Annotated in this window: 108 protein-coding genes, 3 rRNA genes and 1 pseudogene (2 of these 112 only partly in view); 59 read left to right on the forward strand and 53 right to left on the reverse strand. The window is 69.7% G+C overall.

All coding sequences use genetic code 11. From position 1 onward, the window contains the following. Positions 1–107, forward strand: the 3' portion of a protein-coding gene (locus tag ORV05_RS28790; RefSeq protein ID WP_268755116.1) for a TetR/AcrR family transcriptional regulator. Its footprint begins 469 nt before the window's first position; only the last 107 of its 576 coding nucleotides appear in the window; its start codon lies beyond the left edge, outside the window; its stop codon occupies positions 105–107. A 29-nt stretch (positions 108–136) separates the two neighbouring features. Here the strand turns inward: ORV05_RS28790 and dapC are convergent, their stop codons facing one another. Further along, positions 137–1234, reverse strand: a complete 1098-nt coding sequence (dapC, locus tag ORV05_RS28795) for a succinyldiaminopimelate transaminase (RefSeq protein ID WP_268755117.1) — start codon at positions 1232–1234, stop codon at positions 137–139. After that, positions 1231–1551, reverse strand: a complete 321-nt coding sequence (gene fdxA, locus ORV05_RS28800) for a ferredoxin (protein WP_144591270.1) — start codon at positions 1549–1551, stop codon at positions 1231–1233. The genes dapC and fdxA overlap by 4 nt, the downstream gene beginning before the upstream one ends. Before the next feature lie 117 nt (positions 1552–1668). Between fdxA and ORV05_RS28805 the strand changes: the two genes are divergently transcribed. The 5 genes from ORV05_RS28805 to ORV05_RS28825 are packed head-to-tail and all read left to right on the forward strand — an operon-like array spanning position 1669 to position 5626. Beyond that, complete coding sequence (locus ORV05_RS28805; RefSeq protein ID WP_268755118.1) at positions 1669–2409, forward strand: GNAT family N-acetyltransferase; 741 nt, start codon at positions 1669–1671, stop codon at positions 2407–2409. Continuing rightward, complete coding sequence (cofD, locus tag ORV05_RS28810) at positions 2406–3401, forward strand: 2-phospho-L-lactate transferase (protein ID WP_268755119.1); 996 nt, start codon at positions 2406–2408, stop codon at positions 3399–3401. Before ORV05_RS28805 ends, cofD begins: the two co-directional genes overlap by 4 nt. Then, positions 3337–4743: a coenzyme F420-0:L-glutamate ligase gene (locus tag ORV05_RS28815; protein ID WP_407652588.1), complete on the forward strand. Its 1407-nt coding sequence runs from the start codon at positions 3337–3339 to the stop codon at positions 4741–4743. The genes cofD and ORV05_RS28815 overlap by 65 nt, the downstream gene beginning before the upstream one ends. Next, entirely contained in the window at positions 4740–5267 is a 528-nt protein-coding gene (locus ORV05_RS28820) for an NUDIX hydrolase (protein ID WP_268755121.1), read from the forward strand. The genes ORV05_RS28815 and ORV05_RS28820 overlap by 4 nt, the downstream gene beginning before the upstream one ends. Further along, complete coding sequence (locus ORV05_RS28825) at positions 5264–5626, forward strand: GntR family transcriptional regulator (protein ID WP_268755122.1); 363 nt, start codon at positions 5264–5266, stop codon at positions 5624–5626. Before ORV05_RS28820 ends, ORV05_RS28825 begins: the two co-directional genes overlap by 4 nt. Positions 5627–5682: 56 nt before the next feature. Here the strand turns inward: ORV05_RS28825 and ORV05_RS28830 are convergent, their stop codons facing one another. Both ORV05_RS28830 and ORV05_RS28835 read right to left on the reverse strand, forming a co-directional pair. After that, positions 5683–6183: a pyridoxamine 5'-phosphate oxidase family protein gene (locus ORV05_RS28830; protein WP_268755123.1), complete on the reverse strand. Its 501-nt coding sequence runs from the start codon at positions 6181–6183 to the stop codon at positions 5683–5685. After that, a complete protein-coding gene (locus ORV05_RS28835; RefSeq protein ID WP_268755124.1) occupies positions 6180–7055 on the reverse strand; it encodes an NAD(P)-dependent oxidoreductase in 876 nt (291 codons plus the stop codon). The genes ORV05_RS28830 and ORV05_RS28835 overlap by 4 nt, the downstream gene beginning before the upstream one ends. An 83-nt stretch (positions 7056–7138) precedes the next feature. Here ORV05_RS28835 and ORV05_RS28840 point away from each other — a divergent pair, with 83 nt between their 5' ends. After that, positions 7139–8110 carry a GlxA family transcriptional regulator gene (locus ORV05_RS28840; RefSeq protein WP_268755125.1) on the forward strand — a complete coding sequence of 324 codons (972 nt, stop codon included), beginning with the start codon at positions 7139–7141 and terminating at the stop codon, positions 8108–8110. A 23-nt stretch (positions 8111–8133) separates the two neighbouring features. On the opposite strand, the gene ORV05_RS28845 is transcribed toward ORV05_RS28840, so the two are convergent. Together ORV05_RS28845 and manB are read right to left on the reverse strand one after the other, a co-directional pair. Then, on the reverse strand, positions 8134–9030 hold the full coding sequence (locus ORV05_RS28845) for a DNA-3-methyladenine glycosylase family protein (protein WP_268755126.1): 897 nt from the start codon (positions 9028–9030) through the stop codon (positions 8134–8136). 231 nt (positions 9031–9261) lie between these two features. Beyond that, positions 9262–10341, reverse strand: a complete 1080-nt coding sequence (gene manB / locus ORV05_RS28850) for a mannose-1-phosphate guanylyltransferase (RefSeq protein WP_268755127.1) — start codon at positions 10339–10341, stop codon at positions 9262–9264. 268 nt (positions 10342–10609) lie between these two features. Here manB and ORV05_RS28855 point away from each other — a divergent pair, with 268 nt between their 5' ends. Further along, entirely contained in the window at positions 10610–10951 is a 342-nt protein-coding gene (locus ORV05_RS28855) for a hypothetical protein (RefSeq protein WP_326938096.1), read from the forward strand. A 36-nt stretch (positions 10952–10987) separates the two neighbouring features. Here ORV05_RS28855 and ORV05_RS28860 read toward each other — a convergent pair whose 3' ends face one another. Genes ORV05_RS28860 through ORV05_RS28870 form a run of 3 tightly spaced genes read right to left on the reverse strand, consistent with a single transcriptional unit; the run spans position 10988 to position 14150 of the window. Continuing rightward, complete coding sequence (locus tag ORV05_RS28860; RefSeq protein WP_268755129.1) at positions 10988–11857, reverse strand: glycosyltransferase family 2 protein; 870 nt, start codon at positions 11855–11857, stop codon at positions 10988–10990. A gap of 40 nt (positions 11858–11897) precedes the next feature. Further along, a complete protein-coding gene (locus ORV05_RS28865; RefSeq protein WP_268755130.1) occupies positions 11898–13046 on the reverse strand; it encodes a glycosyltransferase family 4 protein in 1149 nt (382 codons plus the stop codon). 42 nt (positions 13047–13088) lie between these two features. Continuing rightward, positions 13089–14150 (reverse strand): glycosyltransferase family 4 protein, encoded by a 1062-nt coding sequence (locus tag ORV05_RS28870; protein WP_268755131.1) that lies wholly within the window; start codon positions 14148–14150, stop codon positions 13089–13091. On the opposite strand from ORV05_RS28870, the gene ORV05_RS28875 reads away from it, so the two are divergent. The 3 genes from ORV05_RS28875 to ORV05_RS28885 all read left to right on the forward strand — a co-directional run bounded on the left by ORV05_RS28875 (position 14131) and on the right by ORV05_RS28885 (position 18744). Further along, entirely contained in the window at positions 14131–15075 is a 945-nt protein-coding gene (locus ORV05_RS28875) for a glycosyltransferase family 2 protein (protein ID WP_268755132.1), read from the forward strand. The two genes, ORV05_RS28870 and ORV05_RS28875, sit on opposite strands and share 20 nt — an antisense overlap. A gap of 83 nt (positions 15076–15158) precedes the next feature. Then, the gene (locus ORV05_RS28880; protein WP_268759942.1) at positions 15159–17669 is read left to right on the forward strand and encodes a glycosyltransferase; all 2511 of its coding nucleotides are present in this window, start codon (positions 15159–15161) and stop codon (positions 17667–17669) included. Further along, on the forward strand, positions 17662–18744 hold the full coding sequence (locus ORV05_RS28885; RefSeq protein ID WP_268755133.1) for a glycosyltransferase family 4 protein: 1083 nt from the start codon (positions 17662–17664) through the stop codon (positions 18742–18744). Before ORV05_RS28880 ends, ORV05_RS28885 begins: the two co-directional genes overlap by 8 nt. Here the strand turns inward: ORV05_RS28885 and rfbD are convergent. After that, a complete protein-coding gene (gene rfbD / locus ORV05_RS28890) occupies positions 18723–19610 on the reverse strand; it encodes a dTDP-4-dehydrorhamnose reductase (protein WP_268755134.1) in 888 nt (295 codons plus the stop codon). The genes ORV05_RS28885 and rfbD overlap by 22 nt on opposite strands. 8 nt (positions 19611–19618) lie before the next feature. After that, a complete protein-coding gene (gene rfbB / locus ORV05_RS28895; RefSeq protein ID WP_268755135.1) occupies positions 19619–20611 on the reverse strand; it encodes a dTDP-glucose 4,6-dehydratase in 993 nt (330 codons plus the stop codon). 166 nt (positions 20612–20777) lie between these two features. Between rfbB and ORV05_RS28900 the strand changes: the two genes are divergently transcribed. From ORV05_RS28900 to ORV05_RS28910, 3 genes are all read left to right on the forward strand, one after another. Beyond that, positions 20778–22049 (forward strand): LCP family protein, encoded by a 1272-nt coding sequence (locus ORV05_RS28900; RefSeq protein ID WP_407652803.1) that lies wholly within the window; start codon positions 20778–20780, stop codon positions 22047–22049. A 245-nt stretch (positions 22050–22294) separates the two neighbouring features. Then, entirely contained in the window at positions 22295–23566 is a 1272-nt protein-coding gene (locus ORV05_RS28905) for an LCP family protein (protein ID WP_268755136.1), read from the forward strand. Positions 23567–23614: 48 nt separating this feature from the next. Further along, positions 23615–24331, forward strand: coding sequence for a TIGR03089 family protein (locus tag ORV05_RS28910; RefSeq protein WP_268755137.1), 717 nt, complete (start codon positions 23615–23617; stop codon positions 24329–24331). A gap of 11 nt (positions 24332–24342) precedes the next feature. On the opposite strand, the gene ORV05_RS28915 is transcribed toward ORV05_RS28910, so the two are convergent. After that, positions 24343–24480 carry a hypothetical protein gene (locus ORV05_RS28915; protein WP_186382881.1) on the reverse strand — a complete coding sequence of 46 codons (138 nt, stop codon included), beginning with the start codon at positions 24478–24480 and terminating at the stop codon, positions 24343–24345. A gap of 1386 nt (positions 24481–25866) precedes the next feature. On the opposite strand from ORV05_RS28915, the pseudogene ORV05_RS28920 reads away from it, so the two are divergent. Next, a pseudogene (locus ORV05_RS28920) lies at positions 25867–25963 on the forward strand (IS5/IS1182 family transposase); the annotation flags it as partial. Between the two features lie 732 nt (positions 25964–26695). Further along, on the forward strand, positions 26696–27253 hold the full coding sequence (locus ORV05_RS28925) for an HD domain-containing protein (protein WP_268755138.1): 558 nt from the start codon (positions 26696–26698) through the stop codon (positions 27251–27253). Here the strand turns inward: ORV05_RS28925 and ORV05_RS28930 are convergent. Next, positions 27231–27713, reverse strand: a complete 483-nt coding sequence (locus ORV05_RS28930) for an NUDIX domain-containing protein (protein WP_268755139.1) — start codon at positions 27711–27713, stop codon at positions 27231–27233. The genes ORV05_RS28925 and ORV05_RS28930 overlap by 23 nt on opposite strands. Continuing rightward, positions 27700–28629 (reverse strand): hypothetical protein, encoded by a 930-nt coding sequence (locus ORV05_RS28935; protein WP_268755140.1) that lies wholly within the window; start codon positions 28627–28629, stop codon positions 27700–27702. The genes ORV05_RS28930 and ORV05_RS28935 overlap by 14 nt, the downstream gene beginning before the upstream one ends. A 172-nt stretch (positions 28630–28801) precedes the next feature. Between ORV05_RS28935 and ORV05_RS28940 the strand changes: the two genes are divergently transcribed. The 7 genes from ORV05_RS28940 to ORV05_RS28970 all read left to right on the forward strand — a co-directional run bounded on the left by ORV05_RS28940 (position 28802) and on the right by ORV05_RS28970 (position 34953). Beyond that, positions 28802–29254, forward strand: coding sequence for a hypothetical protein (locus ORV05_RS28940; protein WP_268755141.1), 453 nt, complete (start codon positions 28802–28804; stop codon positions 29252–29254). A 14-nt stretch (positions 29255–29268) separates the two neighbouring features. Further along, on the forward strand, positions 29269–29538 hold the full coding sequence (locus ORV05_RS28945) for a GntR family transcriptional regulator (protein WP_268755142.1): 270 nt from the start codon (positions 29269–29271) through the stop codon (positions 29536–29538). Positions 29539–29950: 412 nt separating this feature from the next. After that, positions 29951–31501 carry an FtsK/SpoIIIE domain-containing protein gene (locus tag ORV05_RS28950; RefSeq protein WP_268755143.1) on the forward strand — a complete coding sequence of 517 codons (1551 nt, stop codon included), beginning with the start codon at positions 29951–29953 and terminating at the stop codon, positions 31499–31501. Between the two features lie 128 nt (positions 31502–31629). Then, complete coding sequence (locus tag ORV05_RS28955; RefSeq protein WP_268755144.1) at positions 31630–31890, forward strand: hypothetical protein; 261 nt, start codon at positions 31630–31632, stop codon at positions 31888–31890. Continuing rightward, positions 31887–33497 (forward strand): replication initiator, encoded by a 1611-nt coding sequence (locus ORV05_RS28960; RefSeq protein WP_268755145.1) that lies wholly within the window; start codon positions 31887–31889, stop codon positions 33495–33497. Before ORV05_RS28955 ends, ORV05_RS28960 begins: the two co-directional genes overlap by 4 nt. 11 nt (positions 33498–33508) lie before the next feature. Further along, positions 33509–33703, forward strand: a complete 195-nt coding sequence (locus ORV05_RS28965) for a helix-turn-helix transcriptional regulator (RefSeq protein ID WP_268755146.1) — start codon at positions 33509–33511, stop codon at positions 33701–33703. Next, positions 33703–34953: a tyrosine-type recombinase/integrase gene (locus ORV05_RS28970; protein WP_268755147.1), complete on the forward strand. Its 1251-nt coding sequence runs from the start codon at positions 33703–33705 to the stop codon at positions 34951–34953. The genes ORV05_RS28965 and ORV05_RS28970 overlap by 1 nt, the downstream gene beginning before the upstream one ends. A gap of 44 nt (positions 34954–34997) precedes the next feature. Here the strand turns inward: ORV05_RS28970 and ORV05_RS28975 are convergent, their stop codons facing one another. Continuing rightward, positions 34998–36170 carry an acyl-CoA dehydrogenase family protein gene (locus ORV05_RS28975; RefSeq protein ID WP_268755148.1) on the reverse strand — a complete coding sequence of 391 codons (1173 nt, stop codon included), beginning with the start codon at positions 36168–36170 and terminating at the stop codon, positions 34998–35000. Between the two features lie 93 nt (positions 36171–36263). Here ORV05_RS28975 and ORV05_RS28980 point away from each other — a divergent pair, with 93 nt between their 5' ends. Then, complete coding sequence (locus ORV05_RS28980) at positions 36264–37916, forward strand: class I adenylate-forming enzyme family protein (RefSeq protein WP_268755149.1); 1653 nt, start codon at positions 36264–36266, stop codon at positions 37914–37916. A gap of 89 nt (positions 37917–38005) precedes the next feature. Here the strand turns inward: ORV05_RS28980 and purE are convergent, their stop codons facing one another. The 4 genes from purE to ORV05_RS29000 form a co-directional block, all read right to left on the reverse strand. Continuing rightward, a complete protein-coding gene (gene purE / locus ORV05_RS28985) occupies positions 38006–38506 on the reverse strand; it encodes a 5-(carboxyamino)imidazole ribonucleotide mutase (RefSeq protein ID WP_144590196.1) in 501 nt (166 codons plus the stop codon). A 17-nt stretch (positions 38507–38523) separates the two neighbouring features. Then, positions 38524–39705 carry a 5-(carboxyamino)imidazole ribonucleotide synthase gene (locus ORV05_RS28990; RefSeq protein WP_268755150.1) on the reverse strand — a complete coding sequence of 394 codons (1182 nt, stop codon included), beginning with the start codon at positions 39703–39705 and terminating at the stop codon, positions 38524–38526. 86 nt (positions 39706–39791) lie between these two features. Beyond that, positions 39792–41114, reverse strand: coding sequence for a glycosyltransferase 87 family protein (locus tag ORV05_RS28995; protein ID WP_268755151.1), 1323 nt, complete (start codon positions 41112–41114; stop codon positions 39792–39794). Positions 41115–41180: 66 nt separating this feature from the next. Continuing rightward, on the reverse strand, positions 41181–42020 hold the full coding sequence (locus ORV05_RS29000; RefSeq protein WP_407652589.1) for a GGDEF domain-containing protein: 840 nt from the start codon (positions 42018–42020) through the stop codon (positions 41181–41183). A 218-nt stretch (positions 42021–42238) separates the two neighbouring features. On the opposite strand from ORV05_RS29000, the gene ORV05_RS29005 reads away from it, so the two are divergent. After that, positions 42239–44455: a sigma-70 family RNA polymerase sigma factor gene (locus tag ORV05_RS29005; RefSeq protein ID WP_268755152.1), complete on the forward strand. Its 2217-nt coding sequence runs from the start codon at positions 42239–42241 to the stop codon at positions 44453–44455. 123 nt (positions 44456–44578) lie between these two features. Then, positions 44579–45094 (forward strand): GtrA family protein, encoded by a 516-nt coding sequence (locus ORV05_RS29010; RefSeq protein WP_268755153.1) that lies wholly within the window; start codon positions 44579–44581, stop codon positions 45092–45094. Between the two features lie 5 nt (positions 45095–45099). Here the strand turns inward: ORV05_RS29010 and ORV05_RS29015 are convergent, their stop codons facing one another. From ORV05_RS29015 to ORV05_RS29025, 3 genes are read right to left on the reverse strand one after another with little or no spacing between them, the layout of a single operon-like run. Further along, entirely contained in the window at positions 45100–45657 is a 558-nt protein-coding gene (locus ORV05_RS29015) for an AAA family ATPase (RefSeq protein WP_268755154.1), read from the reverse strand. Positions 45658–45692: 35 nt separating this feature from the next. After that, positions 45693–46982, reverse strand: coding sequence for an ATP-binding protein (locus ORV05_RS29020; protein ID WP_268755155.1), 1290 nt, complete (start codon positions 46980–46982; stop codon positions 45693–45695). A gap of 14 nt (positions 46983–46996) precedes the next feature. Continuing rightward, complete coding sequence (locus tag ORV05_RS29025) at positions 46997–47689, reverse strand: response regulator transcription factor (protein WP_144591478.1); 693 nt, start codon at positions 47687–47689, stop codon at positions 46997–46999. A 47-nt stretch (positions 47690–47736) separates the two neighbouring features. Here ORV05_RS29025 and hisN point away from each other — a divergent pair, with 47 nt between their 5' ends. Further along, positions 47737–48522 (forward strand): histidinol-phosphatase, encoded by a 786-nt coding sequence (hisN, locus tag ORV05_RS29030; RefSeq protein ID WP_268755156.1) that lies wholly within the window; start codon positions 47737–47739, stop codon positions 48520–48522. 23 nt (positions 48523–48545) lie between these two features. On the opposite strand, the gene ORV05_RS29035 is transcribed toward hisN, so the two are convergent. The 7 genes from ORV05_RS29035 to ORV05_RS29065 all read right to left on the reverse strand — a co-directional run bounded on the left by ORV05_RS29035 (position 48546) and on the right by ORV05_RS29065 (position 53999). Further along, positions 48546–48830: a hypothetical protein gene (locus ORV05_RS29035; RefSeq protein ID WP_144591472.1), complete on the reverse strand. Its 285-nt coding sequence runs from the start codon at positions 48828–48830 to the stop codon at positions 48546–48548. After that, complete coding sequence (locus tag ORV05_RS29040) at positions 48827–50809, reverse strand: TNT domain-containing protein (protein ID WP_268755157.1); 1983 nt, start codon at positions 50807–50809, stop codon at positions 48827–48829. Before ORV05_RS29040 ends, ORV05_RS29035 begins: the two co-directional genes overlap by 4 nt. A gap of 2 nt (positions 50810–50811) precedes the next feature. Further along, entirely contained in the window at positions 50812–51129 is a 318-nt protein-coding gene (locus tag ORV05_RS29045; protein WP_268755158.1) for a hypothetical protein, read from the reverse strand. Continuing rightward, a complete protein-coding gene (locus ORV05_RS29050) occupies positions 51126–51545 on the reverse strand; it encodes a YbaB/EbfC family nucleoid-associated protein (RefSeq protein WP_268755159.1) in 420 nt (139 codons plus the stop codon). The genes ORV05_RS29045 and ORV05_RS29050 overlap by 4 nt, the downstream gene beginning before the upstream one ends. Before the next feature lie 115 nt (positions 51546–51660). Further along, the gene (locus ORV05_RS29055; protein WP_268755160.1) at positions 51661–52602 is read right to left on the reverse strand and encodes a hydroxymethylglutaryl-CoA lyase; all 942 of its coding nucleotides are present in this window, start codon (positions 52600–52602) and stop codon (positions 51661–51663) included. 3 nt (positions 52603–52605) lie between these two features. Beyond that, entirely contained in the window at positions 52606–53151 is a 546-nt protein-coding gene (locus tag ORV05_RS29060) for a PH domain-containing protein (protein WP_268759945.1), read from the reverse strand. Positions 53152–53186: 35 nt separating this feature from the next. Continuing rightward, on the reverse strand, positions 53187–53999 hold the full coding sequence (locus ORV05_RS29065) for a biotin--[acetyl-CoA-carboxylase] ligase (RefSeq protein WP_268755161.1): 813 nt from the start codon (positions 53997–53999) through the stop codon (positions 53187–53189). Between the two features lie 135 nt (positions 54000–54134). On the opposite strand from ORV05_RS29065, the gene ORV05_RS29070 reads away from it, so the two are divergent. The 3 genes from ORV05_RS29070 to ORV05_RS29080 all read left to right on the forward strand — a co-directional run bounded on the left by ORV05_RS29070 (position 54135) and on the right by ORV05_RS29080 (position 56473). Then, a complete protein-coding gene (locus ORV05_RS29070; RefSeq protein WP_407652804.1) occupies positions 54135–55274 on the forward strand; it encodes a C40 family peptidase in 1140 nt (379 codons plus the stop codon). Positions 55275–55354: 80 nt separating this feature from the next. After that, on the forward strand, positions 55355–55900 hold the full coding sequence (locus ORV05_RS29075; protein WP_268755162.1) for a hypothetical protein: 546 nt from the start codon (positions 55355–55357) through the stop codon (positions 55898–55900). Between the two features lie 108 nt (positions 55901–56008). After that, entirely contained in the window at positions 56009–56473 is a 465-nt protein-coding gene (locus ORV05_RS29080; protein ID WP_268755163.1) for a VOC family protein, read from the forward strand. 49 nt (positions 56474–56522) lie between these two features. On the opposite strand, the gene ORV05_RS29085 is transcribed toward ORV05_RS29080, so the two are convergent. Continuing rightward, entirely contained in the window at positions 56523–57857 is a 1335-nt protein-coding gene (locus ORV05_RS29085; RefSeq protein ID WP_268755164.1) for an alpha/beta hydrolase, read from the reverse strand. A 70-nt stretch (positions 57858–57927) separates the two neighbouring features. Between ORV05_RS29085 and ORV05_RS29090 the strand changes: the two genes are divergently transcribed. Further along, positions 57928–58509, forward strand: coding sequence for a TetR-like C-terminal domain-containing protein (locus ORV05_RS29090; RefSeq protein WP_268755165.1), 582 nt, complete (start codon positions 57928–57930; stop codon positions 58507–58509). A gap of 85 nt (positions 58510–58594) precedes the next feature. Here the strand turns inward: ORV05_RS29090 and ORV05_RS29095 are convergent, their stop codons facing one another. Then, complete coding sequence (locus ORV05_RS29095) at positions 58595–59854, reverse strand: YncE family protein (RefSeq protein WP_268755166.1); 1260 nt, start codon at positions 59852–59854, stop codon at positions 58595–58597. Positions 59855–60012: 158 nt separating this feature from the next. On the opposite strand from ORV05_RS29095, the gene ORV05_RS29100 reads away from it, so the two are divergent. From ORV05_RS29100 to ORV05_RS29110, 3 genes are all read left to right on the forward strand, one after another. Further along, on the forward strand, positions 60013–61173 hold the full coding sequence (locus ORV05_RS29100) for a helix-turn-helix domain-containing protein (protein WP_268755167.1): 1161 nt from the start codon (positions 60013–60015) through the stop codon (positions 61171–61173). An 89-nt stretch (positions 61174–61262) separates the two neighbouring features. After that, the gene (locus tag ORV05_RS29105; RefSeq protein ID WP_268755168.1) at positions 61263–61877 is read left to right on the forward strand and encodes a TetR family transcriptional regulator; all 615 of its coding nucleotides are present in this window, start codon (positions 61263–61265) and stop codon (positions 61875–61877) included. Between the two features lie 5 nt (positions 61878–61882). Further along, entirely contained in the window at positions 61883–62458 is a 576-nt protein-coding gene (locus tag ORV05_RS29110) for a helix-turn-helix domain-containing protein (protein ID WP_268755169.1), read from the forward strand. On the opposite strand, the gene ORV05_RS29115 is transcribed toward ORV05_RS29110, so the two are convergent. After that, complete coding sequence (locus ORV05_RS29115) at positions 62436–62960, reverse strand: O-acetyl-ADP-ribose deacetylase (RefSeq protein WP_268755170.1); 525 nt, start codon at positions 62958–62960, stop codon at positions 62436–62438. The genes ORV05_RS29110 and ORV05_RS29115 overlap by 23 nt on opposite strands. An 88-nt stretch (positions 62961–63048) precedes the next feature. Continuing rightward, positions 63049–63651: a peroxiredoxin-like family protein gene (locus tag ORV05_RS29120; RefSeq protein WP_268755171.1), complete on the reverse strand. Its 603-nt coding sequence runs from the start codon at positions 63649–63651 to the stop codon at positions 63049–63051. Positions 63652–63724: 73 nt separating this feature from the next. On the opposite strand from ORV05_RS29120, the gene ORV05_RS29125 reads away from it, so the two are divergent. From ORV05_RS29125 to ORV05_RS29135, 3 genes are all read left to right on the forward strand, one after another. Beyond that, entirely contained in the window at positions 63725–64339 is a 615-nt protein-coding gene (locus ORV05_RS29125) for a TetR/AcrR family transcriptional regulator (RefSeq protein WP_268755172.1), read from the forward strand. 136 nt (positions 64340–64475) lie between these two features. Further along, positions 64476–66116, forward strand: coding sequence for an acyl-CoA carboxylase subunit beta (locus ORV05_RS29130; RefSeq protein WP_144590699.1), 1641 nt, complete (start codon positions 64476–64478; stop codon positions 66114–66116). Between the two features lie 7 nt (positions 66117–66123). Further along, positions 66124–66342 carry an acyl-CoA carboxylase subunit epsilon gene (locus tag ORV05_RS29135; protein ID WP_268755173.1) on the forward strand — a complete coding sequence of 73 codons (219 nt, stop codon included), beginning with the start codon at positions 66124–66126 and terminating at the stop codon, positions 66340–66342. A 60-nt stretch (positions 66343–66402) separates the two neighbouring features. On the opposite strand, the gene ORV05_RS29140 is transcribed toward ORV05_RS29135, so the two are convergent. Continuing rightward, complete coding sequence (locus ORV05_RS29140; RefSeq protein ID WP_268755174.1) at positions 66403–68031, reverse strand: serine/threonine-protein kinase; 1629 nt, start codon at positions 68029–68031, stop codon at positions 66403–66405. 155 nt (positions 68032–68186) lie between these two features. After that, positions 68187–69455 (reverse strand): MFS transporter, encoded by a 1269-nt coding sequence (locus tag ORV05_RS29145; RefSeq protein ID WP_268755175.1) that lies wholly within the window; start codon positions 69453–69455, stop codon positions 68187–68189. Between the two features lie 57 nt (positions 69456–69512). Here ORV05_RS29145 and ORV05_RS29150 point away from each other — a divergent pair, with 57 nt between their 5' ends. Further along, positions 69513–70178 (forward strand): GntR family transcriptional regulator, encoded by a 666-nt coding sequence (locus tag ORV05_RS29150; protein WP_268755176.1) that lies wholly within the window; start codon positions 69513–69515, stop codon positions 70176–70178. Here the strand turns inward: ORV05_RS29150 and ORV05_RS29155 are convergent. After that, a complete protein-coding gene (locus tag ORV05_RS29155; RefSeq protein ID WP_268755177.1) occupies positions 70171–73254 on the reverse strand; it encodes an NACHT domain-containing protein in 3084 nt (1027 codons plus the stop codon). The two genes, ORV05_RS29150 and ORV05_RS29155, sit on opposite strands and share 8 nt — an antisense overlap. Before the next feature lie 116 nt (positions 73255–73370). On the opposite strand from ORV05_RS29155, the gene ORV05_RS29160 reads away from it, so the two are divergent. From ORV05_RS29160 to ORV05_RS29170, 3 genes are read left to right on the forward strand one after another with little or no spacing between them, the layout of a single operon-like run. Then, positions 73371–74015 carry a PadR family transcriptional regulator gene (locus tag ORV05_RS29160; protein ID WP_268755178.1) on the forward strand — a complete coding sequence of 215 codons (645 nt, stop codon included), beginning with the start codon at positions 73371–73373 and terminating at the stop codon, positions 74013–74015. Next, positions 73999–75453, forward strand: coding sequence for an MFS transporter (locus ORV05_RS29165; RefSeq protein WP_268755179.1), 1455 nt, complete (start codon positions 73999–74001; stop codon positions 75451–75453). The genes ORV05_RS29160 and ORV05_RS29165 overlap by 17 nt, the downstream gene beginning before the upstream one ends. Positions 75454–75483: 30 nt before the next feature. After that, on the forward strand, positions 75484–76110 hold the full coding sequence (locus tag ORV05_RS29170) for a Maf family protein (RefSeq protein ID WP_268759947.1): 627 nt from the start codon (positions 75484–75486) through the stop codon (positions 76108–76110). A gap of 204 nt (positions 76111–76314) precedes the next feature. Here ORV05_RS29170 and ORV05_RS29175 read toward each other — a convergent pair whose 3' ends face one another. After that, complete coding sequence (locus ORV05_RS29175) at positions 76315–76983, reverse strand: hypothetical protein (protein WP_268755180.1); 669 nt, start codon at positions 76981–76983, stop codon at positions 76315–76317. Positions 76984–77139: 156 nt separating this feature from the next. Here ORV05_RS29175 and ORV05_RS29180 point away from each other — a divergent pair, with 156 nt between their 5' ends. The 5 genes from ORV05_RS29180 to ORV05_RS29200 all read left to right on the forward strand — a co-directional run bounded on the left by ORV05_RS29180 (position 77140) and on the right by ORV05_RS29200 (position 81408). Then, positions 77140–78939 carry an acetyl/propionyl/methylcrotonyl-CoA carboxylase subunit alpha gene (locus ORV05_RS29180; RefSeq protein ID WP_268755181.1) on the forward strand — a complete coding sequence of 600 codons (1800 nt, stop codon included), beginning with the start codon at positions 77140–77142 and terminating at the stop codon, positions 78937–78939. Between the two features lie 130 nt (positions 78940–79069). Then, entirely contained in the window at positions 79070–79564 is a 495-nt protein-coding gene (locus ORV05_RS29185; protein ID WP_268755182.1) for a DUF1707 SHOCT-like domain-containing protein, read from the forward strand. Between the two features lie 21 nt (positions 79565–79585). Beyond that, a complete protein-coding gene (locus tag ORV05_RS29190) occupies positions 79586–79948 on the forward strand; it encodes a DUF1707 SHOCT-like domain-containing protein (protein WP_268759948.1) in 363 nt (120 codons plus the stop codon). 2 nt (positions 79949–79950) lie between these two features. After that, entirely contained in the window at positions 79951–80484 is a 534-nt protein-coding gene (locus tag ORV05_RS29195) for a GNAT family N-acetyltransferase (protein WP_268759949.1), read from the forward strand. Positions 80485–80781: 297 nt separating this feature from the next. Then, a complete protein-coding gene (locus ORV05_RS29200; RefSeq protein WP_268755183.1) occupies positions 80782–81408 on the forward strand; it encodes an AMP-binding protein in 627 nt (208 codons plus the stop codon). Between the two features lie 37 nt (positions 81409–81445). On the opposite strand, the gene ORV05_RS29205 is transcribed toward ORV05_RS29200, so the two are convergent. Then, positions 81446–83158: a glycerol-3-phosphate dehydrogenase/oxidase gene (locus ORV05_RS29205; RefSeq protein WP_268755184.1), complete on the reverse strand. Its 1713-nt coding sequence runs from the start codon at positions 83156–83158 to the stop codon at positions 81446–81448. A 146-nt stretch (positions 83159–83304) separates the two neighbouring features. On the opposite strand from ORV05_RS29205, the gene ORV05_RS29210 reads away from it, so the two are divergent. Then, on the forward strand, positions 83305–84246 hold the full coding sequence (locus ORV05_RS29210) for an MIP/aquaporin family protein (protein WP_268755185.1): 942 nt from the start codon (positions 83305–83307) through the stop codon (positions 84244–84246). A gap of 33 nt (positions 84247–84279) precedes the next feature. Then, positions 84280–85785: a glycerol kinase GlpK gene (gene glpK / locus ORV05_RS29215; protein ID WP_268755186.1), complete on the forward strand. Its 1506-nt coding sequence runs from the start codon at positions 84280–84282 to the stop codon at positions 85783–85785. Between the two features lie 15 nt (positions 85786–85800). On the opposite strand, the gene ORV05_RS29220 is transcribed toward glpK, so the two are convergent. Together ORV05_RS29220 and ORV05_RS29225 are read right to left on the reverse strand one after the other, a co-directional pair. Continuing rightward, positions 85801–86574 carry a VOC family protein gene (locus ORV05_RS29220; protein ID WP_268755187.1) on the reverse strand — a complete coding sequence of 258 codons (774 nt, stop codon included), beginning with the start codon at positions 86572–86574 and terminating at the stop codon, positions 85801–85803. 133 nt (positions 86575–86707) lie between these two features. Continuing rightward, positions 86708–88111 (reverse strand): NAD(P)H-quinone dehydrogenase, encoded by a 1404-nt coding sequence (locus ORV05_RS29225; protein WP_268755188.1) that lies wholly within the window; start codon positions 88109–88111, stop codon positions 86708–86710. 94 nt (positions 88112–88205) lie between these two features. On the opposite strand from ORV05_RS29225, the gene ORV05_RS29230 reads away from it, so the two are divergent. Continuing rightward, positions 88206–88658, forward strand: a complete 453-nt coding sequence (locus ORV05_RS29230; RefSeq protein WP_186382599.1) for a gamma-glutamylcyclotransferase — start codon at positions 88206–88208, stop codon at positions 88656–88658. A 39-nt stretch (positions 88659–88697) separates the two neighbouring features. Here the strand turns inward: ORV05_RS29230 and ORV05_RS29235 are convergent, their stop codons facing one another. From ORV05_RS29235 to mutA, 6 genes are all read right to left on the reverse strand, one after another. Continuing rightward, positions 88698–88877, reverse strand: a complete 180-nt coding sequence (locus ORV05_RS29235; protein ID WP_268755189.1) for a DUF559 domain-containing protein — start codon at positions 88875–88877, stop codon at positions 88698–88700. A gap of 443 nt (positions 88878–89320) precedes the next feature. Continuing rightward, positions 89321–90616, reverse strand: a complete 1296-nt coding sequence (locus ORV05_RS29240) for a M20 family metallopeptidase (protein ID WP_268755190.1) — start codon at positions 90614–90616, stop codon at positions 89321–89323. A gap of 185 nt (positions 90617–90801) precedes the next feature. Next, positions 90802–91167, reverse strand: coding sequence for a hypothetical protein (locus ORV05_RS29245; RefSeq protein WP_268755191.1), 366 nt, complete (start codon positions 91165–91167; stop codon positions 90802–90804). 63 nt (positions 91168–91230) lie between these two features. Further along, positions 91231–92214, reverse strand: a complete 984-nt coding sequence (gene meaB, locus ORV05_RS29250) for a methylmalonyl Co-A mutase-associated GTPase MeaB (protein WP_268755192.1) — start codon at positions 92212–92214, stop codon at positions 91231–91233. Next, complete coding sequence (gene scpA / locus ORV05_RS29255; protein ID WP_268755193.1) at positions 92215–94383, reverse strand: methylmalonyl-CoA mutase; 2169 nt, start codon at positions 94381–94383, stop codon at positions 92215–92217. Further along, positions 94383–96254 (reverse strand): methylmalonyl-CoA mutase small subunit, encoded by a 1872-nt coding sequence (gene mutA / locus ORV05_RS29260; RefSeq protein ID WP_268755194.1) that lies wholly within the window; start codon positions 96252–96254, stop codon positions 94383–94385. Before mutA ends, scpA begins: the two co-directional genes overlap by 1 nt. A gap of 160 nt (positions 96255–96414) precedes the next feature. Between mutA and ORV05_RS29265 the strand changes: the two genes are divergently transcribed. Further along, the gene (locus tag ORV05_RS29265) at positions 96415–98070 is read left to right on the forward strand and encodes a serine/threonine-protein kinase (RefSeq protein WP_268759950.1); all 1656 of its coding nucleotides are present in this window, start codon (positions 96415–96417) and stop codon (positions 98068–98070) included. On the opposite strand, the gene ORV05_RS29270 is transcribed toward ORV05_RS29265, so the two are convergent. After that, the gene (locus tag ORV05_RS29270) at positions 98060–98683 is read right to left on the reverse strand and encodes a MerR family transcriptional regulator (RefSeq protein ID WP_268755195.1); all 624 of its coding nucleotides are present in this window, start codon (positions 98681–98683) and stop codon (positions 98060–98062) included. The two genes, ORV05_RS29265 and ORV05_RS29270, sit on opposite strands and share 11 nt — an antisense overlap. 88 nt (positions 98684–98771) lie before the next feature. Here ORV05_RS29270 and ORV05_RS29275 point away from each other — a divergent pair, with 88 nt between their 5' ends. Genes ORV05_RS29275 through ORV05_RS29290 form a run of 4 tightly spaced genes read left to right on the forward strand, consistent with a single transcriptional unit; the run spans position 98772 to position 102604 of the window. Beyond that, a complete protein-coding gene (locus ORV05_RS29275; RefSeq protein ID WP_268755196.1) occupies positions 98772–99725 on the forward strand; it encodes a hypothetical protein in 954 nt (317 codons plus the stop codon). Beyond that, complete coding sequence (locus ORV05_RS29280; protein WP_268755197.1) at positions 99722–100177, forward strand: ABA4-like family protein; 456 nt, start codon at positions 99722–99724, stop codon at positions 100175–100177. The genes ORV05_RS29275 and ORV05_RS29280 overlap by 4 nt, the downstream gene beginning before the upstream one ends. Beyond that, the gene (locus tag ORV05_RS29285; protein WP_144592513.1) at positions 100174–100965 is read left to right on the forward strand and encodes a purine-nucleoside phosphorylase; all 792 of its coding nucleotides are present in this window, start codon (positions 100174–100176) and stop codon (positions 100963–100965) included. The genes ORV05_RS29280 and ORV05_RS29285 overlap by 4 nt, the downstream gene beginning before the upstream one ends. After that, positions 100958–102604, forward strand: coding sequence for a phospho-sugar mutase (locus ORV05_RS29290; protein WP_268755198.1), 1647 nt, complete (start codon positions 100958–100960; stop codon positions 102602–102604). Before ORV05_RS29285 ends, ORV05_RS29290 begins: the two co-directional genes overlap by 8 nt. A 123-nt stretch (positions 102605–102727) precedes the next feature. Here the strand turns inward: ORV05_RS29290 and rrf are convergent. The 3 genes from rrf to ORV05_RS29305 all read right to left on the reverse strand — a co-directional run bounded on the left by rrf (position 102728) and on the right by ORV05_RS29305 (position 107883). Further along, positions 102728–102844: ribosomal RNA gene (rrf, locus tag ORV05_RS29295) — 5S ribosomal RNA — on the reverse strand. Positions 102845–102927: 83 nt separating this feature from the next. Further along, positions 102928–106038, reverse strand: a 23S ribosomal RNA gene (locus ORV05_RS29300). 326 nt (positions 106039–106364) lie between these two features. Continuing rightward, positions 106365–107883, reverse strand: a 16S ribosomal RNA gene (locus ORV05_RS29305). Together the 16S, 23S and 5S rRNA genes form the textbook arrangement of a ribosomal RNA operon. Positions 107884–108400: 517 nt before the next feature. Here ORV05_RS29305 and ORV05_RS29310 point away from each other — a divergent pair. Continuing rightward, positions 108401–108853: a flavodoxin family protein gene (locus ORV05_RS29310; RefSeq protein ID WP_268755199.1), complete on the forward strand. Its 453-nt coding sequence runs from the start codon at positions 108401–108403 to the stop codon at positions 108851–108853. Here the strand turns inward: ORV05_RS29310 and ORV05_RS29315 are convergent. Continuing rightward, entirely contained in the window at positions 108839–108997 is a 159-nt protein-coding gene (locus ORV05_RS29315) for a hypothetical protein (RefSeq protein ID WP_268755200.1), read from the reverse strand. The two genes, ORV05_RS29310 and ORV05_RS29315, sit on opposite strands and share 15 nt — an antisense overlap. Before the next feature lie 370 nt (positions 108998–109367). Between ORV05_RS29315 and ORV05_RS29320 the strand changes: the two genes are divergently transcribed. From ORV05_RS29320 to hisS, 3 genes are read left to right on the forward strand one after another with little or no spacing between them, the layout of a single operon-like run. Further along, positions 109368–110174, forward strand: a complete 807-nt coding sequence (locus ORV05_RS29320) for a helix-turn-helix transcriptional regulator (protein WP_268759951.1) — start codon at positions 109368–109370, stop codon at positions 110172–110174. Positions 110175–110208: 34 nt separating this feature from the next. Next, positions 110209–110607 (forward strand): hypothetical protein, encoded by a 399-nt coding sequence (locus ORV05_RS29325; protein ID WP_268755201.1) that lies wholly within the window; start codon positions 110209–110211, stop codon positions 110605–110607. A 46-nt stretch (positions 110608–110653) separates the two neighbouring features. Next, complete coding sequence (gene hisS, locus ORV05_RS29330) at positions 110654–111943, forward strand: histidine--tRNA ligase (protein WP_268759952.1); 1290 nt, start codon at positions 110654–110656, stop codon at positions 111941–111943. 54 nt (positions 111944–111997) lie between these two features. Here the strand turns inward: hisS and ORV05_RS29335 are convergent, their stop codons facing one another. Next, positions 111998–112978: an aldo/keto reductase gene (locus ORV05_RS29335; RefSeq protein WP_268755202.1), complete on the reverse strand. Its 981-nt coding sequence runs from the start codon at positions 112976–112978 to the stop codon at positions 111998–112000. Beyond that, positions 112975–113376, reverse strand: a complete 402-nt coding sequence (locus tag ORV05_RS29340; protein ID WP_268755203.1) for a MerR family transcriptional regulator — start codon at positions 113374–113376, stop codon at positions 112975–112977. The genes ORV05_RS29335 and ORV05_RS29340 overlap by 4 nt, the downstream gene beginning before the upstream one ends. 84 nt (positions 113377–113460) lie before the next feature. Here ORV05_RS29340 and ORV05_RS29345 point away from each other — a divergent pair, with 84 nt between their 5' ends. Further along, positions 113461–113781, forward strand: partial view of a TetR/AcrR family transcriptional regulator gene (locus ORV05_RS29345; protein ID WP_268755204.1) — the 5' portion only. 273 nt of this gene lie beyond the right edge of the window; the window shows 321 of its 594 coding nt (coding positions 1–321); the start codon lies at positions 113461–113463; its stop codon lies off the right edge, out of view.

Here is a 113781-nt window from a genome sequence, read left to right on the forward strand (position 1 = left end):
TCGTGGACACGTTCGCGCGCACATACCAGGGCGAGCTGCCCGACGACGAAGCCGTCGAAGCGCTCACCCGGTTCGTCTACCGCGGCCTCAACGGCCGCGACTACTGACGGCGCGCTGACTCCTCCGATGAGGCTCGCTACTCCGCGAGGCGCTCGGCGGCGGCCTCGACGCGCTCGTCCGTCGCCGTGAGCGCGACCCGGACATGCCGGTTGCCGCGCGGGCCGTAGAAGGTGCCGGGCGCGACCAGGATCCCGCGCTCGGCGAGCCGGCGCACGGTCACCCAGGCGTCCTCGTCCCGCGTGGCCCACAGGTACAGGCCCGCCTCGGAATGGTCGATGCGGAAACCGTTGTCCTGCAACGCCTTCTGCAGCACCGCCCGGCGCCGTGCATACCGTTCGCGCTGCGTGGCGAGCGCCTCGTCGTCGGCGAGGGCGACGGTCATGGCCTCCTGGACCGGACGCGGCACGATCATGCCCGCGTGCTTGCGCACCGCGAGCAACTCGGCCACCAGCGCCGGATCGCCGGTCACGAAACCCGCCCGGTAGCTGGCCAGGTTCGCCGACTTCGACAGCGAGTGCACGGCGAGCAGACCGGTCAGGTCGCCGCCGTGGACGGACGGGTGCAGCACCGAAACCGGCTCGGACTCCCAACCCAGCGCCAGGTAGCACTCGTCGGAGACCACCACCACGCCGCGCTCGCGGGCCCACTCGACCACCTTGCGCAGATGCTCGACCCCGAGCACCCGGCCGGTGGGATTGGACGGCGAGTTGAGCCAGATCAGCGCCGGCCGTTGCGGGCCCAGCGCGAGCAGGCTGTCCGCGCGCAGCACCTGCGCCCCGGCCAGCAGCGCACCCACCTCGTAGGTCGGGTACGCCAGTTCGGGGATCACCACCGTGTCGCCGGGACCCAGCCCCAGCAACCGCGGCAGCCAGGCCACCAGCTCCTTGGAGCCGATGGTGGGCAGTACCGCGTCCCGCTCCAGCCCCTCGACCCCGTGACGGCGGCGCAGCGCACCCACGGCCGCCTCACGCAACTCCGGAGTGCCGTGGGTCTGCGGGTAGCCGGGGATGTCCGAAACCGAGGCCAGTGCGTCACGGATGGCGGCGGGCACCGGGTCGACCGGCGTGCCGACGGACAGGTCGACCACGCCACCGGGGTGCGCGTGGGCGACCGCCTTGACCTCGGCGAGGGAATCCCACGGAAAGTCGGGGAGGGAACTCCCCGCGGACCTCATTCGCCCTGCGGGGGCAGGTCCTTGATCCACTGCGGATCGTCGCTGACCTTGCCCACCTTGGAGGCCCCGCCCGGGGAGCCCAGCTTGTCGAAGAAGTCCACGTTGGCCTTGGTGTACTCGGCCCACTCGTCCGGGACGTCGTCTTCGTAGTAGATGGCTTCGACCGGGCACACCGGCTCGCAGGCACCGCAGTCCACGCACTCGTCGGGGTGGATGTAGAGCATCCGGTCGCCCTCGTAGATGCAGTCGACTGGGCACTCGTCGATGCACGCCTTGTCGAGCACGTCGACGCAGGGCTCGGCGATCACGTAGGTCACTGCGTTCTCCTGCTGTTGAATGAGATCCGGCTTCTGGCTCGGACATTACGCGGCCCGGGCCGGGTATTCCTAGGTAAGGGCACCCTAATTCGGGTACTGATCGGCAGAATACCGGGCATGGACCCCAACGAAACGCTGGAGCGGCAGTGCGCCGACGCGTGGCCGCCGGTGGCCGAGGACAAGGTCGGTGACTGGCGTTTACGTGCCGCGGGCGGCTTCACCGGCCGGGCGAACAGCGCGCTGGCGATCGGCGATCCCGGCGTCGGGGTGCCGGAAGCCCTTGATCGAGTCTGTGACTTCGCCCACGTCCACGCGGTCCCTCCGATGGTCCAGGTGGTCGAGGGAAGCCGGACCGAGCGGGCGATCGAGGCGGCGGGCTGGGTGCCCCACGTCCAGCACGCGAAGGGCCACCTGGTCTCGGTGCTCGTCAGCCCGCTCACCGACGGCGCGGCACACGCACGCGAGGACGTGACCATCCGGTCCGCCCCCACTCCCGCCTGGTGGGAACTGGCCGCGGGCACCGCGGAGCCGGGTTCCGCCCAACGGCACGTGCTCACCACCGGCGAGATCGGCTACGGGGACGCCGCGAGCGGGGCCGGTGCGGTGCGGGCCGCCGTCGTCGAAGACGTGCTGCACGTCTCCTGCCTGGCCGTCCGGCCGGAGCACCGGCGGCGAGGGCTGGCCAAGGCACTGCTCGCCGCGTCCGGCGCGTGGGCGGCCGGCCGCGGCGCGACCCGGTGCGCACTCCAGGTTTCGGTGGACAACGCGCCCGCTCTCGCGCTCTACGCCGCGCTCGGATTCCGCGAGCACCATCGGTACCGCTACTGGATTCCGGCGTGGAAGGATCGATCCCTGTGAAGGTTGTCGTAGTTGTCGGCGGGGTGGGCGGAGCCCGCTTCCTGCTCGGGGTGAAGGCCGCGCTCGGCCTGCCCCCCATCGGTCCGGGCGAGTCCCCCCACGAGGTCACGGCGGTGGTGAACACCGGCGACGACGTGTGGATGCACGGCCTCCGGATCGCCCCGGACCTCGACACGTGCATGTACACCCTGGGCGGTGGCATCGACTCCGAACGCGGTTGGGGCCACCAGGGCGAGACCTGGGTGGTCAAGGAGGAACTGGCCGCCTACGACGCCGAACCCAGCTGGTTCGGCCTTGGCGACAAGGACATCGCCACCCACCTCATCCGCAGCCAGATGCTGCGCGCGGGTTATCCGCTCTCGGCGGTCACGGAGGCGCTGTGCGCCCGGTGGAAGCCCGGGGTGCGCCTGCTGCCGATGACCGACGACCGGGTGGAGACCCACGTCGTGGTGGACGATCCGGACCAGCCGGGGCAGCGCAAGGCGCTGCACTTCCAGGAGTGGTGGGTGCGCTACAAGGCCGCGCTGCCCGCGCACTCGATCGTGCCGGTGGGCGCCGACGAGGCCAAGCCGGGGCCCGGGGTGCTGGAAGCGATCGCCGAAGCCGACGCGGTGCTGTTCGCGCCGTCGAATCCGGTGGTGTCGATCGGCACCGTGCTGGCCGTGCCCGGGATCCGGGACGCACTGCGCAAGACGGCGGCCGGCGTGGTCGGCGTGTCCCCCATCATCGGCGGCAAGCCCGTGCGCGGGATGGCCGATGCCTGCCTGACCGCGATCGGGGTGGAGACCTCCGCCGAGGCGGTCGGCCGGTACTACGGCTCGCGCCAGACCTCCGAAGACGGGCTGCTCGACGGCTGGCTGGTGGCCCCCGGCGAGCAGGTGCACGTGCCCGGTGTCGCGGTGCGGCCGGTCCCGCTGCTGATGTCCGATGTGCAGGCCACCGCGGAGATGGCGAAGGCGGCCCTCGAACTGTCCGGGGTGGACCTTGACTGACCAGCGGCACGAGCACTCCTCGCCCCGGCTGGAGATCCTTCCGGTCGAGGGGCTGCCGGAGTTCCGGCCCGGCGACGACCTGACCAGCGCGATCGCGGACGCGGCGCGCTGGTTGCGCTCCGGCGACGTCGTGGTGGTCACCAGCAAGGTGGTCTCGAAGGTCGAGGGCAGGCTGATCCGCGTGCCCAGCGACCCGGACGCCCGCGACGAAGCACGCCGGCAGCTCGTCGAAGAGGAGGCCGAGCGGGTGCTCGCCCGGTTCGGCCGGACCCTGATCACGCAGAACCGGCTCGGGATCGTGCAAGCCGCCTCCGGGGTGGACGGATCGAACGTGGCGGGTGACGAGATCGCCCTGCTGCCCGCCGATCCCGACGCCTCCGCGCTCGCACTGCGCAACGGACTCCGGGAACGGCTCGGCGTCGAGGTGGCGGTGGTGGTCACCGACACCATGGGCCGGGCCTGGCGGGTCGGCCAGACCGACGCGGCCATCGGTTCCTCCGGGCTGCGGGTGCTGCACTCCTACGGCGGCGTGGTCGACGCGCAGGGCAACGAACTGCAGGTCACCGAGATCGCGATGGCCGACGAACTGGCCGCGGCGGCGGATCTGGTGAAGGGCAAGCTGCGGGCGACCCCGGTGGCGGTGGTCCGCGGAATGTCCCTTGTGGACGACGGCTCGTCGGCACGGGATCTGGTCCGCCCGGTGGAGCAGGACCTCTTCCGGCTCGGCACCGCGGAGGCGATCGCGCAGGGCCGCCGCGAGGCGGTGCTGGTGCGCCGGTCGGTGCGCGAGTTCACCGGCGAGGCGGTCGATCCGGACGCCCTGCGGCGGGCGGTCGGCGCCGCGCTGACCGCGCCCGCCCCGCACCACACCCGCCCGGTCCGGTTCGTGTGGCTGCGCGACCACGGCCTGCGCCGCAAACTGCTGGAGGCGATGCGGGAATCCTGGCGTGCCGACCTGCGCGGCGACGGGTTCACCGACGAGCAGATCGCCCGCCGGGTGGCGCGCGGCGACATCCTGTTCTCCGCGCCCGAGGTGGTGGTGCCGTTCCTGGTCCCCGACGGCGCGCACACCTATCCCGACGACCGGCGCAACGCCTGCGAGCGGACCATGTTCACGGTCGCCGCCGGTGCCGCCGTGCAGGGCCTGCTGGTGGCGCTGGCCGCCGAGGAACTCGGGTCGTGCTGGATCGGCTCGACGATCTTCGCCGCCGATGTGGTGCGGGAGGTGCTGGGCCTGGCCGCGGACTGGCACCCGCTGGGTGCGGTGGCCATCGGCCACCCGGTGACCCCCTCGGCCCCGCGCCCGCCCCGGGAACTGGCGGAAGGACTGCTGGAACTGTGAGCCTGCACCGATCCGCGGCCTCCACTTTGGACTCCTGGCGGCCGGCGACGGCCGCGCAGGAGTCCCTGCGGCAGGCCTTCCTCGGCTTCCTGGCCGCCCGCGAGGACGCCTGCGCCCGCTCGTGCGCGGCCGGGCATCTGACCGCGTCGGTCGTGCTGCTCGACCACGAACGACGGCACGTGCTGCTGACCCTGCACCCCCGCGTCGGCCGCTGGCTGCAGCTCGGCGGCCACTGCGAACCCGGCGACGCGTCGCTGGCGGACGCGGCGTTGCGGGAGGCCCGGGAAGAGTCGGGCATCGGCGATCTGCGCATCGTGCCCGAACCGATCCACCTCGACGTGCACCCGATCACCTGCTCGCTGGGCGTGCCGACGCGGCATTTCGACGTCCGCTTCACCGTGCAGGCGCCGCCGGGTGCCCGCCCGGTGCGCAGCGACGAGTCCGATGACCTGCGCTGGTGGCCGGTGGACGCCCTGCCGGAGGGCTCGGACGATCTCGCCGAACTCGTGGCGGCGGCCGGATGATCGTCCGCGTCGATCCGGCCTCGCCCGTCCCGCCCTACGAACAGGTGCGGTCGGGTCTGGCGCGGCAGATCAACGACGGCACCCTGGCGGTGGGCACGAAACTGCCCACCGTGCGGCAACTGGCGGCGGAGGTGGGCATCGCGCCCAACACCATCGCCCGCGCCTACCGGGAACTGGAGGAAGCGGGCCTGATCGAGACGCGGGGCCGCGCCGGGAGTTTCGTGGGTTCCTCCGGAGACGAGACGCGGCAACGTGCCCGGGAGGCCGCGGCGGCCTACGCCGAGACCGCGCGCGCCCTGGGGCTGTCCCGCGAGGAGGCCCTCGCCGTCGTCACCGCCGCTCTGGGAGGCCTTGCCTAGGCGGTGTCTCCTGATCAGGGGAAACGGTGGCCACTCCACGCCAGGGTTTTGGTCACTCAGCTGTGCTGTGGGTTCCCGCGTTCGCGGCGGCGCCAGATCCGGCTGCGGAGGTCGGTGCCCCGAATAACCTGAATACGCCATGGCGTCAGGCGGAGCACGTGCAGTTTTGGGTCCGTCGGTGCTTTCCAGAAGTTGCCGAGGTGGTACCCGGCGCCGCGTGGGCTTGTCCTGCGGTAGAGGTCCCACACGTGTTCCTTGCTGGACGGTGTGTTGTCCCACTGGGCAATGGTGTCGATGGCGACCGAGTTGTTCCCCGGTGCCCAGTAGGAGAAGTTGGTGTGGGGATTGCCCGCGATGTGCGCGGCCTTGACCGGGGTGCGATAGGTGGCCAGCCAACCGAGCGGCTCGCCGTCGACCTTCTCCCATACCGGGATGAGCACGCGGGTCCGGGGCCGGTTCTTGGTGTCGATCGTGACCATTGTGGCGTAGTTGATGGCTCCGATGTAGGCGTTGAACTCGGCTTCCAGGGCACTGAACTTGTCGACTGTCGTGGTCATTGACCGTTCCTGAACGATTCGACGGTGCGGGCGAGGCTGGCCGCGCCGTGGCCGGCGGCGACCTGCTGGTCGATGAGCTCCTTGAGCGGGAGGAGCGTGGCGGCGGAGACGCCCTGCGACTCGCTGGCGCGCGTGATCGTGGCCAGCCCGGACTGGTTCATGGCCAGGCTGGACTCCTCCGTCGTGTAGTCCTCGTTGTCGATCTCGTTGGCGAATGTGGACAGTGCTGGGAACAGGTCCGTCAACCAGGACAACAGCTTCGGGGTGAGTTCGGTGACGTTGATTCCCGTGGACCGCGCCATCGCCGCGGCGTGCAGGAAACCACCGAGCGTGCCGTACATTCCGGCGAGGATGGCCACGTCGTAGCCCGAGGCGCGGCCGGCGTCGGTGCCGAGGAAGGTGCTCGTGCCGAGAATGTCCAGTTGGGACCGCCGACGCTGGTAAACGGCAGCGGAACCGCTGTAGTTGACCGACGACTCGGCTGTGCCGAGCGTCCGGGGTACGGCGTACACGGCACCGTGGAGGTACTCCGCGTCGTGCTCGGTGGCCCAGCGGGCGAGTTCCCGTGCGTCTTCCGGGCCGCCGGAGGTGAGGTTCACCAGGGCACGTCCGCGAACGGCATCGGCCGCGCCGGCCAGTACCTCTTGGACTACCTGAGGGTCCAGCAGTGCGACGAGCACGAGTTCGCCGGCGGCGACTGCCTCGGCGGCCGTGGCGGCTGCTGTCGCCCCACGTGCGACGAGCGCTTCCGCCTTGGCCGCGGAGCGATTCCAGACCGTCGTCGGGTGACCGTTGCGCAGGAACGTCTCGGCCAGCGCGCGCCCGAGGTTGCCGAGACCGATGACGGCGACCGGTTCCAGTGTCGTGTTCATGCGTTCAGGTTCGCAGCGCGTGATCAACCCGACCAGTGACACTGGTGACCGCCACCACCAAATTCCTGCCATACGATGCGGTCATGAATGCTGGTTCCGTCGCCCTGGTCGTGCCCGACAAGATCGGAGTCCCGGACCTGTACGAGCTGAGCATTCCGGCCACCGTCTTCGGCATACCGCAGCCCGATCTCGCCGATCCGTGGTACGACCTGCTGTTGTGCGGAACCGGGGAGCGCGAGCGGGACGCCGTGCCCGGGTTCGCGCTACGAAGCCGACACGGGCTGGAAAACCTCGTCGACGCCGACACGGTCATCGTTTCGTGGGTACCGGACGAGGTGATCGACGACAACGCGCCCGTGCCGCCCGACCTCGTCACCGCCCTGCGCCGCGCCCACGACGCGGGCGCCAGGATGGTCTCGCTCTGTGTCGGCGCGTTCGCGCTCGCCGAAGCGGGGCTGCTCGACGGGCGGCGGGCCACCGCGCACTGGATGCACACCGCCCAGCTGGCCGAGCGCTACCCGAAGGTCCAGGTGGACGACTCGGTGCTTTACGTGGACGACGGCGACGTGCTCACCAGCGCCGGGATGACCGCCGGGCTCGACCTCTGTTTACACCTGGTCCGCCGCGACCTCGGCGCGCACGTCGCCAACCAACTCGCCCGCCGCATGGTCGTCCCGGCACATCGCCCGGGTGGCCAGTCCCAGTTCATCGACCTGTCCGTACCCCCCACCGACAACCAGGGTCTCGCACCGGTGCTGGACTGGGCACGCGCCCGTCTCGACCAGCCGCTGACCATCGAGGACCTGGCCCGACGCGCCGCGGTGAGCCCTCGGACCTTCTACCGGCGCCTCCAGGCAGCCACCGGGACGACACCGCTGCAGTGGCTGCTCAACCAGCGCCTCGCCAGGGCGCAGACCCTGCTGGAGTCCACCGACCTCTCCGTCGAGAGGGTCGCGAAGCTCAGCGGCCTCGGCACCGCGAACAACCTCCGCCACCACTTCCTCAAACAGATCGGGATCTCCCCCAGCGACTACCGGCAAGCGTTCCTCCGGTAACCTTGAGTAACAACCCCGGCAGATCACATCGCGCGGTAGTCGCGGATGGGGTAGCGGGGGGCGAAGCGCGGACGGCGGAAACCGGCGGCTTCGAGATACCGCACCGCCCGCTGGCGCTGCGGCGAGTACGGCGCCAGCGCCTCGGCCAGCCCCTCGTCGTCGAGCGGCACCCCGAGCAGGGCGTGCCCGACCACGGTGGGGATGTGGAAATCCCCGAAGCTCACCGCGTCCGGATCGCCCCAGGCCCGCTGCGCCACCTCCGCCGCGGTCCACACCCCGATGCCCGGCACCTTGCGCAACAGCGCCCGTCCCGGCTCGCCGCGCAGTTCGGCCGCGCGGTCGAGCCGGTGCGCCACCTGCGCCGCGAAGATCAGTGCCCGGCGCCTGCTCAGATCCACCCCGGCCTTGTGCCAGTCCCAGTCCGCGATGCCGAGCACGGCCCGCGGTGTGGGCGGAACCCGCATGCCCGCCGGTGCGGGTCCCGGCGCCGGTTCCCCGAACCGGCGGCACAACTCCCGCCAGGACCGGCGCGCCTCGTGGCCGGTCACCTTCTGTTCGAGCACGGCGGGCAGCAGCGCGTCCCAGACGCGGCCCGTGCTGCCCAGCCGCAGCCCCGGCAGGCGGTGGCGCGCGTCGGCGACCGGCGGGTGGTGCGCCACGAAACCGGAGTCGTCGTCCTCCGCACCGAGTAGTGCGGGCACGCCCTCCAGCAACGGTTCCGCACCCGGCCCCCACGCGCGCGCCTCCACGTCGCCGTCGGCGAACCGCCGCAACGCCAGCGTGCCCGGCCCCGCCGGGGTGTTGCCGGTCAGCCACACCACCCCCGTGTCGTCGACCCGCAGGCACGGATCCCCCTTGCCCCGCCGCAACGGCCGGAGCACCGCGCCGAGGTCCAAAGTGGACCGAGGGTGGTACAGCATCTAGGACCTGTATCGAAGTCGGTTCTGGTTGGAGAGAGGCGAGTTTCGCGCTTCAAGCGGCGTCAGCCGCTTGCTGTGGGCCGTCAACTTGCACCGCCGCGGGTTCTCAGGCGGTTCCTGGCGAGGACAGCTCCGACGTGGTTGGCATTCATGAGGAGGAGATCCCGCAGTCAGGGACCGCCTGAGGTTCCGCTACCCGCACCGGCACGCAAACCACCTCGATACAATTCTCTAGGCGTCGCTGGAGAAGCGGATCGCTCCGTCGGGCAGCGTCACACCCGGCCAGACGCGTGCGCCGCGCAGCAGTTCACATCCGGCTCCGACGACCGCGCCGTCACCCAGGACGACACCCCGCAGCACCGCCCCGGCCCCGACCTTCGCCCCCGCTCCGATCACGGAGTCCTCGATCACCGCGCCCGCCTCAACGGTCACTCCGTCGAACAGCACCGAACCGGCGACGCTCGCGCCCGCGGCGATCTCGGCGCCCGCACCGATCGTCGAACCGCCGCTGACCTCCGCGTCCGCCATCACCTTCGCCCCGTCGAGCACCAGCGCCTCACCGGTGGGCCCGGGCAGGGCCGAGGTGGGCGCGAGCCCGCGCACGAGATCCGCCGAACCCCGCACGAACGCCTCCGGCGTGCCCACGTCGAGCCAGTACGAGGCGTCCACGAAACCGTGCACGTGCGCCCCCGCGGCCAGCAGCCCGGGGAAGGTCTCGCGCTCCACGGAAACCCGGCGACCGGCCGGAATGGACTCGATCACCGAGCGGCGGAAGACGTAGCAGCCGGCGTTGATCTGGTCCGTCGGCGGATTCTGGGTCTTCTCCAGGAACGCGGTCACCCGGCCGTCCGCGTCCGTCGGCACCGAGCCGAACCGGCTCGGATCGTCCACCCGCTGCAGATGCAGGGTGACGTCGGCCGAGGCGTCGTGGTGCGCCCGGACGAGCGCGCCGAGGTCGGCGCCGGAAAGGATGTCGCCGTTGAAGATCACGGCGTGCTCGGCGCGCAGGCGGTCGTAGACGTTGCGGATGGCACCACCGGTGTCCAGCGGCTCGTTCTCCACCACGTACTCGAGTTCGAGGCCGAGCGCGGCACCGTCGCCGAAGTACCGCTCGAAGACCTCGGCCTGGTACGAGGTGCCGAGCACCACGTGCCTGATGCCGGCCGCGCGGATCCGGGACAGCAGGTGGGTCAGGAACGGAACCCCCGCCGTGGGCAGCATCGGTTTGGGCGCGGACAGCGTCAGCGGGCGCAGGCGGGTCCCCTTGCCACCCACGAGCACCACCGCGTCGACAGCGAGCTCCGACGTCACAGCTTCCTCCCTGTGCGTTCCCGAATGCCCGAAACGCTCGATTCCGTTCCTATCACGTGTCCGCCGGGCGACAAGCCGTGGGAAACACTGACGGCGAGCGCCTGGAGGGCCTACCCTAGACAGCACACGGGTGGCCCCGGTCGGAGAGGGCCTCAGGTCGAGTCGGGAGGCCGAGCGGATGGACCCCCGCGAACGAGCGGACGCGTTGCTGGCTCGAGCGAGGGCCCGCGGCGCCTTCGTCGTCACACCCGATGACGCAATCTCTCCGATGGACGCGTCGAACACCCAGCAGATCCCGCGGGACGTGGTCAACCGTATCGATCGCGGCGAAGACCCGGACACCACCGCCGTGGTGCCCGCCTCGGTGATCGACTCGGTGCAGGGCAGCCTGCCGGAGAAGCCGGGCACCAGGGTCGACCTGAACCCGGTCACCCAGCCGCTGCGGCACCCGCGCGCCCAGTCCCAGCCCCCGGCGCGGTCCCAGTCCCAGGCACCGGCGCAGCCGCAGTCCCCGGCGCAGGCCCAGGAACGGGAGGTGGAGGGACTCATCCCCACCACCACCCAGTCCACCGGCCGCTCCGACCTCTCGCGCCGCCTCGAAGGCCTCTGACCCCGCGTCCGCGGCGGGCAGGGCACGCTCGAGGGGTTACAGGCCGCGGGTTTCGATCTTCAGGCGCAGCTGCAGGCCGAGCTTGATCGCGGCCAGGACGGGCTTCCAGGCCGGGCCCCGGTGCCGGTCGGCGAGGTAGCGATAGGCGCTGGCGTGGTGCGCGGCCAGCATCTTCTTCGGCACGCGCGAGGTCGCCTTGCCGCCGATGTGCGTGACGGCCGCCGAGGGCACGTAGACGTTCTGCCATCCGGCGCGCCCGATCCGGTCACCGAGATCGACGTCTTCGAAGTACATGAAGTACCGGGGGTCGAACCCTTCGACCGAGTCGAAGGCCTCCCGCCGGAACAGTTCGCACGAACCCGAAAGCCAGCCCGAGGTCCGCTCAACCGGCGCCTTCTCCTGGCGGTACGCCCGCGTCCACGGGTTGGCGGGCCAGATCTTGCCGAATACGGCGTGCCCGATGCCGCGGCCCAGCGACGGCAGCAGCCGTGCCGACGGGTACACCGCCCCGTCGGGTTCCCTGATCAGCGGCCCGAACGCCCCACCGCGCGGCCAGCGCCGGGCGGCGTCGAGCAGGACGTCCAACGCCCCCGGCTCCCACTCCAGATCCGGATTGGCCACGACCACCCAGCCGTAGGAGTCGTCGAGTTCGGCCACACCCCGGTTGGCCGCGGCGCCGTAGCCCAGGTTTTCGCCGATGCGCAGCAGGTGCACGTTGCTTCGCTCGGCGGCCTTGTCGAGCGCGTCGTCGGTGGAGTCGTTGTCCGCGATCACCACGCGCACGTCGCGCGTGGTCGCCGTCTCCAGGGTGTCGAGAAAGCGTGCCAGGTCGTCGCCGGGGAAATAGGTCACCACGACCACGGCCAGCCCATCGCCATAACGTGTCGGCTCGGTCACCCGGTTCATTGTGCCCGGTCCCCCGCGCGCCCGCGGCGCAGCCCCGGCCCTACCCCCGCCGGTGCGCCAGCCAGGCCCGCCCATAGGCCACGCGGTGCCGCTCCGCGCTGGTGGTCCAGGTGAACTCCTTCGCGCGCCGCTGCCCGGCCGCGGCGAGGGACGCGCGGCGGGCCGGATCGTCGAGCAGTTCGGACAGCGCCGCGGCGACATCACCGGCGCCCACGCCGCAGTAGGCGACCGCTTCGCCGCCGACCTCCGGCAGCGAAAGCCGCCGCGTGGTGAGCACACAGGCGCCGCAGGCCATCGCCTCGAGCACGGGCAGGCCGAAACCTTCACCGAGGCTCGGGTACGCGACCAGCAGCGAGCCGCCGAGGAACCCGGCGAGCTGCTCGAACGGCAGATAGCCCGCCCTGATCACGCGCAGCCGCAGCGGCGCCGCATCGAGCGCCTTCTCCACCTGCGCGTCCCAGCCCGGCTGGCCCGCCAGCACGAGGGCGGGCGGATCGGGCCGGTGTTCCACGGCCTTGGCGAATCCACGGATGAGCGCCGGCACGTTCTTGCGCGGTTCGAGGGCGCCGAGGAAGGCCACGTACGGCATGCGTTCCAGACCGAGGGTGGCGCGCGCGGCGCGGATCTCCTCCGGCGACGGCGGGTGGAAGCGCTCGCTGTCCACGCCGTGCTCGATGATTTCCAGCGCGCGCGGGCGGGCCTTCGTGACGCGGGCCAGTTCGTGCGCGGTGGCGCGGCTGGGCACCACGCACAGGTCGGCGCGACGCAGCGCGGTCGCCGTCCAGGTGCGGAAGAACCGTGCCTTGACCGAGGAGTGCAGCACCGCGTCGGTGAAGAACGTGGCGTCGTGGAGGGTCACCACGGAGGCCGCGGGGCTCGCCAGCGGCATCGTGTAGTGCGGTGAATGCACCACGTCCACACCCAGCCGCCGTGCGAGCATCGGCAGCGTGGTCTGCTCCCAGGCCAGCCGCGCGGTCCTGGTCACTGTGGACGGTCCGGCGGGCACCACGCGGGAACGGGGTGCGAGCCGCCGGTAGAGCCGCACGTCCCGAAGCTGGCACACCACCGAAACCGGGGCGCCGTCCGCGTCGAGCGCCTGCACCAGCGAATCCACGTAACGGCCTACTCCGCCCCGGTCCGCCGGCACGGCGGTGGCGTCGATCAGGACGCTGGGTTCGCCTCTTCCCACCCGAGCAGGGTACGACCAGTGGGCGACGGTTTGGTCAGGAAATCACAATCTCGCGGTGCGATGAACGTCCCAAACCGCCTCGGCCGCCCGGTTCCAGGAGAAATCCGCCGCACGGCGACGGCCCGCCGCGGCCATCCGGGCGGCCTCGCCCGGGGAGGAAAGCACTTCCCGCAGGGCGTCCGCGAGCGCTTTCGCCTCGCCCCGGGGCACGCACCGGCCCGCGCCCCCGGCGACCTCCACCAGCGCCGGGGCATCCGAGTGCACCACCGGCACCCCGGCGGCCATGGCCTCCAGTACCGGCAGGCCAAAACCCTCCGCCCGGCTCGGCACGGCGACCACCGCGGCCCGGCGCAGCACCTCGGCGAGCTCTTCGTCCGGTATCCGCCCGAGCAGCCGCAGATCCACGCCGTCCCCGGCGCGCGCCCGGAGATCGAGCCCGCCCCACCCGGGCTGACCGGCGAGCACGAGGGGCACGTCCAGTTCCCGCATCGCCTCGACGAGCACGTCCAGGCCCTTGCGCGGCTCGAGGGTGCCCACGGCCAGCACGTACCGGTCCGGCAGAGCGAACGGGACGGGCGGGCCCGGCCGCGTGAGCGCACCGGCCACCCCGTGCCCGGCGACGTGCACCGGCACCCGCAGCGTGATCCGCGTGCGCAGCTCCTCGGCGACGGCCCGGGTCGGCACGACCAGCCCGGTCGCGTGCCGGGCGGCCCGCGCGATCATCGTCCGGTGCCAGCGGACACCGCGCGGGGTGAGCGTTTCCGGATGGCTCCAGGGCACGGTGTCGTGCACGGTGACCGAGACCCGGCCGCGGGGCGGGGCCAGCGGGGTGGGTGCGTGCACCGCGTCCCCACCCGGCCAGTACGGCAGTCCGGCCTGCCATGCCGCCACCAGGGCACGGGGCGGCAGCAGCAGCCTTCGCGGCCCGTCCACGCCTTCCACCTGCGCCTTTTCCACGTCGGGCCGCCGCGACACGACACTGCCGACGGTCCAGCCGGGCGGAGCCGTCCTGGCCAGCGCGGCCAGCAGTTCGGCGGTGTAGCGGCCGGTCCCGCCCGGGACGGGCGCGAGCAACTGCTCGGCGATGACCACGAGTTGGGGCACGCCCCGTATTCTGCTCGCCGTGGGAGGCGTCGAGACCACCGTGGTGGTCGTCACCTGGCGGGGCGCCGGGCACATCACCGCCTGCCTGGACGCCGTGGCCGCCCAGGAGCGTCCACATCGGACGCTGGTGATCGACAACGCCTCCGACGACGGCACCGCCGCGCTGCTGGCCGCGCACCCGTCCCGGCCCCGCGTGGTCCGCCTGCCCCGCAACACCGGCTACGCCGGGGCGATGCGGATCGCGCTGTCCCTTGTAGACACCCCGCTGATGGCCTGGCTGAACGACGACGCCGTCCCCGCCCCGGACTGGCTCGCCGTCCTGGAGGACGCGCTCGGCCCGGCTGCCGCCGCCTCCGCCCGGCTCGACCGCCCCGACGGCTCGATCCAGTCGCTGGGTGTCCGGCTCACCGCGGACGGTCACGGTGCCGACGCCACCGAGGCCCCGGCCTTCGGGTTCTGCGGCGGCGCCGCGCTGCTGCGAACCGACGCCGTGCGCACCGTCGGCGGCGTGCCCGGGAGTTTCTTCTGCTACTACGAGGACACCGACACCGCCTGGCGGCTGCGCCTGGCCGGGCACGACATCGTCACCGTCCCCGCCGCCCGTGTCACCCACGGTCACGGCGTGAGCACCCGGCCGGGCTCGCCGCTGTTCCACCTGTGGAACGAGCGGAACCGCCTGCTGACGCTGCTGCGCTGCGCCCCGGGCGCGATCGCGCTCCGCGAGCTGGCCCGGTTCGCCGCGATCACGGCCGTCCTGCCGCTGCGCCGCGGGGTGGTGGACGCCCCGAACTTCCGCGTGCCGCTGCGCTGCCGGGTGCTCGCGGAGGTGCTGGTCCGGCTGCCCGGCACGCTCACCGCCCGGCGCGTGGTCACCCGCCGCTCCACCGTGCCCCGCCACGCCGTCTGGCGCGCCTGGGCCCGGTAACCCCGTAGGAGGGTTCCGCACGGGCACCCCGGCCTCACGCCGCTAGACTTCCGCACCAATGGTGGGTGAGTATGGAGGTCGCATTGACCCAGGGGGACACACCACTGCCGCTGGTCTCGGTGATCGTGGTGAACTATCGCGGCGCGGAGGACACCATCACCTGCCTGCGCGCGCTCGTGGCCGATCTCGATTATCCGCGGCTCGAACTGCTGTGCGTGGACAACGCCTCGGGCGGTGACGACGCCGGACGCATCGCGGCGGCGGTGCCCGAGGTCCGGGTGATCCCCTCCGCGACCAACCTCGGCTTCGCCGGGGGCTGCAACCTGGCCGCACGCCAGGCCAAGGGGAGCGTGCTGGCCTTCCTCAACAACGACGCCCGCCCGCACCCGCGGTGGGTCCGGACGGCGGTGGACACGCTCACCGCCGAACCGACGGTCGCCGCGGTCGCGAGCAAGGTGCTCGACTGGGAGGGCACCGGCGTCGACTTCGTCGACGGCGGCCTGACCTGGTTCGGCATGGGGTACAAGCGGCACGCGGGGAGCCCGCTGGCCCAGTTGCCCGCCGCCGAGCACGAGTCCGCCAAGGACGTGCTGTTCGCCACCGGTTCCGCCATGTTCGTGCGGGCCGGGGTGTTCGCCGAACTCGGCGGGTTCGACGAGCGCTTCTTCATGTTCTACGAGGATGTGGACCTCGGCTGGCGGCTGAACCTGCGCGGCTGGCGCGTGCGCTACGTGCCGGAGTCCCTCGCCTACCACCGCCACCACGCGACGATGTCCGAAGTGGACTCGCCGGACACCGGGCGGGAAACCTTCCTGCTGGAGCGCAACGCGCTCGCCGCGCTGTACAAGAACGTCTCCGACGAGACGCTGGCCAAGGCGCTGCCCGCCGCGCTCGCGCTGGCGGTGCGCCGTGCGACCGCGCGCGGCGAACTGGACCCGGTACAGCTCGACCTCGCCCACGGCGTCGGCGCGATCGACACCTCGCCGGTCCCGGTGCCCAGGACCGCCCTCGCCGGTTTCCTGGCCATCGACCAGTTCGTCGAGCTGCTGCCGTCGCTGGCGGAGTCCCGCAAGACCGAGCAGGCGGCCAGGGTCCGCACCGACGCCGACCTGATCCCCCTGCTGCGCAAGGCACTCGAACCGGCCTATCCGCTGGAGCGCTATCTCGCCGCGCACGAGATCCTGGTGGAGGCCTTCGGCATCGAGCGGCTGTTCGGGCAGCGTCGCCGGATCCTGGTGATCACCGGTGACGCGATCACCGAACGCATGGCGGGCCCGGCGATCCGGGCCTGGAACATCGCGCTGGCCCTGCACGCCGAGCACGACGTCCGGCTGGTCACGGTCAACCCGCTCGCCGCTCCCCCGCCGGCCCCGTTCCCGGTGAGCGCCGCCCGCAGGCGCGATCTCACCGAGCCGATCGAGTGGGCCGACGTGGTGATCCTCCAAGGGCACGTGCTCGAACTGGCGCCGAGCCTGAAGAACGAGCACTCGAACAAGATCGTGGTCTGCGATCTGTACGACCCGATGCACCTGGAACTGCTGGAGCAGGGCAAGAGCGCACCGGACGACCGCCGGGCCGCCGACCTCGCCGGGGTGACCCGGGTGCTGGACGCGCAGCTCGAACGGGGCGACTTCTTCCTCTGCGCCTCGCAGCGGCAGCGGCACTTCTGGCTCGGCCACCTCGCCGCGCTGGGCAGGCTGTCCCCTCGGCTGTACGACGCCGATCCCACGACCCGCTCGCTGCTGGCGGTCGTCCCGTTCGGACTGCCCGCCGAACCCCCGGTACGCACCGGGCCCGGCCTGCGCGCGCAACTGGACGGCATCGCCGAAACCGACCACGTGGTGCTGTGGGCAGGCGGCGTGTACAGCTGGTTCGACCCGCTCACCCTGGTCCGCGCGATCGAGGAGCTGCGGCAGCGGCGCCCGGACGTCCGGCTGGTGTTCCTCGGCATGCGGCACCCCAATCCCGAAGTGGCCGAAATGGACATCGGTGCCCGCACCATCGCCCTGTCCGACCGGCTCGGCCTCACCGGCAAACACGTGTTCTTCAACGAGCAGTGGGTGCCCTACGCCGAGCGGCAGAACTGGCTGCTGGACGCCGACTGCGGGGTCACCACCCACTTCGAGCACGTGGAGACCACCTTCGCGTTCCGCACCCGGGTGCTGGACTACCTGTGGTCCGGGCTGCCGATCGTCACCACCGACGGGGATGCCTTCGCCGACCTGGTGCGCACCGAACGCCTCGGCGTGGTCGTCCCGGCCGAGGACGAGCAGGCACTGGCCGACGCGCTCGAACGGACCCTGTACGACACGGAGTTCGCCGACGGCTGCAAGGAACGCATCGCCGAGGTCGCCCGGCGCTACACCTGGCCGGAGGCGCTCGCCCCGCTGGTGGAGTTCTGCCGGGACCCGCGCCCGGCCGCCGACCGCCTGCCCGGCGCCACCGACCTCGTGGTCTCCGAACCGGTACGCGGCGCCGAACTCGTCCGGCGGGACCTGGCCCTGGTCCGGGAGTACCTCGCCGACGGCGGCCCCACCGAACTCGCCCGCAGGGTGGCGGGACGGCTCCGGAAAGTGGCGCGGCGCCGTGGCTGAGCGAGCGCTGCGGGTACTGCTGGACGGCACTCCCCTGCTCGGGAACCGGACCGGCATCGGCCGCTACACCGCCGCGCTCGCCGAGGAACTGGCCTCACGGTCCGATGTGGACATGCGGGCGGTCGCCTTCACCCTTCGCGGCTGGCGGCGCCTGCGGCGCGTCCTGCCGCACGGCGCCCGCGCGCGCGGAATGCCGGTCGCCGCTCGCCTGCTGCGCAGCTGCTGGCTGCGCTCGTCGTTCCCACCGGTCGAACTGTTCGCAGGCCGTGCCGATGTCGTGCACGGCACGAACTTCGTGCTGCCCGGCTCGCTGCGCGCCGCGGGCGTGCTCACCATCCACGACCTCGCCTTCCTCGACGCGCCCGGGGAACTCGCGCCCAGCGACCGGCAACTGCCCGAACTGGTCCGACGCGGCGCGCGGCACGCGGGCGTGATCTGCACGCCGACCGCCGCGGTGGCCGACAGCGTGGCCGAGCGGCTGTCCGTTCCGCGCGAGAAGATCGTGGTGACCCCGCTGGGCGTGGACGCCGCCTGGTTCACCGGACGGCGCCCCACCCAGGAAATGCGTGAACGGCTGCGCCTGCCCTCGGAGTACCTGCTCTTCGTCGGTGCGGCCGGGCCCCGCAAGGGACTGGACTGGCTGCTCGAGGCGCACGCCGCCGCCCCGGAACTGCCCCCGCTGGTGTTCACCGGACCCGGCTCGTTCCCCCTGTCCGACCGTGCCCAGCACGCCGGGTACCTGTCCGATGTGGACCTGCGGCACGTGGTCGCCGGGGCTTCGGCGCTGGTACTGCCCTCCCGCGACGAAGGGTTCGGCCTGCCCGTGCTCGAAGCCCTCGCCTGCGACGTGCCGGTGGTGTGCACCGACATCCCGGCCCTGCGGGAGATCTCCGGCGGGTACGCGAGCCTGGTGCCCTACGGCGACGTGGACGCGCTCGCCCAGGCCCTGCGCGCCGCGGTGTCCGAACCGCACACCGCGTCCATGTCGGTGCAGCGGCGCACCCATGCCGCGGGCTTCACCTGGCGACGGTGCGCCGACGCCACCGTCGGCGCCTACCGGTTGGCCGCGAAGTAGGCCCGCAGCGCCTCCCGCCACGGGCGCAGCGGCGTCAGCCCGGCCTCCGCCCACGAGGCGCCGGACAGCACCGAGTACGCGGGCCGCGGCGCGAGGCGCGGAAACTCCTCCGTGGTGCAGGGCCGGACGCGGTCCGGGTCCGTGCCGAGTTCGTCGAACACCGCACGCGCCAGCCCGTACCAGGTGGTTTCCCCGCCACCGGTGCAGTGCAGGATCCGCCGGGACGGCCCCCCGTTCTCCACAATGGACTTCCCGAGTTCGAGCAGCCCGGCGGCGAGATCCGCCGACCACGTCGGCGACCCACGCTGATCGTCCACAACGGACAGCTGATCGCGCTCAGCCGCCAGCCGGATCATGGTCTTCACGAAGTTCGACCCGGTCCTTCCGTAGACCCAGGCGGTGCGCACTATCCACGCGCTCGCCCCCGAGCCGAGCACAGCGTCCTCCCCCGCCGCCTTCGTCCGGCCGTAGGCGCTGCGCGGTGCGGGCGCGTCGTCCGTTTCGTACGGGCGATCGGCGTCCCCGGCGAACACGTAGTCGGTCGACACGTGGATCAACGGCACCCGCCGCGACGAACACGCCGCCGCCAGCACGCGCGGACCGTCCGCGTTGACCGCGAAGGCCTGCCGTTCCTCGGTTTCCGCCGCGTCCACGGCGGTGTAGGCGGCGGCGTTGACCACCAGCGGCCGCCTTCCCGTCTCGCGGGCCCGCTCCGCGAGCGCGCTCACCGCGGCGACCACGGACCCCGCGCTCGTCACGTCCAGTTCGGCCGAGCCGGGCGCCACCACCTCGATCTCCGGCCCGGCCAGTGCGGCGAGGTCCCGGCCGAGCTGCCCGGTCCCGCCGGGTACCAGCACGCTGAGCATCGGTGCCCTCACTTCCCCGCGAGTGCGGCACGGTTCTTGAGCGGTTCCCACCACGTGCGGTTTTCCCGGTACCAGCGCACCGTTTCGGCCAGCCCCTCGTCGAACGGCACCCGCGCCCGGTACCCCAGCTCAGTGCTGATCTTGGTGATGTCCACGGAGTACCGGCGGTCGTGCCCCTTGCGGTCGGTGACCGGCTCCACCCGGTCCCAGTCCGCGCCGAGCGCGTCCAGCAACCGCCCGGTCAGGTCCCGGTTGGTGAGCTCGGTGCCGCCACCGATGTTGTAGATCTCCCCCGGCCTGCCCCCGTCGGCGACCAGCTGGATACCGCGGCAGTGGTCGTCCACGTGCAACCAGTCACGGACGTTCAGCCCATCGCCGTACAGCGGAACGGTCAGCCCGTCGAGCAGGTTCGTGACGAACAGCGGGATGACTTTTTCCGGGAACTGATACGGACCGTAGTTGTTGGAACACCGGGTGATGCAGACGGGCAGTCCGTGCGTGCGGTGGAACGCCCTGGCCAGCAGATCCGACGAAGCCTTCGACGCCGAGTAGGGCGAATTCGGCTCGAGCACGTGATCCTCGGCCCAGGAACCCTCCGCGATCGAGCCGTACACCTCGTCCGTGGACACGTGGACGAACTTGCCGACCCCGGCGGACAGCGCGGCCTGCAGCAGGGTCTGCGTGCCCAGGACGTTCGTCAGCACGAAATCCGCGGCGCCGAGAATCGAGCGATCCACATGGGACTCCGCGGCGAAGTGCACCACGAGATCGACACCGGCCATCACCTCGGTGACCAGCGCGGCGTCGCAGATGTCACCGCGCACGAAACGGAGCCGGGGATCGTCCGCCACCGGCGCGAGGTTCGCCTCGCAGCCGGCGTAGGTCAGCTTGTCCAGCACGACGATCTCGGCCCCGGCCAGCGCGGGATACTCACCGGCCAGTGCCCTGCGCACATAGTTCGACCCGATGAAACCGGCACCACCGGTCACCAGCACCCGCATTCGCTCCGCCCTCTCCGTGTCACCGGACTCGTGATCTCCTCGCCCCGGGCAACGTAGCCGAGCCCGAAAACGTCCCTGTAGAGGGAACAGTAATCTGGAGGCATCCACAAATGGTGGGGGCAGGAGGACGAGCGTGACCGACGGGGTCATCACCCGCCAGGACGCCGTGGAAGAGGAGACGGCACCACCTCCACCACTCGATTCCCCACCACCCCGCCGCAGGCACTGGTTCGTGGTGTTCGCGGCCCGCACCGGCAAGACACTGGTGGGCCTGGTTTCGGTGGCCGTGCTGGCCCTGACCTGGTTCGGGCAGTACTTCCTCCACGAGCTCAACACCGGACTGGCCACCACCAAGGTCTTCGAGGACAACGAGGTGCACGCCGTGCCGCTGGACGGCGCGGTGGACATCCTGCTCGTCGGCATGGACAGCCGCACCGACGAGCAGGGCAACCCGCTGGCCCGCGAGGTGCTGGACATGCTGCACGCCGGCGACTCCGACGGCGAAAAGCAGACCGACACCATGATCCTGGTGCACATCCCGCAGGACGGGCGCCGCGCGACGGCCATTTCGTTCCCCCGCGATTCGTGGGTGGAGCTGTCCGGCGGTTTCGGCAAGCACAAGCTCAACGGCGCGTTCGTCTACGCCTACAACGACCGGTTCCGCACGCTCCAGCAGCGCGGGGTGGGCATCAAGGAGGCCGAGCGGCAGGCCAAGATCGCCGGGCGGCAGAACCTCATCTCCACCCTGGAGACCTTCATGGGCAAGCCCGGCATGATCGACCGCTACGCCGAGGTGAACCTCGCCAGCTTCTACGAGGTGACCAAGGCGCTCGGCGGGGTCGAGGTCTGCCTCAACGGCCCGGTCAAGGAACGCAAGTCCGGCGTCGACCTGCCGGGTGGGCGTCAGACCGTCGAGGGTGTGCAGGCGCTGGCGTTCGTGCGGCAGCGGTACGACCTGCCCAACGGTGACCTGGATCGCATCGCGCGGCAGCAGGCCTTCCTGTCGGGCCTCGCACGCAAGGTCCTCTCCCGCGACGTGCTCACCAATCCCGCGAAGATCTCCGACGTGATCACCGCGGTGAAGAAGTCCGTGGTGTTGTCCGACAACTGGAACCTCGTCGAGTTCGCCGCCCAGATGCGCGGCCTGAACAGCGGAAACATCGAGTTCCGGACCATTCCGGTGCTCGGGCCCGCCACCATCGGCGGCGCCGACGTGGTCCGCGTCGACCCGGCGCAGGTGCACGCGTTCGTCGACGGGCTGACCACCGATGCCACCGGTGCGGCCGGGACGGGCACCACCCCTTCGGCGACCACGCCCCCCTCCGCTACCGGAACCACTCCGGCAAAACGGTCGCCCTCCGGCACCCCGGCCAACACGAGTTCCACCACCACCACGGCACGGCCCATCACAGGTGGCGAAGTCGCCTGTGTGAACTAAAGCCTGTGTCGGAGCGGTTTGCGTGGCGGTGCGGGTAGCGGAACCTCAGGCGGTCCCTGACTGCGGGATCTCCTCCTCATGAATGCCAATTCACCACGTCGAAGCTGACCGCCTGAGAACCCGCGGCGGTGCAAGCTAACGGCCCACAGCAAGCGGCTGACGCCGCTTTCATCCACTTAGATACACGACCCAGGTTCTGTGCCTTACCCTGGCAGCACCGCAGGGGCTATTCGGGGGAGTACGGGTTGGGCGACGAGACGGAGGACCGGCCGAAGCCGAGTCCGCAGCCACGGGAACCGGAACCGGAACCGGAGAACAAAACCCCCGAAGACGAGACCGAGGACAAGACCGAGGACGGGGACGGCGCCGAAGCGGCACCGGCGTCCCGGCGCGGCGGGGCTCGACAGGGCGGGCGGATCGCGGTCCGGACCGTTCTGGCGCTCGTTTCGGTCGTCGCGCTGGCCGTCACCGGTTACGCCTACCTGACCTATCACCAGGTGCAGGGCGACGTGCACACCAGCGACATCCTCAGCCAGCCCGACGATCCCGCACTGCCGCCGCCCCCGCCCAAGGACGACGGCGGCGAGGACATCCTGCTGGTGGGTGTGGACGCCCGCACCGACATGCAGGGCAACGAGTTGTCGTCGTCGATGCTGAAAACGCTGCGGACCGAGCAGACCGGCGGGATCAACACGGACACCCTGATCATCCTGCGGCTGCCCAAGAACGGCGGAAAGCCGTTCGCCGTCTCGATCCCGCGCGACACCTGGGTCACCGTCCCGCGCGGCGGCCAGGCCAAGATCAATTCCGTGTTCGGCACCGCCAAGGCGGCCGCCGCGGCTCAGTTGCGGGCACAGGGCGAACGCGACGCCGCGCGGACCGAGCGGGAATCGGACGAGGCCGGGCGCAAGGCACTGGTGCAGACCATTCAGGATTTCACGCAGGTTCGCATCGACCACTACGCCGAGGTGAACCTGCTCGGGTTCTACCTGATCACCGAGGCACTGGGTGGCGTCGAGGTCTGCCTGAACCACGCGACCGAGGACAAGGACTCCGGCGCGAACTTCGCCGCCGGCGTGCAGACCGTGACCGGCGGTGAAGCGCTTTCCTTCGTCCGGCAACGGAAGAACCTGCCGCGCGGGGACCTCGACCGGATCGTCCGGCAGCAGGCGTTCCTCGGCTCGGCACTGCACAAGGTGCTGACGGCGGGGGTGCTCACCAACCCGGGCAAGCTGAACAACCTCACCGACGCGCTGCGCCGCTCCCTGATCCTCGACCCGGACTTCGACCTGCTCCAGCTCGCCGAGAAGGCGAAGGGGCTAGCGTCGGGAACGGTGTCCTTCCAGACCATTCCGGTGCTCACCATCAACGGGCGCAGCCCGGACGGGCAGAGCATCGTGGAAGCCGACCCGGCGGCCGTGCAGCAGTTCTTCACCGCGCTCGCCACCCAGCCCACCGGCGGAGGCGGCTCCTCCGGGGGCGGCGCCGCCCCTGCCGGGGTCACCTGCGTGAACTGACGCGGGTCGCGCGGAAGGCCGCGGGACGGGGGCGGCTAGATTGCGGGTATGAGCCTGACCGACCGCCTGCTCCGCCCCCTGCTGTCCCAGCCGGCGCGCCCGCTGATCACGCACTACGACGACGCGGCGGGCACGAGGGTCGAGTTGTCGGTGGCCACCATGGCCAACTGGGCGGCCAAGACGGCGAACTGGCTGGTCGACGAGTTCGACGTGGAACCGGGTGACGAGGTGGCCGTGCTGCTGCCCGCGCACTGGCAGACGGCGGGTGTGCTGCTCGGCGCCTGGTGGTGCGGCGCACACGTGGTCGCCGAGCCCGCCGGGGCACGGGTCGCGTTCGTCGCCCCGGACGGCACCAGTGGGACTGCCGCCGGAAGCACCGCCGTCGCCGTGGTCGCGCTGGACCCGTTGGGCCGCGGCCTCGCCTCAGCCCCTCCCCAGGGTGCCTTGGACTACCTCGCCGAAGCGAGACTCTCCGGCGACCAGTTCAGCCCGCTGTCCCCGATCGGCGGGGGCACCCCGGCGCTCGCGTCGTCCACTGTGGACGACTTGGTCGAACGAGCCCGGGAACGCGCCACGGAACTGGGCATCGCGGCGGGTGACCGCGTGCTGTCCACCCTCGAGTGGAGCATCCCCGGCGGTCTCGTCGACGGCCTGCTCGCCCCGCTGGTCGCGGGCGCGAATCTCGTCCAGGTGACGAACGCGGACCCGGCCAAGCTCACCGACCGCCGCCGGGCCGAACGGACCACGGTCGACCTGCTCGCCTGAACCCGGCCGTCTCAGGACGGCCGCTCGATCAGGAACAGGAAGGCGATCAGGCCGATCATGAACCACCAGGCGTCGGCGTTGACGGCTGCCGCGACGATGCCCAGGACGATCGCCGAGAGCGCCAGGACGGGTGTGGCTTCTCTGGCCATACCTACAGCGTGCCGCAAAACACGCGCACCCGTCGGGTGAACCGACGTCCGGTCACGCGCTGTGACCCCCACACTGCGGAAATGGAAAAGGGAGCCCTGGTCCGCCTCGATCCGGACCAGGGCTCCCTTCGTCGAAGGGTGCTCCTTGGGAAGACTCAGCCCTTGAGCAGGGCGCGGGCCATCACCATGCGCTGGATCTGGTTGGTGCCCTCGTAGATCTGGGTGATCTCTCGACGGGTTTGCGCCGACCTGCTGGCTTCCCACCAGAATACGTCCTGAGCTGGGAAAAGTGTCTCGGTAGTTCTCAGTGATTGTTACCACTGCCCGACCTCAGACGGCCTGGAGACGGCCTGACGTCCTCAGCTTGGGAATCAAGTGGATCACGCTGGAAAGTGGTCCTGACCTGCGGCGGAAGGTGTGCGCTGGGTACCTCTGTTGACCGTGGTTGACCGAGGCATGTTGTTGGGATGTTGCTGGGCTTGCCCCAGTGACCTGGGGCTGAGGTGATCTCCTCGCGGCGCGGGTTCATCCCTGCCGGGCCGGGTGGTGCCGGTCAAGGGTTTGCCGGAGGCCGCGAAGCGCCCTTGACCGGTGCCGCCCGGTCTGGCTGCCCTCGGGCGCGCCGTGAGGAGGTCACCGGACGTGCCTTACCTCTGATCTCCGAAGCGGTGCCGGGTCCAGGGCAGCGCCCTGGCCGCCGGAGGCAGGTGTCCGGCGGGCGTCGGCTACAGGCGCGGCTACCGTCCCGACGTCTGCCAGCGCCGGTGCACGAACCTCTGCCTAGTCATACTGATGGTGGAACTCCGGGACGCCCACTGTTGCGTCCGGATCCTCGAAGGGCCAAAACGGGGCACCCTCCGGTGCTCGCGCTCGGGAGACCGAGATCCCGTGGAGGCACGCCTCGCACCAGAAAAGCACGTAGCAGATCCGACTTGCTGGGTCGCCAATGTAACGCACACGAAGTCGATCCTGGCTGCAGTTGGGGCACCGCTTCGCCGCGGCATCGCCAGCTCGGAGTTGCACCTCAGCCAGCGTTCGCATCCAAGTCGCGCGGTCAGTCATGTCGTGACTGTGCCATCTGGCGGATGGGATGAGCGGGCCGGAGTGGCTGGCGGGATTCGCAGCCGTGACAGCAGGGCAGGACTTGCGGCTAACTCGACGGGTCTGAATGGGTGCGAGATCGGCTCGCCGGGGCCGCCGGCCGGAGCGGAGCGGCAGGCCGAGCGGCCCAACGGCGGCGGCGCGCTCGCGCGCCGCCCTTGATCCCATAGAGCCAAATTCGGCAGCGACTGGAGTGCTGGTGACACCCACTCACACGTTTACGCTTGCACTGAAAGTGCAGAGAGAGAGAGAGAGTACCCCGCTCGGGGCAGCGTTGGTTTCTGCGACGGAGCCTCCGTCAGGGCCAAAAAGGGGCGGACTGACCGGACCGAATCCGGTCGACCGCGGGAAACCCGGCTCGAAGATCCACGCCCTGTCCGACCGGGCCAGGCGAGCACTCTGGAACACCTCACAATCGCCGTCCTGGCGAGAACCTGTCGACTGGGGGGCGTCGCCTAGGACGGAACAGTTCCGCCACCGCGCGAACGAGTTCCGGTCGCTGGCTGGGCCGAGTTCCGCGCAGGACGATCAGGAGCGCGAGCAGTCGGGCAGCCGTGTAGACCACGGCGCACGCAATGCTTCCGACGACAGCAGAATGGCTGACCAGCCCCATGACGACCTCCAGTTCGGGCCCGACGTGGGGCGCGCGCCATGGCTGGAGGTCTCTCCCGCCCTGCCACCGGGTTGACGACGCCGCCCCGAAGGAATGAGGAACGGGGTACACGTTCGCGCACGAGAGACCTGTCTGGCAAAGTTAGGTTACCCTTATCACCCTTTTGGCGGTGCGCGTTGAGTGCCAAACGAGACACGCTCTTAAGCAAGCTTTACGTATGGATGGCGACAATCGACGCTCGGGATATTATTAACTCTGGTTTACCAAGCCGTATACAAAGCCAATAGACGCTACCTGCGTTAAACTTGCCGCCTCCAAAAAGAGTGAATCAACTATCAAGACATAAGTGTCTGGTTCCGCATGTAGAAATGCCACAGATCAAAGCGGACAACCAGGTCCGCAGCAAGCTGTCATGAACAAGCACGGAAGGTCTGACCACGGGCCATGTTACTCAGAACGTTGTGCGTGGCGTTGATAGCGGCCCCTCAATACAGTGGTCGGGTGGATCTCGTGCAGTGGGCGACAGACGTGGCGGGCACCAAGCTCTCCGATGCCCTGCCTCGTCGGTGGGCGCATGTTCAGGGTGTGGGGCGTCGGGCAGGCGAGGCAGCAGCCTTGTTCGGGACTGGCGGGGAGTTGCTGGTAGCCGCTGGCCTGCTGCACGACGTGGGTTATGCGCCGGACCTGGTGGACACGGGTTTCCACCCGATCGATGGCGCCCGGTTCCTTCGCAGCGTTGGCGCCCCGGAACGGTTGGTGCATCTGGTCGCGCATCACTCGTGCGCTGTGGTGGAGGCGGAGTTGCGTGGGGTGTCGGCAGAGCTGGCGGAGTTCGAGGATGAGAAGTCGCCGCTGCGGGACGCGCTGTGGTGGGCTGATCTGACCACGACCCCGGACGGTGGGCCGACGACGATCGAGCAGCGGGCGGCGGAGATCAGCGAGCGTTACGGCCCGGAGCATGTGGTGCCGCGGTTCATCCGCCAGGCGTGGCCGGAGCTGCTGGGCGCGGTCGAGCGGACCGAGGCGGCGTTGGAGGCTAGCGGGTCGCGCCTGGGTTGAGTCCGCCGATGACGCCGTTGAGGTAGTCGAGGACGCGGGCTCTGATTCGCGGGTGCATGTTCAGGTTGAGCACCTCGTCCGGGTCGGCGAACTTGAGTTCTCGGGATTCGTCGCTGATGCGCAGGGTGCCGCCGACGAGGTCGCAGGCGATGCAGACGGAGAATTCTTGGCGTACTTCGCCGTCGGTGTAGGCGAAGACGTGTTTGGGGTCGGAGTAGACGGCGATGACGTGGCGGGGTTGGACGTGCAGGCCGGTTTCTTCGTAGACCTCGCGGATGACGGTGTCGGCGATGGATTCGCCGAAGTCCATGCCGCCTCCGGGTAGTGCCCAGAGGTCGTTGTCGGTGCGGCGGTGGACGAGGATGTGCCCTTCCGCATTGGTGACGATGGCGGAGGCGGCGGCGACGATGGAGTTCGGGCGGGGTGCTGTGGGGTCGTCGTAGTAGTCAGTTCGTGCCATGGGTGACCTCTCCTGGCGTGGTCCAGTCAGCCGGTTTCGAGGCGTTCCACACGTCGTCGAAGTGGCTTTCGAAGCGTGTGAACAGGCCCTGGGGTTCGGTCTTGCGCAGGTGCAGCAGGGGCGCGGTGGAGCCGGGTGTGGCGAACAGGTGCGGGGTCACGAGCATCTGGTCATCGAAGCGGAAGATCGAGTTGTAGAGCGGGATGTCCTGGTAGCGCACCTGGAACCCCTCCACCCCGAGCAGCGGGGTGAAGTGCTTCATCGTGGTCTTGACTCTGGCGACGATGGTGATGGGTTGGTCTTCTTCCTGGTCGCGGTAGGCGACGTGCGGGGAGTCGGGGTTGGCGATCGCGGCCCGGACCGTGCAGCCGTTGGCGCACTTCTCCCGCAGGGTGTCCACGAACTGCGGGTGCTCCAGACACAGGAAGTACAGGGTGTAGCCCAGCAGATCGATGCGTTTGGTGGCGCCGGAGATGAGGTCCCACCAGGCGGCGGTGGTGAAGTGCGACCGGTAGGGGTAGGTCGCCACGATCTCCGGGGCGTTTCCGCTCGTTGCGGGGCGGGGCGCGGTTGAGTCGCGCGTCTTGGTCGGCTTGCTCCCGTTGCCCTGGGGCGCGGTCAGATCGAGGTCGTCGGTGGCTTCCTGGAAGAGTTGTTCGGCGGTCCAGCCGGGGAACATGGCTTCCAGGATCCGGCAGTGGTCGGGGTAGGGGAGCCCGACGAGGTCGCCGGAGAGCCAGCGGTAGAACTGCGCTTTCCGCGGCCACCCGCCTTTGAGGGAGCGGTCCAGCCTTTCGGCGAGTTTGTCGTATTCGCGGCAGAACGCGCGGTGGCTTTGCAGGTGCCGTTGACGCAGAAGGATCTTGAGGACGGGAGACCCCTCGGTCCCCCGGGAAGCGGTCGTCTCGTCGTCCACGCACCCACGCTAGCACAAAGAAGAGACAAGAAGAGACTATCTGAGGCAGAGAAGTTCAAGATCAGACCTTCAAGGCACTGCGACCAGACACCCGTCCGGACGAATCTTGTGGTGTGCCGCCCCATGACGCGGCGTGAAGAAGCGAAGACCACAAGAAAGGCCTTTCAAAGCAATGGCGATTTCCAGGGGGCACAGGTTCCCGATCGAGTTCGATGAGGCGTTCCCGCAGGGTTTGGTGATGGTGGGCGAGGTGTCGCCGGACAACGAGTACCAGTCGCGTGAGGACCGTTCGGCGGGGCGCCCGGCACGGCAGCGGATCGACGAGATCTCCGGGAAGCGGCAGTGGAAGGTGACGGTGACCGACCCGTCCGAGCCCAACGCGAAGCGGGCGTCGTTCGAGATCACGTTGGTGGCGGACGTGCAGCCGGTGCCGACCACGGGTGAGGTGCTGCCGGGGATGCGGCCGATCGAGCTGGAGGGGTTGACGGCGGAGCCGCGTGTGGCGGGCAACGGGGAGTTCAAGTACCAGACGTACCTGTTCCGGGCGAGTGGGTTCAAGGCGGTGGCGAGCTCGGGTGGCCGGTCCTCGAAGCAGACCGGTGAGCCGGTCGCCAAGGCCGCGTGAGGGGACAACCGGTGATGAGCAACGAGAACGTGCAGGTGCACACCCCCGGCGGGGCGCCCGGCTACGTGTACGAGTGGCTGGCTGATCAGCTCGCGGCGCGGATCGAGGCGGGGGAGTTGCCGGTGCACTGCCCGCTGCCCAACGAACGCACCCTGGCTGAAGAGTACGGCGTGTCCCTCGGGACGGCGCGCCACGCGACGCGGGTGTTGAGGGCGCGGGGCCTGGTGGTCACGGTGCGCTCGAAGGGCACCTATGTGGCCCAGCGTCCCGCGACCGGCGGGTGACGGGGTGATCGTGGTGTCACGGCGGCTTGATGCCCTGCGGCGGCGCTGGCGGACTCATCGGCGGTGCCTGCTCTGCGGTCACAGTCGCTGGGTCATGCGTGACCGGGTGTTCGTGTGCCGGGCCTGCTCGGCCCATCACGACCACTAAAGACAGTCCACAACAGACAGATATTCCAACGCGCGTGGACGTGCGGCGATGAAACACGTCCCCACACGGATCACTGGAAAAGCTAAGGCGCAGAAGCGGAAACGGGCGTCCAACCATCTTCCGCTTCTGCGCTGTCTACCTCTGGAGCAGACAGATGCAAACCCTAGACAACGCGCACCAGCGCGTGTCAAGCCACCGCGTTCCGACGCGGTATTCCGAATACGCCAAGTTCACCCGGTCGCTGCTGGAAGCGGGTGGCCGGTGATGAACGCGCACACCTTCGGTGTTCTCCTTCTCGGCGGCGCGGGCCTGGCCCTCGTGGTCTGGGTCCTGCACAAGCTGGGCAAGGCCCTGGCGGCGATCGCGGAAACCCTCGCGGCCGCGGCGGTGGTGTTCCTCGCCTTGTGGTGGCTGTGCAAGGGCCTGGGCTGGCTCGTCGCGCAACTCGTGCGGCACCCCCGCACCACGGTCGCGGTGCTGGCTGTGGCGGCCTGGTGCCACTGGTGGGGATGGCCCTCCCTGGTGATCACGCTCGGCACGGTGTCCGTCGTGCTGGCCGTGTGGCGGTTGATCGACATGGTCTCCTTCGACCAGTGGGCCGGGCGGCACCTGCGCACCTGGTGGCAGAAATGGGCCATCTACGTGCGCAAACTCCCCGGCTGGCTGCACGCCTGCGGCCTCAGCGTGAAAGACGACAGCATCCCCGTCGACGTCACCGTGACCCTCGTCGGCCGCAAGAAGATCAGCCGCAATCAGCAGCCCTCCCGTGTCCGCATTCCCAAGGTCAAGAAGGTGAGGTCCGGGCCCTCGTGGGATGAGGTGCGGGTGGAGCTGGTGCCGGGGCAGAAGCCGGAGGACTTCGACGACGCCGCCCGCGCCCTCGCCTCGGCCCGCAAGGTCGCCCGGTGCCAGGTGCGGGAGATCGCGCCGAATGTGGTGTCGATCGACTTCCAGCGGCGGGACCTGCTCGCCCACCCCGTGCCCTGCCCCGACCTCGACGAGGCCGCGGTGGATCTACGCAGGGTGTGGGCCGGGCGTACCGAATATGGCCAGGACTGGCACATGCCCCTCTACGGCTCCGGCAGCCACACCCTGACCGCGGGGGCCAGTGGTGCGGGGAAGAACTCCGTCATGTGGTGCCCACTCGTCTCCATCGCCCCTGCCATTCGGGATGGGCTGGTGCGGGTGTCGGGGATCGACCCGAAGGGCATGGAACTGGCGTATGGGCGGGGGATCTTCCACCGCTACGCCGTCTCGGGCAAGGACACCCTCGACCTGCTCGACGACCTGGTGCAGGCGATGGATGAGCGGAAGGCGGAGTTCGCCGGCCGGGTGCGGAACGTGGCCATCACCCGGGAGCATCCGTTGGAGCTGGTGGAGTTCGACGAAATCGGGGCCCTGACGAAGTACACCGACCGCAAGACCCGCGAGCAGATCGTGGAAAAGGTCGCGTTGCTCACCACGCAGGGCCGGGCACTCGGCTTCACGGTGCGGGGTTATGTACAGGAACCGACCAAGGACACCGTACCGGTGCGGGAACTGTTCCCCCGCCGCATCTGCCTGCGCGTCACCGCCAAGTCCCACGTCGGGATGGTGCTGGGGGATCAAGCCTATGAGCGGGGGGCGTGGGCGAACCGGATCGAGGAATCCGCGGCCGGGGTGGGTTACGTGTGGGGCGAAGGGCTGCGTGAACCCCTGCGGGTGCGGGCCGGGTGGGTGCCCGACGAAACCGTGAAGGCGCTGGAAGCCTTCGTCACCGCCGGTCAGGTCGTCCCACTCCCCACCTGGGAGATCGAGGGGGGTGCGGCGGCGTGAGCGAGTTGGAGCACCTGACCAGGACGTTCTTCGACCACCTGAGCAGCCACCTTCTGCCGGAGCCGTGCAGCGTGGGTTTCCGGGCCTTTCCACCGCAAGTGGAGGTTCAGATCAGCCCTGCTGCCACCGTGACGCACTTGTCTCGGCTGGTGTTGTGGGCACGAACCCTCGACGAGGCCACGGTGCGCTGGTGGCCCACCCGTTACGGAGACCTGCACATCTCCATCCAGGGCCGGGCCGGTGGATTGGTGATGCACGTGTACGGCGGGATCGCCTTCCGCGACTGTGACGGGCTGATCAGCCTCGACACCGACGAACGACAGGACGTCACCCTGAACGAACTCACCGCACTCCGGGACCTGCTCCAGTCGAGGGAGGTGACGGCATGACCACCACGCGGGCTGACCGGATGCGGCTGCCGCTGTCCAGCGAGGTCATGAAGGCCACCGCCGAGAAACACGGCGTGTGCGTGCGGCCGTTCACCATGGAAGTCGGAGACCCGGACACCGGGGAGCTGCGGTATGTGGCGGTGCCCTGCGGCTCGACGGTCGAGTCGGTGTGTCTTCCGTGTGCGCGGAAGGCGAAGGCGTTGCGGATGGTGCAGTGCCGGGAGGGCTGGCACCTGACCGAAGAACCCGACTTCACCCCCACACCCCCCACCGACGACCAGAAGGAGTTGATGGGGTTCCGGGCCGACCTGGTCAAGCTCTACCGGGACGCCGTCGCGCACGGGGAGGAGGGCCAGGCCGACGAGCTACGGGAGGAGATCCGCGGGGTCGACGAGGAACTTCGGCAACTCGGCATGCGCGGCCGCCTCCCCTCACCGGACCTCCCGGAACGGAAACCGGCCAAGCGGTCCACCAAGCGCAGGCAGGACGCCCCGAACCTGCCCCGCCGCAAGGTCGCCAAAACCACGGTCGGCCGCGAGTACGCGGGCCGGTTCCGGCCGTCGATGTTCATCACCCTCACCTGCGACACCTACGGCCGCGTCCGAGAGGACGGCACCCCGGTCAACCCGGCCGAGTACGACTACCAGAGGGCCGCGCGGGATGCGGTGCACTTCTCCTCGCTGGTGGATCGGTGGTGGCAGAACCTGCGCCGTGTCGTGGGCTGGGATGTGCAGTACTTCGCCACCGTCGAACCCCAAAAACGCGCCGCACCCCACCTCCACGCGGCAGCGCGGGGATCGATCCCGCACGAGGTCATCCGCCAGGTCACCGAAGCCACCTACCACCAAGTGTGGTGGCCCAACCACGACCAGCTCGTCTACCCCGGGGACCGGCTGCCGGTGTGGGACGCACAAGCCGGGTCCTTTGTGGACTCTGACACGCGGGAACCGTTGACCTCGTGGGGTGAGGCGGTGGAGGAGGTGGAGGAACCCGCGCACGTGGTGACCTTTGGGCGGCAGGTGCACTCCAAGGGCATCCTCGGCGGCACCGACGAAGCCGGACGCCACATCGGGTATCTGACCAAATACCTCACCAAATCCACGGGGGAAGTGGTCGAAGCCTCGACGAATCGGCAGCGGGAGCACCACGACCGACTCCATGCGGAACTGTCGATCACACCGTGCTCACCTCGCTGTGCGGTGTGGCTGCTCTACGGGATTCAGCCGCTCGGCGCGACGAGCCGCACCACACCGGGGCACTGCAAGGGCCGCGCGCACCGGCGAACCACGCTGGGCCTGCCCGGTCGGCGGGTGCTCGTGTCGCGGAAGTGGTCGGGAAAGACCCTGGCCGACCACAAGGCGGACCGGAAAGCGTTCGTGCGGGACATGCTCGCCGCGGTCGGCATCGTCAAACCCGAGCAGGACACCTCCCGCCTGATCTGGCGCAAGGTCGATCCCGGCGACCGGGACGCACCACCCCGCGCCCACTTGCTGATGCGCGCCATCGCCGAACGCATCACCTGGAAAGCCGAGTACGACCGGGCGCTACTCGCCGCGGGGCCACCGATGAGCGGTCCAGAAGCTTCGGCAACTCCGCTCGCGGCCTGATGGGGGAACACATGGACAACCTGCGAAGCATCGACAGACTCTGGACCGTCGAGGACGTCTCGACCTACCTCGGCGTCCCTGTGAAGACGCTCTACCAGTGGAAATGGCGTGGCGAAGGGCCACCGGTCCGCAAAGTCGGACGGCACCTGCGCTACGACCCCGCCAAGCTCCGCGCCTGGCTCGACAACGAGGAGGCGGCGGCCTGATGGGTCACATTCAAGACCGCTGGTACCGGCCGAAGCGCGACCCCGAGACCGGCAAGATCGTGCTGAACGCCAAGGGCAAGCCGGTGCTCGAAAAGACCGAGCTGTACGGGATCGGCATGCGCTACAAGGTGCGCTACCTCGACCCGGACAACGAGGAGCGCTCGAAGTCGTTCCCGGACAAGCAGAAGAGGCGCGCGGAAGACTTCCTGATCGGGGTCGAGTCGGACAAGCGCGAGGGCAAGTACGTCGACCCTCGCTCGTCGTCGAAGACCTTCCGGCAGCAGGCAGAGAACTGGCTCAAGGCACAGTCACCCGACCCTGCCACCCGTGAGATCCTCCGCAGCCGTCTTGACAGCCAGATCTATCCGCGCTTCGGCGGAATGAAGCTCGGCCAGATCAAGCCAGCGACCATCCGGAACTGGCTTGGGGACCTGGAGGAGAAGAAGCACGCGGAGAACTACAAGGTCGTGCTGTTCACGCTGGTCTCAGCGGTGCTGGACTCGGCCATCGACGACAAGCTGATCCGGGAGAACCCCTGCAAGGCGAAGACCGTGCGGCGGCCAGTCAGTAAGAGTCCACAGGTGGAGGTCTGGCCGGAAGAGCGTGTGCACAAGGTCCGCGGCGGCCTGGCCGACCGGTTTTCGATCCTCGTGCCGCTCGGCTCGGGTCTCGGCCTGCGGCAAGGCGAGATCCTGGGATTCTCCCCCGACGACATCGACCGTGACGCAATGGTCGTGCGTGTTCAGCGGCAGATCAAGACCGTGAAGGGCGTGATGATGTTCGCGGCCCCGAAGGGCGGGAAGACGCGCACGGTCCCGGTGTCCCCCGCTGTGCTCGCGGAACTCGACGATCACGCAGACCGGTACCCGCCGACGCCGGTAACGCTCCCTTGGCGGGTGCCGGACGGTGAGCGGGTCACGGCCCGGCTGCTGATCACGGGTGAGGAGGGCCGCCTCTACAGCGGGGACCTGTTCACGAAGGTGGTGTGGCATGCGGCATTCCGGGCGGCCGAACTCGACTACCGCGGCCGGGCGGATGGCATGCACGCGCTGAGGCACTTCTACGCCTCGACGCTGCTGTCCCGGGGCGTGTCGATCAAGGAGCTGGCCGAGTACCTGGGGCACGCGGACGCTGGGTTCACGCTGCGGACCTACACGCACCTGGTGGCGTCCAGCCACGAACGGGCGCGGCAGGCGATCGACGCGGTGTTCGGGCGGCCTGAGTCCTCTGACGGCCTGGAGGCGGCCTGATCATGGAAACCAGGGACCGCCCGAACTACCGGACGATGATCGAATCAGCCCTTGAGCAGGGCGCGGGCCATCACCATGCGCTGGATCTGGTTGGTGCCCTCGTAGATCTGGGTGATCTTGGCGTCGCGCATCATGCGCTCGACCGGGAAGTCGCGGGTGTAGCCCGCACCGCCGAAGAGCTGGACGGCGTCGGTGGTGACCTCCATCGCGACGTCGGAGGCGTAGGCCTTGGCGGCGCTGGCCATGAATCCCGCGCGCGCGTCGCCGCGCTCGGAGGCGGCAGCGGAGGCGTAGACCAGGTGCCGGGCGGCCTCGATCTTGGTGCCCATGTCGGCGAGCATGAACTGCACGCCCTGGAACTCACCGATCGCCTTGCCGAACTGCTTGCGGTCCTTGACGTAGGCCACGGCCGCGTCCAGCGCGCCCTGCGCGATGCCCAGCGCCTGGGCGCCGATCGTCGGGCGGGTGTGGTCGAGCGTGCGCAGCGCGGTCTTCAGCCCGGTGCCCGGCTCCCCGATGATGCGGTCCGCGGGGATGGTGCAGTTCTCGAAGTAGATCTCGCGGGTCGGCGAGCCCTTGATGCCGAGCTTGCGCTCCTTCGGCCCGACCGAGAAGCCCGGGTCGTCCTTGTGCACCACGAAGGCGGAGATGCCGTTGGACTTCTTCTCCGCGTCCGGGTCGGTGACGGCCATGACGGTGTACCAGGTGGACTCGCCGGCGTTGGTGATCCAGCACTTGGTGCCGTTGAGCACCCACGAGTCACCCTCGAGGCGGGCACGGGTGCGCATGGAAGCGGTGTCGGAACCGGCCTCGCGCTCGGACAGCGCGTAGGAGGCCGAAGCCTCACCGGAGGCGATGGACGGCAGGACGAGCTTCTTCAGCTCCTCCGAGGCGGACAGCAGGATCGGCTGGGTGCCCAGCTTGTTCACCGCGGGAATCAGCGACGCGGAGGCGTCGACCCGGGCGACCTCCTCGATCACGATGCAGGCGGCGATCGCGTCCGCACCCTGGCCCTCGTACTCGTCGGGGATGTGCACGGCCTGGAAACCGGCCTTGATCAGCGCGTCGCGGGCCTCGACGGGGTAGCGCTCCTGCTCGTCGACCTCGGCCGCGTGCGGCGCGATCTCCTTCTCCGCCAGCGCGCGGACGGCAGCCCGCAGCTCCTCGTGCTCCTCGGCCAACTGGTACAGCCCGGGACCGTCAGACACCGGCGTCACCCTCCTCGAATGGCTTGTTCTCCCTCGATGTTAGTGCTCGTTTACTAGGGCTTCCTTGTGTTCTCGGCCGCACTCTCGCCCTAAGGTGAAGTGATGCGGATCACGATGCCTCCCGAAATGCCCACTTCGCTGGACTATCCGGAAGTACCGGTGGGTGCGATCCTGGCCGGGGCCGCCGCCCGCTACGGCGACCGGACAGCCTACCTGCACAACGACCGTGCGCTCGGGTTTTCCCAGGTCTACCGGGCCGCCTGCCGGTTCGCGAACGCGTTGCGGGCCCACGGCGTCGGCACCGGCGACACGGTCGCCGTCCACCTGCCGAACTGCCTGGCCTATCCGGTGGCCTATTACGGAATCCTGCTCGCCGGGGCGACTTTCACCCCGGCGAACCCGCTGCTGCCGCCCGCCGATCTGGCGGCACAACTGGCCGACTCGGGTGCGGTCGCCGCCATCAGCTCCGGCCCCGCCGCCGAGGTGCTCGCCGGCGTCCAGGACCGGACCGCCGTGCGCCTGGTCGTCGTCGTGGACGGCGAGTCGGGGCCGGGACGGACGGAGTTCGAGCGCTTCCACGCCGGGCAACCGGAAACTCCGCCGGAAGTGGCGATCGATCCCCGCACCGCCCTCGCCCACCTGGCCTACACCGGCGGCACGACCGGGCGTTCGAAGGGCGTACGCCTGCCGCACCGCAACGTCGTGGTGAACTCCCTGCAGTACGCGTGCTGGGGCAGCGGGTCGGTGCCGGTGCTCGAAGACGGCGAGCGCCTCGGCCTGGACCAGGTCGGCAGCGAGGACGAGTGGCCGAGCCGCCTCGGCACGGGCATCGCCATCAACCTCACCCCGTGGTTCCACGCGATGGGCACCATCGGCGGGCTCAACGTGCCGATGCTCACCGGCGGCACGATCGTGCTGCAGGACGGCTTCGACCCCGTCCGCTACCTGGCCGATGCCGAGCGCCTTCGCGTCACGCAGCTCGGCGGCGCGCCCGCGCTCTATGCCGCGTTGCTCGCCTGCCCCGACTTCGCGACCCGGGACCTTTCGTCGGTGCGGAGCCTGTCCTCGGGGGCGGCGCCGCTGCCGCACGAGATGCTCAAGGCGCTGGGGCAGCGTTTCCCGGAGGCCGTGATCTCCGAGGGGTACGGGCTCACCGAGGTCACCATGGGCGCCACCGCGAATCCCACCTTCCGTTCCGCCGTGCGGAAACCAGGCACCGTCGGGGTGCCCGTGTTCGACACCGAGGTCAAGATCGTGGCGCCGGAGGGCGGCGAGGAACCCCTCCCTCCCGGCGAGCCCGGCGAGGTGTGCATCCGGGGACCGCAGGTGATGACCGGCTACCACGAGCGGCCGGAGGAGACGGCCGCCGTGCTGGTGGACGGCTGGCTGCACACCGGCGACATCGGCGTGCTGGACAAGGAGGGTTACTTGTCCATTGTGGATCGTAAGAAGGACATGCTGCTGTACAAGGGATACAACGTGTACCCGCGCGAGCTGGAGGAACTGTTGATGTCCCAGCCCGGGGTGGCCTCGGCCGCGGTGGTGGGCAGGCGCCGCGCGGACGTCGGCGAGCTTCCGGTGGCCTTCGTCGTGCGGCGCGGTGACGCGGGCACCGAGGAGGACCTGATGGCGGCGGTGAACGCGAACGTGCTGCCGTACAAGCGGCTCCGGGAGTTGCACTTCGTGGACGCGATCCCGGTCTCCGCGGCGGGCAAGATCCTCAAGCGCGAACTGCGCGCCCGCCTGGAGGCCTAGCGGCTGACCCGCTTGCCGTGGCGAGCCGTGAAGGGTCCCTTCACAGTCGAATCAGCTGTGAAGGGACCCTTCACGGCACGGCGGCCAGGTCAGGCGTCGCGAAGGCGGGTTTGCAGGGCGGCGTCCTTGTCGAGGACCAACTGCTGGAGGTCCGCCTGGAAGGCGGCCATCTTCTCCCGCAACGCCGGGTCGTGCGCCGCGAGCATCCGCACGGCGAGCAGCCCGGCGTTGCGCGCCCCGCCGACGGACACGGTGGCGACCGGCACCCCGGCGGGCATCTGCACGATCGACAGCAGCGAGTCCAGGCCGTCCAGGTACTTCAGCGGCACCGGCACGCCGATCACCGGCAGCACGGTCGCCGACGCCACCATGCCGGGCAGGTGCGCCGCACCCCCGGCCCCCGCGATGATCACCTTGAGACCGCGGTCCGCGGCACCGGTGGCGTAGTCGAGCATCCGCTGCGGCGTCCGGTGCGCGGAGTACACGCCGACCTCGTAGGACACGCCGAACTCGTCCAGCGCCTGTCCGGCGGCTTCGAGCACCGGCCAGTCCGAGTCACTGCCCATGATCACGCCGACGATCGGTGCCATTGTCACTCCTCGGGAATTCAGTGGATCTGGAAGCCGTCGAGCCATTCGGCGTGCGACAGCCAGTGGGCGGCGAGTTTGGCGCGGGTGCGCAGCTCGTCCAGGTCCGATCCGACGAAGTTGACGTGACCCAGCTTGCGCCCGGGCCGCTCCCCCTTGCCGTACAGGTGCACCCTGGCCTCCGGGAACCGGGCGAACAGGTGGTGCAGCCGCTCGTCCGGCCCCATCTTCGGGGCCTCCGGCGCGCCGAGCACGTTCGCCATCACGGTGGGGGCCAGCAGGTCCGTCGAACCGAGCGGGTAGTCCAGCACGGCCCGAAGATGCTGTTCGAACTGCGAGGTGCGCGAACCGTCCATGGTCCAGTGACCGGAGTTGTGCGGCCGCATCGCCAGCTCGTTGATGACCAGACCGCCGTCGGTTTCGAACAGCTCGACCGCGAGCACGCCGACCACGCCCAGCGCCTCCGCGATCCGCAGCGCGAGGTCCTGCGCCTCGTCCACCCGGCGCGCGGTCAGCCCCGGGGCCGGGGCGAGCACCTCGGTGTTGATCCCGTCCGACTGCACGGTCTCCACCACGGGCCAGGCCGCGCCCTGCCCGAACGGCGAGCGCGCCACCAGCGCGCACAGCTCGCGGCGCATCTCGACGCGCCGCTCGACCAGCAGCTCCGTGCCCGCGGCGAGCAGTTCCGGCACCAGCGTCCTGGCCTCCTGCTCGGAGTCCAGCATCCACACGCCGCGGCCGTCGTAGCCGCCCTTGGCGGCCTTGAGCACGACCGGCCAGGACTGCCCGGCTGCGAACGCGATCACGTCCTCCACTGTGGACACTTCGGCGAACGGCGGGCACGGGTAGCCCTCGGCGGCCAGCCGCTCGCGCATGAGCAGCTTGTTCTGCGCGAACACCAGCGCGTCCGGTCCCGGCCGGACGGCGAAACCCTCCGCGGCCAGCCGGATCAGGTGCTCGGCGGGCACGTGTTCGTGGTCGAAGGTGAGCACGTCGACCGTCTTCGCGAAGGCCAGCAGCGCTTCGAAGTCGGTGTGGTGCCCGATCGTCACCTGGCCGGCGACGAGCCCGGCGGAGTCGTTTTCGTCGGCGGCGAGCACCCACAGCGACTGGCCCAGCGAGATCGCCGCCTGATGCGTCATCCGGGCGAGCTGGCCACCGCCCACCATGCCCACCACGGGGAGACCGGTACGAGAGTCCATAACGCGACCAGCCTAAGGCCCTTATCGAAGTCGTTTGCGTGCCGGTGCGGGTAGCGGAACCCGACGTGGTGGCCGACACATCGGCGTCAGCTCGGCGCGGCCTCGCGGATCCGGCGCCGCCGCCGCAGCATCCACCGGGTCACCAGCACGGCGGCGAGCACCAGCGGCATCAGGATGTAGGCGTTGCCCAGCACGCCCTGCCAGAACTTCCAGTGCAGCTCGATGTTGCGCCCGTTGGGCAGCACCAGCAGGACGCAGCTGATGAACACCGCGATCACCGCGCCGGTACCGACCCAGCGGCGCCACGCGTCGCCCGCGCGGGTCCTGGGCAGCCGCGCGATCAGCAGCACGATCAGCGGCACCGCCCACACCCAGTGGTGCGACCAGGAGATCGGCGACGCGAGCAGCGCGAAGAACGCGCTGACCAGCAGGGCCGCCAGTGCCTGGCCGCGACGGTGGAAGCGCAGCATCAGCCACACGGCGGGGATCGCGAGCAGGGCGCTGACGCCGATGGCGGCCTTTGAGGCCCACGGCGCCAGGTCGGTGACCCGGTTCATCAGGCCGTTGAGGGACTGGTTTCCCGCCCAGTGCACGGGTCCGATGCGACCGGTGTCGCTGACCGTCTTGGTCCAGTAGCGGATGGTGTCCGAGGGGATCAGCAGCAGCATGAGCCCCTCCAACCCGGCGAAGGTGGCCAGCGCGCGCGCCGCGGCCTTGCGCTTGCCGGTGAGGAACAGGTGCACGACGAAGATCAACGGCGTCAGCTTCACCGCGGCCGCGACCCCGACGAGGATCCCCCCGGCGCGGGAGTCCCGTGCGCTGATCACCAGGACGTCGACCACCACGAGCGCCATCAGGATCAGGTTGATCTGGCCGAGGAACACGGTGCGCCACACCGGTTCCAGCCCGAGCATGACCACCGAGAACACCAGCGTCGCGCGGGCGGGCGAGGACCACCAGCGCGAATCGTCGACGGGCTTGGGCAGCGAGCCGATCGTCACCCGGATCACCAGGGCCATGGCCAGCACCGAGATCGCGGTGAGGACGCCCCAGGCGACCTGGGTGGGCACCGCCGCCAGCGGGACGAACAGCAGCGCGGCGGTCGGCGGGTAGGTGAAGGGCAGCAGCGCCCACCAGGGTTCCGGCGCGAGCGTGCTGGAGTCGTAGAGGGGGTCCCCGTGCAGCAGGGTCAGCGCGCCGGCCCGGTACACCGCACTGTCCACGCCGAGCCGCCAGTCGAGCAGCCATCCGATGATCCCGGCCGTGATCGCCAGCACCGGCACCGCGGACAGCACGATGATCGATCGCGGCCGGACCGAGAGCCGGGCGAGCGACTTCCGCAGCGCCAGGCGTGGGGTCACGGGACGCACCAGCGTCTCACCGTCGGGGGCAGACACAGACCGGGTCACCCCATCAGGAAAGCACGAGTGGCGCCGTGCGAGGGCGGAAACCCCGGGTTCGGCCGCCGTGACGCCTCAGGCGCGGCCGAGCTCGCGCAGCAGATCGCAGGCCGATTCGTGGGTGGCGGGCAGCCGCACCAGGCGGATGCGGGGCTTGCCGATCTCCGCGACGGAGGCGTCACTGGACAGTCGCTGGTGCAGGGCGCGACGCAGCAGGACCGCCTTCGCCGGCAGGGTGTCGTCCCGGCGCAGCACGGCGACCGAAGTGGACGGCCCGAGTGTGGCGAGGCTCTCGCCCCCGTCGAGTGCGGCGCGCATCGCCTCCGCGACGAGGATCATCCCGGTGACGCGGCGCCAGCCGGTCATGGTGGTCAGGTCGAGGGAAACCACCAGCAGCGTGTGCTCGTCCGCGGCGCGGCGGCCCTGGCCTTTCGACCCGCGGTAGAACTCGTCGAGTCGGGTGCGCAGGTAGGCCGCCGTGGGCAGGCCGGTCAACGGGTCGATCACCTGGATGTTGGCGATCTGGTCCAGGGCCGCGTCGGCCCAGGCCAGTGCGGTCGCGGTGATCAGCCGGGCCGGGGTGGTGCCGAGGTCCGGGACGACGAAGCCGTCGTCGGAATCCGGCTGCGCGAGCACGGCCTGGAGCGCCGCCAGATCCGCGAAGACCTCTTCGAGTTCCGCACCGGCGGCGGCCCTGGCCCGGGCGAGCCCGGCGAGCGAGGGCTCCGGTCCGGCGCCGCAGAGCACCGCGGCGCAGACGGCGTCCACCTCGGGCAGGGCCCAGTCGCTCGGAAACCGCCAGCCCGCGGCGAGACTGGCGGCACGCCACCGCGCGCGCAGGGTACGCAGCGGCAGGTCGCCGTCGGGACCGTTTTTCTGACGGGGCAGTTCTCCGCCACTGGCCGTCACATTCACTCGCGACCGTCCTTTCCTCCGGCGCGTTCTTCCAAACGGGTGACGCAACGAAGGAGACATCGTGACGGAATTTGCTCTACGTTGCCGCCCCTGTTACACCATCGGGTCATTCGTACCCATGCGTCATCGAGCGGTTCTCCGTGAGTCACACTATCGCTACCCCGGGAAATGGCTGGCGCGGTGGCCACGGCATCCCGGCCTGTCGAAGAGGAGAACAGTTGTCCACCGTTTCCGCGGACTTCTCGGGCAAAAGTGACGCCGAACTGATCAATGCGGTTCGGTCGGGGACGCTGGCCGCCTACGGCACCCTTTACGAGCGTCACGTCGCGTCCGCGCACAATCTGGCGCGCCAACTGGCCCGTTCCCAGGCCGAGGCCGACGACCTCGTCTCCGAAGCCTTCGCGAAGGTGATGGACACGCTGCGCGCCGGAAAGGGACCGGACTCGGCCTTCCGCGCCTACCTCCTCACCGCGCTGCGCCACACCGCCTACGACCGGACGCGCAAGGACAAGCGGGTCGACCTCAGCGACGACATGTCCACTTTGGCCGCCACGGGGAGCGCCGCCACCGACGCGCTGACCGTGCCCTTCTCCGACACCGCGGTCGCCGGCCTGGAACGCAGCATGGCCGCGAGGGCGTTCGCCCGGCTGCCGGAACGGTGGCAGGCGGTGCTGTGGCACACCGAGATCGAACAGCAGACCCCGGCGGAGGTCGCTCCGCTGCTGGGGCTGACGCCCAACGGGGTGTCCGCGCTGGCCTACCGGGCACGCGAGGGCCTGCGGCAGGCCTACCTGCAGGTGCATCTCGCCGAGACCAGCTCCCAGCGGTGCCGGGCGACGGCGGACCGCCTCGGCGCGTGGACCCGCAACGGGCTGGCCAAGCGGGAGCGGACCCAGGTCGAGGCCCATCTCGACGAGTGCGACCGGTGCCGGGCACTGGCCGCCGAGCTGAGCGACGTCAACGGCGCCCTGCGGGCCGTGGTGGCGCCGATCGTGCTGGGCGGGGCCGCACTCGGCTACCTGGCGCTGACCGGCGGGAAGGCGGCCGCCGCCACCGCCGCCGCCGGAGCCTCCGGCGGCGCTGCCGCCACCGCGGCCACCGCCGCGCCCCGGCAGTTGTTCGGGGTAGCCGCTTCCAGCATGGCGATCGCGGCCGCGGTGGCCACCGCGCTGGTCGCCAGCGGCGGCGCCCAGGACATCCCGGTCTCGGCGGCCCAACTGCCCCCGGTCCAAGCCAGCCCGACCCCGGTGCTCCCGCCCTCCGGGCACAGCCCGGCCGCCAAGATCCAGGTCCCCGCTCCGTCCTCGGCCGTGACACCACCGCCCACCACCACGCCGCCCGCCCCCGTCGTCGCGCCCGCGGCGAACCTGACCGCGACCGGCCCGGCGGGCGGTCTGCTCCTGCAGCCCGGTGGCGGGGCCATCCCGCTGCCCATCACCGTCCGCAACGACGGCAACGGCCCGTCGGACCCGGTGACGGTGACCCTGACCCTGCCCAGCGGGGTGCGCGCGGTCGGGCCCGGCGGCGGTGGCGGCGGGGCGGGCGCCCGTTCCTTGTCCGCTCCGTCCTCTCCGGCGGCCAGCCCGGCTTCCCCGGCCTCTCCGGACGCGGACTGTCCGGCCGGGACCGGGACGGTGAGTTGCACCAGCGCTCGCGCTCTCGCCCCCGGTGAATCGGCCGTGCTCACCTTCCGCCTGATCGCGGACGCGACCGCCACGGGGGGCACGGTCACCGGTTCGATCAGCACCGGCGGCCAGGTGCACTTCGAAATCAGCGTTCCGATCAGCGTCACCCCCGCCCCCTCCGACGGGGTGGTCCTGAGCGTGAGCGCCCAGTGGGGCGGCCCGTGGCCGTGGGCGAACCCCGGCTGGATCGACACGGAAGTCGTCAACGACGGCAAGACCACCAAACCGGTCACCCTGACCTTCAGCCGCCCGGTCCATCTGATGACCGATCAGTGGCGGGCGCGCTGCACCGAGCAGGCGGACGGCACGTCCTGCACCACTGCCAGGCCCCTCGCCCCCCAGGAGCACCTGAGCCTGTGGTTCGCCCTCGACGAGGGGGAATGGCATCCCATCCCGGTCAGTGTGAGCGCCACCCTCGGCTCGGCGAGCGACACGAAGACGGTGAGCCTCGGCTGCTGGTTCGGCCCGCTGTGCCACATCCCCGCCCCCGTCGGTACGCCGTCGACCACCCCGGCGACCACGCCACCGGCCTCGGAACCGGCCCGCACGACGACCAGCACCCCGGCCTCGCAGCCGGCCGCCACCGGCAGCCCCGCACCGGTCACGCAGAACACCACGACCCCGCCGCCCGTGCCGACCCCGCCGACCACCGCGAACACCACCGCACCACCCGCCGGGGAACCGGCGACCACGACCACCACTTCGAAGCGGCGGCACGGTGGTTGGTGGTGGCTGTTCCCGGACGAATGATTACTGTCAGCCACCTGGGAAATCGCCGGCTACGTGAGCGGGATGATCCTCGGCGCCCCTCGTGAGCCGGAGAAAAGCGCCGCCTGACCGCACCGGGACATCCCCACTACGTACACTGCCGAAGTGACCGTTGTGGAAAGCGTGCTCTCGCGCACACCCGAGCCGTTGCGCTCGGCGCTGATCAAACATCGGGAGCTGCTCAAATTCGGCATCGTCGGCGGCACCACCTTCGTCGTCGACAACGGAGTCTGGTACCTGCTCAAACTGGGCGTGCTGGAATCCAAGCCGACCACCGCGAAGGCCATCGCGATCATCGTCGCGACCATCGTTTCCTACGTTCTCAACAGGGAATGGTCCTTCCGGACCCGCGGCGGCCGGGAGCGGCACCACGAGGCCGCGCTGTTCTTCGTGATCAGCGGGCTGGCCGTGGTGGTGAACCTGATCCCCCTGTACCTGTCCCGCTACGCGTTCCACCTGGAGACGCCGTTCGTCGAACGCTGGATCCAGGAAACGGCGGACTTCATCAGCGGCTCCATCATCGGCATGCTGCTGGCCATGGTGTTCCGCTTCTGGGGCTTCAAGAAGTGGGTCTTCCCGGACGAACTCGGCGAGCGCCGCCGCGACACCAACCGGTCTTGAGCTGGTCAGGCCCCTGTTAGGAGGACGAAGCGCCGGCTGTCGATGGCGGCGGCGACGGATTGCGCGCTGAATCGCGGGTCGTCTCGCGAGGTGTCCAAGACGTGACGCTCCAGTTCGCCGAGGTCGGCGAACTGGTCCCACATCCGCAGGATCGGTTCTTCCCGGGTGAGCGCGGTCGGTGCTGTTCGCTGCCGGGCGCGCGTGAGTGCGACGTCGCGATCCGGTCGTAGGACCACATAGTGCAGCGACAGCCCGGGATGGTTTCGGGCTCGCCGGTGGAAGTGAGGCAGCATCCAGGGTCCGACGATTCCGTCGACGAAGGTGGTGAATCCGCCGAGGGCGTAGGTGAACGCCGCTCCGGCGATGACGTCGAGGACCACCTGGTTCTGCGCGTCCGCCGCGGGCTCGTAGGGTGCGATCGCCCCGGCGACGATGTAGTGCCAGAAGTCATCCGTGTGCAGATGGACAGACTTCTGCCAACGCGAGGCCAGTGCACGCGCGATGGTGGATTTTCCCGCCCCCGGCGGTCCGGTGAGAATGATCAGCGCACCCGGCTCGGTCATTTTTCGAATGTAGTAAATGCTGACTCGGCGACGCGCTACCGCGGCACCCGTTCGGAGGGCCAACGAACTTCGCGGAGATCCCCGGGGCTGGGGACGCGCAGGAACAGGCTGAACACGGCGGGGCGACGGCTGGACAGCTCGAGCCTGCCCCCGTCGGCCTCGGCGAGCGCGCGGGCCAGTGCGAGTCCCACACCCGTGGACCCGGCACCGGAAAAACCCCGCTCGAACACGTGCGGCACCAGCTCGTCGGGAATACCGGAGCCGGTGTCGCTGACCTCGACCACCACGGTGCCCTCGGCCTCCCCGCGCCGCGCCGCGAGAGTGACGGTGCCCGCCCCGTGCCGCAGGGCGTTGTCCAGCAGCACGCCGATGACCTCGCGCAGCCGGCCCGGGGTGGCCCTCGCGACCAGCCCGTCCCCGATCCGCAGCCGCAGGTTGCGCCCCTCCGCACGCAGCAGCTGCCGCCACTCCGAGGCGACCTCCGGCAACGCCGTCGCCAGCTCCACCGGTTCGACGTCCGCCTCACTGGCCGCACGTGCCGCGGCCAGCAGCTCCTCCAGCGCCTCCGACAACCGGTCAGCCTGCTCCTGCGCGGCGCGGGCCTCCTCGGCCACGTCGGAGTCCTCGACGATGGTCAGCGATTCCAGGCGCAGCTGCAGCGCGGTCAGGCGGCTGCGCAGCTGGTGGGAAACGTCCCCGACGAGCTGCCGTTCCCGCTGGACCAGCTGGGCCAGCGCGGTGGCGGAGGTGTCGAGCGCCTCGGCCACCATGTCCAGCTCGCCCACCCCGTACCGGCTGGGATCGGGCCGGAAGTCACCCCCGCCGAGCTTCGACGCCCGCTCGGCCACGTGGCGCAGCGGCTTCGCCAGGCGACGCGCGGTCACCGTGGCGACCACGGTGCCGATGCTCACCGACAGCACCACCAGCAGCAGCACGGCGAGCGTGACCGTGGTCTGGCGGGACCTCAGCGGACCGGCCGCGGTCGCCAGCTCCAGGTTCCCGTCCCGGGCCAGTTGCACGCGCGCGGTCACCACGTCCGGGCCCGGATCGGCCCCCTCGATCATTTTCGGCAGGCCGGGCAGCTGCACGGTGAGCCTGCCGCCCGGCGGGATCGCCACCGCGACCCCGTCCAGATCGGTCTGGCTGAGCTGACCGTCGGCGAGATCGGTGTCGAGCGTGGCGGCGATCTGCGACGCCCGCGCCCCGAGGTCCTCGACGGTGATGCTGTCGACCAGCTTCCACGCGGTCACCCCGAGCGGGATGCCGAGCGCCGCGGCGGTGACCGCGACGGCCAGCAGGATGGCGAGCAGGATGCGGCGGCGCACGATTCCCCGGCCGGCTAGTCGATGTTGAAGCGGAAGCCGACGCCGCGCACGGTGGCGATGCGGCGCTCCCCGTCGCCCGAGTGCACCACGGCCCCCTTGCCGTCACCGGTGACCGCCAGCTTGCGGCGCAGCCAGGACATGTGCATGTCGAGGGTCTTCGAGGTCTTGGACTCCAGGTCGTTCCACACCTCGGCGAGGATCTCGTCCCGGCTGACCACCTGTCCGGCCCGGCTCATCAGCACGCGCAGCAGTTCGAACTCCTTGTTCGCCAACTGCACCTCACGGCCGTCCACGGTGACCAGGCGGGCGCCCAGGTCCATCCGCACACCCCCGGCCTCGAGCACCTCGGGCGCCCGGCGGCGCAGCAGCGCCCGGATCCGGGCGAGCAGCTCGGCCAGCCGGAAGGGTTTGGCGACGTAGTCGTCGGCCCCGGCGTCCAGCCCGACCACGAAGTCCACCTCGTCGGTGCGGGCGGTGAGCATCAGGACCGGGAGTTCGGTGCCGCTGGAGCGCAACCGGCGGCACACCTCCAGCCCGTCCATTCCGGGCAGGCCGAGATCCAGCACCAGCAGGTCGGCACGGTGATCACCGGCGGCGGCGAGTGCGGACGGACCGTCGCCGACCACCTCTACCTCGTAGCCCTCGCGCTGCAGTGCGCGCGACAGCGGTTCCGCGATTGCCGGATCGTCCTCGGCGAGTAACACCATGCTCACCTGGCCAACTCTACGGCCGGGGGACGTGAAACCATCGTCGCGTGCCGAGCTACTCCTCCGATCTCACTCTCGCCGCGCGCCTGGCCGACGCGGCCGACGCGATCACCACCGCACGCTTCCGCGCGCTCGATCTCACGGTGCGCAGCAAACCCGACCGCACCCCGGTCACCGACGCCGACACGGCGGTCGAAGACGCCATCCGGGCCCTGCTCGCCGAGGAGCGCCCGGACGACGGGATCGCCGGTGAGGAGCGGGGCGGCGGCGCCTGGTCGTCCGGCCGCACCTGGATCCTCGATCCGATCGACGGGACGAAGAACTTCCTGCGCGGCGTGCCCGTGTGGGCCACCTTGATCGCGCTGGTCGAGGACGGGACCCCGGTGGTCGGCATGGTGAGCGCCCCGCTGCTCGGACGCCGCTGGTGGGCCAGCCTGGGCGAGGGTGCCTGGCTGCGCGACGCGACCGGCGAACGGCGGATCTCCGTTTCCGGTGTGGCCGACTTGTCGGACGCGTACCTGTCCACCACGCACCTCGGCTCGTGGACCGAGTACCACTCGCGCGAGGCGTACCTCGCCCTCACCGACGCCTGCTGGGAAACCCGCGCGTTCGGCGACTTCTGGCACCACTGCCTGGTCGCCGAGGGCGCCATCGACCTGGCCGCCGAGGCGATCGTGAACCCGTGGGACGTGGCGCCGATGCAGGTACTGGTCACCGAGGCAGGCGGCCGGTTCAGCGACCTGTCCGGCAGGGAGACCTTCGACGGCGGTTCCGCGCTGTCGTCCAACGGCCTCCTGCACGACGCGGCCCTGTCCACCCTGCACCGGAACTGACACCTGCCCGGCCAGCGGACCCGTCAGCGCGGTGTGGCGGCGGGCAGGAGACCGACGGCGCCGCGAGCCACCTGGGACCAGGCGAGCCTGCCGAACAGGTAGTGACAGGCGACCTGTTCGTTGGTGAAGCGGGCCCAGTCGTACCGGTTCCCCTGCTCCCGCCAGAACACCTCCCACACGGGTGTGCCCTCCTCGGACTCCTCGACCCGCAGGACGCACCACGCGTTGTCGGCCTCGGCGCCGATGGAGACCACCTCGGGCGGCACCCCGATGGTTTCCAGCCAGCGCACGACCGATTCGACGTTCATTCCTCCTCCTCGAAGGTCACATCCGCGAGGTAGCCCATGCTGACCAGTTCGTCGGCGGAGTAGACGGCCCGGTACCGGGTTCCGCCGCCGGGCTGTCCGAACCAGGGCGCCGACTCGGCCCGCCACATCGGCACTTCGCGCAGCACCCGGTACCGGCGGTACCCGGCGGACAACAACGCCGGCGGCAGGGAACGCCGCGCGAAGGGAGTGCCGTCCGGGGCGAACACGCGACCGCCGATCCCGCCGAAGCGGTCGAGCAGCACCCCCTCGGGCAGCAGCTCCGGTTCTCCCGGCGCGGTCCCGCCCTCGGGAAAAACTTCCGCGGGCGGCCACGCGTACTCCGGTACGCCACCGCGGGAGCCGACCTGGAACCGGCGTTCCCAGTCGCGTTCGGACAGTCCGCCGAGCGGCCGGTGGTCTTCGGTCAGCTCCGCCGGAGGTTCACCGGGTGGGGTGGGCAGACGGGCGTAGCCGTCCCGCACCTTCTCCCAGGCTTCGGAAGACTCGAGGAGGCCGGAGTGGGGATGGTCGTGCGGTGGGAAGCGCAGGCCGGGCGCGAAGTCGGCCTCGGGCGGGGGTACCGGCAGCTGCCGGGCGGGACGGGCCGAGGCCACGGGAAGGTGCCCGAGCGGGAATATGTGCACGAGGAACAGGGCCACGATGCTTTCCCGCTCCTGGCGGGGCGCCCCGAGCGGCGGCTGCGGCCGGGGGTGGCGGGGGCCCCGGGGATGCTGGGGCTGGGCTGGTGGTGGTGCGGCCGGGGGCGCTTCGGACCGGGACTGCGGCGCGGGGGCGGGATGGCCGGGACGTGGCGGGACGGCCGGTGCCGGGCCGGGGACCGCCGCAGGCGGGGCGAACGGCGCGAACGGCGCGGGTGCCGGGTAGCTGGGCTGGGGCGCGACAACGGGTTGCGGGGCCGCGAGCGGCTGCGGGCCTGCGATCGGTGGCGGGACCAAAGACGGCGCAGGGGGCACGGACAGCACGGACGGCCCTCCTTCGCTGAACCCCGCGGCGACGGTGGCGCCGGGCGCGTGCGGCGCGAGGGTGCCGGACGGCGGAGTCGGCACGTCGTCGAACCCGCCGGAATGCAGGAGCCCCCCGTACGTCGAGGGGGCCGCGGGCAGCCGGAGGGGACCGGTCCCGGCTTCCGGACCGGCTACTTCGTCCACTGTGGACCCCGCGGGTTCGAGTGGAAGCGGTGTCGCGCCGGGCGGCTGCCCGAGCGAAGGCAGACCGGGGGCGGACGGCTCGGCCGGAACCGGTGGCACTCCCAGCGAAGGCTGCACCGGAACCACCGGGGCTTCCGGAACCGCCGAGACCACCGCGACCGCCCCCGCGGCACCGGCCGTCACCTTGTCTACTGTGGACAAAAGTGAAACGGGCAGTCCGGTGGCGGCGCTGAGCAGACCGAGCTGCCCCCGCGGGGAACGCGCACCCGGATGCGGGCCGCCCATCGGATCCGGCGGGCCGCCCGCCGTCGCGGCCGCCCCGCCCACCCGCTGGACCAGACCGTTCGTCAGCGACGAAAGATTCGCGGTGGTCCCCCGCAGCACGGTGTCCAGCCCGAGCAGCGCGGCCGGATGCCCGGCCGCGGCCGCGCCGTGCGCCGCGTCCCGGTTCTTCGCGGCTTCGGTCAGCCTGCGCACCATCTCCACCTTGGTCGCGCCGATCTCCTCCGCCGCGCGCTCCAGCCGGTCGGCGGCCTCCCCGGCACCGCGGGCCGCGACGGTCAGCCGACCGTGATCGGGGTGGACGAATTCGGCCCACCGGGCGGCCGCCGCCTCCGCCGACGGGCCGCTGAGCGGCCCCAGTGCCCTCGTAGCGCTCCGGTCGGCCTCGGCGGCCAACGCGGTGAGCCCGTCCTGCGCGGTCCGCCACGCCTTCGCCTGCTCGCGCAGCTTGTCCTCGTCCGCCCGCGGCCACGACAGCCCGGTCTCCGCGGCGATTCCGGCCAGTTCCTCCGGCAGTTCGATACCCATTCCTAACCCCCGGCCGCGTCGGCGATCGAACAGCGGGCGGCGTCCTCACCCGAGGAGTACCGCCGCGCGGCCTCCGCGAGGGAGGTCCCCAGCTCGCTCAGCTGCCCGGCCAGTGCGCGGATCCCCTCCGCGGTCTCGTTCGCGGGACGGGCGTGCCCGGCCGCGAAACTCCGCCCGACCGCGTCGTCACCCCAGGCCGCCGGGGCATCCGCCAGCGCACGCGCGAGCTCCGCCGCGATCCGCCCCGCCCGCTCGGCATGGCCGTCGAAGTCCTTCGCCCCCGCGGCGAGCCTGCCCGCATCCGCTTCGAACCCGCTCACCGGACCATCCAGTTCTTGTCCTCGTAGCTGTCCTCCTCGGCCACCGGCTTCAGCGGCGCGATGTCGGCGGCCTCGAGGTCGGCCGTGCCGAACAGGACGGCTTGCGGGTCGGTACCGGCGGGAAGGGCGGGCGCGAGCACCTCCGCCGCGGCGGCCAGCGCCCGCACGGTCGCCGCACCGGCGGCCCGCACGATCTGGTCGGCCAGTTCGCGGGGCCGGTACCGGTGATAGGCCTCGTCGGAGATCACCAGTGCGGTAAGCGCGCCGCGCGCACCCACGGTCGCGGTGAGCAGGCCGTCCGGATCACTGGCCGAGGCCGTGACCGCCCCGAGTTCCCGCTGCACCGAAGCGAGCTGTTCCCGGCTGCGCCGGTAGTCGGCCAGCAGCTCGTCCACCTGTGCGCGGTACTCGGTCACGGCACGCCTCCTCGGTAGTACGGCGGTCGGCTTCGAGTCGGACGCGGCCCGGCGCGGCCCGGTTCCCACTCCGGGGAAAAGCGTTCCCTATCCGGCCATCCGCCGCACCACGGCGCTACCCCGCGAGCGCCCTGACCACCCGGGACGGGCTCGGCCGCCCGAGCCGCTCGGCCATCCACCGGCTGGTCGCCACCAGTGCGTCGAGGTCGACACCGGTCTCGATGCCGAGCCCCTCCAGCATCCACAGCAGGTCCTCGGTGGCGAGGTTGCCGGTGGCCGACTCGGCGTACGGGCAGCCGCCGAGGCCACCCGCCGAGGAATCCACAGTGGACACCCCGCAGCGCAGCGCGGCAAGGGTGTTCGCCAGTGCCTGCCCGTAGGTGTCGTGGAAGTGCACGGCCAGTCGGCCGGGGGCGACGCCGGCCTCGTCGAAGGCCGCGATCAGCCGTTCCACGTGGCCGGCGGTGGCGACGCCGATCGTGTCGCCGAGGGAGAGCTGGTCGCACCCGAGGTCGAGCAACCGCTGCCCGGCCCGCACCACCTGTTCGACCGGGACCGGCCCCTCCCACGGGTCGCCGAAGCACATCGACAGATAGCCGCGGACGGTCGCGCCCGCCTCCCGCGCCCCGGCTGCCACCGGTTCGAACATCGCGAACTGGTCCTCGACGGTGGAGTTCAGGTTGCGCTGGGCGAAGGTCTCGGTGGCGCTGCCGAAGATCGCGAGGTCACGGCAGCCGGCGTCCAGGGCACGCTTGAGCCCCCGCTCGTTGGGCACCAGGACCGGGTACCGCACACCCGGACGCCGGTTCAGCCCGTCGAGCAACTGCTCGGCGTCGGCCAGCTGCGGCACCCACTTCGGGGACACGAAGCTCGTAGCCTCCAGCACGGAGTGCCCGGCCTCAGCGAGCCGGTCGAGGAATTCGAGCTTGACCTCCACCGGCACGATGGTCTTCTCGTTCTGCAGGCCGTCGCGGGGACCGACCTCCCAGATCGTCACCCGCGTGGGCAGTCCTCCGGCGGAAACCCGCTGCGGCAGTCCCAGTTCCCGAGCACCCATTGATCAGCGCCTGCCTCGTGTCCGCGGACGGCCGTCCTCGGCCGATCCGAAATCGTCGTACGGATTGTCGTTCACCTCACGGTAGATGACCGTGTGGACCCGTTCGACGTGCGGAATGTCATCGAACCGCAGCGGTTCGTCGGAGGCCGATTCGATGACCAGGGTGCCGCAGCCGAAGATGCGGTCGACGAGGCCGTGCTCGAACTGGACGCTGTTGATCCGGGTCATCGGGATGTCGATCCCGGTCCGCTTCACCACGCCCTCGCGGGCGATGAGGCGGTCGGTGGTGACGATGAAGTGCGTGGTCCGCCACCGGATCAGCGGGGCGAGGAACAGCCAGCAGACGAGGATGAGCGCGACCACCCCGATGGCGATGAGGCTCACGTCGTGCCAGGGCGCGGCGAGCCCACCGGTCAGCGTGGCCAGCCAGCCCCCCGCCGCGAGCGTCACGATCAGCCAGAACACCGGCCAGATCAGCATCTTGAAATGCGGATGGCTGTGCACAATGACCTGCTCGTTGTCGCTGAGCAGCTCCTCGGGGTAGGCCACTTCGAACACGCTCCGATCTTCGGTCTGCCGTGCGCTTAAGGTACCGCCCGCAGGTGCACCACGTCCCCGGCGAGCACGGAGTGTTCACGGCCGTCCTCGGTGACCACCACCAGCCCGCCACCGGGTTCGATGTCCCGCGCGGTGCCCACGAGAGTGGTGTCGCCGGGCAGCAGGACGCGTACCTTCCTGCCCAGCGTTTCGCAGTGCGCGCGGTAGTCCTCGAGCTGGCCCGCCCGCTCCAGGTGACCGCCCGCCGCACGCCAGCGCCGCTCGCGTTCGGAGAACGCGGAGAGCAGCATCTTCGTGATCAGGGTGCGGTCGGTGACGCTCGCGCCCTCCTCCTCCAGCGAGGTCGGCCGCAGCCCGCCCGCCGCGGGCGGCACGTCCTCGCCGAGCGGGCGCACGTTCACCCCGATGCCCAGCACCACGGCGAGTTCCTCGCTCGCCACCGACTCGGCCAGAATTCCCGCGCATTTCCCCCGGTCGGGACCGGCCAGCACGTCGTTGGGCCATTTCAGGACCGCGTCCACGCCCAGTTCCCTGGTCAGGTCCAGCATCGCCAGGCCCGCCACCATGGCCAGCGAGCCCACGTGCGAGAAAGCGACTTCAGTGGGTCGCAGCAGGATGCTCAGGTAGACGCCGGATCCCTTCGGCGATACCCAGTGCCGGTAGCGCCTGCCCACCCCGGCGGTCTGCTCCTCGGCCACCAGGACGGTGCGGTCCGGTGCACCCCGTACGGCCGCCTCGCGCAGGTCCGCGTTGGTCGAGCCGGTGCTCTCCACCACGTCCACCGTCGCGTACGGCCCGGTCAGTTCCGCGCGCAACCGCGCGACATCGATCTCAGCCATAACCGGAGCCTAAAGGCCCTCTCCCGCCCCGGCTGGCTCGCCGGGACGGCGGGAACCCAATAACTTCCGCTTGCGCAATTCGTTGGGTAGTGCGTGGAACGACGGCGGCTTTCTCCTACTGTTGGGCGGGTGATCATCCGTTTCCCCCACTGGGGACGTGCCGCCGCGGGTCGCGCGATGATCGCGGTGATCATGGTCGCCGCGCTGGTGACCTGTGGCTGGCTGCTCGTGGAGCCGAACCGCCCGGTCGCCACCGGGACCGTCGCCCCCATGGGGGAAACCCAGCAGCCCGGCGGCAACGCGGCGGGCGCGGCGGGGCCGTCGGTGCTCGAAGCGAGCGCCCCGGTGCAGGCGCAGGCACCGCAGCAGCAGGGCAAGAGCGAACTGGAGCGCTGGGCCGCTGGGCTGAGCGGTGCACTGGACATCCCCGAACGCGCGCTCGTCGGATACGCCCTGGGCGAGCTGACGCTGCGCAAGGAACAGCCGAACTGCCACCTTTCGTGGGTCACGCTGGCGGGTATCGGCAAGGCGAGCTCCGACCACGGCCGCTTCGGCGGCGACGGCCTCACCGCGGCGGGCACGCTGACCAGGCCGCTCGGACCGGTCCCCCTGCAGGGCGCCGCCGGGGAGGCGGCCAGCGACCAGCGCAGCGGGCCGCTGCAGCTCACCCAGCAGGAATGGGCCCGGGGCCGCGGCGCGGGCGACGTCCAGGACATCGACGACGCCGCCGTGGCGGCGGGACGCGTGCTGTGCGCGGGGGGCACCGACCTGCAGGCCGGGCAGAGCTGGTGGAAGGCGATCGACAACTACCGTCGCTCCGACCTGTTCCGCCAGCAGGTGCTCGGCAACGCTCAGCTGTACGCCGCACTCTCGGTGGCGCCGGGCGCCGCGTCGGCCCCGTCGACCCGTGCCGTCCGGTTCGCCCTCGACCAGTTGGGCCTGCCCTACGTGTGGGGCGGCAACGGCCCCGAAGCGGGTGCCGCGGGCTTCGACTGCTCGGGTCTGACCAAGGCCGCCTACGACAGCGCCGGCGTCGCACTGCCCCGCACGGCGGACTCACAGTTCCGTTCGCAGCCCGCGGTCCCGGCCGCGGAGCCGCCGAAGCTGGGCGACCTGGTGTTCTACGGCAATCCCGCCGGTTTCATCCACCACGTCGGCCTGTACCTCGGCAACGGGATGATGATCAACGCGCCGACCCAGGGCATGGCGATCCAGATCGCGACCTACCACGTCCGCGGCGACGACTACGCGGGCGCGGCCCGCCCAGCTCGTTAGACACAGCTCACGGGCGGCGGCGTTCGATCTCACGGCGCGACGGCTTCCCCCGCGCCCCGACGAGCGATCATGATGACTGGATGGAAGTCAGTTTCGCCGAAGACCACATCCTTTTCCTCCGCTACGACTTCCCCGGCGCCACGGTTCACCCCACCGGGACTCTCACGGCCAGGCAGATCCGCGACGCCAATTGGATACTCTCGCCGCCCGAGATCCGGACCACACTCGGCGAAACGCTGTTCGTGCCCCACGCGCAACAGGCCCAACTCGAGCAGTTCTGCCTACGGAACGGCATCGCCGGGAAACAGCGGCTCGACATCTGGTCGGACCTGCTCGAACCGTTCCTCGACACCGAATTCGGTCCCGAACACGTACAGGCCACCGACAAGCGGCTGCGCCAAGCCGGGCTGTCCGGCGAAGAAGTCGCCGGCATCCGCCGTCGAGTCACTCCGCTCATGCACGCCTACAACTTCGACAGCATGCTCTGGGAATGGGTCGACCTGAGCCTGTACGACCTCCTCAGTGCCGCCACCGGCCCCCTCGTCGACCCCGGCATCCAAGCCGCGCTCGGCGACCCATCGGCGTTCTACAACTGGGCCATGGAAATCGCCGAACGCCGTCGTTGAGCACCGGCAGCAAATGCCGATCCGTGCCCAACTCCTCCCGAGCGTCGGCGAACCCAGCCGCCACGATTCTCCTCCACCTGAGCCGACGCTGTTTGATAGACAGATCCGGTGAGCGCCTTCTACCACCTGTGCTTCGTCGTCCAGGACATTCAGCGGGCGACCGAGGACCTCACCCGCGTCCTGGGCGTGACCTGGAGCCGGGTCCGTACCGGCAAGCTCGGGGAATGGGAATACAGCATCGTCTTCTCCGTCGAAGGACCACCGTTCTTCGAAGTGATACAGGGCGCCGCGGGCAGTCCGTGGGACGCGGCCGCAGGGTCTCGCTTCGACCACATCGGCTACTGGTCCAGGGACGTCACGACGGACAAGCAGCAACTGGCGGCACGGGGCGCACCTATTGAGTTCGACTCGTGCCCCTACGGTCGCTCCTTCACCTACCACCGCCTCGACAGCATCGGGGCACGAGTCGAGTTGGTCGACCTCGCAGCGCAGGAGGGGTTCCTCGGCACATGGGCCCCAGAGGCACCGACGATGCCGGTACTCGACCTCGACGGCCCGACCGCCGAGCCATGATGGTCAAACCGAGTACCGCGGGTCGAGGCTGTCGTACCCGTGCACAACGTCATTTGTGATCGCGGAGGAACGCGGGGATGTCGGCGGGGGCCGGGTAGTTCGGCAAGGGCGCCCGCTCGTTTTGCAGGAATGCGTCGACAACGGCGTAAGCCCGTTCGTCGTTGTCGTCGAGTCCGTTCCACATGTGGTGTCCGACGCCGGGCAGGTACTGGGTGCGCTGAATGGCCGGATCGTCGGCCAGAACGGTGGTCTCCCATTGACGGATCTGCGAGGAGCACTCGGCGATCATCAGCATCGCGGGGACATTGGAGCGCTGCAGTTGCGGGGCGATCGAAGGTGACTCCCTGACCGTCTGCTCGATCCGAAGGCTCGCGGCGGGGCTGAAGGTGAAGTTCTCGGCCGTGTTCTCGATGGGGATGCGCTGGGCGTCCCGCGCGCAGTAGGCGGACGCGGTGTCGCCGCCGAGATCGGCGGCGGTGAAGGCGTTGTCGGCCTCGGCCTGCCCGATCAGGCCGGTATCGGGTGAGAGCAGCCCGAGTCGCATGAGGCCGAGTGCGACCGCATACCTGGGGATGCTGGTGGAACGCGCTCCGCTCATGGCCGGTGCGAGGCCGCGCGCGCTCGGCCGCCCTTGCTGCCCGGCGATCCCCGCGGTGGGTCCGTCCATCGGACCGGGTTCGGCGATGATCGCCCTGTGCACGCGGGCGGCGGCGTCCGGCTCGGCCAGTTCCCGGGTGAGTACGACCGCTCCCGAGGAGAATCCGAGAACATCGACCGGACCCTTGTCCAGGTGGTCGATGAACGCTTCGAGATCGCGAACCGATCTGGAGATGCCGTACTCCTCCATGGGCAGCAGTTCGCTTCGTCCGCCGCCCGCATGCTCGAAGGCGTAGACGTCGTAGCCCTTTCCCGCCAGGAGTTGCAGGAAGTGGTGATCGAGCACCGAGATGCCGCGGACGGGTCCGCCGTGCAGGTACACAAGCGGCGTTGCGTGGCGGGTGCCTTCCGGGCGGGGCGGGTAGTGATACACCGCGACCCGGCTTCCCGTGGCCAGGCTCCACTGCTGCGTCGCCACGAACGGCAGCGCCGGCGGATACCGCCGCTCGGTCGGCGCGTCCGGGATGCAGACCGACGCCGTCAGCACCGCAGCGACGACCACCGGTAAGAGCGGCACGAGCTTGCGCGGCCACGCGCGGCGGCGGGCACGCCGGATCGCGACGGCGACACCGGCCACGACGGTCACCAGCCAGGCCACGATCCCGGACGCAGCGCCATCCGTCAGGACGATCAGCACCAGGAACAGGGCCGCCAAGCCCGCGACGGCCGCCAAAGCCAAGACCAGGCGACCGAGGAAGCGGGCAGAACGAACGAAGGGGGTCGCCATGAGTCTCCTAGCGCGAGTTTCAAAACTAAGTTTCAAAACAACGTTAGCATTGTCCGCTAGACTGGTCACCGTGGCCAGGCCGAGGACGAACGACGACACCGTGAAGGAACGCCTTGTCGAGTCGGCCATCGAGTTGTTCGCAACCCGTCCCCGCGAGTCGATCACGGTCCGCGCACTGGCGTCCGCCGCCGGAACCGCCACGGCCGCGGTGTACACGCTGTTCGGCAGCAAGGACGCGTTGATCGACGAGGCCCGCAACAGGGCGGTCGCCGGACTGTTCCACGACCTGGCGGCCGTGCCGACCTCCGACGACCCGGTCGCCGACCTTTCCGCCCTCGCCGCGGCATACCGGCGCTGGGGACGCGAGCACCCGCACCTCTACGGGGTGCTGTTCGGCGGTGTGCAGACCTTCAACCCGTCGGGCGCGATCGGCACCGGCGACCCCGTCCGGCCGCTCATGCACGCCATTGACCGCGCGCTGGCGGCGTCCGCACTCACCGGCGACGCGACATCGATCGCGCTCTCGCTCTGGGTGACCCTGCACGGCGTCGTGACACTCGAACTGGCAGGGGCACTCGACACCGCCACAGCGGAGCACACCTTCCACTCGGCGATCCCCGCGACACTCCGCGGCTGGACGCCGAGCCGGTAGCCCGGCTGTCCGGAACTGCCGTGAGGGGACCCCTGACGGCAAACAGGGCCGTGAGGGGTCCCCTCACGGCCCTGGGAAACGGGATCTAGCCCGCGGTGGGGCCGGTCCAGCCGACGGGGACGTGCCCGAGGCGGACGCGCTGCGGGTGGTCCCCCACCGGGACCGAGGTGATCTTGGCGCCGGTGGCGAAGTCGATCGAGGTGATCTGGTCGGAGCCGCTTTCGGAGATGACGCAGGCGCTGCCGTCCCCCGTCACCGTCGCCCAGTATGGCTTCGACGTGGTCACCAGCGGACCGGGGAGCATCGTCGCCCGGTCGACCACGGTCGCGTAGTCGTCCATCGTGCCCGCGACGCAGAGCTTGGTCCCGGCCGGGTTCATCGACAGCCCGTGATGCCGGGAGTCGTTGACCCACTTCGTGCGGTCGTCGGTGGTGGCGGGGTTCTTCGGCAGCGTCGTGACCCCGGTGATCTTGTCGGAAGCCACGTCGTAGGCCAGGAAACCGTTGAAGAAGGAGACCTGGAAGTACATTGTGGACCAATCCGGGGAGAAGGCCACGGGCCGCACCGCGTTGGAGAGATCGCTTCGGCCGAAGGCGTCCAGCCGCGAACGCATGTCGATCACCTTGACCTGCTGGTAGGTGTTCGCGTCCACGATCGTGATGTGCCGGTCGCCCTTGGTCCAGTCCAGGCTGGGATCGTCGAGCGCGGTCTCCACGTTGCCGATCGACATGTTCCACAGGTACTTGCCGTCATTGGTGAAGACGTTCTCGTGCGGTTTGTCGCCGGTCTTGAAGGAACCGAGCTGCTGTCCCGTCTCGATGTCGAGCACGTGCACGGTGTTCGCGGTCGAGGCCGACACCGCGACCCGCCTGCCGTCGGGCGAGACGGCCATGTGGTCGGCGCGGTACCCGGCCACCGGGAACCGCCAGTTGATCTTGCCGGTGGTCAGGTTGACCGAAACCACGTCGGCGAAGCTCGGCCGGGAGGCGACCACGGACGTGCCGTCCGGCGTGGTGTACATGTCGTCGACGAACTGGTCGTGCCCCTCCCCCACGGTCTGGCGGATGCCGAGGAAGTAGCCCAGCTTCACGGGATCGAGGTAGATCTCCCGCAGCCGCTCGTCCTTGTCCGGGATGATGTTCACCCGGCCGATCTTGCTCAGATCGGAGGTCGAGGCGACCACGTCGGCGGTGCCGTCCCAGTTGTTGCCGACGAACAGCACCTCTCTCAGCGCGCCCGCCGCGTTCGCGGCGCCCGTGGCGGGAAGCGCGGTGGCCGCCAGCACGGCCAGGCAGGCGACGATCCGGCCGAACCCCGATGTGCCGCCGGAATGTCTTCTGGTCATGGGAACTCCAAGTGGGGACCGGGTATCTGGTGTTACCGTTCGGTAGCTCACAGCAAACCAACAGTCGCCCGCGATCGCCTAGGGGACGACCGCCAACACCGGCCACCCCGGTTGTGCACGGGTCACAAGGGCGCCGCGAGCAGCGAAAGGCGACGGGGATGGCGGGCGCACAGGAGCGCGAACGGGTCGGCGAGGTTCTGCTCGCCATGGCCGCCGACAGCAGCGTCGTCGACAAGGTGGCTCGGGCCGCGCGCGCGGCCTCCCCGGACGTCGCGCGCCTGCCCGCGAGCGAAAACCTGCGCCATATCGCGGTTCTCCTCGAAGCCGGACTCGCCGCGCTCCGGGGAACAGGCGAGCCGGACTTCACCGCCGCTGCCGTGCTGGGTGCCGACCGGGCGGCACAGGGGGTTCCGATCACCGCGTTGCTCCAGGGCGTGCAGGCCGGCCGCCGATGCGCGGTCGAGATCGCGATCGAGCGCGGCCGGGCCGCGGGGCTGTCGCCGGAGGTGATCCTGGAGGCGATGCTCGACTTCGACCACTACGCGGACGCGTTGGAACGGCAGGTCATCAGTGGTTACCACACGGCGGAGCTGGAACTGTCCCGCACCGTCCGCGACGCACGCACCCAGCTCCTGCGGCGGCTGCTCCACGGGGACGCTCTCACCGGCGAGGAACTCGCGTCCGCCGGCCTGCACCCCGACTGCCGCTACCACTGCCTGCTTTCCGACGTCTCGGACCCGATCCAGGCCCGTTCGCTGGAGCAGCGGCTCTCCGGCTGCGGCGGCGTTTTCGGTCTGGTGGAAGGAAGACTGACCGGGTTGGCCGCACGCCTGCCCGCCACGGCCGGGTTCGGCCCGGACGTCCTCGTCGTGGCCGCGCCCGCGGCCGCGCTGCCCGACATCCGGGCGCGGTACGTCTGGTGCGGCACCGCACTCACCGCCGCACAACGCCGGGGACTACGAGGTCTACACCACCTCACCGACCTCGCCGGCGAAACCGCGCTGGCGGCCCAGCCCGCGTTGGCGAGCCTGCTCGCCGAGACCCTGCTCGGCGCGCTGGACCCCGGTGACGCGTTCCACCGGCAGCTCGCCTGCACCGCGCTGGCCTACCTCGATCACGGCCGACGGCTCGACCAGACCGCCGCAGCCCTGCACATCCACGCGAACACCGTGCGGTACCGGCTCGGCAGGCTCGCCGAGATCACCGGTGCCTCGCTGGAGGCCTCCCCGGCCGTACTGCCCACGCTCCGCTGGTGGTGGGCCCTGCACACCTGGCTCACCGATCCCCCGGCCGCGCCCCGGCATCTTCCCCCGGCGTGACTTCGCGGAGCACGGCATGGGAGCAAGGTGGATTTTTGGCAACTCTGCCATTTGTCACCCGTGCCAGCACTCGGCTACCCTCGCGAACCGTGGCAGCCAACGACGCGGGTACCAGCCTCCGCGCCCGCAAGCGCAGGCGGACCCAGGACGCGATCATCGACGCCGCGCTGCGACTGTTCGAGGAAAAGGGCTACGACGCCGTGGCGGTGGACGAGATCGCCGCAGCCGCGGAGGTCTCGCCGAGAACCTTCTACCGCTACTTCCCCGCCAAGGAGGACGTGCTCCTCGGTGGGCAGGACAGCGAGGAGGCGACGCGGGGAGCACTGGCCGCACGGTTGCCCGGTGAGTCCGATGTGGACTTCCTGGCGAGGGCCATGATCGCCGGACTGACGGCCGCCGACCCGGAACGCACACTGCGCGGGTACCGGCTGGTTCAGGCCGTACCCGCCCTGCAAGCGCGCATGTTCCAGCTCGTGTGGCGCGGCGGGCAGGAGCATTTCGTCGAAGCTCTGCTCGGGGACCAGCCCCGGACGCGCGATGTCGAACTGCGCGCGCACGTGCTGACGCACGCCGTCACCGACGCCCTGCGCGTCGCGGCCACCTTCTGGCTCGACTCCGGTCAACGCGGCTCCCTGCACAAGGAGTGCGCGAAGGCACTGGGCTTTCTACGCGAGGCGTTCGCGCAGCGCCCGGCGGCAGGGTGAGCCGGATGGACGAACTGGAGCAGGTGCTGGGCGGCGTCGGCCCGCGCCTTCGCGCACTGCGCAAGCAGAACGGCGTGACCCTGGCCGGGCTTTCCGAGCTGACCGGCATTTCCGTCAGCACCCTGTCCAGGCTGGAGTCCGGCGCCCGCAAGCCCACGCTCGAACTGCTGCTACCACTGGCGAAGGCCTACCGCGTCCCGCTGGACGAACTGGTCGGCGCCCCGCCCACCGGCGATCCCCGGCTCCATCCCCGGCCGATCAAGCGGTACGGGCAGACGATCCTCCCCCTGACCCGCAGGCCCGGGGGGGTGCAGGCGTTCAAGCACATCATCCCGGCCGGCCGGCCCGGCGAACCGAAGCCGCAGTCCCACGAAGGCTACGAGTGGCTGTACGTGCTCAACGGCCGGTTACGGCTGCTGCTCGGCGAGCACGACCTCGTGCTGAACGCGGGCGAGGTGGCCGAGTTCGACACCCGCGTCCCGCACTGGTTCGGCAGTGCCGACGCGCGCGCCGTGGAGTTCTTGAGCCTGTTCGGGCCGCAGGGCGAACGCCTCCACGTCAGAGCCCGGCACCGCCGCTGATCTCCCGCCACGCCGCCGCGAAGGTGTCGTGGGCGGCGCTGCTGAACAGCACGAACCGGACCGTGCGCAGCGGATCGTGGTCGAGCACGGCGCGCAACGCGATTTCGGCCGCGGAGGCCATCGGCCAGCGGTAGACCCCGGTGGAGATGGCCGGGAAGGCCACCGTCTCCGCGCCGAGCTCCGCCGCGACGCGCAGCGAGTTGCGGTAGCAGTCGGCCAGCAGACCGGACCGGTCCTCCTCGGTCGAGTAGACCGGGCCGACGGTGTGCACCACCCACCGGGCGGGCAGCCGCCCCGCGGTGGTCGCCACCGCGTGCCCGACCTTCAGCCCGCCGCCGTACTGCCCGGCCCGCAGCGCACGGCATTCGGCGAGGATCTCGGGGCCGCCCTTGCGGTGGATCGCGCCGTCCACCCCGCTGCCGCCGAGCAGCGAAGAATTGGCCGCGTTCACCACGACATCGACCCGCTGCTCGGTGATGTCACCCTGAACCAGCTCGATCACACCGCCACGGTAGCCCGGCTTCGCCGAGACGGGAACTCGGCGAAGCGGCAGGAATCCGCCCAGCGCCTCGACGACCGGCGAGAGCAGATCATCCGCCGATTTTCGCCGAGGAGCTCCTTCCCGTCCTGGCCAGCGCCAGCATTTCGCCGACGGACCACTGGTCGTAGACATGCTCTCCGTAGTGGCTCGCGATCACCCGCCCCTGGCCGTCGATCAGGAAATCGGCGGGCAAACCGAAGCGGCCGCCCTCGGGGTTCACCTTCGGCAGCGGCGCGCGGCGGCGCAGTACCTGCCCGAGGCTGCGGAACACTCCGCGCAGGATCGGCCCCCAGGCCCGCGGGTCCAGCAGGGCCCGCCGGCCCGCCTCAACGCCGAATTCGGTGTAGAACCGCTTTTCGGGGTCGGCGACCACCGCGAACGGCAGGCCGGAGACGTGCTCCCGCAGTTCCTCGGCGGACGAGTGGAAGAAGACCACTTCGCGGATCCCCGCCCCGGCGATCTCGTCGTGCCGCTGCACGAAGGAGCGCAGGTGCAGATTGCAGACCGGGCAGCCGGCGAACCGGCGGAACTGCAGGTGCACGAGCTGTCCGGACTCGGGCACGCGGAGCTTCTCCCCGGCCACGGTGACGAATTCACGTTCGGGCACGAGCACGTCAGGGTCAAGCCGGTTCCCGTTGGTACTCAAGGACATCACGCCCCCTCTTCGTTAGCGTGCGGTGTACGCTAACGAAGCTATGCGCGTAAGCTGTACGCTGTCAAGCGCCATGCCACGCCCTCGCTCCCTCACCCCGGCGCAGATCGCCACCGCGGCACTCGCCGTCCTCGACCGCGACGGGCTCGAAGGGCTGTCGATGCGCACGGTCGCGAAGGAACTCGGCGTCGGAACCATGTCGCTGTACCGCTACGTCACCGACCGCGGCCAGCTCGAAGGGCTGATCGTCGACCAGGTGCTGCGCACGGTTCCCCTCGACCTGCCACCCCGCACCTCGGCCCGCGAACGGCTCGTCCTGTTCGCGGACCGGATCCGCCATGCGGTGGGCGAACACCCCGGCACGGTGCCGCTGCTGCTGGCCCACCGCCATCTGTCACCGGCGTCGCGGCAATGGGGCGAAGCGGTACTGGGTGTGTTGGCCGAGGCCGGAATTTCGGGCAGAGAGAGGGTGCTGACGTTCCGGGCTTACCTGAGCTACGTGCTCGGCGCCCTGCAGACCGACCATTTCAGCCCGCTGTCCGGGCCCGGCACGGCAGCACTGGGCGAACTGCCCGAAGCGGACTTCCCGTTTCTGGCCGGTGCCGCCCGGGAGGCCCGGCACATCTCGGCGCAGGAAGAGTTCCGCCACGGCCTCGACCTGCTGCTCCGCGGCCTCGGCCTCCCCTGATGCGGCGGTGCCGTGGCCAGCTGTGGAGGGACAGGCCCCCGAGGGCCTTGGCGACGGCGCTGCGGCTCCCCCACCTGGTCACGATGAGGCTGACGCCACACTCCTGGCCCCGCCGCAGTCGTTAAGCTGCGGAATCATGAGCAGCGCGACGGAGCCTATCGGGACGCCACCAGCCGAAGAGCCGGACATTCACACCACGGCCGGGAAGCTGGCCGACCTGTACCGCCGCTACGAGGAGGCCGTCCACGCGGGTTCGGCCCGTGCGGTGGAGCGCCAGCACGCCAAGGGCAAGAAGACCGCCCGCGAGCGGATCGACCTGCTGCTGGACCCCGGTTCGTTCGTCGAGCTGGACGAACTGGCCCGGCACCGTTCGCACAACTTCGGCCAGGAGAAGAACCGGCCCTACGGCGACGGCGTGGTGACCGGCTACGGCACCGTCGACGGCCGCCCCGTGTGCGTGTTCAGCCAGGACGTGACCGTCTTCGGCGGTTCGCTCGGCGAGGTGTACGGCGAGAAGATCGTCAAGGTGATGGACCTGGCCATCAAGACCGGCCGTCCGATCATCGGCATCAACGAGGGCGGCGGCGCGCGCATCCAGGAGGGTGTGGTCTCGCTCGGCCTCTACGGTGAGATCTTCACCCGCAACGTGAAGGCTTCCGGCGTGATCCCGCAGATCTCGCTGATCATGGGCGCGAACGCGGGCGGGCACGTCTACTCCCCCGCGCTGACCGACTTCATCGTGATGGTCGACCAGACCTCGCACATGTTCATCACCGGCCCGGACGTGGTGAAGACGGTGACGGGCGAGGAGGTCACCTTCGAAGAGCTCGGCGGCGCGCGGACGCACAACACCAAGTCCGGCAACGCGCACTACCTGGGCTCCGACGAAGAGGACGCCATCGCCTACGTCAAGGAGTTGCTGTCCTACCTGCCGTCGAACAACCTGTCGGACGCGCCGGTGTTCGAGGTGCCCGGCACCGCCGGGGAGTCGATCGCGGAGGCGGTCACCGACACCGACCGCGAGCTGGACACCCTCATCCCGGACTCGCCGAACCAGCCCTACGACATGCACGAGGTCATCACCCGCGTGCTCGACGACGGTGAGTTCCTGGAGGTCCAGGAGCTGTTCGCGCCGAACGTGCTGGTCGGCTTCGGCCGGGTGGACGGGCACGCGGTGGGCGTCGTGGCCAACCAGCCGACCCAGTTCGCCGGCTGCCTCGACATCGACGCTTCCGAGAAGGCGGCCCGGTTCGTTCGCACCTGCGACGCGTTCAACGTGCCGGTGCTGACCTTCGTGGACGTCCCGGGCTTCCTGCCGGGCACCGACCAGGAGTGGAACGGCATCATCCGCCGCGGCGCCAAGCTGATCTACGCCTACGCCGAGGCCACCGTCCCGCTGGTCACGGTGATCACGCGCAAGGCCTACGGCGGTGCCTACGACGTGATGGGCTCCAAGCACCTCGGGGCGGACCTGAACCTGGCCTGGCCGACCGCGCAGGTCGCGGTGATGGGGGCGCAGGGCGCCGCCAACATCGTGCACCGCAAGACGCTGGCGAAGGCCGCCGAGGAGGGCAAGGACGTCGAGGCCCTGCGTGCCCAGCTCATCCAGGAGTACGAGGACACCCTGCTCAATCCGTACGAGGCCGCCGAACGCGGATATGTCGACTCGGTGATCATGCCGGCACACACCCGCGGGCACATCTCGCGCGCGCTGAGCATGCTCCGCGACAAGCGCGAAACGCTGCCGCCCAAGAAGCACGGCAACATCCCGCTGTGAGGCGATCATGAGCGACGAGAATCGACCGTTCCTGCGGATCGTGCGGGGCGCCCCGGACGAGGTGGAGCTGGCGGCACTGACCGCGGTGGTGACCGCGGCGGCCTCGGCCCAGCCCGGCCAGGGTGCCCCCCGGCGCCGTTCGAACTGGGCCGACCGGGCCCGGCTCCTGCGTGCCCCGCTGCGCCCCGGCGAGGGCGCGTGGCGCGCCTCCGCCCTCCCGCGCTGACCTGCGACAACGCCCCGGATTCGGAGCAAGGGATGTTTACTGCGGTTCCGGCGGACGCGCTCACCCGTCGACGCTGGTGACCGTGCGTTCGGCGCAACGGGACGGGGTCGGATCATCGGTCCCGTCGACGAGGCAGACCTTGAGCCCGATGTGCTGGCCGCCCCTGACGCTGCCGAACGGCGACCAGGTCACCGGCGCCGCCACCTCACCGTTGCCGTTGTAGGCGGCGCCGAGATAGGTGCCGTCAAGCCAGGCGTAGGCCTTCACCCCGTGACCGTCGGCGCAGTAGTCGTGGACGAGAGCGTTGTCGTTGTTGCCGCCGCGGTCGACGAAGTCGACGGAACCGCAGCCATCGGTTGTCGACACACTGAAGCTGTCGTCGACCGGCGCGCGGGGCGAACTCGCCACCGGTGTGGTCTGGCCGGCTGTGGTGCGACCGGGTTGGCTGACCGTTCCTGGCGCGTCCGCCGAACTCCTGGGCGTCGCCGTCGGCGGCGCTCCTATGGTCGTACCGGGCAGGGATGCCCCGACGCTCGTCGGAACCGGCGATCCGGTGGACTCCGCCGGTCCGGCCGGAATCGCGGGGCCCACCGATCCGGACAGCGTTGCGCTGTTCTTGGTGGTAAGGACCACGGGAACGACGATCGCGGCAGCCAACGCGGCCACCCCCAAGGCCACGAGGGCGGGCCGGCCCAGCCGCTTCGCCTTGCCCGGACCCGAATGGGCCCCGCTTTCGAAGGTACCGACCGGTCCCGGTGCCGCGCGCGGATCCGTTCCTGGCCACTCGACCGGCGTGGTGGCGCCGAAGCCCGCCGTGCCGGGCGAGGCGACCGGGCCGTCCGGACCGAATCCGGCCGGCAGCGGATCGAGACGTTCGAACACCTCGATCGCGCCCGGGCCATCGGGATCGACCGGACCGACCCCGGCCAGTTCGAGCGCCGCCCGCCAGTCCCGCCGCGCGGCGGCGGCCGAGTCCGGCCGATCCGACGCCGACTCCGCCGACAGGACCCGGATTACCGCCCGGATCGCGTCCGGCAGGGTATCGGGCATCCCCGCCGCCGGGAGCCGACCGGTCAGCAGCCGGACCGCGACCACACCCGTCGCATAGATGTCCTGGCGCACGTCCGGTCCGGCCCCGAGCGCGTGTTCCGGCGCCATGTAGCCCGGAGTGCCGATCGCGAGATGCGTGTGCGTCAGCCGCGGTTCACCCAGCACGGCGGCGACACCGAAGTCGGCCAGCCGAAGGAACGGCCCGCCGCGTCCGGTCGGCTCCAGCAGAAGGTTCGACGGCTTCACGTCCCGGTGCACGATGCCCTGCGCGTGCACCGCGGCCAGCGCCTCCAGCAGTTGGTCGATCAAGACCGCGACGTACGGAAGCGGCAGCGCCCCGCGATCGTCGAGCAACTGGGCGACGCTGCCGCCGCGGACCAGATCCATGGTCAGCAGCACCTGATCGTCCTCGGCCGCCCAGCCATGGGGGGCGAGCACATGGGGATGCACCACCCGCAAGGACTGCTCCCGCACGAAACGCAGCAGGGAACCCGCGTCGGCCGGGCGCAACAGCTTGGCCGCCACGTACTGGTGCCGCTGCGCGTCCCACACCCGCCAGACCGAACCCATACCCCCTGATCCGACGAGATCCACCAGTTGATAGCGCCCGACGAGACCACGCCCCACCCAGTCATTCATCGGGCCCCATTTTGCACGACCGTGGCCGGCCGCGGGTCTTGTAGTGAGCCCTGATCGCGAAATCGACTTCGTAGGCGTCCTCGGTGTGTTCGAGTTCCTTCGGAATTGGGACTGTGCGAAGTCACGCACGAACATCCCTTGCTTCACCCAGCCCCTTACCCCACCCGTTCGAGGACTTGCGCGGGCCGCTGGGGCAGGACACCGGCGTGGCGGTGCAGGGTGGCGAGCCTCGCGGTCCCCGCGACCGACATCGCGAGCACCACGCCGAAGGCGAGCCGGTGCGCCTGCGGCGCGGCCACGCCGTGGGCGAGCAGCGCGTCCAGCAGGACGCCGACCGCGAGCTCCGCGACCACCGCGAAGACGAATCCGCCCATGTTGGCCACCCCGCTGGCGATCCCGGCCTGGTGCCCGTGGTTGGCGGAGCGGGCCAGGTCGAAGGCCAGCATGCTGACCCCGCCCGCGGCACCGATCACGATCAGCGCGGTGGCGAGCGCCGCCTGCGGCAGCGGGCCGGGCACGGCGACCAGCACGACCCAGCACAGGGTGCCCGTTACGGCGGATCCGGCGACCAGCGGTGCCCGGAGGCCGGGGCGGTGTGACGCCAGTTGCCCGGCGGCGGTGCTGGCCACGACGAAACCGAGCACCATCGCGCCGAGCAGGCCGCTCGCGGCCGCGGCGGTCCGGCCCTGCGCACTGACCAGGTAGGGCTGGCCGAGCACCGCGGTGAACGACACGAAGCCGCCCATCAGGGTGAAGTGGGTCCACATCGCGTGCCGGGTACCGCGGTTGCGCCAGGCGTTCCCCAGGCTCACCCGCAGCGGCTCACCACTGTGCACGGGTGCCGAGGTGCCCGCCGGAGCGTCGCGCAGCAGCAGCCCGACCGCCACGAGCAGCACCCCGGTGATCACGCCCGCGGCCAGGAACGCGGTGGTCCAGCCGAAGGTGGACAGCAGCGCGGCGAGCGGCGCGGTGGCGATGAGCTGGCCGAGCCCGCCGATCATCCCGGTCAGCGCCGCGACCAGGGCGTAGCGGCGGCCGGGGAACCAGTTGTGGGCCAGCCGCAGCACGTTGACGAACAGGCAGGCGTCGCCCGCGCCGATCAGGGCACGGCCCGCCATCGCCGTCGGGTAGGACGCGGCGAGCGCGAAAACGGTGGAACCGGCCGCCATGGCCGCCATGCCCACGAGGAGGAGCCGCCGCGGGCCGAACCGGTCGGCGCCCGCCCCGACCGGGACCTGCAGGACGGCGTAGAGCACGAGCTGGACGACGGAGAAGGCCGCGAGACCGGTCGCGTCGAGGGAAAAGCGTTCCTGGGCGGTGAGTCCCGCCACGGACAGGCTCATCCGGTGGAACAGCGCCGTCAGGTAGCACAGCGCGCCCAGCCCCCACATCAGCCAGGCCGACCAGGACTTGTTGGCGAGCACAGGCACCTCCTGTTGCATCTATCTTGTATCTATCAGACTCCTCGCTACCATGCGGGTATGTCAACGGGGGACCGCTCACAGGCGGCCGCGGCCAGCGAACGCGCCTACCACTGGGCCAAGGACCGGATCCTCGACGGCCGGTTCGAAGGCGGCAGGCTGATCAGCGAGGGCGAGGTCGCCGACGCGATGGGCCTGTCGCGAACGCCCGTCCGCGAAGCGTTCCTCAGGCTGTCGGCCGAGGGCCTGCTGCGGCTGTACCCGAAACGCGGTGCGCTCGTCGTCCCGGTCTCCGCCGAGGAAGCGGCGGACATCGCGGAGGCGCGGATCTTCCTCGAACGGCACGCCGCCGCAAAGGTGATCGGCGAGGGGCGCCAACGGGAGGTCGCGAAGGCGATGCGCAGCGTGCTCGACGAGCAGCGCGCATTGACCCGGCCCGAGCAGGCGCCGAGGTTCACCGCGCTGGACCGCGATTTCCACGCCACACTGGTCAGCGCCGCGGGCAACGCCCTGTTCGACGAGTTCTACGGCAGCCTGCGGGACCGGCAGTTGCGCATGGTGCACACCGCGCTGCGGCGGGACAGGACGGAGCGGCCGAAGCTCATCCTGGACGAGCACACCCGCATCTGCGAACTGCTCGAGGCCGGCGAATCGGAAGCCCTCCACACCCTGATCGCCACCCACATCACCGCCGTCCGCGACCAGTTCCCGGACGCTCCTAGGTAAAAGTGAGGTCCTCGCGGCCGCGGAAGGTGAGCTTCGCTTCGGGGAGGGCATCGCGGGCGGCGGAGCGATCCGCCACCTCGCCCAACTCGATGTGCAGGGCACCGAGGGGGCGCAGGCGCACGAGGTCGGCGGCCGGGTGCGCGCCGTGGATCACCAGCTGCCGCAGCGCGGGCAGCTTCCCGAGCCCCCGCACCTCCTCGACGCTCGGAATCCCGGTCACGGTCACCTTTTCCAGTCCGGGCCACCGCTCGACGCCCAGCAGCGACCGGTACTCGGCCCGCCCGCCGAGTTCCAGTTCGGTGAGGGGCAGCTCCTCCGGGAGCACGTGCAGGCCCTGGGCGAGCGCCGGGTGCCGGACCGACAACCGCCGCAGCGGTGCGCCGGCCAGCGACCCCAGCCACGGCGCCCGCCGGTCCCGGAAACCGCCCGTGGTGTGCAGTTCCAGTTCCACCACCCCGAGTCCGGCGAGCGCGGACAGGTCCCGCAGCGCGCTGTACCCGGAAATCCGCAGCGTCCGCAGGGATTCGCACCCGATGAGTCCGGTGAGCCGCTGGTCCACCTCGTTGGACCGGATTTCCAGGAACCGCAGGTTCTCCAGATCCGCCAGTGGCCGCGTCCCGGCGCCATCGGACAGCGCGATGTTGCCGACCAGCTGCACCGCGGTCAGCTTGCGCAGATGCCGCAACCGGACCAGCACGTCCCAGCGGTGTACCTCGAGCACCAGATCCCCGAAGTCCACTTCGGACAGCAGGGTCGCCGCGTAGTCCTCGGCGTAGTCGAACTGCCGCCAGGCCCGCAGCAGTTCGTCGATCACCAGGCGGAGTTCGGTGCCGGCGAAGGCGTGGATCTTCTCCTTCGCCTCCTCGCCCCCGACCAGTGCCAGTGCGCGGATGACCCGCGCGGCCACCCCCGCCCGGTCCGCCCCGGTCTCCTCGGCGTACTTGCCCACCTCGATCGGCCCCGGCAGCAGGTCCACCACGAACGTCCCGGCCCTGGCGAGCAGTTCCGCGTCCTGGAAGCTCTCGGGCGGGATCAGCCTGCGCACCGCGGTGAGCACGTCGGTGCGGACGTGCTCGGGGTCGATCACGTCGACGTAGCCGAGTGAAGCGGCGGCGAGCAGTTCGAGCCGGTCGGCCACCTCGCGGTCCTTGCGGGTGACCCGTTTGCCCGCCCGCTCCAGCAGCCGCCCGAGCAGTTCGCCCGCCTCGCGGGCCCTCGCCTGCGCGGCGGCCATGAACACGACCTCGTGCAGGGAGTCGTCATGGGCGTGCTCGATGAGGTAACCGAGTTCCCCCGCCTTCACGAACTCCCCGGCGGCGAGGAAGTCGCGGAAGGTCCGGTGCACGAACTGGATCCGCCCGTCCTGGCGGCGCAGCAGCCCGGTTCGCTCCACGAGATGGCGCAGCACCTGCGCGGGTTCGAGTTCCCGCGCCTCGGAGCGCAGCCCCGACATCGCCCGTCCGATCCGCTGCTCGGCGACCTCCTCGCCGATCAGGAGTTCGGCATTGCGCACCATGGGCGCGGCGAACCGCTCCAGCAGGATGATCTTCTCCTTGGTGGACATCCGCAGTTCGTCCTCGACCGCGATGTCCCGCTGGACGTCCCACTGGCCGAGCAGCAGTTCCAGCGCCTTGTCCAGCAGTTCCTTGCGGCTCTGCGGAAGGTACATGTTCTCCTTGCGGTACAGCGCGCACAGCAGCGAGCACAGCAGCGGACTGGACACCAGTGCGCGCACGTCGGGCCGCCCGTCCAGGCTCCGGGTCAGCCGCTCCTCGCACCGGGTCAGCCACTCGCGCTGCTCCGGGTCGCTTTCCAAGCCGCGCGCCGCCGTGTACCAGTTCCCGATGACCCGGTGCAAACCGTTCCGGCTCAACGGAAGCAGCTCGAACCGGCGGAAATCAGGGCCGGGCCAGTCATCGGCGACCGCGGAAGGCCGGGTGCTCACCACGAACCGGGCGTCCGGGTACGCGCGCACGAGACCGTCGAGCCAGCGCCGCACCTCCTCGCGGCGCGGCAGCAGCAGCTCGTCCACCCCGTCGACGAGGATCACCGCCCGCCCGGACCGCAGCAGCCCGCTCACCCACCGGTCCGGTTTCTCCCCGGCCAGCGGGGCCGCGCCCGCCTCGACCAGTTCCTCGGCGCCCGGCAGCGGCCGGTCCCCGAACCGGCGGAGGGACACGAAGAACGGCACGTCGTCGCGCCAGGAGTCGTCCCTTCGGTCACGGACCGAGACGGCGGCGAGATGGGCCAGCCAGCGCAGGAAGGTGGTCTTGCCCGCGCCCGCCCCGCCGAGCAGGAGGACCCGGCGCGCGGAACCGATCGCGTGCCGTCCGTCGGTGCCCGCGCCGGTCAGCTCGGCGTCGTCGCCCGGATCCTGCCGCCGGGCCAGCGACGGGGCGGTGTAGAAGTCGTCGAACGGGTGCCTGGCCGGGGCACGGCCGACGCTGACCTGGAACAGCTCGAACGTCGCGTATTCGGCGGCCACGTAACGGACGTAGGCGCGCTCGAAGTCGGCCGCGCGCCGCTCGTCCCGGGACGCGAAGTCGTCGATCCGGTCGGCGATCCCGGCCTGGACCGAGCGCATCACGGCATCGACCTCGCGGGCCCGCACGGCGATCTTGTGGCAGGTGTGGCGCAGCAGGTGGTGGTAGGCATCGCGGCCCGCCTGGCCGAGCCCGGCGTCCTGCAGCACAGGGCGGCCTGCCTCCCGGACCCTCGCCCGCAGGCGGGAAGAACTGGCGAGCACGGCCGGGGCGCGCTCCACCAGTTCCCCCAGCCGTGCCGCGGTCAGCGCGCCGGCCACGGCATCCTGGACCGCCAGCCACTCCTGGTCGGACAGGCGGGCGAACTCGACCCGCCGCAGTTCGCCCAGCTCCTTGGCGGCGCGCGCGAGGAGCCGGTCGGGCCGGGCCAGGCCGCGCAGCCGGTGCTGGTGGACCACCTGTTCGGCCGCCTGGTCGGCAGCGCGCTCCACGACCCATTGGTGCAGCGCGGAGAAGGTGGCGCCGAGCGCACCGAGCAGGGCCGAAGAAACCGGATCGACCACCGGACACCCCCAGCGATTAGCGGCCGTCATCCCCCGACCACCCCACCGTACCGAAAGCGCTTACTCGGTCGACAGCAGATCAATCCAAGCCGTATAGTCCAGATGGAATAAACGACACGGACTCTTCCAGGGGGAGTGATGGCGGTATGCCCGCCCGACCACAGCCGCTGACGCCGCTGGGCATGGCGATCCTCGAGCTGCTGCACGAAAAACCGATGCATCCCTACGAGATGACCCAGCTGATGCGGCAACGCCGGGTGGACTGCCGGGTGAAGCTGAGGCCCGGCTCGCTCTACCACACGGTGGACAAGCTCCAAGCCCAGGGATTCATCGAAATCGTCGACACCCAGCGGCAGGGGCGCCGCCCCGAACGCACCGTCTACGCGATGACCGAAGCCGGGCGTGACACCTTCATGGAACAGACCCGGGAGATGCTGGCGTTCCCGGCCACGGAATACCCGCAGTACCCGGTCGCGCTGTCGGCCGCCAGCGAGCTGGACAAACAGGACGCGATCGACCAGCTCAAGATGCGCATCGTCGCCCTGCGGGCACGCGTCGCCGCCGACGAGGTGGTCGCCCAGGAAGTGCGTGACCGCGAACTGCCCGTCATGTACTGGATCGACCACCTCTACGACCACCACCAGCGCCAGTCGCAACTGGCGTGGACCGAACAGCTGGTCGCCGATCTCGAATCGGGCCGGATTCCCTGGCCTGACACCCAAAATCCCCATCCCCATCCCCATCTCTCCATTGTGGACAACGAGGACACGGACGATGACAAGGCAAGCTAACCCGTGGGCCGCGCTCGGCGCGCTGTGCATCGGGTTCTTCATGATCCTGCTGGACACCACCATCGTGTCCATCGCGATCCCCGCCATGGTGCACGAACTGCACACCGACCTGAACGCGGTGGTGTGGGTGATCAGCATCTACCTGCTCACCTACGCGGTGCCCATGCTGTTCACCAGCAGGCTCGGCGACCGGTTCGGCCCCAAACGGGTCTTCCTGGCCGGGCTGGCGGTGTTCACCCTGGCCTCGCTGTGGTGCGGCCTGTCCGGCACAGCCGGGATGCTGATCACGGCGCGCGCGGTGCAGGGGCTCGGCGCGGCGCTGATGACCCCGCAGACGCTGGCGTTCATCACGCACCTGTTCCCGCCCGCCAAACGCGGTCCGGCGATGGGCCTGTGGGGCGGGGTGGCCGGGCTGGCCACGATCACCGGTCCCCTGCTGGGCGGGGTACTGGTGGACAACCTCGGCTGGGAATGGATCTTCTTCGTGAACGTGCCGATCGGCCTGGTCGGTTTCGTGCTGGCCGTGTTCCTGGTGCCGGACTGGCAGCCCCGGCACGCGCACTCCTTCGACGTACTCGGCATCCTGCTTTCGGCCGCCGGACTGGCTTGCCTCGTCTTCGGGATCCAGAACGGGCAGCACTACGACTGGGGCCGGGTGACGGGCCCGATCACCATCTTCGAGCTCATCGGCGCCGGTGTGCTGCTGCTGGTGGTCTTCCTGCTGTGGCAGCGGTTCAACCAGCGGGAGCCGCTGGTCCCGCTGCGTGTGTTCGCCAACCGCAACTTCTCCGCGGGCACGGTGACCGCGGCCGCGATCGGTTTCGCGATGACAGGCATGTTCGTCCCGCTGGTGATCTACGTGCAGAACGTGCTGGGCATGTCACCGACCATGGCCGGGCTGCTCACCGCGCCGATGTCGCTGCTGTCGGGGATCGTGGCCCCGTTCATCGGGCGCCTGTCCGACAAGGTCAACGCGAAGTACCTGGTGATGTTCGGCTTCCTCGCACTGGCGGCGGGCCTGACCGGCTCGGTCCTGCAGGCGCGGGCGGACACGAACCCGTGGTCGCTCGTGCCCGTCCTGCTGCTCTGCGGCCTGGGCACGGGGAGCGTGTTCGCACCGATGAGCAACGTGACCATGAGTTCGGTGGACCGGAAGCTCGCCGGTGCCGCCTCGGGCATCTTCAACACCTCACGGCAGATCGGCGGCGTGCTGGGCAGCGCCGCAGTCGGGGTGCTGCTGCAGGCCCGCATCACGGCCTCGATGACGTCCGAGCACGGCAACGCTCCTGTGGCAGTCACCGACGCGGTACGCGAAACCATGCTCCTGCCGGTCGCGGTGCTGCTTCTCGGTGCGGTGGCGGCGCTGGCGATGCGACGGGTCACCCCGCAACCCGCATCGCCCGCGATCCGCCCCGAACCGGAACCGGCGAAGGTCTGACAAGGCCTCGGCCTCTACCCTTCCCTCGTGCTGCATTTCGTGCTGGCCTCTGCCTCTCCGGCCCGTCTCGGCGTCCTCCGCGCGGCGGGGATCGAACCCAGCGTCGTGGTGTCCGGTGTCGACGAAGACGCCGTGGCCGCGTCGCTGACCGACCCGTCGCCGTCGGAACTGGTCACCGCGCTCGCACTCGCCAAGGCCGAAGCGGTGCTGGCCACGGTCGCCCGCACGCACACCGAAGCCGTGGTCGTGGGCTGCGACTCGATGCTGTCCCTCGGCGGCGAAATGATGGGCAAGCCGGGTGAGCCGGAGATCGCGCAGAAGCGCTGGGCCCAGATGGCGGGCGGCAGTGGGGAACTGCTCACCGGGCACGCGGTGCTGCGGGTGGAAAACGGTGAGCGCACCCGGCAGGCGACCGGAAGCCACGCGACGACGGTGCGTTTCGGTGAGCCGAGCCCTCACGAGCTGGCGGCCTACATCGCCACCGGAGAGCCCCTGGCCGTGGCGGGGGCGTTCACGCTGGACGGCCGCGGCGGCTGGTTCGTCGAGGGCATCGACGGCGATCCCTCCAGCGTGATCGGGATCAGCCTGCCGCTCACCCGCCGCCTGCTCGCCGAGGTCGGGGTCAGCGTCGTCGACCTGTGGACGCCTACCCGCTAGGTTGGCGCTTCACAAGCGGCGGAGCCGCTTGCGGTGGGCCGTCAGCTTGCACCGCCGCGGGTTCTCAGGCGGTTCCTGGCAGGAACAACACTGCCAGCGCTTCGTGAATTGACATTCATGAGGAGGAGATCCCACAGCCAGGGACCGCCTGAGGTTCCGCCACCCGCACCGCCACGCAAAACACTTCGACACAGGTCCTAGCCGTCACGGGCAGGGGCGAAGGTCGGCGGGCAGGACGTGGACCTGGGGCCAGCCGCGGAGCTGGCTGGGAGCGGCGTACTTCCTCGTGCACCCCACGGCACTGCCGTCGAGGGCGTACACACGCGCCAGGGCGGGGGAAGCCTGCACCACGACCACGTCGGGCACGTCCGTGCCGGTCACCTGGTCCAGCACGATCACCCCGGCGTCGGAGAAGTACGGCTTGTCGACCGACTGCCAGCCACCGCCGCGCCCGACGAGCAACTGGGCGACCCTGCCGCCCTTGAGCGGCGCCCCGACCAGGCAGGCCGACACGGTCGCGGTGACACAGGTCAGTGAATCCGCGGTGAGCCGGGCCCCCAGTTCGCTGATGGTGGTGGGCACGACGATGCCGTCCACCTGCACCCGCCCGTTGGCCCCGGTGGTGTCCGCCCGCAACTCCACCTGCGCCCCGCCCGCCGACCGGGCGGCCAGCAGGCCGCAGGGACCGTCACCGCATTCGCGCTCCGGTGTCACACTCGGGACGGATGCGCTTGCCTCGATCGTGGCATGGTCCCCGCTGCGTGCGACGCGAAGCGAGGCGACGGCGGCGAGCGACCCGGCCGTCACCAGGGCGGCCACCACCGCCGTGACCAGCACCGGCCGAGGAACCCGCGTCCCGCCCACGTACCCCACCCCTATCTCCCCTAACCTCGCTCCGCCGCAAGATTAGGGTGAGCCGACTCTCACCGCAGGGGACCGACCGGCCCGTAAACTCCCGAGTTGAGGCCCGCGGACGCGCCGCGTCGGACGCGCCGGGGAGCAGTCGGAACACCAAATGGAGGTAGGGGCGTGCCCGAACAGGCCAGCGGCAGCCAAGGCGGACCGGTCACCAAGATCCTCATCGCCAACCGTGGCGAGATCGCGGTGCGGGTGATCAGAGCGGCCAGAGACGCGGGCCTGACCAGCGTCGCGGTCTACGCCGACCCCGACCGTGACGCCCCGCACGTCCGTCTCGCCGACGAGGCGTTCGCCCTCGGCGGGAACACCGCGGCGGAAAGCTACCTCGTCATCGACAAGCTGATCGACGTCGCCAAGCGGTCCGGCGCCGACGCGGTCCACCCGGGCTACGGCTTCCTGTCGGAGAACGCGGACTTCGCCCAGGCCGTGATCGACGCGGGCCTCACCTGGATCGGCCCCAGCCCCCAGGCCATCCGGGACCTCGGCGACAAGGTCACCGCCCGGCACATCGCGATGAAGGCCGGCGCCCCGCTGGTGCCCGGCACCAAGGAGCCGGTCTCCGGCCCCGAGGAGATCATCGCCTTCGCCCAGGAACACGGCCTGCCGGTGGCGATCAAGGCGGCGTTCGGCGGCGGCGGCCGCGGCCTGAAGGTCGCCCGCACCCTCGAAGAGATTCCGGAGCTGTTCGAATCGGCGACCCGCGAGGCGGTTTCCGCGTTCGGCCGCGGTGAATGCTTCGTCGAGCGCTACCTCGACAAGCCCCGCCACGTCGAGGCGCAGGTGCTCGCCGACAAGCACGGCAACGCGATCGTGGTCGGCACTCGCGACTGCTCGCTGCAGCGCCGCCACCAGAAGCTGGTCGAGGAGGCGCCCGCGCCGTTCCTGACCGACGAGCAGCGCGCCACCATCCACAGCTCCGCCAAGGCCATCTGCAAGGAGGCGGGCTACTCCGGGGCGGGCACCGTCGAGTACCTGGTCGGCCAGGACGGCACGATCTCCTTCCTGGAGGTCAACACCCGGCTCCAGGTGGAGCACCCGGTGTCGGAGGAGACCACCGGCATCGACCTCGTCCGCGAGATGTTCCGCATCGCGCGGGGCGAGAAGCTGCGCTTCACCGAGGACCCCGAGCCGCGTGGCCACTCGATCGAGTTCCGGATCAACGGTGAGGACGCCGGCCGCAACTTCCTGCCCGCCCCCGGCACGGTCACCAGGCTGGTCTTCCCCGAGGGGCCCGGCGTCCGGGTCGACTCCGGGGTCGAGTCGGGCAGCGTGATCGGCGGCCAGTTCGACTCGATGCTGGCCAAGCTGATCATCACCGGTTCCGACCGCGAGAACGCGCTCGAGCGCAGCCGTCGCGCGCTGGACGAGATGGTGGTCGAGGGCATGGCCACCGTGCTTCCGTTCCACCGCCTGATCGTGCGGGACCCGGCGTTCGTCGGCGACGGCGAGTCGTTCACCGTGCACACGCGCTGGATCGAGACCGAGTTCGACAACACCATCGAGCCGTTCAGCGACGGTGCCGGCGCCGAGGACGAGACCGAACCGCGCCAGACCGTGGTGGTCGAGGTCGGCGGGCGGCGCCTGGAGGTCTCGCTGCCGGGTGACCTGGCACTGGGCGGCGGCAACGGCGGCCGCGGCGCGGCCGCGAAGGCCAAGCCGCGCAAGCGGGCCGGCGGCACCAAGGCCGCGGTCAGCGGTGACGCGGTCGCCGCGCCCATGCAGGGCACGATCGTCAAGGTCGCGGTCGAGGAGGGCCAGCAGGTCGAGGCTGGCGAGCTGATCGTGGTGCTGGAAGCGATGAAGATGGAGAACCCGGTGACCGCGCACAAGGCCGGCACCGTCACGGGCCTCTCGGTCGAGGTCGGCGCCGCCGTCACCCAGGGCACCGTGCTCGCCGAGATCAAGGACTGACCGCACAATCGGACAACGCGGCAGCAATGCCGCAAGGCGCACCCGGCGCCACCCGGAGCAAGGGATGTTTACTACGGGCCATCCGTAGTAAACATCCCTTGCTCCACTTCGGGCGGCCTAAGATCAGGGCGTGAACCAGGTCCCCTCCCCGGAGATGCGCGTCAGTGACAGCGAACGGGAAGCCGCGTTGGCCGCGCTCGGTGAGCACATGGGCGCGGGCAGGCTCGACATCGACGAGTACGGGGAGCGTTCGGCGAAGGTCAGCACCGCGAAGACGCGGGGAGAGCTGGCCGAGGTCTTCGCTGATCTGCCCGAGCCCCACCCCACGTTCGGCACCCCGCCCGCTGTCACCACCCCGCCCGCTCCCGTGGCCGCCACCGAATCCCGGCCGCGAGAACCGGCCTGGGCCGACCGGCCGCTGAACCAGCGCGCCGTGGCCGCACTGATCCCGGTCTTCTGGGGCATGGGCGCCGTGCTGTTCTTCACCGTCGGCGGCTGGTGGTGGTTCCTGCTTCCGGTCCTGGTCACCGCCGTCGGGCGCGGCCTGTGGGGCCAGGAATGGGAGTCCGGGCAGCGGTCCCGGCGTGACCGGCATCGCGGGCGTCGTGACCGGCACCGGCCGTAGGATTGCCCGGTGAGCGCGGACATGCGGCTCAGCGACGCTGAGCGCGACGAGGCGATCGAGGCCCTGTCCGAGCACGTCCGCTCCGGACGGCTGGACCTCGACGAGTTCGGAACTCGTTCGGCCCGCGCCTCCACCGCACGTACCCGCTCCGAACTGGTCCCCTTGTTCTCGGACCTGCCCGAACCCCACCCCGCGGTGCTCCGGGCCATGACGGTGCCGCCCGCGCCGGGCCGCCCGGTCCCGGCGCGGCGGTTCTCCGCCGGTGCCGTCCCGATCGCGGCGATCATCGCGGTGCTGCTGTTCTTCACCGTGGCCCGGGGTATCTGGCTGGTGTTCCTGCTGCCCGCCGCGGTCGCCCTGATCCTCGGTTCGAGGTCCCGGTAGTGATGGAACCCGTCGAGATCAACGCCGGGGAGTACTACCTGCGGCAGTTGCGCGCCGACGACCTCCTCGACGACCGGCCCGCGCTCGTGGAGGCCTTCGCCGACCCCGAGCACTCCCGCTACATCCTCAACTACAACGTGCGCAATCGCGCCGAGGCCGGCCGGTACGTGGCGCAGCGGGCCGCCGAGTGGTACGCCGACGACCGGTGTTCCTGGGCCATCGCCGAACCCACCACCGGCGCCCTGCTCGGCGAGGTCGGGCTCAAGAGCCTCGACCTCGCGGCGGGCACGGCCGAGATCGCGTTGTGGGTCCACCCGAAGCAGCGCGGCCGGGGCATCGCCCCGACCGCGGTCGACGCCGCGGTGCGCTTCGGTTTCGGCGCTCTGGGCCTCAACGAGATCGCCTACCGGCACCATCCCGACAACCACGCCTCGGCGGCCGTGGCCCGGCGCTGCGGCTTCACCAGGGTGGGTTTCGGGGAAGATCCGAACCAACTGGGTGAACCGCTCGTCCGGTGGATCCGCACGGCGTCCTGAACCATCCAGCGGAGCGGACGGCATCGCCCTCCCGCACTTCCGTCAGAACCTCCGCGAGGAGATTTCACCGAAAATAAGCATGGCGTTCATCTCGGTGTAGACGATGGTGACGCGCCTGCCGAGCGCACCCCCGCGGGAGGTCCCGGAAGGACTGGACCACTGGGGCAAACCATGCGCGAGTCGGGCATCGGGGGCCTTTCCGACCCGGCTGTGCCGGGTGACACAATTCCTTTCACATTCCCGGATGTTGTGATGATCTGGAGTCGGATACCTGATTCAGCGCCGAACGGGGGAAACGTGGGCGACTCCAGCCTGTTCCTAACCCGCATCCTCGACGTGCTGTGTGATGGCGGCGACAAAATCGCTTTTGCCCACCGTAGCCGGTCGATGAGCTACCGGGAGACCTTTGACACATTGCGACGACTGCATGCGACGCTGAAAAGCGAGGGGATTTCCCCGGGGCAAACGGTCGCAATCACCGGCGGAAACATGCCGGAAACAATTCTTCTGCAGATTGCCGCGCAGTTGCGGGGCGCCCGCGTGATCCATGTCGAAAACGGCGTGCCGCTCGACGATCTCCAGGCCGACCACGTGCTCTCCTCCGATCCGGACGGCCCGCTTCTGCTCGCCGGAAACGGCGCGAAGACCAGCCACGCCGACATCGTGATGCCCGGCAAGGTCGAAACGCTGTTCGCCGTCGAGAACGGGGAGCCCGTGCGTTACGACGAGACCTACGAGGAACTGGCACGCACGATCGAACCGCACACGGGGGAACCGCAGCGGATTCTGTTGATCGCCCCCATGTCGCATCCGATCGGCAACCGCATCACGGTGAAGGCACTCCTCGCGGGTGACACCGTCGTGCTCCACGAGCGGACCCGGGAACCGCTGCGGAGCGCATCGGCGCAGGGGCCGGGCGAGTAGACCGAACGGAACCGGAGCGAGCGGAGCCGGTGCGGCGCTATCCCACCGGCTCGATCAGGCGTGCCCGCGCCTCCGGCGCCGAGGACCGCCGGGCGTCCGCCGCTTCGTCGCTCGGCTGTGCCTGGGAGTCCCGCTCGGCCGCGACCCGCGCCGCGTAGACGTCGACCTCCCGGGTGATCACCGGGTCGGACCAGCCGAGCACCTCGCCCATGAGGCGCGCCACCTGCTCCGCGCAGGCCACCCCGCGATGGGGGTATTCGATCGAGATCCTCGTGCGACGGGCCAGCACGTCCTCCAGATGCAGCGCCCCCTCGTGGCTCGCCGCGTACACCGCCTCCACGGCGAGGTAGTCCGGCGCGTGCTCCAGCGGCCGCAACAACTCCGGGCGCCCCTCGGCCGCCTGGAGCACCTCGTGCACGAGCGAGCCGTAGCGGTCCAGCAGATGCCTCACCCGGTAGGGGTGCAGCCCGTGCTGCGTCGCCAGATGGTCGGCCTGGTTGACCAGCGCGTGGTAGCCGTCGGCACCGAGCAACGGCACCTTGTCCGTGATCGACGACGGCGGGCGGCCCGGCAGGTCCACCACCGCCGCGTCGACCGCGTCCCGGGCCATCACCCGGTAGGTCGTGTACTTGCCGCCCGCGATGGCCACCAGTCCCGGCGCCACCCGCGCCACGGCGTGCTCGCGGGACAGCTTGGAGGTCTCCTCACTCTCACCCGCCAGCAACGGCCGCAGACCGGCGTAGACGCCCTCGATGTCGTCGTGCGTCAACGGGGTGGCGAGCACCTTGTTCACGTGCCCCAGGATGTAGTCGATGTCGTTCCTGGTTGCCGCGGGATGCGCGAGATCGAGGTTCCAGTCGGTGTCGGTGGTCCCCACGATCCAGTGATTGCGCCACGGGATGACGAACAGGACCGACTTCTCGGTGCGCAGGATCACCCCAGTCTCCGCGACGATCCGGTCCCTCGGTACCACCACGTGCACGCCCTTGCTGGCCCGCACCCGGAACCGGCCGCGGCTGCCGGACAACCGCTGCAGTTCGTCGGTCCACACCCCCGTGCAGTTGACCACCACCCCGGCCTGGATGTCGGTCTCCCGGCCGTCCTCCACGTCCCGCACCCGCACCCCCGAGACCCGGTCCGCCTCCCGCAGGAACTCCACCACCTGGGTCGAGGTGCGGACCACGGCGCCGTAGTGCGCGGCCGTCCTGGCCACGGTCATCGTGTGCCGCGCATCGTCCGCCTGCGCGTCGAAGTAGCGGATACCGCCGATCAGCGCGTCGCGTTTGAGCGCGGGGACCATGCGCAGCGCCCCCGCCCGGGTGAGGTGCTTCTGCCCCGGCACCGATCGTGCCCCGCCCATCGTGTCGTAGAGCAGCAGCCCCGCCGCCGTGTACGGGCGCTCCCACAGCCGGTGGGTCAGCGGGTACAGGAAACTCACCGGCTTCACCAGATGGGGTGCGATCAGGGTCAGCATCAGCTCACGCTCGCGCAGGGCCTCCCGCACCAGTCCGAACTCGAGTTGCTCGAGGTAGCGCAGCCCACCGTGGAACAGCTTGCTCGACCGGCTGGACGTCCCGGAGGCAAGGTCACGGGCCTCGACCAGGGCGACCCGGAGGCCACGCGTCGCCGCGTCCAGTGCGGTGCCCGAACCCACCACACCCCCACCCACGACGACGAGGTCGAACGCCTCCTCGCCGAGCCGCTGCCAAGATCGCTCTCGTGCGGCCGGTCCCAGCTCAGCCTCGGCCACTGCGGGCCTCCCTCCCTCACGCCTGCTGCCGTTCCCAGCATGGCACGTCCGGGCTGCCCCGCAGTCCGACGATTTGTCGTCCTCGCCCCGACCGCGCACCATGAAGACGCTGGGGACAACGTCGTCTGGGCATCGGGAGGTGCGCCATGAACGGACCTGGCTCCCGCCGACAAGCCAACGCCTGGACAAGGCTGCGGCAGCACACGGTCGGAGAACTGCTCGCCGAATTCCTCGGCACCGCGGTCCTCGTCCTCTTCGGATGTGGATCAGTCGCCGTGGCGGTGGCGGGCCTGCCGGGGTCGGGCCGTGAGTCGGTCCCCTTCGGCGCCGCCAACTGGCTGATCATCGCCTGGGGCTGGGGTTTGGCCGTGGTCCTCGGGGTCTACGTGGCGGGCGGGGTCAGTGGTGCACACATCAACCCCGCGGTCACCCTGGCCTTCGCCATCCGCCGCAAATTCCCCTGGTACAAGGTGCCCGCATACTGGCTCGCCCAGGTCGCGGGCGCCTTCGCCGGGGCCGCCGTGGTCTATGCCGTCTACCTGAGCGCGATCAACGCGTTCAACCTCGCCCAGACCCCGCCGATCACCTCCCGAGCCGACTCGCTGAGCACCTTCTCGATCTTCGCGACCTTCCCGGCCAAGTACTTCGGGAACTCCCCGTGGGGACCGTTCGTGGACCAGATCGTCGGCACCGCGCTCCTGGTCGCCCTCATCGCGGCTCTGATCGACACGCGCAACATGGCACCGGGGAGCAACGTCGGCCCGTTCACCATCGGGCTCGTCGTGGTGGCGATCGGTCTGTCCTTCGGCACGAACGCCGGGTATGCCATCAACCCGGCGCGTGACTTCGGGCCGCGACTGCTCACCTTCATCGCGGGCTGGGGCAACAAGGCCTTCCCCGGCAACGGGGACTGGTTCAGCAACTACTGGTGGATCCCGATCGCGGGCCCGCTCCTCGGCGGCATCGTCGGCATCCTGGTCTACGACCTGTTCGTCGGTCAGGTCCTCGGTGTGCGCCCGGCACCCGAAGCCGCCCCCACCCCCGAACCGGGCCGGGTGCGGGGCTCCGACGAATCCGGGACGGCGTAGGGCCCCTCATCACCTGACCGGAAAGGTTCAGCCATGCCGTCCTACGTCGCGTCGATCGATCAGGGAACCACCTCGACCAGGACCATGATCTTCGATCATTCCGGCCAGGTCGTGGCCTCCGACCAGCGGGAGCACCGGCAGATCTTCCCGCGCGCCGGCTGGGTAGAGCACGACGCCGAGGAGATCTGGGAGAACACGCGCGCGGTCACCGCGGGCGCGCTCGCCAAGGCCGACCTGCAGGCGAGCGACATCGTCGCGGTCGGCCTCACCAACCAGCGTGAAACCACGCTCGTCTGGGACCGCACCACCGGCAAGCCCGTCCACCACGCGATCGTCTGGCAGGACACCCGGACGGACAAGATCGTCGACGAGCTGGGCGCGCTCGGCGGCGGCCAGGAGCGCTACCGGGCCACCACCGGGCTGCCGCTGGCCACGTATTTCTCCGGCCCCAAGGTGAAGTGGATTCTGGACAATGTGGACGGTGCGCGTGAGCGCGCCGAAGCCGGCGACCTCCTGTTCGGCAACATGGACACCTGGGTGTTGTGGAACATGACCGGCGGGCCGGAAGGCGGGCTGCACGTCACCGACCCGACCAACGCCTCCCGCACTCTGCTGATGAACCTGGACACGCTGTCCTGGGAAGCCGGACACGCCGCCGACATGGGCATTCCGATGTCCATGCTCCCCGAAATCCGTTCGTCCTCGGAGGTGTACGCCCCGGGCAGGGAACGCGGTGCCCTGTCCGGTGTGCCCATCGCGGGCATCCTCGGTGACCAGCAGGCCGCCACCTTCGGCCAGGCGTGCCTGTCCCCCGGCGAGGCGAAGAACACCTACGGCACCGGCAATTTCGTGCTTCTCAACACCGGCACCGAGAAGGTCATGTCGCAGAACGGACTGCTCACCACGGTCTGCTACAAGATCGGCTCGAACGAGACCGTGTACGCGCTGGAGGGCTCCATCGCGGTGACGGGCGCACTGGTGCAGTGGCTGCGCGACAACCTCGGCCTGATCAACTCCGCCGCCGAAATCGAGGAACACGCGAGAACCGTCGAAAACAACGGCGGCGCCTACTTCGTCCCGGCCTTTTCCGGATTGTTCGCCCCGTACTGGCGCTCCGACGCCAGGGGGGTGATCGCCGGCCTCACCCGGTTCGTGAACAAGGGCCATCTCGCCCGCGCGGTCCTCGAAGCGACCGCCTTCCAGTCCCGTGAAGTGATCGAGGCGATGAACGCCGATTCCGGGGTGCCCCTGAAGTCCCTCAAGGTGGATGGCGGGATGGTCGTCAACGAACTGCTCATGCAGTTCCAGGCCGACATCCTGGGCGTGCCGGTGATCCGCCCGGTGGTCAGCGAGACCACCGCGCTGGGCGCGGCCTACGCCGCCGGCCTCGCCGTCGGGTTCTGGGAGAGCGAGGACGACATCCGGAACAACTGGGCCAAGGACAAGGAGTGGATCCCTTCGATGGACGAGCAGCGGCGTGAGGCCGAATTCCACAACTGGAAGAAGGCGGTGACGAAGACCTTCGGCTGGGTGGAGTGAGGACGGCCGCCGGAGCTATCCGCCCACCGAGATCACGCAGAAGGGCACTCCCTGATCGTCGGTCACCTGAGCCATCCGCCCGTAGGGCGAATCCATCGGTTCGCGGATCACCTTGCCGCCCAGTTCGGTCGCCTTCGCCACCGTGGCGTCCGTGTCGGCGACCCCGAAATACGTCGACCAGTGCGGCGGGACCTCCGCGGGCACTTCGGGGGGCAGTTCGCCAAGGCCGCCCACGACGTTGCCGCCGACCTTGAGCACCGCGTACTTGAACTCCCCGCTCGACATGTCGTCGAGTTCGTAGCCGAAAACGTTGGTGTAGAAGGATTTCGCGCCCTCGAACTCCCGGGTCATGCACTCGTTCCAGGTAAGCGCGCCGGGCTCGTTGGCAACCTGCGCCCCGGTGGTCTCCCGGGACTGCCACAACCCGAAGACGGCCCCGGCCAGATCGGCCACCACGGCCATCCGCCCCTCCTGGCCGATGTCCTCCGGCGGCATCAGGACCCGCCCTCCGGCCCCGGTGATCTTGGCGGCGGTGGCGTCGGCGCTGTCCACGGCCAGATAGGTCTGCCAGACCGAGGGCATCTCCCGATCAGGCGGCTTGGGCCCGACCGCCGCGGTGGCCTTGCCGTCGACCAGCGCGACCGCGTAGTGACCGTGTTCCTCGCCCTGATCCGCGAACTGCCAGCCGAAGAGTGCCGTGTAGAACTCCTGCGCGCGACGGCCGTCGGAGGCCATCAGGTCGACCCAGCACGGGGTGCCTTCGGGCCAGGGTGTGGTGCGCTCGGTCATGGTGACTCTCCCTTTCATCGGTGCTGTGCTTGCGGTCACAGTCTTGCACCGGGCACCGACAAAAACGGGCGCCGCGAAGCCGAGGCTCCGCGGCGCGGGAAAAGCCACCCTGATCGAGTGACTGGGCGCGAAATCAGTCGAGGTCGTCGTGGCGCATGAGCTGGCGGCCCGCCTCGGTGATCGAGCCGGACAGGGACGGATACACCGAGAAGGTCAGCGCGAGATGGTCCACGGTGAGCTGGTTCTGCACGGCGAGCGCGATCGGCAGGATCAGTTCGCTCGCGCTCGGGGCCACCACCACGCCGCCCACGACCACGCCCGTCGCCGGGCGGCAGAACAGTTTGACGAAACCGTGCCGCAGCCCCTCCATCTTGGCGCGCGCGTTGGTGGCCAGCGGCAGCATGATCGTGCGGGCGGGCACCTCGCCGGAGTCGATCGCGCTCTGCGAGATCCCGACCGTGGCGATCTCGGGGTGGGTGAACACGTTCGCCGCGACCGTCTTGAGCTTGATCGGCGCGACCCCCTCGCCCAGGGCGTGCCACATCGCGATCCGGCCCTGCATGCTGGCCACCGAGGCCAGCATCATGACGCCGGTGCAGTCGCCCGCGGCGTAGATACCGGGCACGCTGGTGCGCGACACCCTGTCGACGGCGAGGAACCCGCCGGGGCCGGGCTCGATGCCGACCCGCTCCAGACCGATGTCGTTGGTGTTCGGGATCGAACCGACGGTCATCAGCGCGTGGCTGGCCTCGATGACGCGGCCGTCGGCGAGATGCACCGCCACGCCCTTCTCCGTGCGCTCGACCTTTTCGGCGCGGGCGTGCTTGGCGACCGAGGTACCGCGCTGCCAGAAGACCTCCTCCAGCACCGCCGCGGCGTCGGCGTCCTCGTGCGGCAGCACGCGATCCCGGCTGGACACCAGGGTGACCTTCACGCCCATCTCGGTGTACGCGGAGGCGAACTCGGCGCCGGTGACACCCGAGCCGACCACGACCAGGTGCTCCGGGAGCTCGCACAGGTCGTACAGCTGGCGCCAGTCGAGGATGCGTTCCCCGTCCGGCACCGCGCCCGGCAGGACGCGGGGAGTCGCCCCTGTGGCGATCAGCACAACGTCGGCGTCCAGCACCTCGGGATCACCCGAGCGGGGGGTGACATAGACCTGGTGGGTGGCAAGACCCGGCTCGGCGTCGTGGAACCGCGCCGAGCCGATGATCACCCGGACGCCTTCGCGCTGGACGCGGGCGCGGATGTCGGCCGACTGGGCGAGCGCGAGGGCCTTGACCCGGCCGTGCACGGTCCGCAGGTCGATGCTCGTGTCCGCCATCTCGGTGACGATGCCCAGCTCACCGAGGCCGTGCATGCTGGCGCGGGCCCCCGAGGAGGCGATGAAGGTCTTGGACGGGACACAGTCGTAGAGGACGCAGGCGCCACCGAGCCCATCACGTTCCACGATCGTGACATTCGCACCGTGCTGAGCCGCCACCAGTGCCGCCTCGTAGCCCGCCGGGCCCCCGCCCATGATCACGATCCTGGTCACTTCGTCCTCCTTGTTGCACCGCTCGTACCCACCTTAGGAGGGCAGTGCCGGAGTAGGTCCGGTCGGGTGAGCGACGGGTCGCTAGGCTGTGGCAGTGCCGTTGTATGCCGCTTACGGATCCAACATGGAGCCCGCGCAGATGATGGAGCGCGCTCCGCACTCGCCGATGGCGGGCACCGGCTGGCTGGAAGGCTGGCGGCTGACGTTCGGCGGTGAGGACATCGGCTGGGAGGGCGCGCTCGCCACGATCGTCGAAGACCCGGGTTCCCGGGTCTTCGTGGTGCTCTACGACGTCACCCCGCTCGACGAAGCCCAGCTCGACCGCTGGGAGGGTGACGAGCTCGGCCTGCACAACAAGATCAGACTCCGGGTGCAGACCATGGACGGTTCGGTGCTGGCCTGGCTGTACGTACTGGACGCGTACGAAGGCGGCCTGCCCTCCGCCCGCTACCTCGGCGTCCTCGCGGATGCCGCCGAAGCGGCCGGCGCTCCCGCCGACTACGTCGAAGACCTGCGGACCCGCCCCTGCCGCGGCATCGCCACCTGACCCACCCTCAGGCGCTTGTGTCCCACCCTCGGGCGGGTACTAAGCGGCCTGCCGCCGCGGGCGGAAGGCGGTCCGCACCGCGGCGACCAGGCGCGAAAGGTCCTTCAGATCGCTCGCGTCGGCACGGATCACGATCCAGCCCCGCCGCCGCAGGTCCTCTTCCCGCGCGGCGTCCTGTTCCCTGCGGGCTTCGTGCGCTTCGCACCCGTCGTACTCCACGGCGATCCGCGCCTCGCGCCAGCCCAGGTCGAGCCGGTAGACCTCGTTCCCCTTGAGGTCGAAGCTGCAGAGTGCCTCGCCGGTCCGGCCGGGCCCGGATCCGCTCCTCGGGCCACGCCCGGAACCCTGTCCCGCTCATCGAACTGTCCGTAGTGGACAGTGGGTCGGTCGCGTCCGCATCTTCCCGTGATACGGGAGCAGGACGTGGACCGGCGCCTCGTCCCGCATACTTACCGACCTCGTGGCTCAGCTGAGATCGCGTGTAGGCGCCGTGCAATCCCTCAGGTAATAACAACACGTGCTCAGCATGTCGCGGAACGCATCCATGTTGAGCCTGTGGATAAAAATCTGTGGATAACCCGGTTACCTGTGGATAACCCGGACCCTCGTGGAGGTGGGACACACCTCCACGAGGATGGGACACAAGCGCCTGGGGGTGGGACTCAGGCGAGGGCGGCGAGGGCGGTGTGGACCAGGACGCGGATGCCGACGGCGAGCGCGCGCTCGTCGAGTTGGAAGGTCGGGCGGTGCAGGTCCCTCATCTCCCCTTCACCCGACCAGACGCCCAGGCGGGCGAACGCGCCGGGGACGTGCTCCAGGTACCACGCGAAGTCCTCGCCACCGGAGGACTGCTCCGTGCCGGTGAGGGCCTCCTCGCCGAGGGCCGCCTCCGCCCCCGCGCGCAACAGCGCGGTGCTGTCCTCGTCACCCACCAGCGGCGGCACGCCGCGCCGGTAGTCCAGTTTGAACCCGACGCCGGTCGGCGCGAGCAGCGACTCCACCGAGGACGCGACCAGCGGCTCCAGCGCCTTCCACACCTCGTGCTCGGCGGTGCGCAGGGTGCCGCGGAGCACGCCGTCCTGCGGTACCGCGTTCGCCGCCTGCCCGGCGTGCACCGCGCCCCACACCAGCACGGTGCCGGACCGGGGGTCCACCCGGCGCGACAGCAGCGAGGGCAGCGACGTGATCACCACGCCCAGGGCGTGCACGAGGTCTGCGGTCAGGTGCGGGCGCGACGTGTGCCCGCCCGGCGAGGTGAGCTGCAGTTCGATCAGGTCGGCCGCGGAGGTCAGCGGCCCGATCCGGGAGCCGATTCGCCCGACCTGCAGCCGCGGATCGCAGTGCAGGCCGAAGATCCGGTCGACCCCTTCGAGGCCGCCCGCGTTGATCACGTCCAGCGCACCGCCGGGCATGACCTCCTCGGCGGGCTGGAAGATCAGCCGGACGCGGCCCGGCAGTTCGGGTGCCGAGGCCAGGGCCAGGCCCGCGCCGAGCAGGATCGCCGTGTGCGCGTCGTGGCCGCAGGCGTGCATGGCGCCTTCGACGGCGGAGGCGAAGGGCAGTCCGGTGGCCTCGGTCAGCGGTAGTGCGTCGATGTCCCCGCGCAGGGCGACACAGACCGGGCCGCTGCCCACGTCGCAGAGGACGCCGGTGCCGCCGGGCAGCACGGTGGGCTCCAGCCCGGCCGAGCGCAGCACCGCGGTGATCAGTTCCGTGGTCGAGAACTCCTGACGCGCGAGTTCCGGGTTGGCGTGGATGTGCCGCCGCCAGGCCACGACGTCCGCGCCCGCGCGCGCGAGCCACTCGTCGAGCCAGAACGGTCCTCTTCCCGCACCGAGGTCGGTCACAGGTGCCATGCTGACGCCATCCGCGGAGATCAGCGCGTCCCATGCCCCGAATGAGGCATGCGACCCCTCGCGGTCGCCGGGAATGTCCCGCCGTGAGTCCAGCACGGTCACGCCGAACCTCCATCTGCCAGTCGCGTGTAACCCATTTGCCGCAATCCTGCACCATACGGCGGGGGGCCAGAAACCACACGGTGGCTTCCCGGGACGGCCGGTAGTGGATCTGCGTTGAACGGCAGCCAAGAGTTCGGTCCACCTGTACCCGCGCACCGGTCCGGCGGCCTTTCGGCCGCCCGCCGTCAGGCCTGCTTCTTCTTCTTTTTGGCCCGCCTGCTGTGGCCCCACACGACGATCAAGGCGAGCACCGCCGCGATCACCCCGACGATGATCTTGTTCTTGGCCTTCTGTGCGTTGGCGCGCGCGTTGTCCGAAGGATCGATCCGAGGGCCGGGGGGCGCCGTGGTCTGCTGCGCGAGCGGGCCTGCCAGGCCGGCGCGGGGCGTCGACCCGGGCATCGCGACCCGCACCGCCGACGACCCCGCCGACGACGGCGGCAACGCCGCCGCGACCGGCATCGGCTCCGCGAGGGCCATCGCGGCCGGCGTCGTGAGCGGCACCAGTACCCCGAGCATCAACCCGCCGAGCATCGCCCGAACCTTGTTCATCACTGTCGCCTCCCTCGACCCGGCGCGGATCACGATCAAGTGTGCCCGGGGCGAGGGCGGAAGTCACGCTCCGAAAGCGTCCAGAATACGCTGCGCCGCCAGTGTCGGGGTGAGTTCGCCGTCGCGCACGGCCCGTTCGACGTCCCGTTCCACCGCACGCACCCCGGGGTGCTGCTCCAGCCGGGACAGCAGTTGCTCGCGGACCATGGCCCACATCCACTCGACCTGCTGCGTGCTGCGCTTGCGGTCCAACTCGCCCGATTCGAGCAGCTGGGCGCGGTGGCGCTCGATCTGCTGCCAGACGACGTCGAGCCCGTTGTCGTGCAACCCGCTGCAGGTCAGCACCGGCGGGGTCCAGGAGGCGTCGGAGCCGTAGATCATCCGCAGCGCGCCGGAAAGCTCCCGCGCGGCCCGCTTGGCATCGCGTTCGTGCTCGCCGTCGGCCTTGTTCACCGCGATCACGTCGGCGAGTTCGAGCACGCCCTTCTTGATGCCCTGCAACTGGTCACCGGTGCGGGCCAGGGTCAGGAACAGGAAGCAGTCGACCATGTTCGCCACGGTCACCTCGGACTGGCCGACCCCGACGGTCTCCACCAGCACGACGTCGTACCCGGCGGCCTCCATCAGCACGATCGTCTCGCGGGTGGCGCGGGCGACCCCGCCGAGGGTGCCGGAGGTCGGCGAGGGCCGGATGAAGGCCGCCGGATCCACCGCCAGCCGGGCCATGCGGGTCTTGTCGCCGAGGATGCTGCCGCCGGTACGGGTGGACGAAGGGTCCACCGCGAGCACCGCCACGCGGTGCCCGGCGGCGGTCAGGTCGATGCCGAGCTGGTCGATGAAGGTCGATTTACCGACACCGGGCACGCCGGTGATACCGACCCGCCGGGCGCCGCCGGCGTGCGGGAGCAGCTCGACCAGCAGCTCCTGCGCCTGCCTTCGGTGATCCTCACGGTTCGACTCGACCAGGGTGATGGCCCTGGACAGGATGCCGCGGTCCCCCGCGAGCACTCCCTTGGCGTAGGCGTCGACGTCGATCCGGCGGGCCACTCAGCCTGCCTGCTGTTCGAGCCGCTCGAGCAGTTCGAGTGCGGAGTCCGCGATCACCGTGCCCGGACCGAAGATCGCCGCCGCGCCCGCCTCGCGCAGCTGTTCGTAGTCCTGCGGCGGAATGACGCCGCCGACCACGATCATGATGTCGGACCGGTCCAGGTTCGCCAGCTCCTCGCGCAGCGCGGGCACCAGGGACAGGTGCCCGGCGGCCAGCGAAGACACCCCGACCACGTGCACGTCGGCCTCCACGGCCTGCCGCGCGACCTCCGCCGGGGTGGAGAACAGCGGGCCCACGTCCACGTCGAAGCCGAGGTCGGCGAAGGCGGTGGCGATCACCTTCTGGCCACGGTCGTGGCCGTCCTGGCCCATCTTCGCGACGAGGATGCGGGGGCGGCGGCCCTCGGCCTCGGCGAAGGCCTCGACCCGCTCACGCACCTTGGTCACGTTCTCGGACTTCCCGACCTCGTCGCGGTACACACCGGAGATGGTACGAATCTGCCCGGCGTGCCGTCCCCAGATCTTCTCCAGCGCTTCGGAGATCTCGCCCACGGTGGCCTTGGCGCGTGCCGCGTCGACGGCCAGTTCGAGCAGGTTCCCGCTGCCCTCGGCGCCCGCCGTGAGCCGACGCAGGGCGTCCTGGGTGGCGTTCTCGTCGCGCTCCTCGCGCAGCCTGCGCAGCTTCTCCAGCTGCTGAGCGCGCACCCCCGCGTTGTCCACCTTGAGCACGTCGATCTGCTCGTCGGAGTCCACGCGGTACTTGTTGACCCCGATCACCGGCTGACGGCCGGAGTCGATCCGCGCCTGGGTGCGGGCGGCGGCCTCTTCGATCCGCAGCTTGGGGATGCCCGCGTCGATCGCGCGGGCCATGCCGCCCGCGGCCTCGACCTCGCCGATGTGGCCCCACGCCTTGCGCGCCAGGTCGTAGGTGAGCCGTTCGACGAACGCGCTGCCGCCCCACGGGTCGATCACGCGGGTGGTGCCGGACTCCTGCTGCAGCAGCAGCTGGGTGTTCCGCGCGATGCGGGCCGAGAAGTCGGTGGGCAGTGCGAGCGCCTCGTCGAGTGCGTTGGTGTGCAGCGACTGGGTGTGCCCCTGGGTCGCCGCCATCGCCTCCACGCAGGTGCGGACGACGTTGTTGTAGACGTCCTGGGCGGTCAGCGACCAGCCGGAGGTCTGGCTGTGGGTCCGCAGGCTCAGCGACTTCTCCGACTTCGGCTCGAACTGCTTGACCAGCTTGGCCCACAGCAGCCGGGCCGCGCGCATCTTCGCGACCTCCATGAAGAAGTTCATGCCGATCGCCCAGAAGAACGACAGCCGCGGCGCGAACTTGTCGATCTCCAGCCCGGCGTCGAGCCCGGCGCGGAGGTACTCGACCCCGTCGGCGAGGGTGTAGGCCAGTTCCAGGTCGGCGGTGGCCCCCGCCTCCTGCATGTGGTAGCCGGAGATGGAGATCGAGTTGAACCGCGGCATCTTCTGCGAGGTGTAGGCGAAGATGTCGGAGATGATCCGCATCGAGGGCTGCGGCGGGTAGATGTAGGTGTTGCGGACCATGAACTCCTTGAGGATGTCGTTCTGGATGGTCCCGGCCAGCTTGTCCGGCGTGACACCCTGCTCTTCCGCGGCGACGATGTAGAGCGCCATCACCGGCAGCACCGCGCCGTTCATGGTCATCGACACGCTCATCCGGTCCAGCGGGATGCCGTCGAAGAGCTGCCGCATGTCGTAGATCGAGTCGATCGCCACGCCCGCCATGCCGACGTCACCGGCGACGCGGGGGTGGTCGGAGTCGTAGCCGCGGTGGGTGGCCAGGTCGAAGGCGACGGAAAGCCCCTTCTGCCCGGCGGCGAGGTTGCGGCGGTAGAAGGCGTTGGACTCCTCGGCGGTGGAGAACCCGGCGTACTGCCGGATGGTCCACGGCTGGTTCACGTACATGGTGGGATACGGCCCGCGCAGGAACGGCGCGATCCCCGGGTAGGTGTTCAGGAAGTCCAGACCGGACAGGTCCTCGGCGCCGTAGACCGGCTTGATGCCGATGCCCTCCGGGGTCTCCCAGACCAGCGCGTCGGCTCCCTTGCCGGTGCTCGCGTGCAGCGCCTCGGCCCAGTCGGCCTGGCCTGCCGGGTCGGGGATGCCGAGCTCGACGTCGGAGAAGTCGGGGATGGCCATCACTTCACTCCCAGCGTTTCGAGTGTGCTGGTCAGCACGGCGAGCGCGTCACATCCTGTGTAGGCGAAGGCGCTGATCCCACCGTAGGACTCGTCCGGTTTGCCGGCGAGGAGGACGGCTTTCGCCCCCGCTTCGCGCAGGGCCGCCGCGACCTCACCGGCCCGCTCCGCGTAGGAGCGGTCGCTGCCGCACAGGCAGGCGACGGTCGCGCCGCTGGCCCGGAACGCGGCGAGAAGATCGTCCACCGCTCCCGGGTTGACCGGCTCGATGCCACCGGCCTGGAACAGGTTCGAGGCGAAGGTGGCGCGCGCGGTGTGCGAAGCGACCGGGCCGAGCGTCGCCAGGAAGACCTTCGGCCGCTCGCCGTGCTCGGCCAGGTACGCGTCGGAGCGGTCCCGCAGCTGCTCGTAGGCCTGGGCGTAGCGCACCTTCGGCAGCCCGCCACCGTCCGCGGCGGAGGGGTACGGGCTGCGCTCGACGGGCTTCTCGGCGAGGTTCGGGAACTCGCTGACCCCGGTGACCGGGTCACGGCGGGTGGCCAGCCGGGCCGAGCGGGCCTCCCAGGTCCCGGCCAGACGGCCGGCGACGAATCCGGAGTCGAGCGCGGCCTCGATGCCGCCCTGCCGTTCGAGTTCGGTGAACTCGCGCCAGGCGGCGCTGGCAAGTGCGTCGGTGAGGTTCTCCACGTACCAGGAGCCGCCCGCGGGGTCGATCACGCCGGCCAGGCGCGACTCCTCGAGCAGGATCGCCTGCGTGTTGCGGGCGATACGCCGGGAGAACGCGTCGGGCAGGCCGATCGCCGCGTCGAACGGCAGGACGGTGACGGCGTCCGCGCCGCCGACGCCCGCGGCGAAGCAGGCGACGGTGGTGCGGAGCATGTTCACCCACGGGTCGCGCTGGGTCAGCATCGCCGTGGAGGTGACCGCGTGCTGCTTCATGCCTCGGGCGCTCGCCCCCGCGACCTCGGTGACCCGGGCCCACAGGCGGCGGGCGGCCCGCAGTTTCGCGATGGTGAGGAACTGGTCGGCGGTGGCGGCCAACCGGAATTCCAGCTGGTCGGCGGCCTGGTCGACGGTGAGCCCCGCGTCGGTGAGGGCCCGCAGGTAGGCCACCCCGGCGGCGATCGCGGCGCCGAGTTCCTGTGCATCGGAACCGCCCGCCTCGTGGTAGGGCAGGCCGTCCACGACCAGCGTGCGCAGCTTCGGATACCGCTCGGCGACACGAGCGGCCAGGGCGGCGGCGGCCGCGGTCTCCTGGGCGTTGCCGGTGCGGGCGCGCAGCCCGATCGGGTCCGCCCCGAGGTTGCCGGTGACCGCGCTGTCCGGGATGCCCTTCTCGGCGTACACGGCGAACAGGGCGTCGGCCGCGGCCTGGTAGCCCGCGCCCGCGTCGAGCACGACAGGGGCGAGGTCGAGGTAGACCTCATTGAGCGCGTCGGCGAGGGACTCCGGCGCGATTCCGCCGTCCCCGACCTTGAGCCAGACCGAGGTGGCGCCGTTCTCGAGGTCGGCGAGGATCGCCTTGTTCGTGGCGGCGGGATCGGGATCGGCGTGCAGTGACCGCACGTCCCAGCCGGTGCCCACCGCCCCTTCCGGCCTGGTGCCCCGCACGAACGGCGGGAGGCCGGGGTAGCCGGCGGGCGGCGCGGTCTCGCCGGCGGTGTAGAGCGGCTGGATCTCGATGCCGTCGTAGGTCTGGGAGCTCAGCAGGCTTTCCGGCGCGCCCGCGAAATCTTCCGGCAGCGCCCCGCTCTTCGCGAGCACCCCAGCGACGAGTTTCTGCCAGTCGGCGCGTTGTGGCGCGGCGAACTCGGCGGCGAGCGCGAGCTCGGGGCCGCCCGCAGTGGGCGGCGTTGTCCCAGCCTGAGTCATAGTTAACGATGGTAGGGGGGACGCCGACACCGCAAGTGTGAGCCTGCTCGCGGTCGGGGTGGGGCGCATCCGCAAGAATGTGCGGGTGCCCACCGCGAGCGAAGAGCCCCGCGTCGTCGCCGGACGCTACCGGCTGCGGTCCGTCCTGGGGTCGGGATCGATGGGCACCGTCTGGTCGGCCTACGACGAGTTCCTGCGCAGGCCGGTGGCCGTCAAGGAGATCCGGCTGCCACCGGGCGTGACCGCCGGGCAGGCCGACGAGCTGCGGGAACGGACCCTGCGCGAGGCCAGGGCCATCGCCGTGCTGTCCCACCCGAACGTGATCGTGCTGCACGACGTGGCCCGCCAGGACGGCGAGCCCTACGTCGTGATGGAGCTGCTGCCCTCGCACAGCCTGGCCGAGCTGCTCAAGGCACACGGCCCACTGAGCACCGAGCAGGCCGCCGCCGTGGGGGACGCGGTCGCCGCGGCGCTCGAAGCGGCCCACGAGGCCGGTATCACCCACCGTGACGTCAAACCCGGGAACGTCCTCGTCGCCGAGGACGGCCGGATCAAGCTGACCGACTTCGGCATCGCCCGCAACGTCTCCGAAGCGACCATGACGCGTACCGGCATGACGCTCGGTTCGCCGGCCTACATCGCCCCGGAGGTCGCCTCCGGCAAGGCGGTGACGCCTGCCGCGGATCTGTGGGGCCTGGGCGCGACGCTGTTCAGCGCGGTCGAAGGGCGCCCCCCTTACGACGCCGACGGCGACCCGCTGGAGACCATCGGCAAGGTCGTCAAGGGCGAGGTGCCGCGGCCGTCGCCGGGTCCGCTGGCCGCCGTGATCAGCGGCCTGATGGCGAAGGAACCGCTCGACCGGACTTCGCTGCGGGAGGTCCGGCTGCAGCTGTACCCGATGCTCACGAAGGCCCCCAGGATCCTGTTCGGACCCGAGATGTTCCGGCAGGCCAGCGGCCGCCGTGACGAGGCGACCGACACCCGCGAGATAGCGGCCGCGCCCGCACCGGCGACTCCGCCGTCCGCGCCATCGGCGCAACCGGCGCAACCGGCGCCGACGGCCGAGGCCAGCCAGGAGTTGGCGGCGGACCCGGGGCCGCTGCCGTTCGGACTCTCCCCTGCCCCTGCCCCTGCCCCTGTCCCGGCCCCGCCGCCGCCCTCGCCGCGACGCGGTACGGCCATCACGGTCGCGCTGGCCACCGCCGCGATCCTGCTGTTCGTGATCGCCACCGCGGGCGGTTTCGTCGCCGCACGGGCGATCGGAGGGGCGCCGCCCATGCCGCCGAGCCCGCGCAGCCAGGTGCCGCCGTCCCAGCCCGTCTCGACGAAGTTCGAGCGGCGGACCGGGGACGCGTCGAACGTGCGCGGGGCCCCGGGCGGGACCTTCTCGGTGGAGGTGCCCGAGGACTGGACCCGGTTCACCGGCTCGGCGTCGGGAGACGGTCTGCCCCCCTCCACGCTGGTGGAGTGGGTTTCGCCGGACGGCTCGCAGATGTTCGCCGTGGACCACATCGCGGGCTACTCCGCCGATCACGACGTCGAGCAGTACATCAAGGCACTGTCCGCCAGCCGTGGGACGGGCAACTTCCGGGCGCTGGACAAGTCCCCGCTGGTGGGCAAGGAAGGGTGGGCGCTGTCGTACCGCACGTTGGACCGGGGCGGCAACACCCAGATCAGCCGGACCACCTTCGCCCAGATCTTCCGGCAGGGCAACGGCCTGTGGGCGGTGAGCGTGACCGTGCCGACCGAGCAGGAAGAGACCGCGAAGGTCGAGCTCTACCAGCGGATCATGCCCACGTTCTCGATCAATCCCTGAACCGCTCCGCCGAGGCGCGTCGCTGCGCGAGCCGCCGCAGCGCGGTGAACATCGCGTCGCCGAGCACCGTCCCGATCGCCGCTCCCTCCACAATGGACTCCGTCGAGGTGAGCGAGCCGATGGCGGCGAGGTCGAGTTCGGCCATGCGGTCGGCCAGTGCCGCGTACTCGTCCAGCCGCTCGATGAGTTCGACCCTTTCGAGGTGGGCGAAGGCGGCTACCGCTCCGACGAGCGCCTCGAACACGATGTCGCCGGGGCCGCCCTTCCAGCCGTGTTTCCGCACGACGGGCTCGATCTTCTCCAGCGCCCAGGCGCGGGCCTCGGGGTCCGGTTCCGTCTTCGGCACCGGCAGCCCGCACTGGATGACCCCCAGCAGGCTGTGGGTGGGCGCGCGCTGGTCGATCGCTTCGACGACCTCGCGCACCGCCGCCACGGTCAGGCCGCCGACCTCGAGCAGGGCTCGGACCAGTCTGAGCCGACGGACGTGCTCCTCGCCGTAACGGGCCTGGTTGGGGCTGGTCCGCTCGCCGGGCGGGAGCAGGCCTTCGCGCAGGTAGTACTTGATCGTGGCGACGGGCACGCCGGATTCCCTGCTCAGCTCGGCCATCCGCATCGCGAGCGTCCTTTCCTGTGAATCTTCTCAACATGGATAGTTTAGGTTCCCATAATGGATAGAAGGACTATCCACTTGAGGAGGGACCGTGACTACCTCACCAAGACGGCCGATGATGATCTCCGCCGGGGTGATGGCCGTGATGGCCGTCGTCTCGCTCGGCGGGCTGGTCTTCGACGACCGCATCCTGCTGGGCGCACCGATCTGGCTGAAACCGTTCAAGTTCGCCCTCTCGATCGGGATCTACTTCCTGACCTGGGGATGGCTGAGCTCGCTGCTCACCGTCAGGCAACGGCTCGTCGCGCGCGTCTCGGCCGTCGTCATCGGCCTGCTGGGGGTCGAGTACGCCATCCTGATCACCCAGGTCATCCGCGGCCGGGCCAGCCACTTCAACGTGTCCACCACCTTCGACCGGCTGCTGTACCTGATCATGGGCGGCAGCATCGCGGTGATCTGGACGGGCACGCTGGTGCTCACCGTGCTGTTGTTCCACACCCCGATCGCCGACACCGCGAGCAGGCTCGCGATCCGCTGGGGCGCGCTGATCTCCCTGATCGGCATCGGGCTCGGCGGCCTCATGCTCGTCCCGACCTCCCAGCAGCGCGCCTCCGCCGTGCACCAGGTCATCGGCGCCCACAGTGTCGGCGTCCCCGACGGCGGGCCGGTCATGGCGGTCACCGGCTGGAGCACCACCGGCGGTGACCTGCGGATCCCCCATTTCGCCGGCATGCACGCGCTGCAGGTGCTGCCCCTGCTGGCCATGCTGCTCGGCTTTCTCGCCCGGCGCTTCCCCCGTCTGCGGCCCGACCGCACCCGGGGCCGCCTGACCGCCATCGCCACGGCGGCCTACGCGGGCCTGGTCGCGCTGGTGACCTGGCAGGCGGAACGCGGCCAGCCCTTCATCCACCCCGACGGGCTCACCCTCTCGGCCTTCGGTCTCCTCGCCGCCGCCACGCTGGGCGCCGCCACCCTGGTGATCGCACGCGGCCCCGCGGGCACGACCGTTCCCGAACCGGCCCGGCACACGGAGATGGCGCGATGAACCAGTTGTTCCAACTGACCTTCTGGCTGGCCGCCCCGTTCTGGGCGCTGATGATCCTGGCCCCGTCCTGGCGGTGGACGAGCCGGATCCTGGCCTCGCCATGGGTGACCCTGCTGCCGCTCACCGTGTACGCGCGCGTCGTGGCACCGCACTTCGGGGCGCTGTGGACGGCGGTGAGCCGCCCCGATCTCCCGGTGCTGCAGGCGTTCCTGGCCCAGCCCTACGGCGCCGCGGCGATCTGGGCCCACCTGGTCGCCTTCGATCTGTTCCTGGGCCGGTGGATGTTCTTCGAAGCACGTGCCCGGGGCATCCACCCGCTGGTCGTCGGCCCGATCCTGCTGCTGACGATCTTCCTCTCCCCGATCGGCGTGGTCGTCTTCCTCGCCGTCCGTTCCGCCACCCGCACCGCTACGCAAACCACTCCAGTCACAGGCCCTAATCTCAGGCCATGAGTGAACTTGACGTGGCCGCCGCCGCGGCGGCGGCCATCGGGGAGCGGACCGGATTCGCCAGGCACGACATCGCCGTTGTGCTTGGTTCCGGATGGCGCCCCGCCGCCGACATCCTCGGGGAGCCCGACGCGGAGATCCCGCTCGGCGAGCTGCCCGGTTTCGAAACCCCCAGCGCGATCGGTCACGGGGGCACCGTGCGCTCGGTCGACGTGGCAGGCAAGCGGGCACTGGTCCTGCTCGGCCGGACCCACCTCTACGAGGGCAAGGGGGTCGCCCGCGTGGTGCACAACGTGCGCACGGCGGCGGCCGCGGGAGTGAAGTCGGTACTGCTCACCAACGCCGCCGGGGGCCTGCGTGCCGGATTCGCGGTGGGGCAGCCGGTGCTGATCTCCGACCACCTCAACCTGACCGCGACCTCCCCGATCGTCGGGGCGAACTTCGTCGACCTGGTGGATCTCTACTCGCACCGGTTGCGCGAACTGGCCCGCGAAATCGATCCGAGCCTGGAAGAAGGCGTTTACGCCGGTCTGCCCGGCCCCCATTTCGAAACTCCGGCCGAGATCCGCATGCTTCGCACCCTCGGCGCCGACCTGGTCGGCATGTCGACCGTGCTGGAGGCGATCGCCGCCCGCGCGGCCGGGATCGAGGTGTTCGGGCTGTCCCTGGTGACCAACCTCGCGGCGGGGATCACCGGCGAACCGCTCAGCCACGAGGAGGTCCTCGAAGCCGGACGCGCCTCCGCCGAGCGGATGGGCACACTGCTGCGGGATCTGGTGGCCCGTGCCTGAGCGGCTAGCCCCCGAACTACGCGACAGGACCGTCGCCTGGCTGGCCGGTGAGGTGGACGAGGATTCGCGCGAGGAACTCGGCGAACTGCTCGACCGGGCGGATCAAGGGGAGCCGGGCGCCGCGGCGGAACTGGCGGACCGGATGAACGGCTCCCTGACCTTCGGTACCGCCGGGCTGCGCGGACCCGTGCGGGCGGGGCCGAACGGGATGAACACCGCCGTCGTGGTGCGCACGACGGCAGGCGTCGCCGAATGGCTCACCGGCCACGGCCGTGCCGGGCAACTCGTGGTGATCGGCCGCGACGGCAGGCACGGTTCCGAACAGTTCGCCGCCGCGGCCGCGGAGGTCCTCCATGCGGCGGGTTTCGACGCGCGGATGCTCCCGGGCCCGCTGCCCACCCCGGTGCTCGCCTACGCGGTCGGGCACCTCGGGGCGGCCGCGGGGATCCAGATCACCGCGTCGCACAACCCTCCCGCGGACAACGGGTACAAGCTCTACGACCACACCGGCGCCCAGATCGTGCCGCCGTCGGACGAGGAGATCGAGGCCGCGATCGCCCGGGCTCCCGACGCGAAGGAGATCGCCCGGAAGCCGGGGGTACCGGTCGTCGGCCCCGAACTGCTCGAAAGCTACCTGGCGAAGGTCGCCGCGCTGCCGCACGGGAAATCGCGGGAGCTGCGGATCGCCGCGACCGCTCTGCACGGGGTCGGCGCCCAAGTGCTGACCGAAGCGCTCCGCGGGGCGGGGTTCACGGATGTGCATCTGGTGGCCCGGCAGTCGGAGCCCGATCCGGACTTCCCGACGGTGTCGTTCCCGAATCCGGAGGAGCCCGGGGCCACCGACCTGCTCCTGGCATTGGCGGCCGAGGTGGGGGCCGATCTCGCGATCGCCCTGGATCCCGACGCCGACCGTTGTGCGCTGGGCGTGCCGGGGCCCGGCGGTTCCTGGCGGATGTTGCGGGGCGACGAGACCGGAGTGCTGCTGGGTGAACACATCTTGTCCACAACGGACAGTGAGAACCCGTTGGTGGCCACGACGATCGTCTCGTCGTCACTGCTCGGGGAGATCGCGGCCGCGCACGGGGCCCGGTACGCGGAAACGCTGACCGGGTTCAAGTGGCTTGCCCGTGCCGGGGAGGGTCTGGTGTTCGCCTACGAGGAGGCGCTCGGGCTGTGCGTGAATCCGGATTTCGTGCATGACAAGGACGGGATCGCGGCCGCGGTGGTGGCCTGCGATCTCGCGGCGACGGTGAAGGCGGCCGGGCGTTCGCTGCTGGACCTGCTGGATGATCTGGCGGGCAGGCATGGCGTGTACCTGACGGAACAGTTCTCCCTGAGGTTCCCGGATGCCGGGGTACCGGCACGGCTCCTGGCCGGCCTGCGTGCCGAACCCCCCGCCGAGCTTGGTGGGTTCCCGGTGCGGACGGAGGATCTGCTGCCCCGTACCGATGCTCTGCGGTTGACCGGGGACGGGTTCCGAGTGGTGATCCGGCCCTCGGGGACCGAGCCGAAACTCAAGGCCTATCTGCAGGTGACGGAACCTGTGCCGGACGCGGTGGAGCCGGCACGGAAGAAAGCAGCCGAACGACTGGCGGCCTTGCGCGCGGACCTCGCGGCCCTGCTACCGGCCACGCAGTAGCCCTGCCGGGTGGGCGCTTCGACACGAAGTGCCCACCCGGTTCCGGGCATGAAAAAAGCCTCGAGGCCCTGGGAAAACCCCTTCACAGGGTTCTCAACCAGGGCCCCGAGGGCCATAAAGAGTGTTCGGCGGTGTCCTACTCTCCCACACCCCTTCGAGTGCAGTACCATCGGCGCTGGTGGGCTTAGCTTCCGGGTTCGGAATGGAACCGGGCGTTTCCCCACCGCCATGACCACCGAAACATTATGATCACACACAACCACTATCCAATAAACAGGGTCGCGTGGTGTTTCAGAACCATAGAGTGGATGCGTAGCACCTTTGTAGACAAGTCCTCGGCCTATTAGTACCAGTCAACTCGAAAACACATTACTGTGCGTCCATTTCTGGCCTATCAACCCCATCGTCTCTAGGGGGCCTTAACCCACAAAGGGGTGGGAGACCTCATCTTGGAACAGGCTTCCCGCTTAGATGCCTTCAGCGGTTATCCCTTCCGAACGTAGCCAACCAGCCATGCCACTGGCGTGACAACTGGCATACCAGAGGTTCGTCCGTCCCGGTCCTCTCGTACTAGGGACAGCCTTCCTCAAGTCTCCTACGCGCGCGGCGGATAGGGACCGAACTGTCTCACGACGTTCTAAACCCAGCTCGCGTGCCGCTTTAATGGGCGAACAGCCCAACCCTTGGGACCTACTCCGGCCCCAGGATGCGACGAGCCGACATCGAGGTGCCAAACCATGCCGTCGATATGGACTCTTGGGCAAGATCAGCCTGTTATCCCCGGGGTACCTTTTATCCGTTGAGCGACACCCCTTCCACCAGGAGGTGCCGGATCACTAGTCCCGACTTTCGTCCCTGCTCGACCTGTCAGTCTCACAGTCAAGCTCCCTTGTGCACTTACACTCAACACCTGATTGCCAACCAGGCTGAGGGAACCTTTGGGCGCCTCCGTTACTCTTTAGGAGGCAACCGCCCCAGTTAAACTACCCACCAGGCACTGTCCCTGAACCGGATCACGGTCCGAGGTTCAGATTCCCAATCCGATCAGAGTGGTATTTCAACAACGACTCCACGAGAACTAGCGTCCCCGCTTCACAGTCTCCCACCTATCCTACACAAACCGAACCGAAAACCAATACCAAGCTATAGTAAAGGTCCCGGGGTCTTTCCGTCCTGCCGCGCGTAACGAGCATCTTTACTCGTAATGCAATTTCGCCGGGCCTGTGGTTGAGACAGCCGGAAAGTCGTTACGCCATTCGTGCAGGTCGGAACTTACCCGACAAGGAATTTCGCTACCTTAGGATGGTTATAGTTACCACCGCCGTTTACTGGCGCTTAAATTCTCAGCTTCGCCCCGAAAGGCTAACCGGTCCTCTTAACGTTCCAGCACCGGGCAGGCGTCAGTCCATATACATCGTCTTACGACTTCGCATGGACCTGTGTTTTTAGTAAACAGTCGCTTTCCGCTGGTCTCTGCGGCCAACTCACCCTAGCCCGCGAAGGGCTTCAAGTGCTTTGGCCCCCCTTCTCCCGAAGTTACGGGGGCATTTTGCCGAGTTCCTTAACCACAGTTCACCCGATCGCCTTAGTATTCTCTACCTGACCACCTGTGTCGGTTTGGGGTACGGGCCACACATGTTCTCGCTAGAGGCTTTTCTCGGCAGCATAGGATCACTCTACTTCACCTCAACGGCTACGCATCACGTCTCAGCCCATATGGAACACGGATTTACCTACGTTCCGGCCTACACGCTTACACCAGTACAACCACTCACTGGCGGAGCTACCTTCCTGCGTCACCCCATCGCTTAACTACTACACCATCAGGCCCCACGCTCACCAACCACCAATCCGAAGATCAGCAGCCAGCTCGGGTGGTTAGTATCCGGCGCCTCGCTATGGGCGAACACACGCGGGTACGGGAATATCAACCCGTTGTCCATCGACTACGCCTGTCGGCCTCGCCTTAGGTCCCGACTCACCCTGGGCAGATTAACTTGACCCAGGAACCCTTGGTCATCCGGCGGCAGAGGTTCTCACTCTGCATTCGCTACTCATGCCTGCATTCTCACTCCCACACCCTCCACCGCTAACTTACGTCACGGCTTCACTGGATGCAGGACGCTCCCCTACCCATCAACACGACTACACACAACCCACAAAGAGCTGCGCGGATCTATTGTGTCAATGACACGGCTTCGGCGGTGTGCTTAAGCCCCGCTACATTGTCGGCGCAGGACCACTTGACCAGTGAGCTATTACGCACTCTTTCAAGGGTGGCTGCTTCTAAGCCAACCTCCTGGTTGTCTGGGCAATCCCACATCCTTTCCCACTGAGCACACACTTCGGGGCCTTAGCCGGTGTTCTGGGCTGTTTCCCTCTCGACGACGAAGCTTATCCCCCGCCGTCTCACTGCCGCGCTCTCACTCTCTGGTATTCGGAGTTTGGTTGACTTCGGTAACCCGGTAAGGCCCCTAGGCCATCCAGTAGCTCTACCCCCAGAGAGAAACACACGACGCTGCACCTAAATGCATTTCGGGGAGAACCAGCTATCACGGAGTTTGATTGGCCTTTCACCCCTACCCACAACTCATCCCCCAGGTTTTCAACCCTGGTGGGTTCGGGCCTCCACACCGTCTTACCGGCGCTTCACCCTGGCCATGGGTAGATCACTCCGCTTCGGGTCTAGACCACGCGACTCAAACGCCCTATTCAGACTCGCTTTCGCTACGGCTACCCCACACGGGTTAACCTCGCCACGCAGCACTAACTCGCAGGCTCATTCTTCAAAAGGCACGCCATCACCCAAAGGCTCTGACGGCTTGTAGGCACACGGTTTCAGGTACTCTTTCACTCCCCTCCCGGGGTACTTTTCATCTTTCCCTCACGGTACTAGTCCGCTATCGGTCACCAGGAAGTATTTAGGCTTACCGGGTGGTCCCGGCAGATTCACAGCAAATTCCACGAGCTCGCTGCTACTCGGGAACACCATCACACAACACCAACACGACTTTCGCGTACGGGACTCTCACCCACTCCGGTCAACCATCCCAGGCTGTTCCACTAGCCGCGCAGCATCACGCCCAGACTGTCAGATCTGGGAAGACAGGTCCCACAACCCCGCACACACAACCCCTGACAGGTATCACATGCATACGGTTTAGCCTCCTCCGCTTTCGCTCGCCACTACTCACGGAATCACACTTGTTTTCTCTTCCTACGGGTACTGAGATGTTTCACTTCCCCGCGTTCCCTCCATACCGGCTATATATTCACCAGCAGGTAACACCTCATAACAGGTGCTGGGTTTCCCCATTCGGACACCCTCGGATCACAGCTCGGTTGGCAGCTCCCCGAGGCTTATCGCAGCCTCCCACGTCCTTCATCGGCTCCTGATGCCAAGACATCCACCATGTGCCCATAACAACTTGACCACAAAGATGCTCGCATCCACTCTACAGTTCTCAAACACCACACCAGAAACAACCACCCACCGGCAAAACCGGCCCAGGCGTGTTGCCTCAGGACCCAACAGTGCACCAACAAACACCAAACAACAGAACCCCATCCACACACTTTCCACGCCCCCACCAACAGGCAGAAACAGTACTCACGCGGGACAGCAAACCCTGCCGCCGGCATAAACCAGTAGTTCCACAATTCCTTGAGCGCCCAGACAGTGCCACATTCGGACACTAGGCCTGGCCACTCCACCACTCACCACCAAAAGCGGATCGGATGGATGTGTTGTGCTCCTTAGAAAGGAGGTGATCCAGCCGCACCTTCCGGTACGGCTACCTTGTTACGACTTCGTCCCAATCGCCAGTCCCACCTTCGACCACTCCCTCCCTTACGGGTTGGGCCGTGGGCTTCGGGTGTTACCGACTTTCATGACGTGACGGGCGGTGTGTACAAGGCCCGGGAACGTATTCACCGCAGCGTTGCTGATCTGCGATTACTAGCGACTCCGACTTCACGCAGTCGAGTTGCAGACTGCGATCCGAACTGAGACTGGCTTTAAGGGATTCGCTCCACCTCGCGGTATCGCAGCCCTCTGTACCAGCCATTGTAGCATGTGTGAAGCCCTGGACATAAGGGGCATGATGACTTGACGTCATCCCCACCTTCCTCCGAGTTGACCCCGGCAGTCTCCCGCGAGTCCCCGCCATTACGCGCTGGCAACACAGGACAAGGGTTGCGCTCGTTGCGGGACTTAACCCAACATCTCACGACACGAGCTGACGACAGCCATGCACCACCTGTACACCAACCACAAGGGAAACCGTATCTCTACGGCTGTCTGATGCATGTCAAGCCCAGGTAAGGTTCTTCGCGTTGCATCGAATTAATCCACATGCTCCGCCGCTTGTGCGGGCCCCCGTCAATTCCTTTGAGTTTTAGCCTTGCGGCCGTACTCCCCAGGCGGGGCGCTTAATGCGTTAGCTACGGCACGGACAACGTGGATGTCGCCCACACCTAGCGCCCAACGTTTACAGCGTGGACTACCAGGGTATCTAATCCTGTTCGCTCCCCACGCTTTCGCTCCTCAGCGTCAGTATCGGCCCAGAGACCCGCCTTCGCCACCGGTGTTCCTCCTGATATCTGCGCATTTCACCGCTACACCAGGAATTCCAGTCTCCCCTACCGAACTCAAGTCTGCCCGTATCGACCGCAAGCTGAAGGTTAAGCCTCCAGTTTTCACGGCCGACGCAACAAACCGCCTACGAGCTCTTTACGCCCAATAATTCCGGACAACGCTCGCACCCTACGTATTACCGCGGCTGCTGGCACGTAGTTAGCCGGTGCTTCTTCTCCAGGTACCGTCACTTGCGCTTCGTCCCTGGCGAAAGAGGTTTACAACCCGAAGGCCGTCATCCCTCACGCGGCGTCGCTGCATCAGGCTTTCGCCCATTGTGCAATATTCCCCACTGCTGCCTCCCGTAGGAGTCTGGGCCGTGTCTCAGTCCCAGTGTGGCCGGTCACCCTCTCAGGCCGGCTACCCGTCGTCGCCTTGGTAGGCCATCACCCCACCAACAAGCTGATAGGCCGCGGGCTCACCCTGCACCGCCGGAACTTTCCACCCCACACCATGCGGTGCGAAGTCGTATCCGGTATTAGACCCCGTTTCCAGGGCTTATCCCAGAGTGCAGGACAGATTACCCACGTGTTACTCACCCGTTCGCCACTCATCCACCACCGAAGTGGCTTCAGCGTTCGACTTGCATGTGTTAAGCACGCCGCCAGCGTTCGTCCTGAGCCAGGATCAAACTCTCCAACAATGTCAGAAAATCCGATCGACTCAAACAGTCAATCTCAAAGGAACCCAAAGGGTTCAAATATACAAAGCTCTACTGGCTTAGTTCATTAGCACACTGTTGAGTTCTCAAACAACACGCAACCGCAGTTGCTTCTGCTCTTGTTGCCAGGCCAGACTCTACCCCGAGTCGAATCCTGCGATTCAACCGGGGGGTGTCCAACCCGGCAGCCTGGTACCCCGCTCCTTTGGGCTTTCGGCCCGCCGACCCGGTCTCCCTGGCGACGAAGAGAAGATTACACGGGCCGAAAACCCCCCTGGAACAGGGGGTCCTTTAAGCGCAAAACCGCTGATCAACGCCCCATTAGCGGCTCCAGTTGCCGATTCCACGCTCTCCGCGGATCCGCCCGTCCCGACGACGCTCGGTTCGCAAGGGCCGCGATGGCCGTTCGAATGAGCGCACAGAATCCAGGGGCCGCGTTTCCGACCGGGCGGATCACCCCGGTTGCCCGCCGTCGCGGATCGCGGCAGGCTCCGCAGGCGTGCCTACCTTGCTGATCGTGCACCACACCCCGTCGCCGAACCTGCAGGCGATGTTCGAGGCCGTGGTATCCGGGGCGACCACCGACGAGATCGAAGGCGTCGACGTCGTCCGCCGGCCCGCGCTGGCCGCGACCGCCTCCGATGTGCTCGCGGCGGACGGATACCTGCTCGGGACCACCGCGAACCTCGGTTACATGTCGGGCGCCCTCAAACACTTCTTCGACCAGATCTACTACCCGTGCCTCGACGCGACCCGCGGCAGACCGTTCGGCTACTACGTGCACGGGGGCAGCGACGTCTCGGGCACGGTCCGGGGCATCGAGTCGATCACGACCGGGCTCGGCTGGACGAAGAGCGCCCCTGAGGTCACCGTCACCGGGGAGCCCGGCAAGGCGGACCTGGAAGCCTGCTGGGAACTGGGCGCAACTCTCGCGGCCTCACTGCTGCCCTGAGCCGCGCTCCCCGATGGTCCAGCTGATCCCGTGCGCCGTGAGGTGATCGAGGAAGGCTGCGGGGTCGAACGCCTGGGCCGGGGCGAGGACGCCGGGTGCGACCGGTTCGGCGACCAGACGGCGAGCGCTCTCGACGGCGATCACCGCGGTACTGCCTCAGGAGGCAACGGGCTGTTCAACCGGTCCCGGAGCGACTTTTCCGCGAGCCCTTCCAGGTGCCGGACCGCTACGTGACGCGGAATGGTTGACCACCTCGGCAAGGGGAAACCGCGTGCTCGGCTCCGCGTCTCCAGGAAGGGTGACCGCGGTGTGCCGCGCCGGAGTGCCCTGGCGCCAACTGCCCTCGTGATAGACGAGCCCGCCCGCCCGGAGCGAGCAAGTGGGCGAGGAGGTCGACGGGCAGGCAGGTGTCGGTGGCGGCGGGGACGACGGCGACACCTGCCGCTTCCGCCACCGGCCCGAACGTGTCGAAGACGTTCTTGAGGTAAAGCTGCTCCCCCGCGGTATCTACGTAGTGCGAGCCGGTCCCGATCGCCGCACGCACAACGTTCGCGCCGTAGACGGCGATCTTCATCTGGGTCTCCCTGATGGAGGTGTGGCCGACAGCCCGTCCACCCATGTGGATGAATCACCGATTTCGCTTCTCGAAACCCGGTACGAACCCGGTGAGCCGCCTGCGGGACGGGAAACCGCAACGGTGATGCTCTGCGGCGCGTACCTGCTGGACCGTTCCGCCCAACACCCCCTGCTGAACGACCTCCCCGAGGTCATCCACCTCCCCGCACAGCTGGGCCACCACGAGCTGCGCGGCGCGATCGGGCTTCTCGACGCCGAGCTCCGGCACCCGGCACGCCCCGGCGCCGACGCCGTCCTTCCCACCCTGCTCGACCTGCTCCTGTTGTACGTCCTGCGCGCGTGGTTCAGCGCGCGGCGCTCATCCCGCGATCCGGACGGGGGCTGGAGCGAAGCCCTGTTCGACCCGCCGATCGCGGCCGCGCTCAAGGCCATGCACGCCGATCCGGCGCGACCGTGGACGGTCGAGGAACTGGCAACACAGGCGAGCCTGTCCCGTGCCGCCTTCGCCCGCCGGTTCACGACCCTGGTCGGGCGGCCGCCCCTGACCTACCTGACCTGGTGGCGGATGACCACTGCCGCTCGCCTTCTGCGCGACGGGAACGCACCGGTCGGCACGATCGCCCAGCGGGTCGGCTACACCTCGCGCTACGCCTTCACCCACGCCTTCAAACGCCAGTACGGCCTGCCGCCGGGAGGCTACCGGGACGAGTTCCGCGGCACCGTCGCCGCACCCCGCCCGGTTTAGTGACAGTGTTACGTAACGGTGTTACGGTTCAGCTATGACCACTTCCGCAACCGGACCCGTCCAACTGTTCACCGTGATCGCCCTGGTCTCGCTCCCCACCGTCATGTTCGGCGGATACTCCCTGCTCGGCCTGCTGAGGAAGGGGAAGCTGACCGAGACGCAGCGCGGCTTCTTCCGCGCGGGCCACGCCCACGCCGGCGTCCTGCTCGTCCTCGCCCTGCTCACACTGCAACTGCTCGGACACAGCGGGCTCGGCGCAACGGCGCGCTGGATCACCTGCTTCCTGCTCCTGTTCGGGGTGCTCGGCCAGTCCGGTGGCCTGTTCCTCCACCTGCTGCCCCGCCGCGGACTCGCCCACGGCGTCACGGCCGGTGGCGGCCTGCTCCTGGCCGTCGCCATGCTCATGACCGCCTACGGTGTCGCGGTCGGCTAGCTCGATAAACTGGGGACCACATCCGTTTCCAACCGTGAGGATCGTCGTGCCCGAGTACCTGCCGACCACGCCCTACCGGGGGACCAGGGACTTCCTGCCCCCGGAGATGTCCGTCCGGATGCAGGTGTTCGGCCATCTCTACGACGTCCTCGAGCGCTACGGCTACCAGCGCTACGACGGGCCCATCCTGGAGTCCGCCGAGATCTACGAGCGGAAGTCCGGTCAGGAGATCGCCGACCAGCAGCTGTACACGCTGGTGGACCGCAGCGGACGGCGCCTGGCCCTGCGCCCGGAGATGACCCCGTCGGTGGCGCGCATGATCGCGGGCAACGCGGGCTCGCTGCAGTTCCCGGTCCGCTGGTACAGCCACCCGAACTGCCACCGCTACGAGAAGCCCCAGCGTGGCCGGGTCCGCGAACACTGGCAGATCAACGCCGACATCTTCGGGTCCGACAGCCCGAACTGCGAGATCGAAATGTTCGAGCTGATCCACGACCTGATGCGGGGCGTGGGCGCGAGCCAGGACATGTTCGTGGTCAGGGCCAACGACCGGAACCTGCTGTCCTCGGCGCTGACCGACCTGGTCGGCGTCACCGCCGAGCAGCTGCCCGGGGTGTTCGCGCTGGTCGACCGCTGGGAGAAGTACCCGCAGGACGCGCTGGCCGCCCAGGCCGAGGAGATCGGCCTGGTGGACAAGCAGTTCGAGAAGCTGGGCGAGGTGCTGGGCGCCGGAACGGCGCTGCTCGACGAGCTGCCCGCCGAGATCAAGGCGAGCTCGAACCTGGTCCAGGTGCTCTCCGGTGACGCGGCGAGCCTGGTGCGGTTCGACCCGATGATCGTGCGGGGCCTGGCGTACTACACGTCCACGGTGTTCGAGGTGTACGACACGTCGCCGGAGAACAGCCGCGCGCTCTTCGGCGGCGGCCGCTACAGCGACCTCGCCGGCATGTTCACCTCGCAGCAGATCCCGGGCATCGGGTTCGGCATGGGCGACGTGACCCTGATCGACTTCCTGAACACCCACGGCCTGGCCCCGCGGCCGCGCAGCGAGGTCGACGTCGTGGTGATCCCGGTGACCGGCGAGCAGGCCGCCGCCGCCCGCACCGTGGCGCGCGAGCTGCGGGGAGCGGGCCTGCGCACCTCCACTCCGATCGAGCTGCGCAAGCTCGGCAAGGAACTGACGCGAGCGGACAAGGCCGGGGCCCGCGCGGTGGTCATCGTCGGTCAGGAGGACTGGGACGCCGGGAACGTCACCGTCCGTTCGCTGGCCACCCGTGAGCAGCGCACGGTCCCGTTCGCCGACGCTCCCGGCACGGTCCGCGAATTCCTCGGCTGACCTTCGGGCGCGGGGCCGCGAGGGGTCTCCCTCACGGCCCCGCGAGCCGGAGTCTCAGCGGCCTGCGGCCCGGGAGAGGTGCTCGGGGTAGCGGGCACCGGCGATCGCGCCGGCCGGGGCGGCGGCCTCGATGCGGGCGAGGTCGCCCTCGCTCAGTTCGAGGGTGGCCGCGGCGACGTTCTCCTCCAGGTAGGCCCGCCGCTTCGTCCCCGGGATCGGCACCACGTCGGCACTCCGGTGCTGCACCCAGGCCAGCGCGAGCTGCCCCGCCGTCACCCCCTTTTCGGCGGCGAGTTCACGCAGGGCCTCGACGATCGCCAGGTTCCGGCCCAGGTTGTCCTCGTTGAACCGCGGGAGACCGCGGCGCATGTCGTCGGCGGGCAACTGTTCGACCGAGGTGATCGCGCCGGTCAGGAAGCCACGCCCCAGCGGGGAGAACGGCACGATCCCGATCCCCAGCTCACGGCAGGTCGGCACCACCTCGTTCTCGATGTCGCGGGTCCACAGGCTCCATTCGCTCTGCAACGCGGTCACCGGGTGCACGGCGTGGGCGCGCCGGATGCTCTCCGCGGACGCCTCGGAGATGCCGAGGTAGCGGACCTTGCCCTCGGCGACCAGCTCGGACAGCGCGCCCCAGGTCTCCTCGATCGGCGTGTCCGGGTCCACCCGGTGCTGGTAGTACAGGTCGATGTGGTCCACGCCGAGCCGGCGCAGCGACTCCTCGCAGCTCTGCTTCACGTAGGCCGCGTCGCCACGAGCCGACATGCCCTGCTCGGTCCACACGATGCCGAACTTCGTGGCCAGCACGACCTGGTCGCGCCGCCCGGCCAGTGCCCGGCCGACCAGCTTCTCGTTCTCCCCCGCGCCGTAGATGTTCGCGGTGTCGATCAGGGTCACACCGAGTTCGAGGGCACGGTGGATGGTGGCGATGGACTCTTCCTCGTTGTCGCGCACGCCGTAGGCATGGCTCATGCCCATGCAGCCGAGGCCCTGCGCACCGACTTCCAGTTCGCCGAGTTTCCTGGTCGGAATCACGCTGATATCCCCTCCACGGTCCGCCCGGCCCCCTCCAGGTCCCGGCAGATCCGGTCGTAGTTGTCGATCTTGTAATCGAGAATGTCCAAACAGGACTGGAGCTCCGCGATCCGGGCTCGCACCGAGTTCCGCTGCTCGACCAGGATGCCCCTCAGGCGCCTCGCTCCGGCGTCCCCGTGCCGCCGGAGCTGGGCGTACTCCCGCATCATCTTGATCGGCATGCCGGTGGTGCGCAGCTTGGTCAGGAAGCCCAGCCACGTGAGGTCGTCATCCGAGTAGGCCCGACGCCCCGCCGCGTCCCGCGCCGGTGGGTCGACCAGTTTCATGCGCTCGTAGTACCGGAGCGTGTCGATCGACAGCCCGCTGCGGCGTGCGGCTTCCGCTATCGAGTAGCTCATGTCTGCGACAGTACGACCTGGAGTGCACTCCAGGTCAAATGCGAGCCGGCCCGTTTGATAACAGTGTTCCGATACGCTCGGCTCATGGCACGGCCCCGAACCCACGACGAAGCGCTCCGACTCCGCCTGCTCGACCGGGCGGGTGAACTACTGTCCGCCGACGGGCCCAAGGCGCTCAGCCTGCGCAAACTCGCGGCGGACGCGGGCACCTCGACCACCGCCGTGTACTCGTTGTTCGGCGGCAAGCAGGACCTGGTGAACGCGCTGTACACGGAGGGTTTCCGCCGGTTCGGAAACCGGATGCGCGCCGTCCCCCGAACGGACGATCCCGTGGAGGACTTCGTCCGGCTCGGCCTCGCCTACCGCGAGAGCGCGCTGGCCGCCCCCCAGCTGTATTCGATCATG

It is taken from the genome of Amycolatopsis cynarae, from assembly GCF_026802195.1.
Classification (GTDB): domain Bacteria; phylum Actinomycetota; class Actinomycetes; order Mycobacteriales; family Pseudonocardiaceae; genus Amycolatopsis_E; species Amycolatopsis_E rhizosphaerae.

Coding starts and splice junctions, on each gene's coding strand:
- dapC (WP_268755117.1), bottom strand. CDS start 1,234: ATGAGGTCCGCGGGGAGTTCCCTCCCCGACTTTCCGTGGGATTCCCTC.
- ORV05_RS28805 (WP_268755118.1), top strand. CDS start 1,669: ATGGACCCCAACGAAACGCTGGAGCGGCAGTGCGCCGACGCGTGGCCG.
- ORV05_RS28815 (WP_407652588.1), top strand. CDS start 3,337: ATGTGCAGGCCACCGCGGAGATGGCGAAGGCGGCCCTCGAACTGTCCG.
- ORV05_RS28825 (WP_268755122.1), top strand. CDS start 5,264: ATGATCGTCCGCGTCGATCCGGCCTCGCCCGTCCCGCCCTACGAACAG.
- ORV05_RS28830 (WP_268755123.1), bottom strand. CDS start 6,183: ATGACCACGACAGTCGACAAGTTCAGTGCCCTGGAAGCCGAGTTCAAC.
- ORV05_RS28835 (WP_268755124.1), bottom strand. CDS start 7,055: ATGAACACGACACTGGAACCGGTCGCCGTCATCGGTCTCGGCAACCTC.
- ORV05_RS28840 (WP_268755125.1), top strand. CDS start 7,139: ATGAATGCTGGTTCCGTCGCCCTGGTCGTGCCCGACAAGATCGGAGTC.
- ORV05_RS28845 (WP_268755126.1), bottom strand. CDS start 9,030: ATGCTGTACCACCCTCGGTCCACTTTGGACCTCGGCGCGGTGCTCCGG.
- ORV05_RS28855 (WP_326938096.1), top strand. CDS start 10,610: ATGGACGCGTCGAACACCCAGCAGATCCCGCGGGACGTGGTCAACCGT.
- ORV05_RS28860 (WP_268755129.1), bottom strand. CDS start 11,857: ATGAACCGGGTGACCGAGCCGACACGTTATGGCGATGGGCTGGCCGTG.
- ORV05_RS28875 (WP_268755132.1), top strand. CDS start 14,131: ATGACCACGAGTTGGGGCACGCCCCGTATTCTGCTCGCCGTGGGAGGC.
- rfbD (WP_268755134.1), bottom strand. CDS start 19,610: ATGCTCAGCGTGCTGGTACCCGGCGGGACCGGGCAGCTCGGCCGGGAC.
- rfbB (WP_268755135.1), bottom strand. CDS start 20,611: ATGCGGGTGCTGGTGACCGGTGGTGCCGGTTTCATCGGGTCGAACTAT.
- ORV05_RS28910 (WP_268755137.1), top strand. CDS start 23,615: ATGAGCCTGACCGACCGCCTGCTCCGCCCCCTGCTGTCCCAGCCGGCG.
- ORV05_RS28915 (WP_186382881.1), bottom strand. CDS start 24,480: ATGGCCAGAGAAGCCACACCCGTCCTGGCGCTCTCGGCGATCGTCCTG.
- ORV05_RS28930 (WP_268755139.1), bottom strand. CDS start 27,713: ATGGCACGAACTGACTACTACGACGACCCCACAGCACCCCGCCCGAAC.
- ORV05_RS28940 (WP_268755141.1), top strand. CDS start 28,802: ATGGCGATTTCCAGGGGGCACAGGTTCCCGATCGAGTTCGATGAGGCG.
- ORV05_RS28945 (WP_268755142.1), top strand. CDS start 29,269: ATGAGCAACGAGAACGTGCAGGTGCACACCCCCGGCGGGGCGCCCGGC.
- ORV05_RS28950 (WP_268755143.1), top strand. CDS start 29,951: ATGAACGCGCACACCTTCGGTGTTCTCCTTCTCGGCGGCGCGGGCCTG.
- ORV05_RS28960 (WP_268755145.1), top strand. CDS start 31,887: ATGACCACCACGCGGGCTGACCGGATGCGGCTGCCGCTGTCCAGCGAG.
- ORV05_RS28965 (WP_268755146.1), top strand. CDS start 33,509: ATGGACAACCTGCGAAGCATCGACAGACTCTGGACCGTCGAGGACGTC.
- ORV05_RS28970 (WP_268755147.1), top strand. CDS start 33,703: ATGGGTCACATTCAAGACCGCTGGTACCGGCCGAAGCGCGACCCCGAG.
- ORV05_RS28980 (WP_268755149.1), top strand. CDS start 36,264: ATGCGGATCACGATGCCTCCCGAAATGCCCACTTCGCTGGACTATCCG.
- purE (WP_144590196.1), bottom strand. CDS start 38,506: ATGGCACCGATCGTCGGCGTGATCATGGGCAGTGACTCGGACTGGCCG.
- ORV05_RS28990 (WP_268755150.1), bottom strand. CDS start 39,705: ATGGACTCTCGTACCGGTCTCCCCGTGGTGGGCATGGTGGGCGGTGGC.
- ORV05_RS29015 (WP_268755154.1), bottom strand. CDS start 45,657: ATGACCGAGCCGGGTGCGCTGATCATTCTCACCGGACCGCCGGGGGCG.
- ORV05_RS29025 (WP_144591478.1), bottom strand. CDS start 47,689: ATGGTGTTACTCGCCGAGGACGATCCGGCAATCGCGGAACCGCTGTCG.
- ORV05_RS29035 (WP_144591472.1), bottom strand. CDS start 48,830: ATGAACGTCGAATCGGTCGTGCGCTGGCTGGAAACCATCGGGGTGCCG.
- ORV05_RS29040 (WP_268755157.1), bottom strand. CDS start 50,809: ATGGGTATCGAACTGCCGGAGGAACTGGCCGGAATCGCCGCGGAGACC.
- ORV05_RS29055 (WP_268755160.1), bottom strand. CDS start 52,602: ATGGGTGCTCGGGAACTGGGACTGCCGCAGCGGGTTTCCGCCGGAGGA.
- ORV05_RS29065 (WP_268755161.1), bottom strand. CDS start 53,999: ATGGCTGAGATCGATGTCGCGCGGTTGCGCGCGGAACTGACCGGGCCG.
- ORV05_RS29075 (WP_268755162.1), top strand. CDS start 55,355: ATGGAAGTCAGTTTCGCCGAAGACCACATCCTTTTCCTCCGCTACGAC.
- ORV05_RS29085 (WP_268755164.1), bottom strand. CDS start 57,857: ATGGCGACCCCCTTCGTTCGTTCTGCCCGCTTCCTCGGTCGCCTGGTC.
- ORV05_RS29095 (WP_268755166.1), bottom strand. CDS start 59,854: ATGACCAGAAGACATTCCGGCGGCACATCGGGGTTCGGCCGGATCGTC.
- ORV05_RS29100 (WP_268755167.1), top strand. CDS start 60,013: ATGGCGGGCGCACAGGAGCGCGAACGGGTCGGCGAGGTTCTGCTCGCC.
- ORV05_RS29110 (WP_268755169.1), top strand. CDS start 61,883: ATGGACGAACTGGAGCAGGTGCTGGGCGGCGTCGGCCCGCGCCTTCGC.
- ORV05_RS29120 (WP_268755171.1), bottom strand. CDS start 63,651: ATGTCCTTGAGTACCAACGGGAACCGGCTTGACCCTGACGTGCTCGTG.
- ORV05_RS29125 (WP_268755172.1), top strand. CDS start 63,725: ATGCCACGCCCTCGCTCCCTCACCCCGGCGCAGATCGCCACCGCGGCA.
- ORV05_RS29130 (WP_144590699.1), top strand. CDS start 64,476: ATGAGCAGCGCGACGGAGCCTATCGGGACGCCACCAGCCGAAGAGCCG.
- ORV05_RS29135 (WP_268755173.1), top strand. CDS start 66,124: ATGAGCGACGAGAATCGACCGTTCCTGCGGATCGTGCGGGGCGCCCCG.
- ORV05_RS29140 (WP_268755174.1), bottom strand. CDS start 68,031: ATGAATGACTGGGTGGGGCGTGGTCTCGTCGGGCGCTATCAACTGGTG.
- ORV05_RS29150 (WP_268755176.1), top strand. CDS start 69,513: ATGTCAACGGGGGACCGCTCACAGGCGGCCGCGGCCAGCGAACGCGCC.
- ORV05_RS29155 (WP_268755177.1), bottom strand. CDS start 73,254: ATGACGGCCGCTAATCGCTGGGGGTGTCCGGTGGTCGATCCGGTTTCT.
- ORV05_RS29160 (WP_268755178.1), top strand. CDS start 73,371: ATGCCCGCCCGACCACAGCCGCTGACGCCGCTGGGCATGGCGATCCTC.
- ORV05_RS29165 (WP_268755179.1), top strand. CDS start 73,999: ATGACAAGGCAAGCTAACCCGTGGGCCGCGCTCGGCGCGCTGTGCATC.
- ORV05_RS29190 (WP_268759948.1), top strand. CDS start 79,586: ATGCGGCTCAGCGACGCTGAGCGCGACGAGGCGATCGAGGCCCTGTCC.
- ORV05_RS29195 (WP_268759949.1), top strand. CDS start 79,951: ATGGAACCCGTCGAGATCAACGCCGGGGAGTACTACCTGCGGCAGTTG.
- ORV05_RS29210 (WP_268755185.1), top strand. CDS start 83,305: ATGAACGGACCTGGCTCCCGCCGACAAGCCAACGCCTGGACAAGGCTG.
- glpK (WP_268755186.1), top strand. CDS start 84,280: ATGCCGTCCTACGTCGCGTCGATCGATCAGGGAACCACCTCGACCAGG.
- ORV05_RS29220 (WP_268755187.1), bottom strand. CDS start 86,574: ATGACCGAGCGCACCACACCCTGGCCCGAAGGCACCCCGTGCTGGGTC.
- ORV05_RS29245 (WP_268755191.1), bottom strand. CDS start 91,167: ATGAACAAGGTTCGGGCGATGCTCGGCGGGTTGATGCTCGGGGTACTG.
- scpA (WP_268755193.1), bottom strand. CDS start 94,383: ATGGCCATCCCCGACTTCTCCGACGTCGAGCTCGGCATCCCCGACCCG.
- mutA (WP_268755194.1), bottom strand. CDS start 96,254: ATGACTCAGGCTGGGACAACGCCGCCCACTGCGGGCGGCCCCGAGCTC.
- ORV05_RS29265 (WP_268759950.1), top strand. CDS start 96,415: ATGGGCACCGTCTGGTCGGCCTACGACGAGTTCCTGCGCAGGCCGGTG.
- ORV05_RS29270 (WP_268755195.1), bottom strand. CDS start 98,683: ATGCGGATGGCCGAGCTGAGCAGGGAATCCGGCGTGCCCGTCGCCACG.
- ORV05_RS29280 (WP_268755197.1), top strand. CDS start 99,722: ATGAACCAGTTGTTCCAACTGACCTTCTGGCTGGCCGCCCCGTTCTGG.
- ORV05_RS29285 (WP_144592513.1), top strand. CDS start 100,174: ATGAGTGAACTTGACGTGGCCGCCGCCGCGGCGGCGGCCATCGGGGAG.
- ORV05_RS29325 (WP_268755201.1), top strand. CDS start 110,209: ATGACCACTTCCGCAACCGGACCCGTCCAACTGTTCACCGTGATCGCC.
- ORV05_RS29340 (WP_268755203.1), bottom strand. CDS start 113,376: ATGAGCTACTCGATAGCGGAAGCCGCACGCCGCAGCGGGCTGTCGATC.